Here is a 115,343-nt window from a genome sequence, read left to right as displayed (position 1 = left end):
GTACATCCTTGTCGAGAATCAACTCGATCGGGTGACCGATCTCACTGCTAAAGTAATCTTGTAGTTGTAAGAATTTTGCTATGAATTTTGGTTTTTGGGCTTTATTCAAAGGCTTAATTTCAAGAAACTTACATGTCTTGTCGTGATAGATAACGAGCACATCAGGGGTATATCGCGTGCTTTTTCCGTTAACCATGTATGTAATACTGCATGGTTGTGTCACGTATTTGAGAATTCTGGGGTCGAATTCCAAAGAGAGTAGTGCGTCAGCCTCAAGACGACTTTCGCACGGCATCATCGCTCGATTTTTTCGAGAGTAAAAAGCGATGGTAGGTTTAACTTTGCTTGTCTGGTCAAACTTCCGTGTCTGCATATTTTGTCCCTCTTTTAGTTCGTGAAACTTCGTGTTCATGACTCGCCCATACTTCTAAAAGTTGTACATGAAAAGCAAAATTGCAAACTCAAAAATAAGCATAAGGTGCTGATATTTAATATATTTTTAATATTTAAAAATGTCAGTGTCTGAGCATTTAATCGTCGTGTCATTTTTTTAATCGGATAAAGTGTTTGAGCTTTTTTCAAAGCTTCTAATATGGATAACTAAAAGGTCACAAACTTCGGACAAAGTAATTTAATTTTTTTATTTCAAGTGGATAATTGGAGACCTGATGCTCAAGGAGGAGACGAAGAATAAAATGGAAGAAACGAGAGAAATGTCACTGGAGCAAGTAGAGATCGATGAATTCTCAGTTGCGGTTTTTGAAGCAAGAGAGTCTGTCCAAAAAAGTGCCCAACGTATTGTGAAAAGCAAGCTCAGGTCGTTTATCGGCGATAAATCAACAGAGTACGTTCAGATGTCGGAGGATTTTCTCTCTTTTGCGACAATAAGACTTTTAGAAGGAATTCGTGCTGAAAAGACGGAAAAAGTTATCACGCCTGAGCAACGGCATGCGCGTCAGATGAAACTTTGGCACAGATATAAAACGGACAAGGACTATCTCAAAAAGTACTTACTCACAGCAGTGACCAGTGCTTGCCATACGCGCATGCGAAGGTGGTCTTTAGATACTGAAGAGATACTTTCAAATGAAGATGACGTGAATGATGGTGAATTTCCTTCAGAGGCACGTACTAGGGAAATTGATAAGTCCCCGGCAATAAGAGCTCGTGATTCTAGAGCAAATGGCGATAGGCAGTCAGACGAAGAGTGGCTTGTCAGTAACTCAAGTATGCTTAGGGTTGACGGAGAATTTAGTGGCGTAGATACGAACGATTTAATTGATTTTTTTGAACAGAAGAAGGTAAGCAGAGACGAGCTTCGTCTAATTCTGTCAAAACTTTCTGGTGAGAGTATCGAGCATTTAGCATCACTTTCTAACGAGAAGAGTGCGACGGTGCAGAAGAGGTATCAAAGAGCGTTAGAAAAACTCGGGTTGACTGCAAAAGATTTGAGAAATTTCTAGTTCTCATTTTGGCTTAAGGGTTGATTGGGATAATGGGGCAGATATTGTGCATCATAGCGTAATTTGTCTCCGATTTGTTAGCCATATAGCTAACAACCCAACAAAATCTGAAATGTTAGCTATATGGCTAACATTACTCGACGGAGGGTATCTTTTGTTGCAAAACCGGTAACTCCTACCATCATGCAAATTGCTTTGGAACAAAGTGTCTTAGAGTTTAGGCCTGGGTGGGAGCATACTTTACTTATCAATTAATCATTATGTTGATTAGCTTAAAATCGGAATCATTTTTTCCTTTCAACTCTGAAAATACATAAGTACAGAGGTGCAAATTCTGACCACACTGCCTGCGTCTTGAGCGATTTAGTATGCCCTAGAATTAGGGTATTACCCCGAAGCACGGACACGATTCGCTGTTTAGCAAATTGCTGCCCATTCATTGCCAGTCCGTCTACTCAATCAGATAAAACTTCTCTTTTTATTCCAATTCCTAATGGCACAACACCATATGACATAAAGAAATAATGAAATGTATACATCCTCAAACTCTAGTTAAATGCAACAATGTATAATCTTACTAATTTGATTGCATGAGCAATTGTCTACATATCTAATTTAACCCAATGAGTAAAAAAGTGAGGAGACATAGTGAAACTCGATAAATTGCGAATCTCACGTTTTCAGAGTTATGGTTCAGCACCTACAGAATTATCTTTTGACGAACTGACTTTTCTTATTGGGCCCAATGGTTCAGGAAAAACGGCTGCTCTTCAGGCTCTTTGTAGAATGTTTGCTTTTGACCCGTCTCTCCGACGAATAAAGAAGTCTGACTTTCATGTTCCATGCAACGAAGCTGAGCAGCCTGAAGAACGAAATCTTTGGATTGAAGCTGATTTTTTGTTCCCTGAATTACATGAAGAGGCAGATGCTACAACTGTCCCACCGCATTTTGCTCATATGAGATTAGTCGGTGGGGGGGATACTCCTCGAGTACGATTTCGTCTAGAAGCATCTATGGGCATTGATGGTGACATCGATGAGTCATTGATATATGTCTTGGAGTTAGATGAAAATCAGCAACCTAATAGTACAGCCAAAGTTTCCCGAATAGACCGGAATCAGATTCAAATACATTATCTTCCAGCGAGACGAGACCCGGCAGAACATATAACCTTTGGGGCCAATGCCTTATTAGGGCGTATATTAAGAGCTGTTAATTGGGAGGTAGAGCGAGAAGCTGTAAAGGGGCATACAGACCAAATTAGTTCGAGCCTTGACGCCAACATCTCTGTAAATGCTCTAAGCACAAGTATCCAAAAGTCATGGTCTTGTTTACATAAAGGGCAGTTTTTCACGCAACCTAAAATTACTTTTGTTGCTAGCGAAATTGATTCTTTACTTCGTCATCTATCTATTTCATTTGCTCCAGGACACGATGAAGCGAACGTTGATTTTTCACGGTTGAGTGATGGGCAAAAGTCAATGTTATATTTGTCTCTAGTCCTTTCATCTCAGGCAATTGGTCGCTCAGTGTTAAACGGTGACGACTCTTTTGATCCTGATAAACTTCGTCCTTCAGTGTTTACCTTGATTGCTATAGAAGAACCGGAAAATAGTTTATCTCCTCACTATTTAGGGAGAATTGTGAGCTCTCTTCAAGAGATGCTCGGTCACGGGGATGCTCAAGCTCTCATCGCAACTCATGCACCCTCGATGCTCAGACGCGTCGAGCCGAAACAAATACGTTACATGCGTCTGAATTCGAACAGAGAAACAACTATTGCCAGCATAAACATACCTGACGAAGAGCATTACGGTGATGCTCATAAGTTTGTCACACAGGCGGTGAAAGCCTTTCCTGAAATATACTTTTCAAGAATGGTTATTCTTGGGGAGGGTGATAGTGAAGAAATTGTCATACCACGATTGCTAGAAGCTAAAGAAGTACCTGTTGACGCATTTGGTATTACGGTAGCCCCTCTTGGCGGACGGCATGTGAACCACTTTTGGAGACTTCTTGAAGGACTAAATATTCCGCACATTACACTATTAGACCTTGACGTTGGAAGGTATCAAGGTGGCTGGGGGCGTATCAAAACAACTAATGACCAATTAATACGCTATAAACCATCTCTACAGTTAACAGAAGGGTTTGCAACTATCCCCGGATGGGACAATTCTGAATACAAAATCAGAGATTATCATCATTATCTAGAAGAAATGGAAAAACGAAGAGTGTTTTTCTCTTATCCAATGGACTTAGATTTTGCAATGCTGAGAGCTTTTCCTACGGCATTCAATATAGAAATTGATGATCAAGTTGAACCGGAACTTCCACAGATCAAAGCGGTGCTAGGCAAGTCGCGTACCGATGCATCCGAGTACGACGATGAAGAACGGAAGTTATTTATTTCATATCACAAGTTGTTCAAAGTTGGCAGTAAACCCGCTGAGCATATCAGTGCTCTCTCTAAACTATCTGATGAGCAACTATTGGTGAACATTCCCCCATCCTTAGAGCGGTTGGTTGAATCTGTAAAAGAAATATTGTTGGAGCTTCCTGAATGATTAGAGTAGAAAACTGGCAACCAGCTGACGGGTTAGTTCTGGAGCCTAACGCCTATCGAGCAGCTAAGGAACGTGAAGTTAGTCTAGCTTTGACGGCCGGACCTGGTGCTGGAAAAACAGAAATGCTTGCTCAACGAGCAGATTTTTTACTTCGTACAGGTTCATGCAGATACCCTAGACGCATTCTTGCTATTTCGTTCAAGGTAGATGCGAGTAGCAACTTAAAGGAACGAATTAAACGTAGATGTGGTATTGAACTATCATCTCGATTTGATAGCTATACATTCCATGCTTTTGCGAAGCGAATTATAGAACGCTTTCGTCCAGTATTAACTGGGGATGATGCCTTAGAAGCAGGCTTTACAATAGGCCCCAAGGTTCTTCATAAGCAAATTGATTTTACAGATCTAGTTCCTCTTGCAATTAAAATACTAAAGGAGTCCCCTCCTGCAAGAAATGCATTGAGACAAACATACACAGATGTTTTTTTGGATGAGTTTCAGGATTGTACGAACCAGCAATACGATCTCATAAAAGTAGCCTTTCAAGGGACTAATATTCGCCTTACGGCAGTCGGTGATACAAAACAAAAAATAATGGGTTGGGCTGGCGCACTTGACGGAATTTTTGAAACCTTTAAAGAGGACTTCCAGGCTGCCCCACTCAACATGTATCGAAACTTTCGCTCAAGGCCTAAGCTTCTTCAATTGCAAAATGAAATTGTCAAAATCCTCGACCCTACTTCTGTTATGCCCGAAGACCAAGTGGCAGGAGGTGAAGGTCATATCCAAATTCACCCTTTCGAAAATTGCCAAGAAGAAGCCAGTTATCTTGCAGAGGAAATTGGCATATGGATAAATGAAGAGAAAGTACCTCCTGCTGAGATAGCCATACTCATTAAAAACCAACCTGATTTATATGCAATGAAGCTTATGGTAGCGCTGCGTGATCGAGGTATTCCGTATAGAAATGAACAACAGTTGCAGGATATATCAGTTGAGCCAGCAGCACGCCTAATCGTAGATTTTTTATTAAGCACTTTTGGTAAGCAAGAGCCTTCTTCATGGATTCGTTTGATGGAAAAGTTAGTTCCATTCTCTGAAGATGATGATGAAAGAGGCGAGTTAGTTCAAAATTGGCAACGCTTCATAATTGAGGAAAAAAAGGCAATAAATCAAAATCCGATAACTCTTGAAAATACCAATAGATGGGACTGTTTAAAACGTTTTGTTGAGAGAGTAGGGTTTCAATCACTAATGTCTCTGTCACATGACTACGAAACAGAATCACGTTTACGTGAAGTACTCAATGATACTTGCTCCAAGATTGATCAATTAATGTCAACTGGACTCTCTCTTCTGGAGTCTTTGAAACGCTTTGAAGATGACCAAGCAGTTAGGATACTTACTGTTCATAAGAGTAAAGGCTTAGAGTTTGACTCTGTAGTGTTATTAGGTGTTGAAAATGAAAGCTATTGGGGAAATCAAGATGAAAATTTATGTACTTTTTTTGTCGGGGTTTCAAGAGCAAAGCGAAGGTTGTTACTGACTCATGTTGGCTTTCGTTCTAGACCTGCTGACCATTACGGAAGATGGGATACACACAGGAGTAGACAGGAAAGATTTCTGGGATGTGTTATATGATAAAAAGAATCGTATTTATTAATGTATCAAGAAAGTCGGTTTCACCGTACTTTTCTTAATCACCCCGACATGAACCAGAGTTGTTAACCCAACAAAATTTTTTCCATCTTCGAGCTAGTTGGTGTGGCTAGCTCAGATTCCCCCCTTTCAATTTCGGTTATTTTCCCATCATGCTTTGCAAAATTTTGCTTATATCAACTCAGCCCCCTCACGACTATCTAAAATCTCCACGTTAGAACGAAATTATTAATTAGCTTTAAAGGCGTAGAGTCTTTGGACATCCTCTAGTGTTTGTTAATGTATGGATTCACTTCACGATTGAAGTATTAAGGCGCTTATAGTGCGTAAATCAGATAACATGCATATGAAATTAAGGGTATAATGGCTTTCTATGTACATGTTATTTATGGAGTTTACGTGAAAGAAATTGATGATTTGCAGTGCTTAGTAGGTGGTTCTATCCCCAACGCTAGCCAAAGGATCAAGAATTCCTTTTTCTTGAAAAATAATTCTTGGGACGATTACTCGTATCGAACAACATATGAGCTTTATTTTATTGATAGTGAAAAAAAATCAATTGAAATTGGCTTTGTCAAAATATCGAGGAAAAATCTGGAAGAAAAAGAGCGGCCATTAGAAAATGGAATACTTGAACCGCTAGACAATAACTACTTTTCATTAGGTCAAGAAGAAACCTTCTATGAAAGATTAAGAGACTTGCCCGATAATTATGGAAGTTTATTACTTTCTTATTTAAATGATATCTCTCATAGCTATGGGGCTTGGGTTAGTAATAAAAGTGAAGAGTCTTTAAATATTTCTCTAATGAGAGATGTTACAGCATTGGATGTTGTAAGCTATAACCGCATTTTTAATGGCTCCAACGATAAGATTAGTTATACAGTTAGATTTAAGTATAAAAATGAAGATGTCGTATTCACTGTAGATAATTCTAAGCCATTTAAAAACTCTAATATTCACACTTTTATAGGCAATAATGGTGTTGGTAAAACCACGGTTTTAAAAAAATTAGTAGAAAAAATATTTGAAAATGACTTCAATTGTCAGTTAAACATGCCGGATTTTTCTGGTGTAGATCATGATGGAATTGAAATTCCTTACATTGATAGAGTCTTGTACGCAAGTTTTTCGGCATTTGATAATAATTTACCAAACATACCATCTGGCTATAAATTTGATTATTTAGGCTTACATGACGGTTCGGGGGGATTTAAAGGTCCTACTGAACTTCGTGAAGAATTTGAAAAAGCTATCTGTAAATTGATTGAAAGAGCAGATACTGAATACTTAGCGAAAGTATTTACCCCACTTCTTGATGTCGATTATCTACGAGAGCATATCAATGAAATTTTAGATAATATTAAAGATATTTCCAAGATAATGTCAATTTATGAAAAACTAAGCTCAGGGCATCGTATTATTGTCCACACGCTTGTTCTACTTATGGGCAAACTTCGCCAAGGTATGATTACGTTATTCGATGAACCAGAAACTCATTTACACCCACCATTATTGGGAGCATTCCTTCAGTCATTGCAGATAATTTGTAACACTTATAATGGAATGATTATATTCGCGACTCATTCTCCAATTATTCTTCAAGAAGTTTTATCATCGAATGTTTATATTTTGCGACGAGTTGATAACGAAATGTTATTTAACCGCCCTCATGTGACAACATACGGACAAAACGTCTCTAAGTTGACTCGAACAGCATTTGGATATCAGAATGTAGGATTTCACAATACAATCAATAATTTAGTATCCTCCAAGGTCATTACTAAAGATAACATTAATGAATTCACTGATATTGGCTCTGAAGCTAAAAAGGTAGCGTGGACGCAGTTATATAGGGCTGAAGATGAACAATGATATTAGAACAATTCAAGAAAGTAGAGTTATTGATTATTACATTAATTCCAGTGGGGTGTCGAAACAAAAGAAACAAGATTTACGTGCAATAAAAAGCAATCTATTAGCTGACTTTAGAATTTATAAACTTTTTGGTAATTTGGGGAAGTTCCATCAAGTTTCATCCCATATATCGAAGTTGTCTTCTAGTAACGCCAATACTTTAGAGTTACTTTATACGAGTTATTTGTCTAAATCTGGCGTTAGAAAGGATATTTTTTCTAACAATTTGATATGTCCAGGGTGTCAGAATAACTATGCAACACTTCGGTCAACACTAGATCATTATCTTCCATCATCAAATTATCCAAATTTCTATGTATTCCCACTTAATCTAATTCCAACGTGTGGCGATTGTAATAGGATTAAGAATGATGTAATACCAACTAATAAACAAGATAATCTTCCACACCCATACTTTGATGAAAATCTTTTTAAAAGTAACTGGTTAAAAATTGAAATTTTCAACAACAAGCCACTAAAGTATACGTTTAATATATCAGATGTATTAAATATTAATGGGAAGTTTAAGGTTCTAAACCATTTAATTGCCTATGAGTTAGAAGATACTCTTTTTACGCATGTAGACCACATATTTGAAGAAAATGATGACGATTTAAAAGATATTTTTCAATCTGATGGACAAAAAGGCCTGAAAGAGTATATTTATATGTTGAGACAAGAATCCTATGTTTCACCATCCAGTGACGATTATCTTCCTATTAATTTAGAGTATGCTTTCTTTGATGCTTTATACAATTCTAGTTGGTTTTGCAGTCAATATTATACTTAGATTTATTAATGTATAATTATAATTGGCGAATGATTATAATATAATTTGGGGTAAGTGTGCTAGTTAACAGCTTTCCCCAAATGAAAAGTTAATTTCTCTAATAAAAATATTGGGATTAAATGCTATTTAGAGTAGGTATTCTGTATATCAGATATGTTGACTAAAAGCTTAATGGTCATGGAGGTTACAAAGAAGACTTGTAATGGTAAATCAAGAAATAGAATAGAAATGTCAAGATTAAACTTGACTTTATTTGGTCTGAATTACTTGATTTGTAGACGTGGCGGTGATTTGAAGGTCTAGTGGATCTAAATTATAAGTCGACAACAAAGTATGCAAGCCAAGGTAACGTGACCTTTGGGAGCGCATCATTGACCTAATTATAGCGTTAAACAACTTGGGAAGAGTTGTCTATTACACGGAGTTATTTCCATGAACTCGAATTAATGCTCACGATCTGAATCTTGTATCTGCAAGTCACTTGGGTATACCTAACTCACATTTGTCCACTAACGTGTCAGCAGATCTTGGCAGACTCTTTCTGGTACGACCAATACGTTTGTACCCTGAGGCGTGTTTAGAACACAAGAAACATTCATAAAATTAGTTTGGGCAACAAACTCTCGGACTCATGGATTTGGCTAGCTCTTTTGTGATAAAGCTTAATTGTCCTCCGATATAGAGCGGATAAAGAGCAAGGGATATCGGTCATGTTTCTCCCCCTAAACCGTACCTTTTGACCAAATCTGTACAGTTTCGCGAGGATTAATTCCTTCTAAAATCAATGTATTCATATAGTTGAATTACCACTACATAGTCCCCATAAAAGATAAGGGCAAATACGAAAGCTAAAAGGCCACAGAGAACTCTCTGGCATATCGCTTTCACAAAAAGTTTGAACAATCAAACTAATGCTGTAATGGAGTTAAGATGTGGTCTGATAAAGAATCCTCACTAGATTTTTTAAATTTTAGTGAGACAGCTGAGTCGATTAAGGACCTAGTCACCGAAAAAGAATTGATGCCAATCTCTGTTGGTGTTTTTGGTGATTGGGGTGCAGGTAAGTCAACAATCTTAGAATTGACCAAAAAGTCAATATCTGAAGAGGAGGAAGACTACATTCAAGTCCATTTCGATGCTTGGATGTATCAGGGTTATGACGATGCAAAAGCAGCGCTACTGGAGACAATTGCATCGACCTTGGTTAAGCAAGCGAAAGACAATGCCAGCTTGAGTCAAAAGGCGAAGGCTTTTGCAGGACGTGTTGACATTATTAGGTCTTTGGGACTGTTAATGGATGGAGGTGCAGCCCTAGCTGGCGTCCCTACCATGGGTGGATTTCAAAAATTAATGGGGCTATTTACTGGTGGCGAGAATGGCGAACTAGATTTTAGAGATGCCAAGGATGCTTTAGATGGTGCGAAGCAGATATCGAAAGAGAGTAAAGGAGCCGTAAGTTCGAAAAAGACTTTCTCCCCTCCAAAAGAAATTAAAGAGTTCCGCCAAGCATACTCAGATTTGTTGAGTGAATTTGATAGACCACTCATAGTTTATGTCGATAACTTGGATCGTTGCTCACCATTCAATGCCATCTCGACGCTGGAAGCAATACGGTTATTTTTGTTTTTACCAAATACAGCATTTGTGATTGCGGCGGACGAAGATATGATCCGCTTAGCTGTGCCGGAATATCACAAGGGAGCTTCGCAGCGTCACCAAACTGACTATCTAGATAAATTAATTCAAATTCCTGTACACGTTCCAAGACCCGGTACTCTAGAAATCAGAGCTTACCTGATGATGTTGACAGCTCAAGATCATGGCGTTAAGAGTGACCAGCTTGAGGGGCTTAGGGAAAGCCTAGAGCAGTCTCTTCAGCTATCTTGGAAGCAGTCACCTATATCAGTCGATGAGCTTTTGGACGTTGATAAAGTTCAAGATGTTCAGGGTAAGGATGAACTAAGAAGTAAGTTCATCGTGGCCGAACAACTTGCTCCATTGCTCGCAGAGTCCTCCAATATAAATGGGAATCCTCGAATTGTTAAACGCCTCTTAAATCAGGTGAAAATGAGAAGAAAAACAGCGCTTCGTCGTGGTATGCAGCTGGATGAGAAAACCATTACTAAATTGGTGATATTTGAGCGTTGCTTAGGGACTCAAGCAACAAACAAACTGTATCAGTTGATTGATGCAGAGAGTGGTTCTCCCAAGATTCTGGCTCAATTGGAAGATCCAGAAATTGAATTCGATGATATGGATTTACCAGAAGAGTGGAAGCTAGATTTAGCTTTTCTTGACAAGTGGTCGAAGTTACCACCGATGTTTGCAAATGTGAACCTGACCCCAGCGGCATACTTAAGTAGAGAGAGTATCCCCATGGGCCTAGTGAATGCAGTCATGTCCGGCGCTGCTCAAAAGCTTGTGAAGGATTTAATGAAACAAACGGAAAGACTAAGCCATACAAACCAAAATGCGATAGCAGCGACCCCAAGAGAAGATTATTTAGCTGTGATGGATGGACTAATTGAAAACTTCAGGACTGTAAGCGATTGGTCAAAAGCTCCTCCAGGCATATATGGCGCGAGACTACTAGCTGTTGAAGAGCCTAAGTGTAAAAAGGCGCTACTAACTTACGTCAAGGGACTGCCAAAGCAAAGGTGGTTGAATGTAATTATCAAGGAATTAGAAAAGTAGGTATAAATGGGTACTTCAGCATCATCAACTGGTCCTAACAATCAGAGCCCACTCATTCCGTCATGGGCTGAAGAAAGCTCGCCTGTATCAATTGAGCCAGCTCAAGATATTGGTGGCCCGGACGGGGAAAATCAAGGTGACAAGGAAATCGACAATGAAAAAGTTCAGCAGGAAATCGGCAAACCATCTGGTACCGCCAGTCCTGCAAACCGTTTTGCAGGAGCTAGAAGAGAATTCGGGAATTATGCCAAGGTCGGAGGTTCAAGCTCAGATCTAAGGCGAGCACTAAAGAGTTATTCTAAAAAAGGCTCTGGTGGTGGAAAAACCACAAGCCGAAGATTGGCTAGTGGGATAACGGCTGGTACTGGTTTACTTGGAGTGATGCGTGGAGACACTGTTACAGTCAACAACCAAAGCCTCTCTTTAAATGACTTGAAAGGCCTATCCACTGACCAAGCTATTGATAGAATTGCTTCACATTTAGCTCCTGATAATGCTGACTCAGACTCTGTGAGAATTGCTTTAGATTACGCGCTGGAAGAAGCCCTACCAGATACCGAAGATTTCGATCCAAATAGTTTTACTGAAGAAGTTATCCAACAAGCCATCGGCTGTTATCTAACTGACTTGATTTTCCAAGATGTGGTTGAAGGCATGGGTAAGGCTTGGTTCCACGTAGAACCTGCTAGCAAGCACCATAGCATGGAAGTTGAGCTACGAGAGCTTATCAAGGTAATAGCTCAGGAGCAGCTAGACAAGGTCACTAATGGCAACCCTAGCAATATCACCAGAAATAACATTACTAAGATTCAAGCTGATGCCATCGCAATGACAGTTGAAGAATGGGAGAGTTTCGATGACTAAATTTTACTTCAATGATAATCCAAACCAACTACCTGAATATTCAGAGTCATGCCACCCAGTACAACTCTTCCACACTCACGAATATGATGAAAAAAAACACAGCTTAGCTTCCAGAGGGCTACTGCAAACAGTAAGAGACTTGGGAGTTACTGTTGAGCCCAAGGCAATTGATTTGATCACAATTGCTTCCGCTGTTACCGCAGCTGATACTTTTGAGCTAAGAGAAAAGGCAGAGAATGCTTGGTCAAGGCAAATGCACCTTCACATCCCAGTAAGTGATCCGAACATATGGGATGCAGAGGGTTCTGAATTGAGCTCAATTTTGAATTTTCTTACTGGCGATCAATGGATATTCACTTTTGAGCAGACATCAATGGAAATGCTTAAACCTAAGACAAGTAAGCAGGCTAAACATAAAGCCAAAACTCTTCTAGGGAAAAATGCTGTTTGCCTATTTTCTGGCGGTCTTGATAGTGCTGTGGGTGCTATTGATATCCTTAATGGAGAGTCAGACTATAAGCCTCTCTTAGTAAGTCACGCCTATCGTGGAGATGGTGCAAAACAAGAAGAAATTAAAACTTTGTTATCTTCGCCATTTGCAGATCTATCCTATTCAATCTCTCCTCGCATCACTAAATTATGCGAAGGCAAAACTGACATAAGTATGCGAGGAAGAAGCTTTAATTTCTTGGCGATGGCCGTATTGGGCATTTCCGCACTAAGAAGTGCTAACAGTGATGCCTGTATTAAAACGATTGTCGTTCCTGAGAATGGCTATATCTCTATCAACCCGCCGCTAACTAGAAGGCGAATAGGAAGCCACAGTACGAGAACTACACATCCCAACTTCTTGCAGAGATTGGAAGAATTGCTGACGCGTATAGGTTTTGACATCAAATTCGTAAACCCTTATCAGTTTAAAACAAAGGGCGAGATGCTGGCTGAGTGCGTTGACCAAAACGCGATCAAAAAAGCCGTACCGCTAAGCGTTTCATGCAGCCACTGGCACAGAGAGCATATACAATGTGGGCACTGCGTACCTTGTCTAATTAGAAGAGCATCAGTACATCATGCTGGATTTGATGCAGATGCACCATATAAAACAAACCGATTGAAAACACTAGTTAAAGAAAAGGGTACAAGAGACGACCTGCAAGCTGTTCAAACCGCCATTATCCGGTTGAAGCAAACCAATAGTTACAAATCTTGGTTACGGAAATCTGGTCCCATCCCACTAAATAAGTCTGTACGTAATGCTTTGGAGGCAATGATTAAGCGTGGCTTGATGGAAGTTGACGTATTTATACAGGCAAACAAAACATCATGATGGATTTGCATTGCCACGTTGACCTATACCCCGAGCATGAGAAGGTATTGGATGACATTGAGCGCTCAAGCTATTACGTATTATCTGTAACAACAGTGCCTTCAGCCTTCGAAGGTACTGTTAATCTTACAAAAGGACTTAAGCACTGCAAAACTGCTTTGGGATTACATCCTCAACTAGCTCATTTAAGGAAGAATGAACTATCGGTTTTCGATCGACTTATAGAGCAAACTAAATATATTGGTGAGATCGGACTGGATGGCTCAAAAGGCTGGAGAGAGCATTTTGATGATCAATTGTTGGTTTTTAATCACATTTTAAAAAAGTGTGAGTTGTTCAATGATAAAATTCTGACCATTCATAGCCTAAATGCAGTTGAAGAAACTCTACTTTGTCTCCAAAAGCATCCCAATGCAGGTACGTCAATATTGCACTGGTTCTTGGGAACAAAAAAACAGCTGTTAAAAGCGGTTGAGCTAGGTTGCTATTTCTCTATAGGTCCAGCCATGTTGACCTCCGCACGAGGAAAACGAATCGTATCTTGGATACCACGACAAAAAGTGCTGTTGGAGACTGATGGACCATTTGCAAAAGTCTCAGGGCAAGTATTGTTCCCCTCAGATGTTGATAGAGTAATTCAACACCTGTCTGAGGAATGGGAATTGTCATACACAGATGTAATTAAACAGTTGAAGAATAATTTACGTATATTGCTTACCACTAAATAGCGACCCAAGGCGGAGTTTTGATGCTGTCGTGGTCATTGGGAACATAAATTCTAGATCTGGATATTTCATTCACTAACTTTTGCAATACTAATAGTTAGTTGTGACCGAATCTCGTCAGAGTTTCAACTTGGTGGAAATAGTTCTAATGAAACTTTTCCCTACATATAGGATGGTTTGACCAGTAAATTGGTGATTTGCAAAAAAGTACGACCGTGCTAAAACTGTATTTATGAAAAAAGGAAAAGTAACCAAAGAGCTGATACTGCAGCGTGCATTCCAACTCGCGAGTGAAAACGGGTTGGAAAGCCTCACTATTGGTGAGCTTGCAAAGCAGTGTGGTATGTCGAAAAGCGGCCTATTTGCTCACTTCAATTCCAAGCTGAACTTACAGCTGTCGGTATTGGAGTTTGCCAACCAAGTGTTTGCTGAGCGCGTAATTGCGCCAGCGCGTGAGTTGGGTGATAGCAACATCGAGCGTAAAGTTCGTGGGTTGTTGGATGCTTGGATGACGTGGAACCACTCTTTTCAAGGCAGTTGCATGTTCCTCGATGCTTGGAACGACACCGCAGAAGAAGGTTGTGCGTTGCAAGCAGCATTGCGTAAATCAATTGATAATTGGTTGAATTACCTAGAAATTCAGATCAAGAAAGGCAAAGAAAACCAAGAGTTTGTGGCGGACTTAGATACGCGACAAGCGACCTTTGATCTATACGGGCAGTACTTAAGTGCACACGTATTTTACTCGATCAAAGGGGAAGAAGAGAGCCAGAGATTGTTCTGGCAAGGCATCGATAACTTGTTTATTCGATGGAAGCGCTAGCCCCGCGGTAACGGGCATAGTAAGAGATTCATAACAAAGGGCGACGGAGAGCGCTCTTTCTTATCAGCTTAAAAAGCACGACCGTTCTATTTTGTGCAAAGCTGATAGCTAAGGAAACGATCATGAGTGAGAAAATTTACTTCAATACTTCGCACAAATTCAGTGTAAAGCGCAGTTTAATCAACATCAGCACGCGTTTGCACCACACGCTAGCACCGTCACACGCAAAAAAGACTGCGCGAAAATTGCTGCTTACTCCTGCGCGTACGCAGCCAAAAAATGCCGAGCCACAAGGGCTTATCAAAAGTGAAATCCAAGGCCATGCTGGGGCAATTAAAACCTATCAGCTTGGTCGTGGTCCGGTATGGGTGTTGACTCACGGTTGGTCGGGGACAGCAAGCCAGTTTTACCCACTGATGGAACACATTGCCGCATCGGGTTACACCGCACTCGCATATGACCATCCTGCGCATGGTGAGAGTGATGGTCAGTATGGGCACATCCCTGCGTTTGTTCGTGGCCTAGAGGATGTGTTGGATTCGGTGGAAGACGTGGCCGGTTTGGTTGGACACAGTATGGGAACGGCGTCGGCATTAGAGTGCCGTCACAGCAAATTAGAAAACAAGCCTTTGCTATTGATTGCGCCAGTATTGAATTACGTTGAAAACCTGTTTGGCAGCATTGCTCGTTCGGGTTATTCAATGAAGCTGTTCAAAGCCGTGGTTTCGGAAGTGGAAGATCAGTTTAACTACCCATTGCAGTCGATTGACCCAGAGAGACGCTTAGCCGAACGTGAAGCGAAAACCATCATTGTTCACGATGAGCAAGACAAGTTTACTAAGCACAGCGTATCTGCGCAGGCGGCAAGTGAGATTGAGCGAGTGGAGTTGGTGACGACCCAAGGGCAAGGCCATGGACGCGTGATGAAGTGTGATGAGGTATTCCAGAGCTTCGATCGTTTAATTGAAGCAAGCTGATTATTGAAACGCATTCCCTAGATTCTGATGAAACAACAAAGGACAGCCGAAGCTGTCCTTTTCTTTTATAACCCTATTAAAAGAGGGTGATGTTGAATCACAACGCTTTTTAGCAGTGGCTTAGTTACAGTTAGCTGGACCAACTTCTTTCCAAACTCCCCATTCGCCAGATTGGCTAGGATCTTGGCCTTGAGTCCACCATTTCGCTTCCCAAGTCTTACCAGCGTGTGTCACTTGGTCACCGCCGTTGTAAACTGTGCCAGCATCCCAAGCATTAGTACATGTACCGCCGCCTGTGGTGTGTTTTGCAACAACAACGGTTGCTGTCGCTGTAGATGCCGCTTGACCATCGCTTACGCTTACAGTGAAGCTTAGGCTAGTGTCTTGTGGGTACTCTGCTGCTGTGAACGTGACTTTTGCACCGTTAACCGTTGCGTTTAGACCTTGAGGTAGCGTCCAGTCGAACGTTAGCGTGTCGTTGTCTGCATCGCTAGAAGCCGAAGCGTCTATCACAACCACGTCACCTGCGTTTGCTGTTGCTGGTGCAGAAACCTGTGCAACTGGCGCAGTGTTTGGTGGATCAATCACGCCTGCTGGCTTAACCGTTACTACAACAAGATCAGAAGCGGTTGCACCTTCGTTATCAGTGACAGTTAGCTTGAACGTTAGCTGTTCTTCAACGGCAACTTCTGCTACATCGAAGCTTGCTGTCGCTGCGTTCGCGCCAGATAGCGCCACTGCAGTACCAGAGACTTGTTCCCAAGCGTAGCTTGCGATTGTGCCATCAGAGTCTGTTGAGTTGCTGCCATCAAGTACAACACTTGCAGGACCTGTTACTGCTTGGTCTGCACCTGCTGCTGCCGTTGGTTTACGGTTTGGTTGGGGAACGACGCTGCCTGCCATACCTTCGTGCATTGCATTCAGGATGTCGCCGTTATCTGCATCAATTTCCCAAGAGAATAGACCTGCTAGACCTAGAGATTTTGCGTAGCTACCTTTTGCCAATACAGAGCGGTGGTCATCAAATGTAATCAGCTCTCCAGTCGAACGGTTCCACACCCAAGGTGCTTCTGCTTGAGCATCGTAGCCATATTCAAAGCCGTTGATACCCGTATTGTTCGCACCTAGCATGAATGACTTAATGCCTTTGTAGTCAATCACGCCATCTTCCCAAACACCTTGAGCTGTGCTGCCTTTCAGTTTACCTGTTGCAGTACCTGTCATAGGGTCATTTGGATCGGTTAGCGTATCCGGTGTCACGCCTTCCCAACCACGGCCGTACATTGCTGTACCTAGAACCAGTTTGTTCGCAGGAACGCCTTGCGCTAGTAGTAGTTGGATACCGTTGTCAGCCGTGTAAGCTGGGCCTTTGTACGGTTCGCCATTTTCATCAACGCCGCTGCCGTCACACTGACCAGGACGCATAAATGAACCACAGTAAAGCGCTGTTTGGTGACCAGGAACGTTGTTCCAACCGCCGTAGAAGTCGTATGTCATCGCGAAGATGTAGTCCATGTACTGAACTGCGTCTGCGTAATCAACATCTTCAATTTTGTCGTAACCTACACCGATTGCCGAAGTTAGCTCGTAAGTACGGCCAGTTTCTGCTTCTAGTTCATCAAGCATTGCACGCAGTTCACGCATCAATGCGATGTATGCAGGGCCATCGTTTACTGGGTCGCCCTTATCAGCTGCAGCGCCGCCACCACCAGGGAATTCCCAGTCGATGTCCACACCGTCGTAGAACTTCCACGTTTTCAGGAATTTCTTAACTGACGCGACAAACGTGTCACGGTTGGCTTTATCAACGAAATCGAAGAATGGGTCAGACAGTGTCCAACCACCGATAGATGGGATGATTTTTAGATCAGGGTTACGTTGTTTCAACGCCATTAGCATTGCGTAGTTACCCTTGATCGGCGTGCTGTACTCATGGCCTGCTTGCGCGAAGCTCTTTTGGTATGCTGCCCATGGGTCATGGATAACCACTTCGTAGTCGTTCACACCGCGACACGCTGTTTGCAGTGCGTTGAAGCTGTTACCGCCAACCGATTTCACCGATTCGTTTGGACCACAAATTGGAATGAAGCCGTAAAGGATGTGCGTTAGGTTGTCGACTGGCATGTTGTCGACAGTGTAATCACGGCCGTAGATGCCCCATTCAACAAAGTACGTACCCATCACGACACTTGGGTCTGTGTTGTAGGTTTTGTTGTTCGGGTCAACATTCATGGTTAGAGGTGGTAAGTGAGAACCATCGGTATCTGCGATAGTAATCTCCACAGGTGCACTCTTGGCACAGCCTGTTGCATCACACGCTTCGATTTCCATTTGGTACAAACCACCTTGGCCGTACTCAAACGACGCTGTGGTTTGGCTACCAGTGATAGGGCCAGTTGCAACCTGAACACCATCAAAATAGATGTTGTAAGTGTCGCCAGATGTGCCGCTCCACTGGTTGAATTTCACGTTGATCTTGGCTAGTTCATGGTACTTAACCATGTCGTTGTAGCCAGATGTGGTTTCCATTGCCAACTCAATTTTAGAAAATTGCAGGTTGTTGGAACCGTACATATCGATACTTGGTGCGGTAGGAGCCGCGTTTGCAGCGCCAGATAATGCTAGGGCAACCCCAGCTGCACATAGGTTAAATCGAATCATAACTTCTCTCTCAATCCTTGAATTCATGTTCATTGACGAACATAAGCTGCTCCTGCGACAGAAAAGACAACCAATTCACACACTGTGCAAAAGCATCCCTTTGAGCATTTCAGAGGCTTATTTTTTTTCAAAAAAAAATAAATCAAGTTTCGACCGTGTTACCTAAATCTCACTACAAGAAACATACTTTTGCAGTGAAAATTCAATATCGAGCCAAGATTTTATAAATATTTTGCATGTGTTTAATTAATCGCTTACTCAGTTCGCATGCGTTATTTTGCGAGTGAAATTAAATTTTTATTCTGCAATAGAGCAGGTTACGGGCAAAAGTGCTTGTTTCGTATACAGAAGATGTTTTGTTGGGAAAAGCGATTTGTAGGCGAAGGCTAATTGATAGATCAAAAGCTATTTGCGGCTGAAATGTTCACTCAGAGCGGCACGACGTTTCGACGCTGCTCCTGTTTCTGAACCTTGAACAGTGTGTTCATAGCCTTTGAGAATAAAACGTTGATCGGGCAAGCGTGGTTCGATGCGGCGAATTTGTGGAGAGAGGTGGGAGCCGGACAGCTGGTACTCTGTCATTCCCAATCCTGTGTTGAGGGTGACCACTTTGCCGTCAAACTCGAATTGCGTTGCGATGAGGCGATGGTTACGAAAAACTCCGTCGGGTGTAAAAGAAAGCTGCTCGGTTTGATATGGTGGCGCACCAATCTCAATCCATTCCCCATAGACTTTATCCGGATCAATGTAATCCAAATAAGAAGCATAAAGCTGATAGCTAATCACACCAGCCAATGTGCAGCCGAACAGAGCAAAGCCCCCTTTAATGATTTTGAACTGATGACGAGCCCAAAATGAGGGTTGCGGTTCTGGCTTCTGATTGCGTTTACGGCGCGGTGTGGTGGTCATGATCCCTGCTTACTTTCCTTTTTTATTATGGTGAGAAGCTTGAGCCGCAAAAACAAACAATCTTGCCTTTGAGACGGTGAAATTATGATCTGATGTCCACTTTTACATTCCGAAACACAGTTATTGAGAATTTAGCCTTTAACGAAAGGTCAATGTAGAGACTTGAGTCGTAAACCGAAACAGGGTAAAAAAGAGCTGATTTTTGATAAGGAAACCAATAATGAGTATTAAGGAAAACAGTTATTTTGCTGGTGGCGTAAAGTCACTGGGTTTTAACCAACAAGGACAGGACGTAAGTGTTGGTGTGATGTTGCCAGGTGAGTATACGTTTGGCACTCAAGCGCCAGAGCGCATGAGCGTTGTCAAAGGTGCATTGATCGTAAAGAAAGCCGGCGACGTTGATTGGGTAACATACAACAGCGGTGAGTTCTTTGAGGTAGAAGGCAACTCATCATTTGAGCTGCAAGTAAAAGACGCAACGGCGTACTTGTGTGAGTATCTATAAGAGACAAACAGAATTGAAATGAAAGCCACCTTTGGGTGGCTTTTTTCATGCATCTTGTTCAGACGTAAAGGTTTTTAGCAACAAACTGATAACTTTGTATATACTTAAGATAGGTGCACCCATCAACAAGGAGGAAGTGATGGCAGTACAACCTAAACATTCTGATCTCCCTCCTCGCTATGAGGCGACAGAATTTACAACAGAACAGAGACATCGCTTTACGAAAGTGGCCAATGCAGCTCAAAAACGCCGTGCTTTCTATAAGCGTGCGATCGAAAACAGCTTGGTCGGTAAAATAAAAGAGCGAGCGCTCAAGCCTGTTATTCCACCAAAAGAAGACAAACCGAGTAAAACACGCCAAGTGATATGGCTGCTCACCTTTTTACTTGGCGGTTTGTGGGCGATGTACATGTTCGCTTAATGTAAGTGGGTGTTGCCTTTCCTCTATTCGCAAGTACAAGCCAGTTCGCAAATACACGCCAATCGACATTTCTTACAAGCTTGCGTCACGTTGAAGAGACGTGACGTTTTCACTGCCCATTGCTCCAACCAAAGAATGCCTTTGATGGCGCAACTCTTCTGCGTGTGAGCAGTGCTCATAATACGCGTACTGGTTTTTGCCTGTGTGCTTGGCTGCGTACATAGCTTTATCGGCACAGCGTGTTAGCTCAGATAGGTCATTGGCATCTTGGTGGTAAATCGCTACCCCAATACTCATGGTTAGCTCGTTGATATTGTCTTCCGAGTGGTAGCCTTTTTGGAACAAGTTGACGATGCGATCCATGATTCGGTCTAAATCTTTCTTGCAGCGCACATCGTAAAGCATCAACACAAACTCATCCCCAGCAAAGCGCGCAATCGAATAGTCATGCTTATCCGTCTTTCTGTCTTTATTACGAATGTTGTTTTTCAGGCGTGTCGCAAAGTGTTTTAACACTCGGTCGCCGACATCGTGTCCGTAGTTGTCGTTAATGTGCTTGAAGTTATCGATATCGAGGAAAACCAAAGCAGTGACGGTATTGTTTTGAGTTTGATCTAATTCTTCTAGTTTCGCGCGCGCCCAAGTTTCAAAGCTCCAACGGTTGGCAAGGCCCGTTAATTGGTCGAGATAGGCGAGTTCTTCAATCCCTTCGCGATAAAGGGTCTGAATGTAGTTCACTACTTTTGAGTAGTAGTAAGAGAAGGTATGACAAACAAAGCAAATCGCCACAAGGGTGAACATGAAGCGGCGTTCGGTCATTTCGCTGGCGGTTGGCACACTCTCTAAAAAGGTTAAACCGAAAAAGATGATGAGAGTGTAGGTGACACTGAACAGCAAACCGACTTTGAATTCGTTAATCAGAATAATGGCGGCAACAATAGGGTAAAGCCACAACAGGCGACCCGATGGCGCGTCGTTATAAAGCAGCAACAGAAGACCATCGAACATCAACACGCCTGTGAGCAACAAGTCGGCGTATTGGTGATGACCTCGAACCTTAATCAGATAACTGATGGTGAGACACGCAATAGAGCACAGCCCGATTAATAAGCTGAGTCCCCAATTCCCTTGCAGATAGTGAACGATGGACCCGTACGCTAAGAATGCGGTGGCAATGCTAGAACAGAGAAATACGATCTTCTTCTTTCTTGTCGATCGGATATCCGCCATTTCCTCTAGGCGTGCTCCGGCCAATTTCGACATTATGTTTCCCTACTTAAGAATTACTTAGTGCCTATTCTAGGTGGTAATTTAGTGCTACATGGAATAGCAAAGCGTTTAAATGTGATATGAGTCATGTTTACTATTGGTGTGAGTTATTGAATTTGTAAGAAATTTACGGTGTGTGAAAATTTTCAGGATTATGAAACGTTTCATACGATCAGGCATAAATTGCGCTTATTTTGAACAGATTTACGTGATAGCACTTAAACAATTCGGTGAAATGAAAGCGATTTCAAAATGTGAACGACAAAATGATTGTTTATAAGTGTATGATTTTAAGTAAGAAAAATCATGTTGAGTTTCATGCGTTGTTTCATGTCATTTTGAACACGATTGCCATGTGAAGCGGTAGCGGCTTTTCAAACGTTTCATTCCTTAAGATCCCTATTGAAATAATTACACCTACAAAAAACTTAGGGAAATCACATGAAAAACTTAAAGGTTTTACCTCTCGCTCTTGCAGTGGCCACTTCGCTTGCTTCTCTCTCAACTTTTGCTGCCGATTCTGATGTAGAAGCTTTGGAAAAACGAATTCAGGAGTTGGAAAATCGCATTGACCCAACTTATGTGGACAACCAGCAACCTGCTGTTCTTACTCCAGAAATCGAGATTCCACTTGGCGTTGTTTTCTCCGGTTATGCGCGTTATGGCGCACATTACCAAGCTGGCGACGAGAAGTACGTAATGGTGGATGGTTCGTTCAACGGATCATCGGCAATTGGTCGTTTGGGTAACGAAGGCAACGGCGGCGAATTCCAGTTTGGTAAAGCATTCAAGAGCGACAGCGGCGCGATCTGGGATGTGGTGGTGATGTTCGACCATTGGGGCGACGAAGTGAACGTGAAAAAAGCGTACGCAGGCGTAACCAATGTGCTTGAGAGCCAACCTAATGCTTACATCTGGGCGGGTCGTGATTTCCACCAACGTCCACAACAAGGCATCAATGACTACTTCTGGATGATGCATGATGGCCAAGGCGGTGGTATCAACAACCTTGAACTTGGCTCGGTTAAACTTGATTTCGGTGTGGTGGGATCGGTTGACAGTTGCAGTCCTGAAATCACTCCGGGAGCGAACCCTTCTATCTCATGTACGGGTGGCGCAGGAACGGGTGACAGCGGCGCGTATGCATTCACTTCTAAGTTGCACGGCATTGATATGGGCTTTGCTGATTTAGAACTTTACGCGAACTATGGTTTTGATTCTGAAGCCATTGAAAGCTCTGAACACATTGACGCGTACCAATTGGGTGCGGTGATTTCTCGTGCACATGACAGTGGCTCAAACCGTTTAGTGTTGCGTTACTCTGACAATGCCGACAACGGCGTATTCTGGAAAACAGAAGACTTAACAACCATCTACGCGAGTTTCGAAGGTAACGCAGACATTGGTGAAAGTGCTGCGGTTGAATACCTATTGGCGTACCACGATTACTCAATTGACGGCTCAAATGCTTTGGAAGACGAGCGTACCAACTACAGTGCGATCGTACGTCCGATGTACTTCTGGAATGATGTGCACTCAACGTGGCTAGAAGCGGGTTACCAAATGGTTGACTACGCACGTGCTGATGAAGACAACACAGGTTGGAAAGTGACGCTATCTCAAAACATCGCGTTTGACTGGGGCGCGGGTGCTCGTCCGATGCTGCGCTTCTACGCAACAGTGGGTGAAGTGGATAACAAAGCGACCAACAACGATCCTAAGCAAGATACGGTTAGCCTAGGTGCGATGTGGGAAGCTTGGTGGTAAGCCATCTCAAACTACACTCTTAACTCTCTCTATTTAGTCATGGCGCTCATTGCAGCCAGTTGAGCGCCAAACTGTCCATTCTTAACCCTATTTTGAGCCGCATTTGCGGCTCTTTTTTTGTTTCTCGTTCGCCGTTTTTGATTCATGAATCGATATTAAAGAGTTGTGAAATCAATGCCTTTGCTTGGTTTCATTTGAGCGTGAAATAACCATCTCATGAAACAGTTTCATGGCATGAAACGAAACTGCCAACCGCTTCATTCTTTCAGTTATTGCCCGTATTTAAAGGGATTTCGGTGTGATTTCTCTCACGATAACCCCTAGGTGGATCAGAAATACTAGCTGCCATGAAAGCGGTTTCGAGCAAATTATCTCGAAGCAGAATTGAATCTTGAGGCTCAGGTAGAAGAGGTTTCTTGTGGCGACGATTAAAGATGTATCTGAATACGCAGGGGTTTCTCAGGCAACGGTTTCTCGCGTGATCAACGGCACCAGCCGAGTGAGTCACGATAAGAAGCTGAAAGTCGAGAAAGCGATTCAAGAACTTGGCTATCGTCCGAACTCGATCGCTCAGGCATTAGCGTCTAGTCGCACCGGCAGCATTGGCATCATCGTGCCAGAGCTTGGCGGTCCTTTTTACTCTGGCATTTTGCACAGCATGGAAGAACGTCTGCGTCGTTTTGGTTATCACGTTGTGGTAACGGCAGGTTCTAACTCGGAGCAAAGCCAACGTGAATCTGTGGAGTTCCTGCTTGGACGTCGTGTTGATGCCATGATTTTGCACGCACAAAACCTGACTGACGATTATCTCATCGATCTGAAAGAGAAGGGCATTCCAGTGGTGTTAGTTAACCGCTTCATCCCTGAAATGGCGCAAAGCTGTATTGAGATCGATAACGAATTTGGTGGCCAGTTGGCGACCGAATACTTGTTGCGAATGGGGCATCGCAACATAGCGTGTATCACCGGTCCTCTGGACAAATCTGACGCACGGGGGCGTCTACAAGGTTACCGCAAGGCTCTTGAAGAAGCGGGAATCGAGTATGACGAAGCGTTGGTGTCCGAGGCCGGTTTTACCGAAGAGTCTGGGGAAAGCGCAATGCGCAAGCTGTTGAAGCGCGATTGTCATTTTACTGCCGTATTTGCCTGTAACGATCACATGGCTTTCGGTGCTTACGAAGTGCTGAAAGCCCATGGTGTTGACGTTCCAGAGCAAATCTCCCTTGTGGGGTTCGATGACATTTTGTTTGCGCGTTACCTCACGCCAGCCCTAACCACAGTTAACTTCCCTATTGAGCAAATGAGTGCTGAGGCTGTCCAGCTCGTGATTCAAATTCTCAATAAAAACAAACGAGATGTGAACTTCAAACTGTCGCCGAATTTGGTGCCGAGAAGTTCAGTCAAGGAACTGCATACCCTATAAAACGATAATTAAGGACAACAACATGAAACTGAAAACTTTGACGCTTGCGATGACCGCTGCCTTGGGTGTTGCTGCAACGGTAAACGCGGCTGACGAAACCAAAATTCGCTTCGATGGTTTCCCTGATTTCGATAGCAGCTTGAAAGTTCTGCTACCGGATTTCGAGAAAGAAACCGGCATTAAAGTGGATTACCTGATGAATAACCACGGTGACCACCACACGAAGCTGACCACTAACTTGGCGACGGGCTCTGGCGCAGGGGATGTGATTGTTGTTGATGTAGAAAAAATTGGTCCATTCGTTGCTTCGGGCGGCTTAGTCAATCTGTCTGAAAAATACGGCGCAGACAAATACGCAGAAAGCTTTGCGCCTTATGCATGGGCACAAGGTAAAGGTGCTGACGGTGATGTTTATGGTATGCCAGTCGACCTAGGTCCGGGTGTCATGTACTACCGCACAGACATTTTTGAAAAAGCGGGCATTGATATCAACGAAGCAATCAAAGATTGGGATTCTTACATCGCGGCGGGTGAAAAACTTAAGCAGCAAAACGTTCAATTGATCGCGTCGGCAGCGGATGTGGCACAAGCGATCATCTTCACCACAGTACCTGAAGGTGAAGGCCTGTACTTCGATAAAGACGGCAACCCAGTTGTGACCTCTGAGCGCTTTGTTCACGCGTTTGAAGTGGCGAAAGAGATCCGTGACAAAGGTTTGGATGGCCGCATCCTTGCGTGGTCAAACGAATGGTACGAAGGCTTCCGTAACGGCACATTCGCCACTCAGCTTTCTGGTGCTTGGCTACTTGGTCACCTAAACAACTGGATCGCGCCAGAAACAGCAGGTAGCTGGGGCGTATCTAACCTTCCTGATGGTATTTATGGTAGCTGGGGTGGTTCATTCCTATCGATTCCAACTCAATCTAAGCATCAAGACGAAGCTTGGAAGCTGATTGAATACATGACAACGAAGCGTGATATTCAGCTTAAACACTTCGAAACCATCGCAGCATTCCCTGCAAACACTACGACTTACGACGACCCAATGTTCGAAGAGAAAATCGAATTCCTTGGTGGTCAGCAAGCGCGCCTACTGTTTGCTGAAGTGGCACAAAACATCAAACCAGTGGCACCAGCAAAAGGCGACCATGTTGCTCGCTCTATCATCCTAGAAAACGCACTGATGGAAGTGCTGGATGAAGGCAAAGACATTGAAACGGCATTGAAAGAAGCGGAACGCATGATTAAGCGCCGCACCCGTAATTTGTAAGCAATTCGCCATTTGGTAAGCAAGGAGGGCGACGTGCCCTCCTGATTAGAGGTCGTTACTATGAATCATGCAGCGAGCAAGGTTATGGAAACATCAGAGCGTGAGAGCATTTTTTCTCGTCTAAGTTTGAAAGCGCTTACACCGTATGGATTCCTACTGCCGTTTTTGATTATTTTTTCTGTTTTCGGGATCTTCCCGTTACTGTTTTCTATTTTTCTTTCTTTCCATGAGTGGAACCCAGTCGAAGGCTTGGGCGCGATGGATTACGTCGGGCTAGAGAACTACCACATCGCTTTGACTGACCCGTGGCTGTGGCGCTCACTGAAGAACACCCTTTGGCTAGCGATTACATCGGGCGTGGCGCAGCACTTGGTTGCTCTGCCTGTGGCGTACATTTTGGTGTCTTTGGGTGACCGTTTCCGCCACTGGTTAACGTCGGCTTACTTCCTACCGTTCATCACATCTACGGTGGCAGCGTCGCTTATCTTCTTCAACATGTACTCACCAAACTCAGGGATCATCAACCAAAGCTTAATGGCGCTGGCGGACAGCACGCTCTTTGGTTGGGCATTTTCTTGGGTTAACGATTTCCAACCAATCCGTTGGTTAGATGATGCAACCATGGTGAAGCCTTCTATCGCCATCATGGTGTTCTGGAAATACACAGGTTTCAACATCGTGCTTTACACCACAGGTTTGATGACGATTCCTAAAGACATTCTAGAAGCGGCACGCATGGACGGTGCAAACGCATGGCGTCGTTTCTGGAGCATTTCGCTGCCAATGATTCGTCCATTCATCTTCTTTGCGGTCACCATGACCATCATCGGTAACTTGCAGCTGTTTGAAGAACCTTTCGTCCTAACGCGCGGTACGGGTGGTACAGGTCAGTCTGGTTTAACCATCTCTATGTACCTCTACAAAGTGGGTTGGGAATGGTTAGAAATGGGCACAGCGTCAGCGATTTCATGGCTGCTGTTTACCTTGATTGCAGGCTGTACAGCAATTCAATTCTTCTTCTTCGGTAAGAAAGGTCTAGGGGAGCAATAAGATGAACACTACTACCTTACCTGCGGCGCAGCGTTGGCGTCCAAGCGACCGCAGCATCGAGATCTTTACCAAGATATTGATGGTGATGCTCGGCACTGTGTTGGTGGTGTCTGCCATCATGACCGTGTTCCCGTTCATTTGGTCGGCGTTGCTATCGACGCGTGACCGTACTGAAATCTTCGGCACAGGCATCAGCTTTGCGATTGGTGACAGCCTCGCGGTGAACTACGCAAAGCTACTGGAAATCATGCCGTTTTGGCAGGCGATGTTTAACTCCATCTACATTGCTTTCCTAGGCACCACGATTTCACTGCTGTTTTGCAGCATGGGCGGTTACGCGTTTGCAGTGTACAAGTTCAAGGGCAAAAACTTGCTGTTTGGCATGCTGGTTGGCTCGATGATGATTCCACCTGTACTGAGCTTGATCCCGTACTTCATGATCGTGAAATTCCTCGGCTTGCTCGATAACCACCTTGCCGTTTGGTTACCGTTCACGACCACACCATTTGGCATCTTCTTGATGCGTCAGCACGTAGTGGCATCGATTCCGAAAGAGCTGTTAGAAGCGGCGAAGCTCGATGGCGCGGGTGAATTTAGAACTTACTGGAGCGTGGTATTGCCACTGATGAAACCGGCGCTCGCAACCCTAGCTATCGTACAGTTTGTCTTCTTCTGGAACATGTTCATGCAGCCACTTGTGGTACTGACAACGCCAGAAAACTACGTGATTACGCAGGCACTGCGAAGCGTGCAGGGCATTCCGAATACGCCGTGGGGAGCGGTGATGCTCGGAACCACCATCTCCATTTTACCGTTAGTGATTACTTACTTATTTGCCTCAAAACAGATGATCAGCGGCTTGACCTCTGGTGCCGTCAAGGGCTAAGCGAAACAAAAGGTTTTATAACAATGAATAAATTCCAACTACCACAAGATTCAAAATTACGTAGCCCAGAGTTCTTATTTGGTGTCGCAACCTCTTCTTATCAGATTGAGGGCGGTGCTCAGCTAGGTGGTCGTACGCCTTCGATTTGGGACACGTTTTGCAATAAGCCAGGCGCAGTTGATAACGCAGACAATGGCGACGTGGCATGTGATCACTTCCATTTGTGGAAGCAAGACATCGAGATGATTCAAGGCTTAGGTGTGGGCGCTTACCGTCTATCGATGGCGTGGCCGCGCATCATTCCTGAAGATGGCAAAGTGAATGAAGAAGGCTTGAAGTTTTACGAGCAAATCATCGATGAGTGTCACGCTCGCGGTTTGAAGGTTTTCGTTACGCTTTACCACTGGGATCTACCGCAATACCTAGAAGACAAAGGCGGTTGGTTAAACCGAGAAACGGCTTACAAGTTTGAGGAATACGCGAAGGTAGTTAGTGCTTACTTCGGTGATAAGATCGATTCATACGCGACATTGAACGAACCGTTCTGCTCTGCTTATCTTGGCTACCGTTGGGGGGAACATGCTCCTGGTCTTAAGGGCGAGCGTGAAGGTTTCTTGTCTGCGCACCACTTGATGCTGGCACATGGTCTGGCGATTCCACACATGCGCAAGAACGCACCAAATGCGATGCACGGTTGTGTGTTCAACGCGACACCCGCTTACCCGTATAGCGATGCAGACATTGGTGCGGCAGAGTACAGCGATGCGGAAGGTTACCACTGGTTTATGGACCCAGTATTAAAAGGGGAATATCCGCAGCTTGTCTTGGAGCGCCAATCGCACAACATGCCAATGATTCTGGAAGGCGACCTCGACATAATCCGGACCGATTTGGACTTTATCGGCATTAACTTCTACACCCGTTGTGTCGTGCGCTACAACGAACATGGCGATATTGAAACGGTACCTCAACCAGAACAAGAGCACACATTCATTGGTTGGGAGATTCACCCTCAAGCACTGACAGATTTGCTTCTGCGTTTGAACGACCGTTACCCGAACTTGCCACCACTTTACATCACTGAAAACGGCGCAGCAGGTGATGACCATTGCATTGATGGCGAAGTGAATGATGAGCAGCGCGTGCGTTATTTCCAGCAGCACCTAGTTGCTTTGGATGCCGCGATTAAAGCAGGTGTGAATGTGGATGGTTACTTCGCTTGGAGCCTAATGGATAACTTCGAGTGGGCTTACGGTTATAAGCAGCGCTTTGGCATTGTTCACGTGGATTACCAAACGCAAAAGCGCACCTTAAAAGCGAGCGCAATTGCTTACCGTAATATGCTGCTAGACCGAGCAGAGGAGAACCAGTAATGGCAAAAGTCGAATTCAAAAACATCAAGAAATCCTACGATGATGTCGAGGTCGTGAAACACTTCGACTTCACAGTGCAAGATGGTGAGTTTGTGGTTTTCCTTGGTCCATCGGGCTGCGGTAAGTCGACTACGCTACGAATGCTGGCGGGCTTGGAAAGCATCACTGGCGGTGAGATTTACGTTGGCGATAAGCTGATGAACAAAATCGATGCCAAAGACCGCGACCTTGCCATGGTGTTCCAAAGCTACGCGCTTTACCCACATATGACGGTTTACGAGAACATCGCTTTTGCTCTTAAGCTAAAAGGCATGCCAAAAGACCAAATCGACGTAGAAGTGCGTAAAGCGGCGAAGATGCTTGAGTTGGACGCACTGTTAGATCGCAAACCAAAAGAGCTGTCTGGTGGCCAACGTCAACGTGTTGCCATGGGACGAGCTATGGTTCGCACGCCTAAGGTGTTCTTATTTGATGAGCCATTATCGAATCTGGATGCCAAGCTACGTGGCGTGATGCGTGAAGAGATCAAGCAACTGCATCGCGAGCTGAAAACCACCACTATTTACGTAACTCACGATCAGATTGAAGCGATGACATTAGCTGATCGCATCGTGATTCTTAAAGACGGTTACGTGGCTCAAGTCGGCACACCGACAGAAGTGTTCCAACGTCCGGCTAACAAGTTTGTGGCGCAGTTCATTGGTAACCCATCAATGAACATGTTGGATGCAAAGCTGATTGGTGAAGAGGGCAACTGGGAAGTCGAGCTAGGTGATGTTCGTATTCCTCTGCCAGAGCGTTTCAAAGCACATGCATCGAAGAATTTAGCATTGCACTTTGGTGTTCGTCCAACCGACATCCATTTGCGTGCTGAGCAAGTGGACCACGACCGCGTGTTGCCATTCCCAGTTAAAATCAAAGACAAGGAGCTATTAGGCGCGAGTATTCTACTGAAAACAGAAATCGCAGGTCAGCCGCTTATGGTTGAAACACAAGCGGCAGAAGTGGATGTGGAAACGCTGACTCTGTACTTGGATTTGGATGCGATTCACTTATTTGATGCACTGAGTGAAAATTCGCTCGCGACATTCTAAATCCCCGATATGAAAGCCAGTGCGCGCTTGCGTACTGGCGACTTATCTAGCTCTCATTTCCCATATCAAAATGTTGTCGCGTCCCCCGCTGCAACTTATATTTTTGTTATTAGCTTGCCGGGAAAATTCCTACAATGAAAAAGAAAAAAAGAGCGGCATCCATCTATGATGTGGCCAAGTTGGCGGGTGTGTCACCGAGCACCGTATCACGTTTCCTCAATCGCACTACCTTTGTCTCTGACGATAAAAGCCAAAACATAGAAAAAGCGATCAAGTCACTGGGGTATAAACCAAATTATCAAATGGGTCAGGGTACCAACACGCGCTCGATGACCATTGGCGTGCTTATTCAACATCCTGAGAGTCCACACACCAGTCGAATCCTGAACGATATGGAGAAGGTGCTTAATGCGCAGGGCTACTCATTGGTGATTGCTACAGGGCACTGGCAACGCACACTCGAATCACACGCTTTGGAGTATTTAGCGAAAAGTAATGTGGATGGGGTGATCATCGTGACGGGCAGTTTGACGGAAGAGCAGATTCTGGAATATGCCCAGCGAATTCCTGTTGTCGCAGTTGGATACAATGTCATTGGGGATAAGGTTAAATCCATAAATATAGATAATGTATTGGGCGGATACATGGCGACACTGCATTTGATGCAACAAGGCCACGTGAACATCGCTCATATCAAAGGGCTTTTGAATCAACCAGATGCGGTGGCTCGCTTTGTTGGTTACAAGAACGCTCTGCAAGAGGCAGGCATAAAGGTGATGCCAAAATTAGTCAAACAAGGTGATTTCAGCAGTGAGTCTGGTTATCAAAAAACGGTGGAATTGCTCGAATCTAAAGTGCATTTCTCTGCGTTGTTTGCTGCCAATGACCAAACGGCTTACGGGGCGATCAAGGCTCTGCATGACCACGGCGTTCGTGTGCCAGAGGATGTGTCTGTGATCGGCTTTGATGACTTACCGACCTCACAATATTTCACGCCTGCGCTTACCACACTGAGACAGCCGATTGAAGAAGTTGGCGCCATTTGTGCCGAGTCCATTCTCAATTTATTGAGTGGTGAAAGGCATGAAGTGCGTCTACCGCCGATCGATCTGATTGTCCGCCAATCAACGGTGTCTAAGTTCCGTCAATCAAGTTGAGATAAGTCGCCAAACCCATTAGAAAATATTTTCCGAAACTCGACGAAATCTTGTTGTATTTGTGACCAAACTCCGTCTAGAATTCGCGCCTGCATTTTGGTGATTAAGTGCACAATTATCAAAATAGCCAAATTCTAAGAAATCTAATTTTTTGAACTGCCTCACAGTTATCTGTGGGGCAGTTTTAGTTGTAGGAAAGGTCCAAAACACATGCCTAAAAGCCAGAATATCAACCAACGTATGTCCATCGTGGCATTGGCTTGGCCGATACTTGTCGAAATTTTGCTACGGACGGCTTTAGGAACCAGTGACGTATTCATGTTGAGTGGTTACTCAGACAAAGCCGTGTCTGCGGTTGGGGTCATCACACAATTAACGTTTTTCCTGATCATCGTTTCTACCTTTGTCAGCAGCGGTACGGGTATCTTGATCGCGCAATACAATGGCGCTGGGCGTGAAAAAGACTCCGTTGATGTTGGCGTTGCCAGCGTAGCTTTGTCCGTTATTGTTGGTGCATTTTTGAGTGTGCTGGCCGTGATTGGCGCGGTGTTCTTTTTGCCGTATTACGGGCTAGAAGCTCAAGTTGAGCAGTACGCGCGTGAATACTTGCTGATCAGCGGTGCGATGACGTTCAACGTTACTATCGGTATTGTCTTTACCACGATTCTGCGTAGTCACGGTTATTCACGCTCGCCAATGGTGGTTAACTTAATCTCTGGCGTGTTCAACATCATTGGTAACTACATTGCGCTGTATCAGCCGTTTGGTTTACCTGTGTATGGCGTTGAAGGTGTTGCAGTGGCGACAGTCGTGAGCCAAGTAATCGGCACGCTATTGTTGGGCGTGATTTTGAAACGCAGCAGCATCGAGCTGCCAATGTCTAAGCTCAAACAAGTGCCGAAAGACGTGTTCAAGAAGATCCTAAAGATCGGTGGCATGAATGCGGGTGAAGTGCTGTCTTACAACATGGCGCAGATCTGTATCGTCTACTTTGTGGTGCAAATGGGCACCTCTTCGCTCGCGGCATTTACTTATGCACAAAACATCGCGCGTTTCTCTTTCGCGTTTGCGCTAGCGATTGGTCAGGCGGCTCAAATCCAGACGGGTTACTACATCGGTAAAGGTTGGGTAAGCAGCATTCTGAAACGCGTGCAGATCTACTTCTTGGTCGGTTTTGCTGCATCAACGGCGGCAACGTGTTTGATTTACCTATTCCACGAAGAGATTCTGAGCGTGTTTACCGATCAGCCAGAAATCTTGGCATTGGCGGGTGCCTTAGTGATGGGGTCTATCGTGTTAGAAGCTGGCCGCGTGTTTAACTTGATCTTCATCTCGGCACTGAAAGGCGCTGGTGATATCAAGTTCCCAGTACAGATGGGTATTCTCAGCATGTGGGGCTTGGGTGTAGTGTTCTCTTACATCTTGGGTATTCACTTGGGCTACGGCGTGATTGGTGCGTGGATGGCGATTGCTTTGGATGAATGGGTACGCGGCATCATCATGGCAAGACGCTGGCGCTCACAAGTGTGGACCAAGTTTAAGGTAAGTTAACCTTATCCTTTCTCGCTCTAAAACGTAAAAAAGGCACTGAAATTCAGTGCCTTTTTGCTATCTATTCTGCATTGATAAGTCGCTTTAAAACTCACACTCTGCTTGGAAACACATACGCTCTTTGCTGTATGGATGGTCCAACTCCAACATCTCCGCGTGCAAATGCAGGCGGTTGGCTTTTTCGCCGTATAAGCCGTCGCCAACCATTGCCATGTTCAAACCCATGTGGTGAGCACTGTGTACACGAAGCTGGTGGGTTCGTCCTGTTTTCGGGTACATGTACACCTTGCTGCGTCTATCTTTCACTTCAATCAGCTGCCAGTAAGTTTCAGCAGGCTTACCATGTTCAAAGCAAACCAGTTGACGTGGACGGTCATCCGGATCGCCACGCATCGGTAGCGAGATCTCACCTTCAGGCTCGGTTAATACACCTTCTAGCAGTGCCATGTAGCGCTTCTGTACGCCGCGAGTGATGAACTGCTTTTGCAGACTCTTGTTTGCTCGTTTGGTTAAAGCAAACACCAAAATCCCCGACGTCGCCATATCTAAGCGATGAATAACGAACGGCCCTTCGACATCTGGGAACATGGCTTGCAGGCGTGTGTATGCCGAATCCTTGATGGTTTTCCCCGGAACGGAAAGCAGGCCCGAAGGCTTGTTGACGATCACCATGGCTTCGTCTTGGAAGAGAATTTCCAGTTCTTTATCTTCCGCCCAGTTCTCTGCTAATGGGTTTGGTTCCACATCCAAGCCTTGCAGCATGTGCCCCAAAATCGGCTGACATTTACTGTTGCAAGATGGGTAGAACTTCTTGTGCTGGCGCACTTCCGACTTCGGCGATACGCCCCACCAAAACTCTGCTAATGCAAGTGGCTGATAACCATGTTTGTATGCGAACTGAAGCAGCTTTGGCGCCGCACACTCACCTGCACCTGCTGGTGGTACTGGGTTGGTGGTAGGAGCAAAAATGTCTACCAAGTCGCGCTCGGCGCTGTGGTTGTCCAAGAAGCGGTATTGCTTATGCAGTTTGTGCTGCAGAGCATTAGACAAGTCTTTGCGTTGCTCTTTAAGTTCCGCCAGTTTTTGCTCTAACTCGGTTAAGCGCGCTTCTTTGATTGCGAGCTTTTCGTCCCAAGCTTGTTTGAGGTACTTGAGGACATTTTTCTCAGCGACGCTTTGTTTCCCTAAATCATCCAGTAGTGTTTTCAATTCTTCTGGATTCAGTGTTTGTTCGCCTTGTTTGCGCTGTTGTTTGCGTTCTGCACGACCGGTAATCATCACTTGGCGATGGGCATTTTCTTCTTGCTGATACGCTTCGCGGTCGGCTTTGATTTCTGCTTTCAGTTGTGCCAGTTCAGGGTTGGCAGCAAAGGCTTTGTATTCCGCGTTCGCAGCATTAATGGCATCTGTCTCACCTCGGAAGAAACCTTCTTCTGTCAGCATGTCGAATACGGGTGGAACAAAACCTGGGAGCAAGTTTTGATCGGCAATCTTGCCAGAGAAAGCACTGAAGTAGCCAAGCTCACCTTGCGGGTTACGTACTAGCAAAACACCGAACATTTTACCGCGTCCGTTTTGCTCATCCTCAAGACCGAAATCGTGTTCGAAATCAGTTTGTGTCATTAGGTGCTGCTGCAATTGCTCTGCAGCCAACACACACAATGGGTGAGGCGTGTAGTAGAACGGAAACGTAAACTGCGTTGGCAAGTCGTAGCCAGAAATATCCGCAGTAAATCGAGTAAAGCATTGTTCAGGCGAGTGCATGAGAGTGAGTCCGCGCGAAATAAAAATCGAGCACGGATTGTACCTGTTTTGGCTGTGATTGCTATTCGAAGGCGCTTCTGGGCTAGCTGTGTCGGCTTACCTTCACTCCCTATCTCAATGATTTTCATCGCTTAGAACGCAGAAATTAGGATTGCGTTTGAAATGATTAATTTGAGTGATGTACTGTTTTGATTGATAACCATAGCGTTATTTTAGAATGACTCATTAGATGCAAAAGGAAAAGCATGTCTAAACTGGTGTTGGCATTGATACGATTTTATCAACGCTATTTATCTCCATACAAAGGATTCCGTTGCGCTCATGCGGTGTATTACGGCACGGACTCTTGTTCTGCTGCCATTAGCAAAATGATTCAACGCAAGGGAGTGATCTCTAGTTATAGCAGCGTTCAAAACCAATTCGAACGCTGTCGGCATGCGCATCAACGTCTGCAAAATGGGGATTCTTCCCGTAACCGGAAAAGGCGTAAGAACAATGACTCATCTTGTGTAACGGACATGGGATGCAACTCTTTGGATTGCGTTCCGAGTGACGCTTGTAGCGGTAGCAGCGATTCATCTTGCCATTGTTGGTAATGGACTCAACTCTAAAAATAAAAGGGAAGCGATGACGACCGATCAACTTAAAACGCTGTTTGAAAATGACTTAAGGCACAAACTCGAACCTCTTGAAGCCTTACGCTTAGAAGCGCTGCGTCGACGCAAGTTTCTAGGTTTTACGGTGCTGGGGTTCTTTGGCACTGTCGTGTTTGACCTCGCCACCTCTGCCACGGTGTTTGTTCTTTTGGCATTGATGATCGGCGGCTGGGCGTACTTCAATCAAAAGCACAATCAGTTTCGCACTACCTACAAGCAGCACATCATGCAGAGCTTGTTAGCGCATATTGAACCCTCACTCACTTGGGACCCAAATCGTAAGTTATCCAAAGAGACCTTCGAGCGCAGCGGCTTGTATTTAGACCGTTGTGATGGTTTCGAGAGTGATGATTTTATTTCAGGCACCATCGGTGATGCGAAGGTGGTGATGTCTGAGATAGAGGCGTCGAAGCTCATCAGTTCAGGAAGCGACAGTTCGAGTAAGCATCACGTATTTTTTGCGGGGCTGTTTTGTGAAATAGACGTTTCGATGAATGAAGACATTTGCACCTTTGTTTTGAGTGATCGCGACGACGGGCCAACGCTTCGTGAAAAGTTGTGGGACCGTTTCTTCAAGATTCAGATAGGTAAACGAGTACGAATGGGTCACTCGGAGTTTGACCAACAGTATGAGGTGTACAGCGACGATTTAGACACAGCAAAGCAACTGCTGACGGATGAATTGATCGAGCGTGTGCTGACTTTTCGTCGTGAGAGTGAGTTCTCTAGCTTGTCGCTTTCTCAAGTGAACGGAAAGCTCTATATCGCCATTTCGCATTGGAAAGAACTGTTTGAGCCAAAATTGGACGAGCCTGCGGGGGAGTTTGAAGCCGTTGCTGAGATTTATCGCGAACTCGATTTTCTGATTGGCACCATTCACAGTCTGGGGCTGACCAAATCAATGGCTCAGCCCATGACAGAGCAGAGCACCTCAGTTACCGCTTAATCCCATTACTATCTCAAGCTGAAACTCAATTGATGCACTATTATTTCAGCTTGAGATTCATCCAAGATCCTGTACCTTAGCGTGATTCTTTTTTGCAGCCTGTTTTCATTCACAGAGTGACCTGCGCTGCTTCACTTTTGAGTTAAAGTCATGTCACAAGCTAGCATCAAATTTATTGCCACCGATATGGATGGCACTTTGCTTGACCAATACGGTCGTCTAGACCCTGAGTTCTTTGACCTGTTTTTACAGCTTGAAGAGAAGGGCATTCTGTTCTCGGCGGCATCTGGTCGTCAGTACTACAGCCTGCGTGATACGTTTGCACCGATCCAAGATCGCATGATTTATGTGGCAGAAAACGGCACCTTGGTGATGTACCAAGATAAAGAGCTATACAGCTGCACCATTCCAAAAACAGAAATTGATGCGATCATCCAAGCGGCTCGTGAAATTGAAGGCACGCACCTGGTTCTGTGTGGTAAGCGTTCGGCTTACATTGAAACCAAAGATCCTAAAGCGTTGGAAGAGTTCCAGAAGTACTACCATCGCTGTGAATACGTGCCAGATCTACTGGCCGTTGACGATGAGTTTATCAAGGTTGCGATCTGTCACTTTGGTGGTTCTGAAGAGTTGGTTTTCCCAACCATGAGTGCGAAGTTTGGTCACAGCCATCAAGTTGTGGTGAGCGCGAAGATTTGGCTAGACGTGATGAACGCAGAAGCGTCTAAAGGCGCAGCGATCAAACACCTTCAAGAAACCATGGGCTTTGGTCCGGAAGAAACCATGACCTTTGGTGATTACCTGAATGATCTAGAGATGCTGCAAGTGAGCGAGCATTCTTACGCGATGGAAAATGCGCACGAAGCGGTGAAGAAAATCGCACGCTTCTCAGCACCAAGCAATCGTGACTCTGGCGTAATGAAAGTGATCAAAGAGAAAGTGCTTTAATCTCTGCTTCGTCAGATTCGAACATAAAAAAGCCCCGCTACGTAATGAGCGGGGCTTTTGTTTATCTGAAGCTAAGTGTCTGAAGTTAAGTATGCGCCTACTTAGCGAACGTATTTCGCTGTCGCGCTGACAAACCAATGTTGCAACTTGCCATCAGGGCTTTCTACCCACAGGTCGTTGTGGTACCGGTAGATGCGACCATTAACGGTGAGGGCTAGCGTGTTATCACCGGTTTGTTCCATGCGAATAAACTGATCAGAAGTCACCAAAAACGGTTCCAAATCATCCGTGCTTGCGCCTTTGTACACCACGAAGTAACCAAACATATTGCCGGTATCTGGGTCTGTCGAATGAATGCGATGGCCAACCAGTGTGTAGTTGTCGTTGAGCGCTTCTTCGAGAGTTTGTGCACCCACCGTCTCGTGAGATGGGATAAACACCCAAGCCAGTACACCTATCGCGATCACTAGCAGTAACAGCACTGCTCGCATGAAGTTTTTCATCATGGTTATCCGTTTAACGTTGGAATTTCATTTTGTACATGCGCTTATCCGCTAAATTGATCAGGAAGTCAATGTTGTCGGCGTCTTGCGGATAGCTTGCCACCCCTAAGCTGGTGGACAAAGAGCTTGCTTTATCAGAGGCAAGAATCGGCTTTTCAAACACCACGTTGATGTGGTGCGTCGCTTCGGCGATCTTGCTTTGCTCGGTGGCATTGATGAGTACGGCAAACTCATCACCGCCCATGCGATACACACTAAAGTCATCCATCGCCATGTTGCTCAGACGCTCTGCAACCTCGATTAAGGCGATATCACCCGCTTGGTGCCCCAATGTGTCATTAATGTTCTTAAAGCCGTTCAGGTCGAGCAGGAGCAGCGAGAATGGGGTATCGGTTTCCTCTCTGCGATGTAAATCGATGAACAGTGCGCTCCGGTTGGCAAGATTTGTCAGTGGGTCGCTCAAGGCCAGTTCTTTGTGGAACTTAGACTCGCGTTTGTAGAAGTAAGTCATCAACGCGACGGTGAGAACAAAAATGCCCAACAAGATGTACTGCGCTTGGAGCAAGTTGTAAGCACGTTCTTGTTGTTGTCTGTAGAGTGGGCTCGCGACTCGGAAGTTTTGAGTGACGTAATCAATCATCTCCATATACAAGTTCTGAGTGGCGCGATAAAACTGGGCGGCGGCAATGCTGCTACCGGTTTTGGCTTCAACTAAGATTGGCTCGAGTTGCTGGAACTTGTCGAACAAGGATACGAAGTACACTCGCACCTCTTCACGAGATAGGAAAGAATCCGCCTCTTTGTTGTTGATCAGCAGATCAAAACGGCTCCATGCCAGTTCATATTGCAACTCGGTGCCGTCGATGTTCATTACGCTTTCGTTCAAACGACGAGCTTCACCCACCAATTCGGACAGCTCTTTGGACAAATGGAACAAGAACCAAGTCGCTTGGTTTTGTTGGTCGGAGTAGGTTTTGGTCAGCGCGCGGGTTTCTTTTAATAAAACGATGTTTGCGATCAGTAGTGTCGATGCAAACACGAGCAACATCAACTTACTCTTGGTTGAAAAGGGCCCCTGCTTCGGGGTTTTGGGTTTCGCCTTCATTATTGATCTTCTTTCGCACTTATCCTGTTGATTTGCCAAACCATTTGAGAGTGGTATTGCGCGTTATCAAGCTCTGGGTGTTCACTCATTGAGTAAATCAGCCAGTACGGACCTTTGTTTCTGATTTTGATGTAATTATGGTTTTGTTTGTATGCCACGATCGGCTGATAACGAAGAATGTCTTCGCGAGATAGGTCAGAGTGGTAGTCGTTGAGCGCACGAACTTCGACATGCTGAGGAATGTTGCCAAACGTATGTTGCAGCAGTGTACTCAGTTTAACGCCGTCAAACTCGGCAGGGGTTTCTAGCCAAGGTAGTTCAGTGATGTAGGTAGTTTGCGGCAGTGACTCTAGGTCTTTTAGTGCCACAACGACATTGGAATTTTCAGGACTGCTAAACTGTATCGTGTTTGCAAAAAGTGTCGGTGCAAACAAAAGCAAAGCGAGCGCCATTGTTTTTCTCATCTTGTGCCCTTTGAATTTATTGCCCTCATTCCGGTTGGATCGCTTTCACGAACCGATCCGCTGAAATTTCGGTTATATATTTATTAATAATAGAGCCAACTTGATGGATTTATATAATACGTTATGGGTGAAAAGTAACCGTTGGTTGAATATACGTCAAGGTTAATGACAGAGTTAAAAATACAACTATTGGATGAATATATCATTTAGCTTATTTTGTGTGCAGTTTGCTTCACGTTGTCTAACTTTCGCGACACTTTCATCTCATTAGGAGAGTCGATATGTTTGATTGGTACTATAAAGTTATCCTCAATTACACCAACTTTAGTGGTAGAGCGAGACGCCAAGAGTATTGGTACTTTACGTTAGTCAATGTGCTGATCAATTTGGTGATGGGCATCATTGACCGAGTCATTGGCAGCGTGATGCAAATGGAGAATTTTGGCTTCTTCGGTGTGATATATGCGTTGTTTATCATGATCCCGTCGATTGCCGTCACTGTGCGTCGTTTGCACGATTCAGGACGAACCGGTTGGTGGGCATTGATCGCCTTTGTCCCAATCATTGGTATTTTGGTGCTGCTGTACTTCTTGATTCAAGACAGTGAAGAAGGTTCGAACCAATACGGCGCGAACCCTAAATATCAATCATGACGAAGATAACCGTGATGCTGTCAGCTGTGATGGCGAGAGGCAAGTGGGTTTAGATGCCTGAACCCACTTGGAAATAGACCGCGTTATCCTCATCACTGAAAGCGAAGTCCATACCTGCTTGCAGGCCATACCGACGTGCGATGAGGTAACGAAAGCCCACGCCGTAAGCGTATTCGGCATCGTTTTCAAATAGCGATTCTTCCGTTGAAGCGTAACCAAAGCCACCGAAGAGGTTGGTCGACCAACGAGTATTCCATTGGTAGGTCAATTGAGATTCTACCGAGAGTGTTTCATCCCCTTGGTATCGGTTTCTTGCCACACCACGCAGCTCGATATCTGGGTATGACGCAGGCGGCAAAAAGCGCTCGTCAGTATAAAGCGACTTGTATTGCCCACGCAGAGCCAACGACCAATCATCGGCTAATTCCCAATAATTGATGCCCTCTACGTCCAGTTGTTCGTACTCGTAATCACTGCCAAACGCATCGTTGTACCAAAGAAATTCCGCTTTGTAGTTATAGCCTTGTGTTGGACTAAAGAAGTTATTTCGGCTGTCCCATTCCAGTGTTAAGCCCAATCCCGAAGTGGTTGGAGAGGTATTGGTCAAGGTTTGCAGCAGCTTATCTGCAACAGGGGAGTTCGTGATTTTCTGATCGGTCACGAAATAGAGCTGCTTCACACCGATAAACAACGGGGCATCAATAATGCGGTATTGAAGATGGTTGAGCATGCCGCCGCCAGTAATCTCGAAATCTAACCCTTGTCCATTGAATACGCCGTCTAGCCCCGGCAGCGTGGACTGTGGGTAGAAGGTCATGTTGAAGTCTCCATAACCGATGCCACCAAGGTAACGCACCGTGTCTTGCGCCCAAGTTCGGCGATGGCCAGCAAACCCCATCCAAGTACCATTCTCGGTCGCGAAGCCGCCCACTGCGGTGATCGCAGGCGTTAACAGTTGGGCACCACCATCGAGTGATGTTTCCGCCAGTTTGCGCCTTTTCTCTCGCTGCTCATCGGATTCATGTAAAAACACGCCAGTGAACCCCAAACCATAGCCGACAGCAGGTTCGGTAATCACAATCGGGACGGGCAGAAAACCGTAGGCGTTTTCAGCAAGGTATTCACCCATATCCAATTGCCCATCGATGGGATCGAAAAAGCTTATCGCCTCGGCAATAGGAGAGGTCGCTAACAACCCGAAATAAGTCGAGGTTAGCAGGACTGAAGTTGGTTTTTTCATAAAGTGCTAGCGTTAATTGAATGATGTTCAATTACAAGTTAGACGTCATTTCGATAAATTGCAATGGGACTTGTGTAAAGGGAAAGTGAGTGTTTTTAAAACACAAAAAGCCACCTAATAAATAGGTGGCTTTGTATAGAGAGGATTATTAAACCGTTTGGTTTCCTGTGCTCACTCGTTGGCTTAACGAGCCTAAATCAGGTGTTAAGCAAACAGGTACTTCGCGTGGAAGTTCAAGTGATCAGCGATAAAGCTAGAGATAAAGAAGTAGCTGTGGTCGTAACCCGGCTGCATGCGCAGTTCAACTTGTGAATCGTGGGCTTTCGCTGCCGCCAGTAACGCATCAGGCTTCAATTGCTCAGCAAGGAAGTTATCAGCATCGCCTTGGTCGACTAGGATAGGTAATGGTGATTTTGCTTGCTTAAGTAACTCGCTCGCGTCGTATTGTTTCCAGCTTTCGATATCAGTGCCTAGGTAAGCGGTAAACGCTTTTTGGCCCCAAGGGCATTGCATTGGGTTACTGATTGGGCTGAATGCTGAAATTGAACGGTACTGATCTGAATTTTTCAGACCAATGGTGATCGCACCGTGACCACCCATGCTGTGACCCGAAATCGACTTCACGTCAGAGACTGGGAAGTTACTTTCGATGATCGCTGGCAGTTCTTGGGTGATGTAATCGTACATGTGGTAGTGACGCGACCATGGCTCTTGAGTCGCGTTTAGGTAGAAACCCGCACCTTTACCCAAATCGTAGTTTTCGTCGTCTGCAACATCGTCACCACGTGGGCTGGTATCCGGTGCCACAATGGCGATACCTAGCTCAGCCGCCATGCGAAACGCGCCTGCTTTCTGCATGAAGTTCTCATCGGTACACGTCAAGCCAGACAACCAGTAAACCACAGGCACTGGGTTTGATTTGGTTGCATTTGGTGGCAAGAAGATCGCGAAGCGCATGTTGCAGTTCAAAGCGCGAGATTCGTGTGTGTACTGTTTATGCCAACCACCGAATACTTTGGCTTGGCTTAGGCTTTCAATGGTCATGAATAATCTCTCGATAAAACAATGATTTTTAACGGCGGACAAGACCGTTAAAGACAGCGGATGGCTCTCTTCCCCGAGGAAAAGTGTCCAGAGAGAAGAGCGCCTATTTCAAATTTCCAAATATCAGTCACATTCCGTGAGCTGCTATCTTGGATTATTTATCCATGTGAAGAACGGTACGGATAGATTCACCTTTGTGCATCAATTCGAATGCTTCGTTCACGTCTTGCAGACCCATAGTGTGCGTGATGAATTCTTGCAGACCGAACTCACCAGCCATGTAACGGTTCACGATTTCTGGAAGCTCAGAGCGGCCTTTAACACCACCGAAAGCAGAACCACGCCATACGCGACCAGTTACTAGTTGGAACGGACGAGTTGAGATCTCTTGACCTGCACCGGCAACACCAATGATTACTGACTCACCCCAACCTTTGTGACAACACTCAAGTGCTTGACGCATCACGTTTACGTTACCGATACATTCGAATGAGTAGTCAACACCACCGTCTGTCATCTCAACGATAACGTCTTGGATTGGCTTGTCGAATTTCATTGGGTTGATGCAATCAGTAGCACCAAGTTGTTTCGCTAAGTCGAATTTGCTTTCGTTGATGTCTACACCGATGATGCGGCTTGCACCAGCCATACGAGCACCGATGATTGCAGAAAGACCGATACCGCCTAGACCGAATACAGCAACTGTGTCGCCTTTTTCAACTTTAGCTGTGTTTAGTACCGCACCCATACCAGTGGTTACGCCACAACCTAGAAGACAAACTTCTTCAAGTGGTGCTTCTTTGTTTACTTTCGCTAGTGAGATTTCTGGAAGAACCGTGTACTCAGAGAAAGTAGAACAACCCATGTAGTGGAAAATAGTCTCACCGTTGATAGAGAAACGGCTTGTGCCATCTGGCATTAGACCTTTACCTTGAGTTTCACGAACTGCCTGACATAGGTTAGTTTTGCCAGATTTACAGAACTTACACTCACCACATTCAGCTGTGTAAAGTGGGATAACGTGGTCGCCAACTTCAACGCTTGTTACGCCTTCGCCAACCATTTCAACGATACCGCCACCTTCGTGACCAAGGATTGAAGGGAAGATACCTTCTGGATCGTCACCTGATAGTGTGAATGCGTCAGTGTGACAAACACCAGTTGCTACGATACGTACTAGCACTTCGCCAGCTTTTGGAAGTTGTACATCAACTTCTTCCATTTTAAGTGGCTCGCCAGCAGCCCATGCAACCATTGCTTTTGATTTAATGTGAGTTTGACCAGGTTTGATTTCAAGCGACATTGGATGTTTCCTTTATATTCTCAGTATATGGAGTGACGTCATAAGCGTAGTTGAGGTTTGCTCACTGCGCTGCGTCGTTTTGTTGGTGCCCATTTTAGGTGTTTCACGAAAAATGATAATCCGGTTAAATTGAAAATGATTTTTACGCATACGTAATAATCAACAAAAAGGTGCAATGATTTATGCGAGCGAAGCAGGGTAAGTTGGAGAAAAACAAAGTAAGGACGAGAAAATTCGTTTTGGGGTTTGACCTCAAGCGTGGTTGAGGTTTTATTGTGTCGGCCATTGCGAAGAAACATCGATTTAGGATCAGAATGAACAACACAGATTTAAAGGCTTACTTAAACAAGATTGGCGTAACGCAGCAATTGGACGTCAGCGTTGATACCCTCTTTACGCTGCATAACGCGCAGCATCGTCGTTTGCCATTTGAGAACTTTGATATCGCATTGGGCAAAGGCATTTCGACGTCTGAACAAGACATCATCGAAAAGTTGGTTTACCACGAGCGCGGTGGCTACTGTTTTGAGTTGAATGGTCTGCTGCTAAGAGTGCTACAACAGGTTGGCTTTGAAGCAAGACCACTTTTAGGCCGCGTACACTTATCTGGCACTCCTTCAGGCAGAACGCATCAGTTCACTTTGGTGACGTTTGGGGATGAAAAGTGGATTGTCGATGCAGGTTTTGGCTCAAACACACCACGCGCACCGCTGCCTTTTGTGACTAATCAACCTATTCATACTGACCTGCAAACGTTCCGTTTTGTTGAAGATGTGCGTGTTGGCTACATGCTACAAATTCAGTCTTATGATGATGCAAACCAGTGGATTGATATGTACAGCTTGGACTTTGAACATGTGTTTGATGGCGACATTGTGTGTGGAAATCACTATGCGTCAACGTCACCTCATTCGCGCTTTACGTCCAGTCGTGTTGCCACGCTAGCGACCGAGTTTGGAATCATCACGTTGGCGAACCACACGTTAAAGCACCGCTTGAATAATGAAGTGATTGAGCAAGAACTGGCAGAAGGGCAAAGCTACCTATCAGCGCTGAAAGAGCACTTTGGTATTGAGCTGAATGCCGAGTATCAAGACCTGAAACCACTGCCTAAGCTATAACCATTCTGAATGACTTAACCATTGATGCTTGGCGAAAAATATAGTGAGCATCAATGGGTTTAAATTGGTCTACTCCAAGCTGTTTATTGGTTTAAGTTATTGATTAAAAAGAGTGTGAACGAAGGTCACAGATCAGAACGGCTTACGATAAGTTGTAAGAAAGTCGCAACCTAATTGTCATTTTTTCTACCTAAGCTCCTCGCCCGATTTCAAAATTATTACTCTTTTATCGGGATGAGAAAAATGAAACGCAGTACATTGACCGTACTCTCCGGTCTGATTGCCGCTGCTTTAGTTGGCTGTAATTCAGACTCTTCTAGCAGTGACACCCCAGAACTCGAAGCGCCAGTCCAAGTGGCCTTTATGCCAGATATCCACTTCCACGATGTGTATGGTGATTTCCAAGACGGCTCTTTCCAAGGTTTGTATACCAACTCAAGCGGTAAGTACGCGACGATTCGTACCATGCAATCGCAGATGGAATCGACTCGTCTGTTCAATGAAAACTACTTCGCAATGATCGCGGCTTTGGATGACGTGGTAGAGCGCGGCATTAAGTATGTTGCGCTACCGGGCGATTTTAGTGATGACGGCCAGCCTGTGCACATGCGTGGTTTGGTCAAAATCTTCGACCACTATCGTGAAACATATGGACTTGAGTTTTTCGCAGCGCCGGGTAACCACGATCCGGGCAAGCCATTTACCGTCGCCGCGGGCAAATCGGATTACCTTGGTGAAGACGGCAAGAAACAACGCATTTTCAGCCGTGGTAAAGATGAGTGTGTTGATTACGAAGGCGAATGGGGCACGATTCCGGGTGAAGATGGCAACCTAGACACCATCTGTACGGAAGAAGTGAAAGAGTGGGGCTACAAGGAGATCATGGATATCCTTGGCACGCACGGTTTCTACCCACAAGAAGAGTACCTGTACTTCGAAACGCCTTACAGCAGCGATGAAGCCCGCAACAACTACTCGTACGAACTTGCTTCAGAAGAAGCGACTTACGACAAGCGTATGTTTGAGATTTGCCATCAAGGGACGGGCGGTGAGTACAAACAAGATGGTTACACCAACTGTGCGGTGGTGCCAGATACCAGCTACTTGGTAGAGCCAGTGAAAGGTTTGTGGTTGTTGGCCATCGACGCGAACGTCTACAAACCAAAAGACACCTTGCCAGATGGTTCGGTCAATGGTGAGGATTTTGATGGCTCTAGCAGCGCAGGCTACAACATGATGTTGACCCACAAGCAACACGTTATCGAGTGGATCACCGATGTGGTGAAAGCGGCGAAAGAGCAGAATAAAACCTTGGTGTCATTCAGCCATTTTCCAATGACCGATTTCTACAACGGTGCTTCAGAAGACATCGAAGACCTGTTTGGTGAAGGCAGTCATCAACTTTCTCGCGAACCAAACGACGACACCAGCAAAGCACTGGCTGCGACGGGTTTGAGCATTCACGTTGGTGGCCACATGCACTTCAATGATACTGGTAAGAAGAGCTATGTGATTGACGGTGTGCAACACACGTTGTTCAACATTCAGGCGCCTTCTCTGGCGGGGTACATTCCGGCTTACAAACTTCTGAACATTCGTCCTGATCACCAAGTGGAAGTAGAAACGGTCGTGATCGACAAAGTGGCTGGCTACAACGAATTGTTTGAGCACTATGCACGTGAGCATGAGCATCTGACTGAACAAGCGGGTGATGATGAAACTGCAAAGGCGAGCATCTGGAACAAAGAGATTCTTGAAGCTGACAGTTACTACGCCCTGACAGATTGGCACATTCGAGAGTTGACTCGCCTGCGCTTCTTACCGAGTGATTGGCCTTTAGAAATGCGTGAAATGATCATGCACATGGATGGCGACGACATGCTGATAATGTCTCAGCTTTCGACGGAATTTACCGTGTGCCAGCTAGCGAAAGAGCTTGGCTATGACATCGTCAACTGTAACGAGAACGCTGTTGTTGATTACGAACAGTTCCAGAAAGACTGGCAAGCCGCGTCGCAACAAGCAGAAGCCATTGCTCAAGAAGGCGGCTTTACGTTGACCGATTTTGCTGAATGGAATGGTGAAGAGCTAGCAACGGATTTTTACCGTCTTCGCAATGCCGATGAGTTAGCGTTCCGTGACATTGAAGAAGTGCAATTGCTGCAATATGAGCTGTTAAGTCGAGAGCTGTCTGAGTTTGCTGGTACGGTCGATTCTGAGCTTGGTGACTTGGGTGAATACTCGGTTGGCGAAGTGTTCCGCTCACGCTTTGGTAGCCTGTTTGTGATTCTTGAGAAGTTCGCGACCGGACAAGCGAGTGATCATTTCCTGATTGATACCGAGCAGCAAACGCTGATTGATCTTAAAGGCGAAGTGAAGCGCGATATTCTCAAAAGCGAATAACACCCTTATCTAAAAATGGAAAGCGCAGCTCAGTCTGCGCTTTTTTATTTGCGCTGTCTCTCAGTAAGTGGCTTTTCAAAGGTTTACCTTTAACCAAGAGAAATAAATGAGGTAAATCATGCGCTTTGAATACATACTTGATGATGAAGTCACCCAAGAACTCGACGCAAAGCTAAGAAGTTTGCTCTCCACTTGCTTCACCAAGGAGCAAGACAAAATCTTCCGAACTCAACGATACTTCAATGAAATGCCTCGCCACCGTTACCTCATTTGGGACGGAGACACCCTTGCGGCCCATGTTGCGGTTCATGAAAAACAAGTGATGATTGATGACCAATCCTTTCCAATAAGTGGTATTGCCGAAGTGTGTGTGCAGCCCGATTCACGGGGAAAAGGGTTGGTGAAGTTACTGCTTAAGGCGGTACATCAAGATGCTTTGGAGCGAGGCGATGCGTTCTCGATATTGTTTGGCCGTACCCATGTCTACCAGTCCAGCGGCTATCAACCGATCAACAACTTACACATGAAAGTTCAGTCCAATAAATGGGTTAGCACGAGCGACACTATGGTGTGTTCGCTGAACATCATTTGGCCACAACAGACGGTCCATTTAGTCGGCTATCCTTTTTAAACAGGTTTTCTCCACATGAAACTTTGTGTGAGAATACGCAATACATAGAATTCCACAGGAACCACATTCATGGCGAATTGGGAAGGCGTGAGCGAGTTTGTCGCTGTCGCAGAAACCAACAGCTTCACGGGCGCAGCCAACAAGTTGAAAACATCGGTGGCGCAAATCAGCCGCCGCGTGTCAGCGTTGGAAGAGCGTTTAGCGGTTAAGTTGCTGCACCGTACCACACGAAAAGTCTCTCTAACCGAGGCTGGGCAACTCTATTACCAGCAGTGTAAACACCTTGTTGAGGGCTTGGAGTTGGCCGAATTGGCGGTAACGCAAATGCAAGCAGAACCGAAAGGCTTGCTCAAAGTGACCGCTCCTGTGACTTACGGTGAGATGAACTTAGCGCCGTTGTTGCACCAGTTTATTGAGAAATACCCGCAGGTAAATCTGGATTTGAATCTGACCAACCAAAAGTTAGATTTGATTGAGCAAGGCGTCGATGTGGCGATTCGTCTTGGACGTTTGCAAGACTCCAGTTTGATTGCCAAGCGCTTGTCATCTCGACAGCTTTACGTGTGCGCTAGCCCTGCGTACTTAGATCGCTCTGGCGAGCCGCATACCTTGTCTGAGCTGAGCCATCACCAATGTTTGGTTGGTACCGCCGATTATTGGCACTTTAAAGAGCAAAAGCGTGAGAAGTCTTTGCGTGTTTCTGGCCGAATCAAATGCAACAGTGGCTTTGCGTTGGTCGATGCGGCAAAACGTGGTTTAGGTTTGGTGCAACTGCCGGACTACTACGTGCAAGAGGCGCTAGACAATGGCGAGCTGGTAGAAGTGTTAACCGATTACCGAGACGATCGTGAAGGTATTTGGGCGCTGTACCCACAAAACCGAAACCTGTCGCCAAAAGTGCGCTTACTGATTGATTTCTTGGCTGAAAACATGAGCTAAGAAAGGTGTCCCCAGCACTTTGCTTATCAGGGGTTATTGATTCGCAAAGGCGGGGACTTGCAGGATGCTGCTTAGTTATTAAAGATGTCGTTCAATTTGTAAAACACGCTAGGCTGGTAGTACTTGAAGTGTGCTGTCAATTGACCTTCTTTTATCTCAGAAAAAGTACTTTCGACGCCATACGTAAGTTCCTCACTCATCCTTAGAAAATCGAGAGGCATATCTTTATCTTCAGCACTATTCATCACGACGGCTTGGTGACGAGTTTGGGCGTGAATATGATCAAAGCTATGCGCTTTGTGTTTTTCCCAGTAAATATTGTCGCGGTAATAAGTTACGAGGGAGAAGTCTTCTACATCGATAACTCTTTGTGTAATAGCTGTTCTGTGTTTTAAATCAATACCAACGCGACTAATATTTAAAAGTTCGTTATTAAATATCAGAGTAATATCTGCGGTTTGACTACTAGTATCGGTCTTTTCTTGATAATAAACGGAAAATGTTTCATCAGATTCAGACCAGCGACATTCCATCTCATAGTGAAAACCAGATATTTCATTCAAATGATAGTCTGATTCACAAAGGTCATGTATCTGGTCATAAGTTTTCTGAAAATGGTCGGCGACAGCTTGATACATCGGAACTACAGGTTCAATAGGATTAACAGGTTCTCCGGGTTCTATGGGGTGAACGGGTGTTTCTGGCTCAATGGGATGCACAGGATGTCCAGGTTCAATTGGATGGACAGGCTCACCCGGCTCTATAGGGTGAACCGGAGGCGCGGGTTCGATTGGCTGAACAGGTTTTATTCCAGAATCAATGCCGTTGTCACCATTTGTGTCTGAGGAATTACAAGCAGCCAAAAGTGGCAAGATACTCGCAAGCAAAAGAGTTTTCTTCATATTTCTACCTAGTCATTATAATTTCGTTTTGATGAAAATAAAAACACTCAATTACTATTCCATTATTCTCTTTATTATTTTTTATTTAAAGAGAAGAGTGATTCCTGACATTAAGGTTAATGCCTTTCCTAATATTATTTAAGCCAACTGACGTTTGGATATAAACAGAATAAAAAAGTAAACTTCAGATTTACGATAGATCTATATTCGTATATTGCCTCCTATTTTCTAAAACTGCCTTTATGCATATTCAGTAATCAATGTTTTTTTCAGCCAATCAGTCGCAATACCGTTGGCTCGAATTTCTGATGTGATCATGTCCATTCGGAACAAGAGTCCTTTTTCACCAAGACTAGTCTGGGTGACAACCACTTTATGTGAGTTTTTTCTCGCCAATTCCAATGGGACGATAGCCCAACCGACATCTCTGCTTACAAGCTCTATGCTTGTCTCAATGTCATCAATTCTTACCTTGTTTACTTCTTCTAGATCGAGGAAGCGGTTGTCCAAATTGAATACGCTACTGCGTGTTATTTGAGTCGTGCCTACTAAATCACTTGGTACGACGACTTTATGTTGCAGAGGATTATCTCGTGCACAAATTAAACAGGTTTTCACGTAATCAATGGTTTGATATTGGATTGTACTATCAAAAAAATGTCGCCCAACAATCAGTGCTAGATCGACTTCATCCGCTTCTATCATGGCAACCAAATCTTGAGTTGGCCGCTTATGAAGTACCAATTCCACTTGAGGAAACTGTTGTTGAAACCCAATGATGATTTGTCGCATCTTGTCATCTACTAGCCAGTCATCAATGGCGACCACGACTTTATCCTCAACGCCTTGAGCCAAGTGCTCCGCATGGCGCAAAAACTTACTCTCTGCTGCGAGCATACTTTTGGCATAACCGAGCAAATTTTCGCCTTCTGCGGTGAGCTTTGGTTTATAACCATCGCGTGAGAATAACTCGACCGATAAATCGATCTCTAAATCACTGACGGCATTGCTAATCCAAGATTGCGCTTTACCTTGTTTTCGTGCTGCGGCAGAAAAGGAGCCAAGCTCAGCGGCATTTACAAAGGCTTTTACTTTATCGGTGTTCATACTTGCCTCGTCGTTATGGTGGGTAGATTATCGACAGCTTAACGAGGTTAAAAGATAGACTCTATATGGATTTGTTATAATGACTGGGGTGGAGTTTTTAGAGGGAAGAAGTGAGGTTGGCAGTAATTTATTGATATTTATAGGATATAAAAATAAACGCTGAGCTTTCGACCAAAAAACTCAGCATTATCTATAGTAAAAGTAATATAAAGTTACATTTACTACTCGTTTAGTTCTGCATCTTCGCGCTTGATGACCTTGTGGCCATCTTCTGATACGCCTTGTTTCCAGTAACTGCTGAGGTAAAGGTTTTCACGCTCCACTTCTTTTTCGTTACGGAAGTATTGGCGTAGCGCACGCATCGAGTCGAACTCACAAGCACACCACACTGCTGCTTCACCTGCTTTCCATTCTAGCGAGCGAACCTTATCTTCGAGTGATTGCTCGGTGATCCAATGGATTTCCATACCTGCTGGTGCTTCGAGAGCTTGGATATCCGCTTCAGAGATCACACTGATCACCGCATAACCTGTTGCGTCCTCTGGCAGAGTAAGAATCTTTGCAGACAGCGCAGGCAGTGCAGTCATGTCCGCCGCCATAAAGAACCAATCAGCTTCTGTATTTAGGTTCGAGATGCTGCCTGGGCCTGCGATGTTAATGGTGTCGCCTTCTTTGGCAGACATTGCCCAACGCGCGGCAAAGCCACATTGTAGGTCTTTGGTGATGTGACGTACGAAGTCGACTTCAATCGTACATGCTTGCGGATCGAAGCGACGAATGGTGTAGGTACGCATGACAGGGCGGTTGTCTTCTGAGAAGCCTTGAATATCGGTGCCGCCGGTTTCGTTGAACAACAGCTTGATGTAGCTGCCTTCGCAATCTTGTGGGAAGTTGCCCAGCGCGTCACCTTGCAGGGTAATGCGCTGCATGTTTGGTGTTACGGCTTGTGTGTTGATGACAACGAGGCTTTTTGGTTGTGGTTTCTTTTTCATTTTAATTCACATTTCACTACGTTTGATAACTATTCTCTTTCTCATCTAAGATTAACAGCATCTCAATAAGGCAGATAGTGTCTTTATCTAAATTTACACTCTGATCTGAGAATCGGCGATTTAATTTCGGTACGCCTCGCTCAAATGAACACTTCGTTGTCCCGCTTTATAAGATAGTGACGGGACAATAAAAAAGGGCACCGAAGTGCCCTTGAGAGAAGAATGGAGCTTGTTTACTGCGTTTGTTCTAACAAATGCGTCTTCAGGAATCGGTCCATCGCTTGGTAACCATCAAGACGGTTTTCTAGTGAACGGAAGCCGTGACCTTCGTTCTCCTTAACGATGTACTCCACCTCAACGCCGCGGTCGCGCAGAGCATTAACGATTTGGTCAGACTCACTCTTCACCACTCGTGGATCTTTCGCGCCTTGCAGAACCAACAGTGGTGCTTTGATTTGGTCTACGTGGAACACCGGTGAGTAAGCTTTCATCATCTTCGCGTCTTCTGGATCTTCCGGGTTGCCCACTTGCTCATGCAGCATGGCTAGGAAAGGTGCCCAGTATGGTGGAATAGAATCCATGAAGGTGAACAGGTTAGACACGCCAACGTAGTCGATGCCACATTTGTACAGGTCTGGCGTAAACGTCACACCAGCCAATGTCGCGTAACCACCGTAAGATGCGCCGTAGATACACACTTCGCCATCTTGTGCGTAACCTTGGTCAATCGCCCATTTTACGCCGTCCGTGATGTCGTCTTGCATCGACTGACCCCATTGCTTGAACGACTTCTCCCAAAACTCACGGCCATAACCTGTTGAGCCACGGAAGTTCATCTGCAGTACTGCGATACCACGATTGGCAAACAGCTGAACTTCTGGTTGGAAGCCCCAATGGTCGCGTGCCCAAGGACCGCCGTGTGGCAATACCAATAGTGGTAAATCTTTTGCTTCACGACCTTTTGGCAGCGTCAGATAACCATGAATGGTTAACCCATCACGAGCGGTATAAGTGATTGGCTTCATCTCCGCCATGTCTTCTGGTTTATGCCAAGGTGCGTTTGCAGCTAACTTTTCAAGTTGGTCTGAATCGCGATCGTAGTAGTAGTAATTTGGACGGTCGGTGTCGCTGTAGGTCACGACAATCATTTTTCTCTCGTCGCGAGTCGTGTTGTTCACCGAGATTTCAACGCCCGGAAGCTTTTCTTGCAGACGCTCAAAAGTCTCTTCATAACCTTTATCAAGGAAGTGGTACTGACGTTTGTCCGTTACATAAGAGATCGTCGTGAGCTTGTTCAGTGCGTTTGAGTAGCTTGCATTCGTCACGTCCACTTCTGGATGAGAGAAGATCTCGCGCACTTCTTTGTTTGCTTTCACATCGTATTCAATGATCGCGGATTTATCACGGGTAATACGAGAAGCAACGTACAAGTTCTTGTTGTCTGGTGTGAACGAGATTGGCGAGAAGTCTTCTTTGAAGGTGAGGTTCTTCAGTGGACGGAACTCCTCATCCACAGTGTCACGATAGAGGACTGCGGTGTTTACGCCGTCTGAAGTCGAAATCACACGAATGTTACCATCGTGGTCCGTACCCCAGTAACGCACGTTGCCTGGGTTTTGTGCAACCAGCGTGTTTTCACCGGTTTTCAAGTTATGACGATAAACATCAAACACTTGTCGGTTACGTTCGTTAGTCGTGATAAGAATGTCGTCAGGCTGGCTTTCTAAGGTGTCGATAACATAAGCCACGACCCCGGATGTTGGTGTGATGGTTTTCTCTTCGCCCGTTTTTACGTTCACCGTAACGAGGTAGAAGTTTTCATCACCACCCGTATCGCGAGAGTAGATGATGGTGTCATCGCCAACCCAGTAGTAGTAAGCGATGTCGCGATCGGCAATGGATGTGATGCGCTTGACTTGATCGGCTTTGCCCACGGGATGAACAAAGACGTTTTTACGATCTTGCCACGGTTTCATCATCGAAATGTAATCGCCAGCTGGGGAGATTTGGTAGCTCGATACTTCTGAATTACGGAAGAAATATTCCACCGGATATTCTGGCGGAATGACCTCTGCGGTTGTGGTGGTCGAGGTTTGGCTACAACCCGAAACGAGTAAGCCAAAAGCGGTAGCAAGAATGAGCTTGCGAGTACGCATTGTGTAACGCTCCTTGTGTGACAGACCTGTCAGCATCGTGCTTGTCGGTCAGAGTGAATCGATTGTCGCGGCAAAATACAGCGCCGTGACAAAGCAGTGACGAAGTGCGCCTAATCGCTAAACTAGCTTCAGGCGGATGCTTATTAAGTTTTCATGTTTTAGTCACTGCTGTTGCTACTATGACCCAATCCATCCGTGGAAGTGGCGATTATTTGTACTTACCGAACAAAGGACTAGCCAAAACTTGGCATAAGTCACACTTATCTTTCATTGTTTTGTCATTTATATCATTGGGATAGTCGACAAAAGCAGAAGCGCCGCCATGCCATAGTTGAAGCCTTTTACGCGTTTAGACGTGGTCAACCAACGTTGAAGTTGCATGCCTGCCGCCGTCCAAAAAGTCACAGAGGGCAGGTTCGCTAAGCAGAAGATGCCGGCGATAAAAGCCAGTTCTAGCCAAGATCCGCCACTGCTGTATACGGTGATGGCGGTGAGTGCCATTGACCAGCCTTTAGGGTTCACCCATTGAAACGCCACTGCACCTAAAAAGCTCATTGGTCGGTAATCATCTTTGACTTCCGTCTTGCTGCTGGTTGCGATCTTGTATGTGAGGTACAACAAGTAAGTCAGGCTCATTACCTTAAGGACGCTATGCGTGATCGGATACGCATGAATCAAGCTCATAAGACCAATGCCAACCAAAATCAGCATCGCGGCGAAACCCAGCGTGATGCCCAACATGTGTGGGATAGTGCGCTTAAAGCCGACGTTAGCACCAGACGTCATAAGCATGATGTTGTTCGGGCCCGGTGTGAAGGTCGAGACAAACGCAAACAGTGCCAACGCACCAAGTTGATGGTATTCCATAATGTGTTCCTGCATTTCTGTTTTGCCTGCACATAAGCGGGCAAGGGATTACGTTTTCTGACCGGTCGAGAACAATGATAGGTAGAAGCGCCATCAATTTTGTGCTTTTATTTGACGAATACTCACTCGCTAAACAACAAAAGAGCATCATGGATAGATTTGACGAAAGAATATTGCAAACGCTGAAGTCAGACGGAAGAATCTCCAATGTGGAGCTGTCTGAACGAGTTGGATTATCGCCATCCGCGACCTTGCGTCGAGTGCAAGATTTGGAGCGAAAAGGCGTGATTAAAGGTTATCGAGCCGTGCTGGACAATCAGCAAATGGGCGTCGGTTTTGTCGCTTATGTGTCGATAGGCTTGGCATCGCATTCCAAACACGCACAACTAGGCTTTGAAGATCACGTTCGATTTGTCGACCAAGTTGTCGAGTGCCACAACATTACGGGTTCTAACGAGTATCTATTAAGAGTCGAAACTCAAGACCTTGCGGCGTACAAAGCGTTTCATGCCGATGTTCTTGGTGAATGTGAACACGTTAAAGCCATTACAACCATGGTGGTGATGGACACGCCAAAAGACGAGCGTTAATCCTTCTCCCTCGATTTTGTAGCACATCAATTTGAAGTGACTCGAAAGAGTCAGTCGAGTATGAGCATAGTCCACATAAAATGCTGGAAAGCAGTCTGCAATCTGACAATTCCAGCATTTATTCTCACCTTCTAAATAATCGCATCCTGCTAGTTTTTCTACGTCGCTGCCCGGTTCGCGAGCAGCGGGTCAGAAAATTTAAGGATGAATGATGAAATCATACGTAACCCTTCCCATTGCAAGCTTGGGCGCACTTGCGGCTTTAAGCTCTTTTAATGTCAGTGCCCACGGCTGGGTCGAGTTTCCGAGCGCTCGCCAAAACACCTGTTATTTAGACGGCGGTTTTTGGACCAATGAAATTCCAAACCAAGCGTGTCAGGCAGCATATGACGAATCGGGTGCTTACCCCTTCGTACAACGCAGCGAGATTGCTGCAAACGTACCGAACTACCGCGACATGGCACACGTGAAAGCCATTGTGCGTGATGGCGAACTTTGTTCAGCGGGTGATGCTGCTAAGAAAGGTTTGAATATCCCATCGCCAAATTGGCAGCGCACGAATGTAACGCCGGATGCGAACAACCAGATCGAATTGGTGTTCTTTGGCAAAGCGCCGCATAACCCGTCTTACTGGGAGTTTTATCTTTCTAAACCTACTTATGACGATACTCAACCACTGACTTGGGACGATTTAGAGCTGATTGATACTGCTGGCGATGTGTATGTGGATGCAGAAAAGCGCTACCGCATGCAGGTAACCTTCCCTGCAGATCGTTCAGGCGATGCGATTCTCTATACTCGTTGGCAACGTATTGATGTGGCAGGTGAGGGTTTCTACAATTGTAGTGACATTACCTTAAACGGCAATGGTACAACGCCTCCTACCGATTCAGTTGACCCAACGGATCCAGCAAACAACCTGACCGCTCTGGGCTACTTTGTCCCTCAAGGCTTTGGTCCGGTAGAAGCTGGAGACACGGTACGATTCCGCACGTTTAATGCAACAGGCAGCGAGATCGTCGATCTGTCACTAGCAATCAGTGCAAACAACACAACAACGTGGGCCGCGGAGTTAGCCGACCAATTTAATTCTCAGCAAACGGGCGATTGGTACGTTGGTATTTGGCACGAAGCAATGAACCACTACATGTTTGATACCAACAACATCTACGCAAACCAAGTGTTGGCTCCGAACGCTAACTTTAGCTACGCGTTGTCATTGATTAAAGGTGATACCACGCCACCAGTTGAGCCGACCAACCTTTGGAGCAAAGATGCAGTGTACAACCAAGGTGATGTCGTGACGCACAATGGTCGTGAATGGACTGCGCAGTGGTGGACAACTGGCGAAGAGCCGGGAACCACAGGTGAATGGGGTGTTTGGCGTTAAGTTTCACTCGTTTCAAATACGCAAAACCCTTCTCAATTGAGAAGGGTTTTCTGTTTTAATTCAGGCTGTTTTCGCTTTGCCAAGGTTGCCAATTCATCATCGCATGGCTGGCTAATTTGAGCATCGGAATATCTTCGTGGGTGTCGCCGTAAGCATAAATCGTTGCGTATTGGCTCAAGTCGAAAGCTCGTTGAACACGCTCGACCTTTCTTTCCAAACTGCAATCGCCACTTTGGTAACGACCACTAATGTATTTGCTTTCGCTGAGTAACTCACTACAAAGTAATTGGTAGCCGTGCGTTTGGCTCCATGGTTTTAAGTAGGCGTTAAGTGACGCTGAGACCACGACTATGGTGTCGCCTCGCGCTTGGTGCCATTCCAGTTTCGCTCGGGCTTCTGGGCGAATGTGTTTTGTAATCACCTCTTTTGCAAACTGGGCTCCTAACGCTTCAACTTCTTGCGTTCGTCTTCCTGCAAAGGCGATGAAACTAGCGATAGGGCGCATTCGCTTAGCAGGAATGACGCCTGCCTTGTAGAGCGCATAGAACGGCAGAATCACAATGTTTCCGACCCACTTGCGCAGGCCAAAAACAGAATAGTGGAGGAAGGCGCTAAACATATCCTCATCGGTGATGGTGCCATCAAAATCAAACAGTGCGAGAGAGGGCTTTTGGCTATCTGACAATCCGCTGCCTTATGGTTTAGTGTGCGTGTCCGTGAGAGAAGTTTATCACCATCACGCCCGCTGCGATAAGTGCCATGCCAATCCAAAGGCTAGTATCCATGTGTTGGCGGTAAACCAATTGTGAGATTAAAGTCACCGATACAATTGCCAAACCTGCCCAAAGGGCGTGAACAATGCCAACTGGCATGCCGCCTTTCATCGCCTGCGCCAAACAGACAAAAGCAGCTAAGTGGCCAACTAGTACAAGGGTTGCAGGCAGCGGTTTGCTAAAGCCATCAGTGGCTTTAAGTGCAACGTGTGAAAGGGCTTCTGCGCCCACGCCTAAAAGTAAGAAAAACCAGCTCATTGTTATCGTTCGTCATCGGTTAATTTGGAATGGGGCTAGTATATTGATGTCGAATAAAATGATAATCCCATAAAAATTCAAATGACTTTTACTTGGTTGTAATAATAAGCCCGTCTTACATACGCTTACATCAACTCGTTGCCGCAATCGTTACACTGCCGCCGTCTTGGAAAAGGAGCGTGTACAGATGCATAAAGCAATAGCGAGTATTGCGGTGATGTTTGCACTGAGTGGCTGTGGTGGCGAAGGAATAACGACAGACTCTGTGCCTAAGTTTAAAGATCACAGAGCGAACTATGAGGTAGACGGTATCGATCTGCTGCATCGTTCGATTACCGACACCATCAGCGATGACTTGCTGGGCTTTGAGGCCGAGAACTTGTCTCGCAAAGTGACTTACACGCTCGATAGACTCTCATTAAACATTTTGCGTGACTTTAATGTGAGTACCCTCGCGGAGTTGGAAGCTCTAGTCCCTAATGTTGGTGACAACAAAACCTCTCTGATTTTTGAGTTTCACTTGATGCGCCTAACACCTGAAATGGTGATGGTCAGCTCATCAAATGAGATTGAACACTTCTTTTATGAAGCGGACATCATCGAAACCCGTTTTGGTATCTCAACCTACAAATTCACCGAAGCACCGACGCGTGTTGACATGGTGGTGTATCCAGAAGGCATTGCGATTGAGGCATTCAACCAAGGTTATCAAGCTGAATATGATGCAAGCAAAGGCACGTATAAGGTGCGTTTGCAGTACGACGAGAATGGTGAAAAAAGCCAATATGATGAGCTGATAGTGGACTTGAACAGTGATCAAGTTCGGCTGGAGATAGGCACAACGACGATGGAAGGGCTAGAAGTCAAAGACACCGTTGAGCAAAGCCATCGATTCGAATACAACCGCAAACAGAACACACTCTCACGTCAATAACACGTTTTTATCTATGAACATTGAAGTGATGACTAGGTTCATTTCTGAGTAACGGTTGGGAGACTGGCTCGGAGTCATGACTTCAATTTCTTTTGCGCCTCACCTAGACCCTTTATTGCGCACATGGGGAAAGTTAGGGTTTCTTTCCCCCGTTTTTCTTTACCTGCTCACCGGAATAACAACAAAGTCGACAATCTAGCGGTAGAAAACCGCCAACCAAATTGTCTCTTGTTCTGGGGCTGTCCAACTGACGCGATGCTTTGTATGCGCCGGAATGTTGATGTGGTCACCGGCTTCTAAACGTTTTACAGATCCATCTTCATAAGTCAGTTCACCAGCGCCTTGCAGCACCACCACCCACTCATGTTCTTCTTGATCGTACCATTCGCCCTCTGGCGTGGTTTGGCCCTTTGAGACAATACGCTCGATGCGCAGCTGTTTATGTGTGAGTAAGTCTTCGAACACTTCTTCACTCAGATCACTGGGTAGGTCTTTAAACAGATTCATAGTGCTTCCTAAATAACGATCAGTCCAAATGGTGCGAGCAGTTGTTCTTGCTGCCAGTCGCAGATCTTAACACCGTATAAAGAGACGCGGCGAATGTCCAAGCCTTCTAAGTCGACGTGGGTAAGATCGCTCTCTTCTATATTAAAGCTGCCCCATTGTTCTCGACTGAATTCTCCTCTCGATAAGTCAGAGCCTTTAAAGCTCGCGCCCATCAAATTGGCGCCGTTCCATCGGTTCTCAAACAGGTCGCATTTTTCTAGCAGTGCGCGCTCAAAGTTGGTGTAAGCTAAGTTGCAGCCCGTAATGTAGGCGATACAAAAGAATACGGTATTGCTGACGCGATTAGCGAAGTTGGCACTTTGAAAGTTTGCGCCTTTCAAATCGCATTTGCGCAGTTCGATGCCGACGCAATCCGCACCATTGAACTGAGACATGGCCAACATGCAGTTGCTAAAGCTGGCATCTTTCAGTTTGGCATAACGGAAACTGCAACCTTCTATGTCGCTCGGCTGGATAAAACGGCAGTCAATAAACTTTGCATCACTCAGATCGGCGTGGTCGAAATTGCACTGATAAAAGCGGCTGTTTTCAAAAGTGGTGTTTTGCAAATCGTGATGAGAAAAGTCTTCCTGTTCGAAAGTGAGATCGGTCTTAATCATGGCTTTTTATCTTTTCCTTGTTCGGTTGGAAGCAGACTAACACCCTAAGTGACTGATTTTCCAGAAATATAACTTGTTGTATTTCAGTGGTTTACAAAGGCCGAAAATCGCCAATTTAAGCGGTCAAATTGGCGATTTGAAGTGGGTGTTTTTTGAAAATAACCCGAGCATATCGAGAAAAAAGTTTTGTTGAGCACAGAGGCTCTCAGAGGATGCGGAATGAGAACTGCGACGCACGCTTCTCACACGCACAGTTTGCATTACAGGATTGTGTCCTATTTGCATAATTTGTTGATCAATTTGGCGTTTTTGTATACGGAAAAGCTATATTTTTCACAAATTGATTTCCATCAAAATAGTAGGGTTTCTATATGCTAGATTGCGCGCAGCTCAAGAAAATAGTGATACTCGCGTGCTTCAAGGTTTTGGATTCATTGAGGAACTGCCCGAAAGGGAAGAGCGCAGCTGAGTACAAAAAGAAACAAAGCCCTACAAAAGGAAATAACAATGAAAAAAACAATCTGCAGTTTAGCAGTGGTTGCTGCGTTAGTGTCTCCAAGTGTTTTCGCTCACAGTGAAGGTGACTTCATTTTACGTGTTGGTGCGGCATCCGTTGTACCAAATGACAGCAGTGACAAGATCCTAGGTTCTCAAGAAGAGCTGAAAGTGGATTCCAACACGCAGCTGGGCTTGACGTTCGGTTACATGTTTACCGACAACATCAGCTTAGAAGTCCTTGCTGCAACGCCGTTTAGCCATGATATTTCTACAGATCTACTTGGCCTTGGTGACATTGGTGAGACAAAACACCTACCACCAACAGTGATGGTTCAGTACTACTTTGGTGACTCACAAAGCAAATTCCGCCCATACGTGGGTGCGGGTCTAAACTACACCATCTTCTTTGATGAAGGCTTTAACGGTACGGGTAAGGGGGCTGGCCTTTCTGATCTGAAATTGGATGATTCATTCGGTCTAGCTGCAAACGTTGGTGTGGACTACATGATCAACGATAAATGGTTCCTAAACGCATCGGCGTGGTACGCAAACATTGAAACAGAAGCGACCTACAAAGCGGGTGGCGCGAAACAAAAAACTGACGTTGAAATCAACCCTTGGGTATTCATGATCAGCGGCGGTTACAAGTTCTAAGAAAAAGCAGTAGCAAAAGAACAACAATATTATTGGCATGACTTTTAGGGGCAGTTGCGGGGATTGCCCCTCTTTTTTTTTATTTCATTTTCTCTTCTTCTCATCTCTCCTTTCTCTTCCTATTTCTATGATTTTTCTATTTGTAAACGCATCGATTAAAAAATGAATTTTCTGTTAATTCTCGATTGCTGAGAAAAGCGAAAAATTACTATAGCTAGGTTTTGAAATTGTTCTGATAAATTCGATGACAAGCATTCGGTTAATTATTAATCGAACGTCAAAATAAATATTACAAAATGAAGCTAAGGACTGGCTGACTAAGGAAAATTACTCGTAAAGCGTGGAAATTTTACGCGAGTATTTTTCAGTTTTGCTGTCGTTAGCTGAGAAAAATGTCTTTATTTTTCAATCGATAGACAGGAAGAACTTAAAATGAAAGGAACCACACTCATTGCAGTATTTGCTTCGGCAGTATCATTGTTCTCATACAGTGAGAAAATAAGTGCGGCAGAGAAATTTATTACTATCGGCACGGGTGGTCAAACGGGTGTTTATTACGTGGCAGGCCAATCGATTTGTCGTTTTGTAAACCGTGGTGCGGCAGACCACAGCATTAAATGTAATGCACCAGCCAGTGGTGGTGGCGTGGCAAACGTCAATGGTTTGCGCAGTGGCGAATATAACTTCGGCATCATGCAGTCAGATCACCAATACAAAGCCCTAGAAGGTGTGGCTCCTTTCCAAAATAACCAACCAATGACGGACATTCGTGCCGTTTTCTCACTACAAAGTGAAGTGTTCACCATTCTTGCGCGTAAAGACGCGGGCATCACTAATTTCGACGATTTGAAAGGCAAGCGCGTCAACATTGGTAACCCTGGTTCTGGTCAACGCGATACGTTTGAGCAAGTGATGCAAGCTAAAGGTTGGTCGCAAGATGTGTTCAGCTTGGTATCGGATCTAAAACCTGCTGAACAAGCTTCCGCAATGAGTGACAACAACATCGATGCAATGAGCTACTTTGTTGGCCACCCAAATGGTGCGATTCAAGAAGCCTCAACCACAACGGATGCGGTGTTAGTGCCAGTGACTGGTCCTGAAATCGACAAGCTGCTTGCCGAGCGCGCTTACTTCACCAAAGCAACCATTCCGGGCGGAATGTACCGTGGCAACCCGAACGATACGCAATCTATCGGCGGCAAAGCGGTGCTATCAACCACAGCAGAGACTGATCCAGAGTTGGTGTACCAACTGACGAAATCTGTGTTCGACAACCTAGACCGCTTCAAGCGTCTGCACCCAGCATTTAAAGACCTGAAAGAATCAGAAATGATTGAAGTGGGTCTGTCTGCACCACTGCATGAAGGTGCGGTGCGCTACTACAAAGAGCGCGGCTGGTTGTAAGTAACTCTTAGAACCTTCGATTTTTAGCAAGCGCTGTGATGGGTTCGCAGCGCTTGCTTCTCTGTTGTTTGTGAGAAAATTATGGATAAGACGATCTCCACGTCCCATGCTGATACGCATCCGAGTGAGCTGTCAGCAGAAGAACTGATTGCCCAAGATGTGGGTGCTCGCCTGCCAACCGGAATCATGGAAAAGTTGATTGCGGGTTTGGCGTTACTTTGGTCTTTGTTTCAACTTTGGATAGCGTCTCCGCTGCCCTTTATTGTTGGCTTCGGTGTGATGAACGACACCGAAACGCGCGCCATTCACCTTGGCTTTGCCTTGTTGCTTGCCTTCCTAGTCTTCCCCGCTTTTAAGCGCTCTCCACGCGACCGTGTTCCTGCCTTCGACATCATGTTGGGTTTGATTGCTTGTGCCTCTTCGCTGTACTTGTTTGTTATGTATGAAGCACTAGCACAACGTCCGGGCAGCTTAACCACTGAAGACTTTATTACTGCCTTGATTGGTTTGCCTCTGCTTTTAGAGGCGGCGCGTCGAGTATTGGGCCCTGCGTTGCCTGTGATTGCGTTGGTGTTTATCGGCTACAGCTTGGCAGGCCCATACATGCCGGGTTTATTGTCCCACCGCGGCGTGCAGTTGGATGCGTTGGCTAACCACCAGTGGATCACTACAGAAGGTGTGTTTGGTATTGCGCTTGGCGTATCGACCAGCTTTGTATTCCTGTTTGTTCTGTTTGGTGCGTTGTTGGAACGTGCTGGAGCAGGGCACTACTTCATTCAATTGGCATTTAGCATGTTGGGGCACTTGCGTGGTGGCCCTGCAAAAGCGGCCGTCGTTGCCTCTGGCTTAACGGGTTTGATTTCGGGCTCGTCCATCGCCAACGTAGTGACCACGGGTACGTTCACTATTCCTATGATGCGTAAAGTTGGTTTCTCTCCAGAGAAAGCCGGTGCAGTGGAAGTGGCGTCATCGGTGAATGGGCAAATCATGCCTCCTGTTATGGGCGCCGCAGCATTTTTGATGGTGGAATACGTTGGCATTCCTTATGTTGAGATCATCAAGCACGCCTTCTTACCTGCTGCTATTTCTTACATTGCCCTGCTTTATATTGTTCATTTAGAGGCGCTCAAATTGGGCATGCAGCCAATTGATGCTGCACGTTCAAAACCTTGGCTAGCAAGACTCACGGGTTTTGCATTTGGTGCGGCGTTGATTTCTGGTTTGTCGATGGCGGTCTACTACGGCTTAGGATGGTTGAAGCCAGTATTGGGGGACTTTGTCCTACCGGGGATGGCGTTGATTCTTGCGGTGGTGTACTTGGCGCTGCTAAAAGTGGCGGCAAGCAATGAACCGCTACCTGAAGAAGACCCAGATGCTCCGCTAGAACAGTTACCAAATACGCGCGCAGTCTTGTTGTCTGGCTTGCACTACCTACTGCCTGTGGTGGTCTTGGTGTGGTGTTTGATGATCGAGCGTTTGTCTCCGGGATTGTCTGCTTTTTGGGGCAGCGTGATTCTGGTGGTGATCGTTTTGACTCAACGTCCTCTGCTGACTTGGATGCGTAAAGACGGCAAACACGATTACGGTAACTTCAAAGACGGTTGTATTGATTTGCGTGAAGGCTTAATTGCTGGTGCGCGTAACATGATCGGCATTGGTATCGCGACTGCCACCGCAGGCGTGATTGTTGGTGCGGTATCGCAAACGGGTGTTGGCTTAGTATTGGCTGATTTGGTTGAGATGTTGTCGATGGGCAACTTGCTACTCATGCTGATGCTCACCGCAGTATTGAGCTTGATTTTAGGAATGGGCTTACCAACTACCGCGAACTACATCGTGGTATCGAGCTTGCTAGCACCTGTAATCGTCACGCTGGGTCAACAACACGGTTTGATTGTGCCGTTGATTGCGGTGCACTTATTTGTGTTTTACTTCGGTATCATGGCTGATGTAACGCCGCCAGTGGGTCTGGCTTCGTTTGCGGCTGCGGCGGTGTCGAAAGGCGATCCAATCAAGACGGGCTTAACCGCGTTTTACTACAGTCTAAGAACCGCAGCTTTGCCGTTCCTATTTATCTTCAATACGGATTTGTTGTTGATTGATGTCGATTGGGCGCACGGCATTGCCATCTTTGTTATCTCTACTATCGCGATGTTGATATTCGCAGCGGCGACGCAAGGTTGGTTCCTGACTCGTAACCGTTGGTACGAAGGCGTTTTGCTTTTGCTGGTGGCCTTTACCCTGTTCCGTCCAGGGTTCTGGATCGACATGGTGGTGGATCCGTACCAATCGAGCAATCCTGCCCAGTTGGCACAAACGCTTGAGCCGCTAGAAGAGGGCGGTGTGCTGAGAATGCGCATCAGCGGTGAAGATGCAGTAGGTAAGATGCGTGAATTCTCGGTGTTGTTGTCGGTTCCTGAAGGGGAAACCGGACAAGATAAACTGGACGCATTGGGTATCGCGACTTATCAGCAAGGTGAACAAACTCTTATTGATATCGTTAGCTTTGCTAGCCCAGCAGAGGCTGCAGGATTGCAGTTCGACCAACAAATTGTCGATGTGCGTGTGCCTGTTGAGCGTTATCGCAAAGAGTGGATGTGGATTCCGGCAATGTTGCTGTTTGGTGTTGTGATTTGGCTACAACGTCGAAGAGTAACTGCCCAGCTTTCTGCAGCACATTGATAGTTAAAGATAAATGACCATAAAGCCCCGTTAGAGTTAAGACTAACGGGGCTTTTTTATGTCTGGAATATTCGCCAATGTGATTGTCTAAGTCGCGGAATGATTAGCGTCTTCTATACTTTATGCACACGATGCCCAAGTGACTTCAAGATGCAGGATTCAGAGCGTTGTCACTGACTCAAGTTCAAGGAAAGCAACGAAGCGGAATAGCTAGCTCTTTCCAAGTTGTTTGACGAAGAAATTGTTTCAGTGACACGCTCCCGAAGGGCGAGTTGCCTTGGTTCGCATGCTTTGTTAACAATTTTCGATTTAGAACCACTAGACCTTTAAATTGTTGCCTCGCCTTCAAACCAAGTCATTCTCGCTGAACCAGCATCTCGAGGTTACTTGGGCATCAAAGAGTGTGAATATCTTTGCGCATCATTTGAACAAATTATCAACGCTCAAAATCGGATCTTAACCTTTCAGATCATCTTGTTGTTCGAAAGCGGAAAAATCCTACACTGATCACATAATTGAACACTTGGACAATATAAATGAGCGACGATATCGCGAAGAAATCCTCTTCGAAATCCAAACTGACCAAAATCCTTTTCCTTCTCGTTTGTGCTATCGGCTTCGGTGCGATGTACTGGTCTTGGCAATATTCTGACAGTCATCCGAGTACGGAAGACGCGTATGTAAGAGCTAAAATCCTGTCTGTCGCTCCTCAGGTTCAAGGCCAAGTGATCTCAGTAGAAGCCAAAGATTTCCAAGTGGTGAACAAAGGCGACCTGCTATTAAAGATTGATTCTCGTCCTTATCTGCTAGCAGTCAAACAAGCCAAAGCGGCTTATCAATTGGCGGTTCAACAACACGATGTGGCCGACAAGCAAGTTACTGAAGCGGTGGCGGGATTGGATGCGGCGCGTTCTAACCTGACCGAAGCGCAGTTGGAGTACAAACGTACTAACTCGCTAGTGAAACGCAAATTAGCGTCTGATCAAGATTTGGATACTGCGAAAAACAAACTCGCTAACGCTCAAGCAAGCTTAGAACAAGCACGTGCAACGGTAGAAAAAGCAATTGCAAACCGTGGTGAAGAAGGCGCAGAAGCAGCGGTTGTTCAACAAGCGGCAGCGCAACTTGCACAAGCTGAATTGAACCTCAGCTACACCGACATCACTTCTCCTGTCGATGGCATCGCGGGTGAAATCAACACACATACTGGTTCTGTTGTCGGCATTGGCCAAACACTGTTCCCTGTGATTGTAAAAGACAGTTACTGGGTACGCGCAAACTTTAAAGAAACTGACCTAACACACATCAAAGCAGGCATGCACGCTGAAGTCGTGATCGACATGTACCCAGACGTAGTTTGGGATGCGAAAGTGGAAGAACTGTCGCCAGCAAGTGGTACCTCTTTCTCTTTGATGCCACCAGAAAATGCAACCGGTAACTGGGTGAAAATCAAACAACGTTTCCCTGTGCGTCTGACACTTGAAGTGCCTGAAGGTGCGCCACAATTACGTGTGGGTGCAAGTTCTGAAGTGACTGTTGATCTGAAAAGTAACGCGCAATGAGTAACGAGATTACGGCCGACAAACGGGGAATAGCCACCGTCGCCGTGATGCTTTCGGCCATCATGGTGCTGATAGACATGACCGTTGCTAACGTGTCGCTTTCACACATGATGGGCGCGTTGGGCGCAACGGCAGACCGAATCACTTGGGTCCTAACTGGCTACAGCATGGCTGAGGCGATCTTCATCCCGATGACCAGTTTCTGGGTATCGCGATTTGGTGAGCGCAAAGTCATGCTGGTGGCGGTGATCGGCTTTGTGATTGCTAGTGCTTTCTGTGGACAAGCGGGTTCACTCGAAGAGATGGTGGTGTTCCGCATTATCCAAGGTGCGTTTGGTGCCTCGGTTATTCCACTGGCGCAATCTACATTGGTTCAGATTTACCCTTCTGAGCAAAAAGGCAAGGCGATGGCGATCTTCTCCATCGGTATCTTGCTTGGTCCGATTTTAGGCCCAGTAGTGGGCGGTGTGATTACTGACAACATCAACTGGCGTTGGATCTTCTACGTCAACTTGCCATTTGGCTTGGTGTGTACTGCGTTGATTTATCGCTACATCCACATCAGCAACAAATCCAAACCAAACTTCGACTGGTGGATCATTGGCTATATGGCCCTCGGGGTCGGTGCGTTGCAGTTCGTACTCGACAAAGGTAATGACGAAGACTGGTTTAACTCTCGCATTATCCAAACCGCAGTGCTGTTGGCGATCATGGGCTTAATCATGTGGATCTACCGCAGCTGGAAGACCAAGAGCCCCATTGCGCCTCTGTGGCTCCTCAAGGACAAAAACCTCATGGTCTCGTCCTTAATGATGGCGGTAGTGTCGATGGCCATGTTCGGCTTGACCACTCAACAACCGATGTTGCTTGAAAGCTTATTGAACTACCCAGTATCCACCACGGGTATGTTAATGGCACCACGGGGGCTGGCGTCTGCCTGTATGCTGATATTGGTGATTGTGATTAACCCACAATTCGATCCAAGGTTGAAGATTGTCTTTGGCCTAACCTGTATCGGTATTGGTAGTTACCTCATGACCTTGTACTCCATGGAAATCGATACCTTCTGGATCGTGATGCCAAGTATGATTCAGGGTATGGGCTTAGGTTTGACCTTCTCGACCTTATCGACACTGGCGTATATGACATTGCCAAAAGAGCAGTCAGTGGCTGGGGCGAGTATTTTTAACCTGTTCCGCACCATTGGTAGTTCGTTTGGTATCTCGATTGCGACTACATACCAATACCGCGATAGCCAACAGCAATGGCACGCTTTGGGAGAAGGCTTTAACCCTTACAACCCAGTGTTGCATGACTGGGCTGCGAAACAGGGGTTATCGATTACTGATCCTGCGGCATTGGAGCAATACCAGAACATGCTTCATCAGCAATCACAAATGGTGGCCTTTGTGCACACCTTCCAGTTGGTCGGGGTGATGTTCGTTATCATGATGCCGATGCTGATATTTATCCGCTCAAGGTAAACCTCAAAAGCCAAACAAAAGCGCCCTTAACTCAGCCAGTTAAGGGCGCTTTTTTATGTCTGACGTTTCTATCGGTTTTCGAGCAATTAACCGTTTCGAGCAATTAACCGAAGGTCACTTCACTGAAATGCGGGTTGTCTTTGAGTGCCCTCATCGCAATCAATTGTTCGGTTGGGAACGAAATGTGCTCGCCATCGATATCCAAAAATAAGCACTCTTGTCGTTCAATATCGTAGCCTGTATCAAATGCGCTGCCTTGATGTTTCTCACCATTTTTGAGGGTGATCTCCACGGGCAGATTAAACATACAAGCGATTTCAATAAAATCGTATTGGCTGCAGGTCACCATAACTTTTCTCCTTCTCTCTTCTTTATCAAGACCGATAAAGGACAGAAATACTTCTCTGAAACCTAATCTTCATCTTACGCCCTATTTTGGTCATGAAAAAGACATACAAGCAGGCTTAACTAAAACCATAGTTTAGTGAACAAGACGTAGATAGGACATGTCTGAAACGACACTTAAAAACACGTACTTGGCTCGTGAGCGCGCAACGCAATCACTGATTACTCCTCACACTTACTACGCGCAGTTGGCGCATCGCATTAACCACTCACCTCAATTTGAACATGGACGCGTCAAAGACAAGATGCCAAACGTGCCAAGCCCTCAGTCTTTTTGGCAAGTGTGTTGGGCCTACATGGGCGGACGTTCGCCGCTCAGTCCTGATAACCAGTTACCTTATTCATCGATAGAGCCGACGCGATTTGAACAGCGACAACAAGCGATGCGAGTCACTTGGCTCGGGCATTCCACTTTGATGATTGAGACCGATGGCGTACGCATTCTGACTGACCCTGTATTCGACTATGCGTCGCCGTTGATTGCTAAGGCATGGTTTGAGCGCAATATCCCCAATACAGCTGTACGGGATAGCTTGCCGATTCCGGATGTTATCGTGATCTCTCATGATCATTACGATCACCTCGAAGCTTCGACCATACGTTACTATTCTGATAAATCCGTAACATTTTACGTGCCACTCGGTGTCGGTAAGCATTTGATTCGTTGGGGTGTTAGGCCTGATAACGTGGTGGAATTTGATTGGTGGGAGAGCGTTCATTACGCCAACGTTGAGTTGATATGCACGCCAGCCAATCACAACTCAGGGCGCACTTATCTGGATAAGAATTCGACCTTATGGGCATCTTGGGTTGTTAAAGGGCAGCAAGAGACCCTCTATTTCAGCGGCGACAGTGCGTACGATAGTCACTTTGCACAAATTGCTCAGCGCTGCGGCCCGATTGATATCGCCTGTTTGGAAGTCGCGGCAGATGTGAAAGGCAACCAAGGTTATCCGGTTGAGAACTGGGGACACATGCAAGCGCATCACACCGTACTAGCATTCAAAGATCTACAAGCGAAGAAGTTGCTACCTGTGCACTGGGCAACGTATGAGCTGTTTACGCACAAATGGGATGAGCCCATTGAGGACTTGATTGAACATTGCCAAGCTGATCACATTGAGCTGATAACCCCGATGGCGGGAGAGAGTTTTTACGTGTCAAAAGAATATAAAAATAAGCCTTGGTGGCAAGCCAATAAATTATGTGAGCAAGCTAGAAAAATACGGGTATAATATGACGGCGCTTCAATAATACCTCGGTTAATTTAACCAACTTTCTTGCTCCTTATAACAAGATTTTTACTGGTCATCGAATCGATAAATTACCAGTGAGTCACTATTTTTCTGTGATCCCTCACGATAATAAATCTCTGAGTACAACTTTTTGATACTTCTCACCTAATAAAATAACCTTCTGAGAGAAAACTTTTACTAAAAATCTTTGTGAACTTAATTTTACGCATCAAAACAATTATACTCGTCGCCATACTGATAAGGCTTAAAATAGCTGGTCAAAGTGTGAACGCAATGGGTAAAACTTGATCAGTTAACAACAAGTAAAAGTCTCATCATTGAAACCGATTTAATTGATAAAGAGTGCTGGGAATAATTGGAACCAGCATCACAAGAGTAGGATTCTCTTGAATATATCATCAGGGATGCTGAAGAAATTAAAACAGGCATTGTTAGATGAATAATTCTGCAACGTATTTACTTGCTGCTTTACGAGAAAAAATTAAAGAGAAAGGGATTTGTTATTCCGATCTCTCTGCTGGAATGGGGATTCCTCTATCAACCATTAAGAGACAGTTACACAACACGTCTTTAGGGTTGGACAAAATACTCTCGTACGCCACTCATTTAGATACTGACTTAGTCGAATTGTCCATGCGTGGTAAACAGCTGCAACAAGAAAACGAGCAATTTATCACCGACATTAACAGTGAAATATTTCACCAGTATCCGTACCTGTTTGATTTCTTGTATTTATTACGTCGGAAGGAATGGTCTCCGCAAGATATTGCAAGCAAATACCAATTGACCCATACCTCGATCACCCTTTATTTCCGCGCATTGGAAATGATGGATTACATCGAGCTAAAAGGTGATGATCAATACCGTTTTAAAGACCAAGGTCGCTTTATTTTCGAAGAAGGCTCCAAGCTCGATACTTTGTTTGCTAAGCGCTTTCGAGATGAAGTGTTTAGCCATGATGTGCGACCACCGATTTGCATGGGACGCATTGCTATCACTGAAGAGCAGGAAGAGAAACTGGCGAATGAGGTGTACAACAAACTGATAGAGTTTGATGTGCAAAACAAGAGCGGAGAAAGCAGTAAGCGACTGAGAAACGTCTTAATGACTTACACGCCGGGCAATCAGATATTCCTTTCGGATACGATTCCGAATATTGACGGTGAATTATTAAAGGCCATCTCGATGGCGAATGAAAAATAGTGACTATTTAATCACAAAATAAAGAATTTATATTAAGTGGGTGTGTTTGATAATGAATGCATCAAAGACCCACTATTATCCAAAATTAATGACCTGTTATTTAAATAGGTCAAACGAAGAAGAGACAAATTAACCGATCTCTTCTCAAATCCAAAAGTGAAATAAATAAGGCTGAATCTTCATCATCGAAACTCGGCAGGGCACGTCTCGACCTTTTTTCGCCTGATCAGGACCAAAAGCCAATAAATGAGGGATATAACATGCACTTTAAGACTTCTTTATGTGCGATTGCTGTCGGGGTTGCTCTAACACTTAGTGGATGCAACAGTAGTGATAATGACTCGAATGTGGAAGCGCCACTGAAAGCGGCTGAATTCCACAACACCATTGACCGTGCAGGTGTGCCAGTGGCACTGCGTGATCTACATGGTGGTCACCTTCGCTACATTCCTATGTTCGATAACGGTTCTTGGCATGGTCACACGTTAGATACCAAAGGTGGTGAAATCACCCTAGGTGGTACGGCGTTGCTAACGGAAGAATACGTGTCATTCATGGCTGCACGTTTCGACCGTTTAACACTGATGGTTGACGGTGAAGCGATGCCGCTTGAGCTGACAGACGCTTACTCGCAACCAGGCGCACTGATTCAAGAGTACACAGGCGATAACGGCATCACTGCCGAACTTGAAATGCGCTTTGTGACGGATCGTACGTCTCTTGTTAAAACCACTATCAAGAACCCGAACAAGCTGGCTATTCAAGGCGAATGGGACGGTGAGTTGATGCAAGATTACCGCGCTGACGATGGTGAACTATACAAAAACAGCGACAGCACAGTGCGCAGTGTTGAAGATGCATACCCTACTTACTCACGTGAAATCGCGGCGACAGAAAACGGCGTAGAAGTGTCTTTTGGCGCGGTTCGCGACTCTTGGTCTCTGCTGACTTCAGGCGACTCTAAGTTTGAAGTAACACGCTCTATCAAACCAGAAACATCGACTATTGACGATGACAAGAAAGGCTTTGTCCAAACGGCAGAGCTAGGTAATGGCGAAGAAATCACGCTATACACGGCTTACACGCACGTGCAAAACACGGAAGAGCAAGCGTCTGAGTTTGCGAAGCTTGACGATGTGATGGCCGATCCTAAAGGCTACATGCACGATTCAGCAATGCGTTGGGAAGAGTACCTAGAAAACGGTCTAACCAACGATGCTGCTTCAAAAGAGCATGAATTCGTTGCAGTAAAAGCGATGGAAACACTGAGCGCAAACTGGCGCGGTGCTGCAGGTGCCATTGACCACGACACAGTAACACCATCAGTAACCGCACCTTACTTCTCTGGCAACATGACTTGGCCGTGGGACACATGGAAACAAGCGTACGCAATGGCTCACTTCAACCCAGATGTGGCGATGGAAAACATTCGTACTGTATTCCAATATCAAGTTCAGTCTGACGATCCTGTTCGCCCTTGGGACGAAGGTTACTTGCTTGACGTAGTCACTTACAACTTACCGGCAGAACGTTGGGAAGGCATGTCTGCGGAATACAAAAAAGTGTTCCCACTGGCGACAGACGGCTTGAACTGGAACGAACGCAACACCAAACCATCTCTAGCTGCATGGGCGGTATGGGAAGTGTACACCGCACTGAAAGACGAGCATAACCGTCCGGAAGAAGCGAAGCAGTGGCTAGAAGAGATGTATCCGAAGTTGGTGGCATTCCACGATTGGTGGCTGCGTGCTCGCGATACAAACAAAAACGGTATCCCTGAATATGGTGCAGCAAAAGACCCAATTCATACTGTGTTCGCAGACGATTTGAACCCAAACAAAGATGGCGAATTGCCTTGGGGTGACGATGCAACATTGGATGACATGAAGTTCCAATACAAAGACGAGGCGAATGGCGACAAGTGGATCAAAGAGACTGGCGTCGAGAAATACAACCAGTTGCTAACGTCCGGTGATTACACCGCGATGAGCATTCCTGCAAAAGTAGCTGCGGGTTGGGAGTCTGGTCGTGACAACGCGGGTGTATTTGGCTTTATCGACACTATCGACAACCTACAAGGTATGTCTGAACTGCCGACACAAGACGAAGCTAAAGTGATCGACCAGATGGGTCGTTACGCACACGACACCAACGGATTCGACAACACCTACGATATGGTTATGGGTGAAGACGGTTCAGTGGTGACTTACCGTAATGATTCTCCAGAAAACATGGACAAACTGGCTCTAGCGAAGAAAGACTGGGAAGTGAAGTTCAACGAGAACACCAACGACGCGAACAAGTTGTCTGGCTACTCACTGATGCAAGAATCGGTAGACCAAGCGTCTTACTGGTACTCAGATAACCTGTTCCTATCGCAAATTGCAGAAGTACTAGGCAAAGCAGATAAAGCGGCTGAGTTTAAAGAGAAAGCGGAAGACACCAAAGAGTACATCAACCGCTGTATGTTCGATGAATCAACCGGTTTCTACTACGACATCGAAGTGGTACCTGGTGGCTTGAGCAACCAATGTGCTGGTCCAATGTTGGTGAAACGCGGCATGGGTCCAGAAGGTTGGTCTCCACTATTCAACAACGCGGCAACGCAAGAGCACGCGGATAAAGTAGTGAAGAACATGCTTGATACCAGCAAGTTTAACTCACCAATGATCCCACTTGGCACGGCGTCAATGGATAACCCGGCTTACGGCCCAGACATTTACTGGCGTGGTCGTGTGTGGCTCGATCAGTTCTACTTCGGTGTTCGTGGTATGGACAACTACGGTTACGGTGTGGAGGCGCGTCAGATGGTGGATAAGCTATTCAAGAACGCACAAGGCTTAACAGAAACAACGCCAATTCAGGAAAACTACAACCCTGAAACGGGTGCAGTGCAGGGCGCAAACAACTTCTCTTGGAGTGCTGCGCACCTTTACATGTTGTACAACGGCTTTGTGGGCAAGTAAGGCTCATTCGTCACTAACAACGAGAAGATTTGGGCGTTGCAGATGACCCCCCTAGCATCTGCAACCGCTTCATCCTCTTCAAATTAGGCTCAATAAGATCAAACCGGACGGTGATCTCCGTCCGGTTTTTATAGAGTTAAAACACTACTTTTCGGCACTTTTCTAAAATTTGTAGGCGAGAAAAATCGCGCTACAAAGCCACTTTCTTTTAAAAACCAATAGTTAACCACCCCGCATTTCGTTCTGTCTATTTTCGATACATAACATTTATAAAATGATCGTTTAACTGTTTTGTAACAAAATATATGCTTCATAAATCAATGAGGTCGTTAATATTCATACGAAAGCATTAAGAGTTGTCCTAACCTCGCCGCTGGCCAGCCGCTCCGAGCCGAAATCATTCCCAAACTCTACTCTTCCGCTTGAATCTACCTCATTCTAAGGAGCGTATTGATAAATACCTCACTTTCTTAGTAGTCAGCATGACGTGTTGCGATGCAGCACCATCAAGGAAGGTGACATGAATTGTTTACAGACCAGCCTTTATAACTTGCTAGAAGACAATAACTTTGTGCCCTCTAAAGAGTACAAAGCCTCTATTGCAAGCTATCTACATTCCGATTCCTCACTCACACCTCAAGCGATGGGTAAGCTTACTGGCGAAATATTCCAGAGCAAACAAACCATGGCGTATTACTTGCTGCACAATGCCATCAACGAAGAAGAGGGCGCAGAGCGACTCAAAATGATTGCCAATCGTTATGCGCAAGGGGAAATGAAGCAGCAAATCATGCATCACTGCCAAAACGACAGAAACCACTCAGCCATGTACGCCAGTTTGATCCCATTAACGGGTTACCAAACCGAGGTTTATCAAGAAGAAAAGTCGAGTGATTTCAGCAATGTGAGCAACTTTTACGACGACATTAAAATCCATCTTTTCCGAGCTCACTCCGTCGAACTTCGTTCTTGGTGTCTATTGGTTTCTCAACTGAGTTTTATCGACCAATCGGATATTCCGTATCTGAAAGAGATGCGACCGACCATTCAGCAAATTTTAGATGATGAGGTGAGGCAGGTTTCCTACACGGCGCAACACGTCAGCCAGTGGTTGGAAGAAGATCCGTCACTGTGCCAAGCCTTCACGCAATGCATGAGCCACACCTACCGAGAAACATGGGACTACCTTGCCTCTATGGCGGAGTTCATGCGAGACAGTGCGCCTTACTTTATGGTCTAGGCACAGAACACTTGAACTTGGCCGAGAGGCTCAACGTTGTTTGTACTGCGTTGGGCAATAGCCTCTGTTTACGTCTGGTGAACGCAGTTTTAAGTGCTTGGTGTTGCGTCCAGAAACACGTTGTCGCCAAAGCTTGAAACTGCGGGGTTTGAGGTGGCGACGCATCAGGCTGATAACGCCATTTTCGTTCAGACCGAACTGATGCTCAATCGCTTCAAATGGGGTTCGGTCTTCCCATGCCATTTCTATGATTCTGGATAGTGCGTCGTCGCTGAGGGTCATGGTGTGTTCCTAATCAGAGTTGCCTATTTAAGCTTAGTAACACACTTACGTAATCTACGGCGAAACGGTTTAATAGGAAGCCGTTTTTAACCGATAAAATGAGGAAATAAAGTTAGGAATAGCAACGGGTTATTTCTGTGGTTTAAGCTCGACCACATTGCCTTCTGGATCTTCTAAATACACAGAGCGACCAAAACCCTGTGCGCCATATCGTTCGGCAAACTCTTCGACGTGGACATTATGTTGATGGAGATATTCAAGCAACTCAGACTCTTCAAAAGGCGCAATTTGCAGGCAGAAATGGTCGAGGTTTCGTCCATCTTGGCTTGGCGACTTACCGCCTAACTTGCCGAGTTCACTCTCAACCGTCACCAAATCAATGATGGCTGTGCCAGCTCGTAACTGCGTCAGCCCTAAGTCGGGCAACTCCCGCTCGATAGGACACCCCAATAGATCTCGATAGAAACGGAGCATCGCATCGAGATTATCCGTTCTTAATACCACATGGTCGAGGGCTTTGATTTCAATGGGGTTTCGTTGATTTGCCATGACGTGTTCCTTTTTCGAGCATTGAGAAAAGTATACGCACTAAACCAGCAAGCTGATCGCCAGAGCCAGCATGACAAAGCCAATAATGAACTCAAGAACCTGCCAAGAGCGAGCATGCTTAAAGATGGGGATCAGTAACTTAGCGCCATAGCCAAGACTGAAAAAGAACACGAAGGAAGCCGATACCGCACCTACGGCAAACTGCCATTTGTGTGGTTCATACTGGGTCGAAATCGATCCTAATAGCACAACGGTATCAAGGTAAACATGCGGGTTTAACCAAGTGAATGCCAAGCAGATAAGAGCGGTTTGCCATGCACTTTTGGAGGCATCACCTTCAGGATTCATCACGTGTTTTTGGGTCAATGCCGAGCGTAAACTGCTGAGACCATACCAAGTTAGGAACGCAGCACCAGCGTATCGCGCGATGGTTTCAATCAAGGGAAACTGCTTCACCAAGTAGCCAAATCCCGCCACTCCAAGGGAAATCAAAATCGCATCGGACAATGCACAAATAAAGCACACCAGAAACACATGATGCTGTTTGATGCCTTGTTTCAGCACAAAGGCGTTTTGCGCTCCGATAGCAAGAATCAGTGATATGCCGAGCGTAAAGCCAGCAAGGTAGGTGGTCATTCTCTCTTCCTTGAACGTCGACCAAATAAGGCTTCAAACCATAACCTTGTCATTGGTTTGGAGCAAGTGGCACGTAATGATGTGCTCGAGAAACATGAAACGCTACTCCAAAGAGTAACGTTTCAATCTTTGCTTCACAGATTAATTGCAGAGCTTATTCGACTGGGGCGATCTCCGGCATCTGATATTCGCCACTTTGAATCGCTTCGTCCGCACCGTAGAAGCGCATGATGGCGTAAAACGGTTTCTCTGGTACTGGTAAGTAATTCGGGTCATCCGCATTGCTTTTCGTGTCAGAGCTCATGTGAATGGTATAGTAACCATCCGCGTCTGGCTTCATGCTGCGATCCCCACGGCTGTGTCGATTTAAAGCGTTCTTCGCCATCAAACGGTTATCACTGCCGTAAATGGTTACCGACCAAAACTCGCTGACATTTGGGGCTTTAAAGCGCATCACGTAGTCATGCTTAGAGCCATCCAGTTTTTCCCCTTTGGTATCAAAATCCGTCTTGCGGTAAGACGCTTCAATAGGTGGTAAGCCCCATTGGCCAAGGTACGTGCCCTCAGCAAAGACTTCGCGCGGTGTATCGCCAAGGGTGTCGCGTGTACCCAGTATCTGGCGGGCATCCGTGACTTTCGGTGCTAGCTCGATAATACGCTGCATGCCTTGTGTTTCTGCTGCTTTGGCGAGCTTCAATTGCTCAGGCGTGAAGTCGGTTTTGCAAGCTTCGACACCGATAGGTTGGTATTTTTCTAACCACTGTTTATCAGCATCCCCCATTGTGCCATCGCAAAGGACGAAGTTAACACGCTCCAGCCAAGTCGAATGTTTTGGATCTGGGTAGGTGCGCTGCACGGGTTTCGGTCCGTTTTGACCTAGGTACTCAGACAAGGTGCGGATAGTCCATTGATCCATATAATCGAGTGCGATTTTCGTGTCTTCGCCACCCAGCGCCATGATGCGTCCCATCAGCTTCACTAGGTTACTGTCGACATGAATCACCTCATCTACGGAATCTGGAACCTCACCTTGCCAATCGTTGGCGGCAAACATGAACTGGCCACCTTCTGTGCCACGCGTTCGTGAGCTGAATGCCGCGTTGGTGTAGTGACCCATGTCCATGGTGTGCAATATCCAATAGCGTCCTTCATCCATATCTGGAACGCTGACGATAACGGGTTCAGCAGCAACGTCTAACCAACCCATCAAGTGGAGCGTGTCGTTGTTGATGGTTGGGTGCGCGGTATAGGTGTCATCGGCCAAACCGCGAATATTTTGAAAGCGGTTGAGTGGGTAATCATTCTCTACCGCCGTGTGATAGAAGAATTTGTACGCCTCATCAATCGAGTATCCATAAATGTAGGCATCTTTAGCCAGTTCGCTATTGGCCGTATTGGCAAAGGCAGGTTGAGCGCCAAGTGCAGACAAACCCAACAAGGTAACAAGAAGTTTCTTTTTCATAGCTGACATCATCCAAATAGTGTGTGGTGAATGCACTCACTATAAATTTTGTCCGCACTATGACAGAAATGAATTGGTGGTATTTAGCTCATACCATTATTGTTATAGAGTCAGTCAAAATGCAGAAAAGGTGCTGAGCGTGATTGGATTTGATTACAACTTATTGAAGGTATTGTCGGTCATTCTCGAAACGCAAAATACCACTGTCGCAGCAGAGCGGCTTTGCACTAGTCAACCCGCCGTGAGCCGAAACTTAAGAAAGATTCGTGAGCTATTCAACGATGATATTTTGGTGAGAAAGGGGGCGGTGATGGAGCTAACCCCAAAAGCGGAAGAGCTCAAAACTCAGCTTTCTGGCCTCATCCATGACATTGAAGCGTTGGTCAATACAGAAGAGCGCTTCGACCCAAGCACCGAAAAAGCCAACCTGCGCATTGCAATAAACGCCTCCATTGCCCAGTGGTTTTCTGCCCCTTTGACTCAGTTTCTTGCCAAGGAAGCTCCATTGATGAACTTGGTGATTGAGGATTGGACAGAAGCAACGCCCGAGAAAATTGATGCTGGAGAGATTGCCTTTGGCATTAACTATTTCCCGATGGATTTACCTAAGTTCTTAGTGCAGAAAAAGGGCGGCAAAGACCATTTCGCTCTGGCTGGCCGCATCGGGCATCCATTGGAGGGAAAGCGCGTTCAACTGGATGATCTAAAGGCGGCGTCGTTTGCTGTGCACATCATTCCCCATTGGAACGAAAAAGAAGTACACATCTCCCGTTTACTTCAACCCTTGTCCGTAGTGCCTAGGATTCAACTCAGAACGAGCCATATCAATACGATTCTTAACCTCGTATCTGAAAGCGACATTCTTTTCCCATGTTCCAAATACCTTATTGAGCAATTGGACGCGCGGTTTGTTGGTCTCGATTTTGCGCAGGAGTTACCAACATTAGAAGGCAATTTTGGCTATGTTTACAGCACCAAGAGAAGAAATGAACCAATGACACAATGGCTGAATCAATCCATTGAATCTTTGATGGCTGAGTTGGGCATTCGAGCCTGATTCCGCATTGACGTCGTAATTGTGAGAGTAGACCTCAATTTAAACCGTACTTTCACAATAAGTTGGCGTTCCCCATTACAATATGCCCATCCATATGAAAAAGGAAAAAACGATGAAAGCAGTTTGGTTGGCCGCAGGTGCATTGGCACTGAGCGGATGTTCGACAATGAACTCAGCAAATGACGTATCTCGCCCATCGGCAGAGATGTTCCCAGAGATGGAGAACATGACGAAGCACGTTTTCTATGTAGACCCAGCAAGCAACGAAGCAGATAAGCGCGTTGAACTTGTAGTAGGCAAAATGATGGAAACAGACTGTAACCGCGTTTCTCTGGGTGGCAGTGTGAGCGAGCACTCGCTAGAAGGTTGGGGTTACACTTACTACCAAGTAGATGCTTCTCCAGCAGGCGGCATCTCTACATTAATGGCTTGTCCTGAAGACATGGAGAAGGTAGAAACTTTCGTTCAAATGCCAACACGCGACCTTTACCGTTACAACAGCAAGCTTCCTGTTGTGGTTTACGCGCCAGCGGATTTGGACGTGAACATTCGCGTTTGGGCACCTGAAGAATGATCGCTAAGCAGGCAAAAATCGCACTGATATTAGGTGGTTTGCTTGCGCTTGGTGGCTGTGCCTCTACCGCGCCTGAATATCAATACCAGTGTGACGACGGCCATCAGTTCGCTGCTAGCTTTGATCAGGAAAAAGCACTGATCACCGTTGATGACGGGAGAGAGATTGAACTCAAACAAGTTCGCTCTGCCTCTGGCGCAAAATATATGTCTGATGACCAAATGTTAGTTCTGCACACCAAAGGTGACGAAGCGATTTTGATCGTCAACGAGATATCCCAAAGTGCATGTCGCGTGACGAAGTAATCGTGAAATTCAAAAGGCTTGGTTGATACCAAGCCTTTTTCGTTTGCACGGTTTGAAGATTGTTTTGGTTTTGTTTAGCTAGTTTGCCGTTCTGTGTTCACAACCCCCTCCAACTCCCCCTTGTATTGACATGGTTTGCTCGGCATTGAAGTTTCGTTTCTAAGGGGGAGGGTTTTCTCTGGAGTGGTGGGTTCAATCACCCTCAACGTTTCTCGTCATTCCGAGGATCCTAAGCGACATCAGGAATCTCGCTTTAACACACTCGGAAAATCCCTCCCCTTTACCAGAATGACTTTTGTAGTCTCCGAAGTTACAGCCAAGGGGAGGTTAGGAGGGGTTGTTTCATCAAAACTAACCAAAACAAAAAGGGTTGGCACTAGGCCAACCCTTTCTGGTTCTTAAGCATTTAATTACTCGTAATCAGACGCGTAAGTTTCTTCGTAAGTGTGTGAGTAAAGCTCGAATAGGTTACCAAACGGGTCTTCCATGTAGATCATTTGAGCTTGTTTGCTGTCGTCTTCTGGGTGGTAGCGCATGATGTCCATGCGAGCTTTACCGCCAAACTCTTCAATACGTTTGATAGTTTGTGGGAACTGCTCTTTCGCTACTTGTAGACAGAAGTGGAAGATGCCTAGGCGAGAGAAGTCTACTTCGTGACGCTCTTGACGCTCTTTCATTTCAAACAATTCAACACCGATGCCGTCAGATGTTACTAGGTGAGCGATGTTGAAGCCTTTGAAGCCTTCACCGAATACAGCGATACACATACGACCGATTGCTGATTCGCGCTCTTCGATAACTTTTGTGTTGTTCATTACGATGCGAAGACCAAGCGCTTTAGTGTAGAACTCTACTGCTTTGTCCATATCGCCAACCATGATGCCTACGTGATTCATTTTCATAATTCTGCTCCAGAAAACTGTGATGTTTAATTCGTGTTTCGTTTCGATGGAGGTGAGTATATGGAGAAATTTTGATTACATGAAATTATCAATAATTTTTAAGATAATAATTTTTTGTTATTAAATGGCGAAGAGAAGGGTAAACAAGCGTATCCTGTATGCTTATCAAATAGTTATCTTATAAATTTCTTTGTGTTTTGAGTTGTTTTATATCGATCATGAATGGTTTGGTGAGGTAAACTTCTGGCCGAAGTTGCTGCTAGTCATCTGTTTTTATTGATATTAACTAGTTGTGTTTGAACGTTGGTAGTTAGGGTTTTAGGCGAGCCTTTAATCTGAGCTCACATAAAAAGGAATAATAATTTGTACATTTGGAAAACATCAAAGCTGTCTGAGGAACTAAAAGACAACAAAGTGCCAGACAGTGATTGGATTAAATACGCTTTAATATTCTTAATCTTTTATACGGTGACACCGTACTTTATGTTCTTGGCGCCGTATGTAAGCAATGAAGTTATGATAACCGAGGCTATTGGTATCTTAGTCGTGTCAATTTTGGGTGTAGTTGTCACGTATAGAACGAATAATAGAGATGGTAAAACCTACATTCTTCGCTCTATCGCTTTATCTATCCCTTTGTCGTTTAGATTTGTCGCTTTATCTGTGCTTGTTGGGATGGCTATCGTCTCTTTCGACTTTGGCGCTCAGCATTATTTTATTGTTGAATTACTTTCGACATTCTCTGTTATCGCTTTGCAAGCACTCTACTTTTGGCGTTTGAATGTTCATTTAAAGTACATCAACTCATAGCTTTGTATTTTCTACTTTGGTTACAGGCTTTGTGATTAGGCATAAGACTGACTGACGATGAGCTCTCTTAGCCATTTATGGCTTGGGTCATTGTCGAGTTGCTTGTTCCAAAGTAGAAAGAACCCACCTGGTTCCATTTTTATTGGGAGCGGTTTGATCACAATGTTCGATTTACCTTCGAACTCGCGGATGCTTTTGTAAGGGTAAGTCAGTATCAAGTCGCTCTTCTCACACAGTTTTACCGCGCTGGAAATGTCAGACATGTTGACGGCGTTGTCGATGCGCAGGCGTTGTATGTCGAGCACCTCATGTAATAGCCAGCTAGACACACCACCAGTGATGACTTGGATATGGCGGTACTTCAAGAATGCGTCGAGATTCCATTCTTCCTCTAATGCTGGGTGTCCTTTTCGCAAGATGCACGCCGAGGTGTCACGCATCAGTTCTGCGTAATTTAGAGTATCAGGGATGGTATCGACATGGGTTTTAGAACGATCATCAAACTCAAAGATACCGACACCAAAATCGATCTCTCTCCTCTGTAATCGAGTAATGCTGCTATTGCTCCAATCTGCACTTTTGATGGTGATCTTTGGCGCACTAGACAACGCTTGAGGCAGAAAACGCGGGTAAATCGTGGAGTAGGCGGTTTCAATGAGATCGATACTGAAAACGCGAGTCGAGCGTTCCGGGTCAAATTCTTCTGGTTCACGAAGCTGATCAATTTGCATCAGGATTTGTTGCAGCTTGCTTTCTAATGCCAGCGCTTTCGGAGTCGGCAATAAACCTTTGGATTCTCGCTCGAATAAAGGGTCATCAAACTCTTGGCGTAATTTAGTAAGCTGTTTACTGACGGCCGATTGAGATAAGAACAGTTTCTCTGCGGTTCTGCTCACGCTGCGTTCTTGCAGTAAAACGTACAGACAAATCAGCAGGTTCATATCATTTTTGATTAAGTGGGATAGATTTATCATGATATTTCTATCATTCAACTTACAAATTGAAGGGTATGAATAGAAACTATATCACTTAAATGAATTGAGCCAGAAATACTGACTCGTTGCCTACTTAAACAATCAAACTGTCGAGGTATCGGCTAAGCTCTGCCCGAACCTCTAGCTCTGCTTCTGATAGGTATTTGGGTGTGTGTGCATCAACCACGGCAATGTTTTGTTCGCGAACTTGATGGGTGTAGCCGATGGTATTAAATACGATGCGTAGCAAGTTCATTGAGTGCGACATCAAAGCTTCGCTCTCTTGTTGTGAGAGTAAAGGCTCTGCGTCAAAACCAAGTGCACAGAGAATGTCGTTAAAGTGCATCGCATAGCCTGAGCCAGAGACATCAAATGTGGTGCTCTTGATGCCATTGGGGCTTCTCTCCCACAGATACGGCGGATGCTTGAGTGTGCCAAAACCAATTGCGATGACGCGCTCTGGATAGTGCAGTTCCAACCTTCTGTCCCAGATATCACCGGCTTTTCCTGCCTCAATCACTACTTCAATATTGCTCTCGGTCGACGTGAGTTCGCCTTCGACATAGAGATGGGTTTCAGCGCCTTGTGTGTACTCCAATTTCGATTCGTTGATACGTTCGGCACGGACGTGTTTTAGTTCAACTTGCGAGTCTTCTAAGCCGAATTTATGCAGGTAGCGAACTAGCCCAGCAATCGCATGAATGCCCATATCAAAGCCATAACCTCCGCCGCCGCTGGTGGCTAAGTTAAGTAGCTTTCTGGCGTTGAGTAACGCAATTCGGTTTTCAAAACGGAAGTCTTGGATAGCTTTATGGCTGTCGATGGGGTTGTCGGCAGCAATCGCGATAATCTTGCGCGGAGCAGAATCAGGGAGTGCAATAGATGAATCAGAAAAGAGTGCTGCCAACGAAGGAGAAACCAAAGCGGTATCAATAAAGTAAAATTGCGCTCCGCGACGTTTAAGCTTAGGGATGACTTGGTTAAACCCCTTGTCGATTTCAGCCAAGGAGAAGGATGGTTTCTCAACCACAAACAACAGGCTTTGAATATCGAGTGCATTACTCACTTGTTCAATGATGGAGAGATGTGTGCCAACCGGTGTTAAAACGAAGGCCGCAGCAACATCAGTGTGTGAGTGAGCCTTTAAAAACGCATCAAGATCGGCGTAGCGAGCGAAGTAAGGGAATTGGAACTGCGATTCACAGGACTTGGGATGTTGAACTGCAGGGTCGATGGCGACGACATCAAAGCGAGAACTTAAGGTATGTAGAAGGTTCTCATACAAACCCACCACAGACGATTTAGCGTTCCCCAATCCACCAAATACCAATACGACCTTGTTCATCACATCCCCTTATCCCAATTACACTCACCAACAGGCTAGCAAAAATACGCTCAGGAATAATGGGATAAACCCGGAATTTTAAGTTCTGTATTCGGTGAGTCATACAAAAAAGCCCACGCGATGGTGGGCTTCAATTGGAATGAGAGGGTGATTACAGGGCGATAAACAATCCTGCTAGCGCTGCACTCATCATGTTGGCAAGCGTAGCCGCAATAACGGCACGGAAGCCAAGTTTTGCCACTTCTTGGCGTCGCTCTGGTGCCATTGCGTTAATTGAACCCAACTGAATCGCGATAGAGCCGATGTTAGCAAAACCACACAGTGCGAAAGTGATGATGATTTGGCTATGTGCTGAAAGGGTTTCTTTCACGTTGACGAAATCAAGGAAGGCCACGAACTCATTCAGGATCGTCTTCTGACCGATCAGTGAGCCAGCGGTTAGGATTTCATTCATCGGGATGCCAGCAAAAAACGCCAGTGGTGCGAACAGGTAGCCAAAGATCAATTGCAGCGTTACGTCTTCGTAGCCAAACCAGTTGCCCACGGTTTCAAAACCTGCGTTGACCATCGCGATGACGCTAACAAAAGCAATCAGCATGGTACCTACTGCAACCGCCACTTTCACGCCGTTCATCGCACCAGATGCTAAGGCATCAACGATGTTGGAATCTTCGCTTTTCTCTAGCTTAATAGCGCCTTGATGCGCTGATACTTCACGTTCTGGCACTAAGATTTTCGCCATCAACAAGCCACCCGGCGCCGCCATAAAGCTCGCTGCGATAAGGTATTTCAGTTCAATACCTAGTGCTGCGTATCCGCCTAGTACGGAACCTGCCACAGACGCCATACCGCCAACCATTACTGCGAACAGTTCAGAGCGAGTCATGTTGGCCAAGAACGGGCGGACCACCAACGAGGCTTCACACATGGATAGGAAGATGTTGCTGGTTGCAGCAAGAGATTCGACTTGAGAAGTACCCAGTAGGCGATGGATAGCACCACCGATGACTTTGATAAGAGCTTGCATCACGCCCAAGTAGTAGAGCATTGAGATGATAGCGGAGAGGAAAATGATAAGAGGGAGTACGCGAATTGCGAAGATGAAGTTGCCCGTTGCGAGTTCGCCAAAAACAAACCCGATGCCTTCGTCTGCGAATGAGAGGAGCCCGGATACGCCGTTGCTGATGGAGCCTAACATGGATTGCCCGAGAGGGAAGTAGAGCACCAGTGCCGCAAAACCTGCTTGAAGAGAGAATGCGCCGATTACGGTGCGCCAGTTGATGTCGCGACGACTATCAGAAAGTGCGTAAGCACACGCCAACAAGGCCAATACGCCGGCCAAGCTGAAGATGATTTGCATTATGTTACCTTGCTATGTATCTGTATTTGAGCGAGCCGTGAAAAAGACGCACGCGTGCAGAGGCAACATTGCGGAGAGTGCAAAATGTTGTCTTTACCCGAAGTCGAATTCAAAGCCCGTAAACGCTAACAGTTACGCTGGGCCCTGTTCCTTGGGGCAAGTTTCCATTTTGCAGCCGATTGAAAGCTGGTTCGGTTCCATTTCATCGTGAAAGGAGAACCTATCTAACCGGGCGCGGAGTATACGCACGGTTTTCGGTGCTGACAATGGTTATTGAGGGGATTTTTCGTTGTACGAAAGCAAGGGCGCAATTGTTAATCAGCTAAGGCCTCAATCGCCTGTTGGACGGAAGTAAAATGGATTTTGATGATGCAGCGCTGTGCCTGAGCAAACTCGTGTTTTTGGATCAACTCTGTCACTTGCTGCACGTTCAATGTTTGTGGCAATAGGCCTAATTCCACCGTGTTATGGCTACTCGTTTTTAATGCAAAGCAGTGACCTTGTGTATCAATCACAATGTCATCCTGATCCCAAATCAAGGCTTGGCATTCGGCGTTTAACTGCTCTGGCGAGGCCAAATACACCAGTTCGTCGTCGCCATCGAGTTTGAGTAAACAAGGCCATGTGATCATTGCGTTACCTTAATATTGGAATGGGTTATTTTAAATCTTCTACGCGCTAAATAAGCGATGTAAGGCAAGTACGATACACAAAGCCTAAAGAGAGCAAAAGGTTTTGTGTCTTGCCGTGTATTTAAGAGCTTTAGTTTCGCGTTTCTTTAGCTTTGCGTTTACATAGAGAGGCTAGGCGTACTTGCCAATGATGCCGAGCAAGTCTGCCACTTGATGTGCCACATAATCGGGCTGGGCGTCCCAGTGCTCTGGTTGAGCGCCGCTGTACGCCGCTGCTACGGCAATCACTTTGCAGCTGCCACCCAAGTGATGCTCGATATTGCGTGCAAACTGCGTGTCTGCCTCGTGGTCACCAATGTACATCAGCAGTTGTTTATCAGAGTGCCCAAAGATGGACTCGATGCATTTAATGCCGCCAAAAGGGTCCGGTTTTTGATGCCCATTGGACACATCATCGTAGCCCACGACGGCTTTAAACGGTGCATTGATTTGGTTGGCGCTGAGTACGTTACGAATGTTGGATTGCGAGTTCTGAGAGCAGACTCCGTGTGGCAGGTGTTCGAACGCATTCACCACATCGACAATGCCACTGAATAGATTCACTGGTGTTTGGTTTTGCTCTTGGTGCTCTGCCCACATGGTGCCCGCGACGAGCATTTCATCATGGGATAGACCATAGTAGTTTACGTACAGTTCTTGCCAGTTTTTCGCTGCGTGATTGGCATGATGGTAATCCGCTTCACTGCGTAGGTATTTCGGTAAGTTATCCCCGGTCAGGTGCGGTGCTACAACGGACAATATCGCTTTGGTGATGTCGATATTTTTCGGAACAGAATTTACTAGGGTGCCATCGTAATCCCACAATACGGCGTCTAACTTCATGCAAAACCTTTTGATACAGCGAAGGGTGAGTAGCTTTAAATCTTGCCAGTCTTAATGGGGAGATAATCAGATCTTGCTCATGTTTTCATAAGCCTGCTTTGAATCGCTCGGAAAGGAGAAAAGAGAGAACAAGCGAGAGAATAACAAAAAGCCAGCAAGGTGATGGTTGCTGGCTTTCTAGTGTGTGCTGCGTTGTAAAAGGCGTTAAGCGATGTGCGACATCTCGTTTAGAGTGAAGGTGTCTACCGCGCCTTCAGTTGCTTTCATGTATTGCGCTAGGTGCTCGTTGTCCATGTGCGTGCGCCATAGTTCGCGTGATTCCCAGTTTTCGTAGAAAGTGAAATGCGCTGGGTTTTCGTTATCTTGGTGAAGGTCGTAGTTGATGCAACCTTCTTCGGCACGAGTGACATCAATCAGTTTAAGTAGCTCGGCTTTTACCAATTCTACTTGGTCTGCTTTGGCGATGATGTTAGCGACTATAGTCAATTTAGCCATGATGGAAATCCTCTGTTGATCGTGATGTATCGTGTTGACGAGGTAAAGATTAGTCGCGAATCACTAAATGATAAACAGCATAATGATTGATTTATTATCAAATATAAATTGATAATCGAACTTCAATCTTGTGCTAGCAGTGTTTAAAAACTGGAACCCGGCTGTTGTAAGAATTCCACTTCTTCTGCGGTGCTATCACGGCCTAAAATCGCATTGCGGTGTGGGTAGCGACCAAAGCGATCGATGATCACTTTATGCTTTAGTTCGAACTCGTAGTTCGATTCTCGCCCCAGTGCTTTGAATAGCTTCTCTGCCTCTTCATGAATCCGCTTAGACTCACTGTGCATAAATGGCATGTACAAAAAGCTGCGTTCAACGTCCGTCAATTCTTGGTCTAAGCCTAGACGAATTGCCTCTTGCGCCAAGGCAAGCGCAAGAGCATCTTGAGCAAAAGCTTTTGGCGTATTGCGGTAAACGTTGCGAGAGAATTGGTCGAGCACGATGATCTCCGCCAGACGGCCTTGCGCTGTGTCTCGCCAGTCAAACAATTCAGATTGAGCGGCTTGTTCTAAGGTGGTGAGAAAGCGTGTTTCGATTTGTTTATCGACGTCGGCATTACTCACAAACCAGTCTTTTGGTTCCAGTTCTTCAAACCAGAAAGTCAGGATATCTTGGTACATGGTTGCTTCCCTGATAGAAAAAGAGCTAGGAGTATAACCCCCTAGCTCTTGGTTTCGCTTATCGACCGTAAGTCTCTTGGATGTAGCGCTCAAACTGCTCACACATCTGCTCGTCTGATACCGTATTGCTTGCTAGCTCTTTGCTGCCATCCACCACCTTGATGCTGGCATTTAAAGACGCTACCGAAGCACGTTCACGAGTTTGCAACGAGGCAATTTTCTTCTGCTGAACTTCCCATGCTTGTTCTGGCGATAGGTTACACACGTCTGCCAGATATTTAGCGTTAAAGCCCTCACCCGTTAGGCTAACGATAGTCTCGTTGTGCGATAGGTGGTTACCCGCATGCCAGTAATGTTTCGCCAGTAGTGGACCAATCTCTGGGTTGTCAGTCAGGTAGCCAAACTTGTCGAGGAAGTAAGCGCGAGTCTGGTAAACCGCCATGTGTGCTAGCAAGTAACCGTGGTAGGCACACGCTGCTTCATCAGACAGAAGGTGTGGAATTGCCATCAATGGGCGTGGGCTGCATTCCAAACCAAGAATTTGTTTTTCACAATCGCGTGCCAGCATAGTGATGCGCTCTGGCGTCAGTTCTTCATCGCTTAATTGGTAAAGTGCACGTTCAAAATACGGCACGACCAAAATGCTGCGCTCTTCGTATGCTTTGAATGGCTGACGGCTGTTGATCATCGCTTGAATGATCTCATCCGGTACTGGGTTACCTTCTGCGTCCAACGCGTATTGTTTGAGCCAATCGGCATCGGTCAGTAGGCTGTCACAGAACATAGATTGTGTTTCTGCGTATGCCATGGAAGTTGGCGCAAACTCTTGAGAGAAACACGGCGCGTTCATCTTCACGTTAGCGAAGTGCGCAGCGTGACCACCTTCGTGGAACAGAGTATTGATGCCATCGTAGCCGCTGCCAACTTGGTCTGGCTTCGCGTTGCTAGTGAAGTTCACCTGCGCGGCAACCCATTCGCCTTGGTTGTAGAACGAAGGGATAGGACCATGACAGAAACCGTTCGGGTATTTGCCCTTGCGATCAAGCAGGTCTAGCGTCAGTTCTGCGCCTGAATATTCGATGTTAAGACGACCGAACGATTCCACCCAGCGACGTAGCGACTTTGAGAACGGTACGTACGGGTCAAGGTCACGCATGACATCACCCGCGAATGAGTACACAAAGTTGTAGCCAGTCAGCGCGCTTTGACCTTTCTGCTCAGCAAGGTTTGCCAAGCTGCTTAGGTGAGCATCGCGCGTGCGCTGTTCAAAGTCATCCAAGATGCTGAACAGTTGCTCTGAGCTCATCTTTTCCGTCTTCTTCACTGAGTAATCAAAGAAGGTTTTGTAGCCCAAAGAACGTGCGAATTGATTACGCAGTTTGATCAGCTCAATAAAGCCGTTTTGCAGCAACCATTGCTCAAGGTCGAGCAGCGTTTGGTGCGCGGACTGACGCACTTCTTCGTGATTATTGGCACGAATGGTCGACGACAATACTGGCAACGAGCCCTCGGTTTGTTCACCGTTTTCATTGATAAACGTCAGAACGTGGTTTTGCTTTTTCTCGAACAACTCGGCTTCAAATGCAATCAGAGCATTCTTTTGCGCTTGAGCTTGTTCGCCTTCAATTGCATGCGATTCAAACGTTGCCAACCAGCCTTGCAGACCAATTTGCGTTTGCTGCTTCTCTTGTGGATCAGCGATTGTTTCAGCCGCTTCAAGTTGTGCTTTGATAACAGAGATTTGCTCGGCGTTGCTTAAGAAATTGGTCCAAGCGGTTTGTGCTTTTGTCGAACCATCGTGGTCGTCGCTGATGCCCATGTACGTCTCCCAAAAGAAATCTTCTTTGGTGCGATGGATAGCGAGGTAACGTTGGTTTAGGTCGTTTAGGTATTCCGTTGCAGTCATTTTGATCCTTCAAATGTTTGCTTTATTGAGGTTTTTATCGTCATTGATTATGGCACGCATAAGCAGCAGAAAGGAATGCGAAATCCATTTACCATGTTTATGGCTTGTAAACAGGAATTTACCGCACTTTTTACATGTGCAGACGTCAGTCACAAAATTTTTCCGTTTTTGATTAGTAATGGCCGTCCTCTATTTATAAAATTCCGTCTTTCGCAGTGGTGCTGAAAGTAAGGAAAACAATAATGAAAACAAGAATCGCAGCTCTAACAATGGGGCTAACTTTGGTGGGATGTTCAGCGACAACACCAACCAATGACCAAGTTTTTAATATCGAGGAAAACTGCGCCGTCATTATGAGTGAAGGAGTGACGCCAGAAGAACGCTGGAGCGCCTACAACAAGCTTATTGAAAGCTATGGCGACCATTATGTATCTGATAAGAACCGTTTGGAATTGGCTCGATGGAACTCATTTCGCCAAAAACTGATTCGCGATGAGAGTCATCAATTACTCAAAGAATTTATTGAAGTGAGTGACTGGGGCTGCGCAAATGGCAATTACCTTGAAGAGATGTACTTATTTGTGAAGGAAACACAAGCGAGCAAATCAGAGTAAGAACTGCGCCTTACTCGTCTTCATCCGATTCTTGATGCTGATTGATCTCTTTACCACACCCTAAACATTGGTTTGAGAGGTCGGTTGGCATCATGATGATCAAACCACAATGAGGACATAAATCGCCTTGGTCGTATCGTCGCATTGTTCACCTACTTATTATACGGTCTTTTGTTCTGTAATTTTAAACCAACCCCACAGAAATTACGACATCAACAGCAAACTAAACCAATTTGCATATACTCAATGTGTTAGCGAATACAACGGAAGGTGTCATGTTAACTCCTCATAGACTGATTCTTGGTGCTGCGTTGCTGCCTGTATTTAGCGCGTGGGCGAATGCTGCTGAGCAAACCGCAGACGTGGTGTACATCAACGCTGGTATTTATGGTCACCCAAAAGCAGACGCTGTTGCCGTGCATGATGGACGGATTGCTTTTGTTGGTGATAAAGCCAAGGCACAAATGTGGGTTGGTGAGGGCACTGAAGTGGTGGATTTGACTGATACCTACTTGTTGCCAGGTTTTGTCGATAACCACAATCATGTGTTTGAGGCGGCTTCCGAAGCAGGCGGTACGTGCTTATTGCAAGCTGGCACCTTGTTGGATGAGCAAATTCCACAACTGCAAGACTGTAAAGAGTTTGTCCAAGATGACGAATGGTTGATGGGGTACGGTTTTACGCTTGATGCGACCTTGTCAGAAGAAAACCAGCGCACGCCTTTGGAAGTGATCGATGAGGTCTTTCCTGAGACGCCGGTGGTGTTAATGGAGCAAACCTCTCACTCGATGTGGGTGAACTCGGCAGCACTGAAAGCGGCGAACATTGATAAAAACACGCCCGATCCGCAAGGCGGTCGCATTCTCAAAGATCCGGATAACGGCGAGTTGAATGGCATCTTGCTCGATAACGCCGGTGATTTAGTGATGGAACTGGCTTGGAACAGCATGAGTGCGCAATTTGCGGTGAGCTACCAAGGTTTGTTGACTGGATTAGAAGAAGCTGCGCTTTACGGCATTACCACGATTGGTGATGGGCGAATGTACTGGAAGCGAGGTTGGTATGAAGTATGGAAGGAGAGTGAAAAACGAGGTGATCTGACCGCTCGCGTTTCTTTGCGACCATGGATCTATCCGACTGACAGCATGGACTCTCAGCTGTCGTATTTGAAAGGTATTCAGTCCGACGATACTTCTCGCTTGCTGCTGGTGAACCAAGTCAAAATGTACAGTGATGGCATCTTCATCAATGGTACTGCCAAAACCCTTACGCCTTATCTTGATACTTACCTGCCAGATTCTCCCTATGGTCTGAATTACATCTCGCCACAAGCGATGCCCGAATGGCTAAGCAAGCTCGATAAACTCGGTTATAGTGCGCACATTCATGCTATCGGTGACGGTGGTATTCGTGAATCACTCGATGCAATTGAGAAGGTGCGTAGTCAGGGCAATCAGCGACGTTACACTTTGACTCATGTCGAATTGGTGAACAGTAAAGACCTGCCAAGGTTCGCCAAGTTAGGTGTCACGGCAGACTTTCAAGTTGGCTCCGATTATGTGGCTTATCACGATCACCAATGGGCAGAAGCCTTCTTAGGCGCTAAGCGAGCCAGAGCCTTGATGAACCTGCGTGCGCTTTATAATGCCGAAGCTAACGTAACGTTAAGCAGCGATTGGAATGTGCATGATTTGAACCCATTGGTTGGTATCTCCAATAGCTTGGTGATGGGTGAAACCGGATTGCCAAACGTCTCAGCTGCGATTGATGCCTACACGATTCATCCGGCTTACAGCTTGGGTTTAGAAAAGGAAATTGGCTCAATCGATATCGGGAAATCGGCAGACTTTGCTGTATTGGATCAAGACATCACCCAGTTGAAAGCGGAAGACATCGCCCAAGCTCGCGTCCTCATGACGGTGTTGAGAGGGGAAGTGGTCTACGAGCAATTGGATGACGAATAAGCCGAGCGATGACTCACTCGGCTGAAAGGTTGTTGTGTTTTAGAAGCGTATTTAGAGACTATTGCTCAGGGTATTCGCCCATACCTTGCGTTTGCCCTTCTGCTTTCCAATGCTCGCCTGGATCAAAGGCTTCATCGCATAGATCAACGGTGTAGCCCATTTCGGTAATTTCTTTCAGGGTGAGGTTGTCAGCAATTTTGGCAATGTCGCCCGCCTTGTTCCGCAGTTCCATGGTTTCCCTCCGGTCACTGTTTGGTTGTCGGTTCAAGTCGCGCCAAGCATAAAAACTTGGGTGGCTCGGTTATAAGTATATGCAGTGATGAAGGACTTTTTGGGTTAATAGCCATAATTTATTTAAGGTTAATTGGTCGGTATAACACTTTGGCGTCGATACCAGTTCAATATCATGGCGATAGAAGACAAAGTGTGATTTATTGACGCCTCAATCGTGGAGATTTTAGGAACGGAAATGGTGATTCTCGACCACACACTCGCGCAGCAAATTGTCGATCGCACCATGTCGATCATTGGTCATAACATCAATGTGATGAACGCGGCAGGAACCATTATTGGCAGCGGCGATGCTGAGCGTATTGGTCAAAAGCACGATGGTGCAGTGCTGGCGCTGAATCATGGTGACTCGTTAGAGTTGGATGAGCAAAGTTGCCAATCATTGCAAGGCGTGAAACCGGGCATCAATATGCTGCTGCACTTTAAAGGTGAAGTCGTTGGCGTGGTGGGTGTGACTGGTAACCCTGAACACATCCGAGCGTTCGCTCAGTTAGTGAAGATGACAGCGGAACTGACGATTGAACAAGCTTCGCTGGTGGAGCAATTGCAATGGGATCGACGCCATCAAGAAGAGTTTGTTTCAGCATGGTTGAACCAACAACTTAGTGATTCTGAGCTGTACGATTGGGCGCAGCGCCTTTCCATCGATTTAGCAACACCCCGAGTAGCTGTCGTGATCGAGCTTAAAGCAGAGAATGCTCCCGTTAGGTTGAACAGTGTGCGCGGCGTTGTTGACGTGTTGTATCGCTCTGAAGATAAGCCGTTGGTGGCGATCATGTCGATGAATGAAATTGTCGTTCTCAAGTCTTTACGTTCTCCTTCGAGTAGCGACCAAAGTGTGCTGGAGAGCATTCAGTGCCGCTTAACTGCTAATCAAATTGATGATGTCCGTCTCGCGATTGGGCAACGTTTTGATGGCGCACAACAGCTTCCTCTCTCCTACCAAAGTGCCAAGCAGGTGCTTGCTGTTGGTCGTCGCTCTCATCCAGAACAAACCATGCTGGGCTTTTCTGAATATCGCTTACCTGTGTTACTCGCTCCTTTAGCCGACTCTTGGCAAGGTGAACAACTCGCTCAAGCGATGGCTACTTTGCTTTCGGCAGACAAATCGGGGCAGTTGATAAAAACCTTAGAGGCGTATTTTCAAGCCAATGGTAACGCCAATGACTGTGCTAAGGCTCTGTATATTCATAGAAATACCTTGAGATATCGTCTGGATAGAATCAGTGAGGTGACGGGCATTTCGACGCAAGATTTTACGGGATTGACCGAGCTGTATATCGCAAGCCAGTTAAGAAAGTTAAATTGATAATTGTGCAAATGCACAAAATAATTCAAGCATAGTCAGTATTATTTGGATGTTTGACTAAAGAATATGCCAAATTTTTAAGTGAGAATGGCCACATTGATGACCTGCGACTTGTCGCTCGCAGCGTGCTGTTTTCAGGAGAATGAAATGAAAGTTGTGATTGCCCCAGATTCGTTTAAAGAGAGCTTGACCGCCAAACAAGTGAGTGACGCGATCAAGAGCGGTTTGTCTCGTGTTTGGCACGATGCAGAATTCGTCACGGTACCTGTTGCTGATGGCGGTGAAGGGACAGTTCAATCTTTGATTGATGCGACTGAAGGTGAGCAGGTTTTCGTGACCGTAAAAGGCCCACTTGGCAATGATGTCGAGGCGTTTTATGGCATTCTAGGTGACGGTGAAACCGCAGTGATCGAGATGGCAGAGGCAAGTGGTTTGCACCTTGTGCCAAGTGAGCAACGTGACCCGAAAAACACCAGCAGCTTTGGTACTGGTCAGTTAATTTTGAATGCGCTTGATCGCGGTATTCAACGTTTGATCATCGGCTTGGGTGGCAGCGCAACCAATGACGGCGGCACGGGTATGCTGGCGGCTTTGGGTGTTAAGTTTCTGGACAGTGCTGGTCAGCCAATCGCTCCTAACGGTGACGGTTTAGTTGAGCTAGCCAGCATTGATGTGTCTGGGCTTGACGCTCGCTTAGCGGACTGCGAAGTGCTGGTAGCATGCGATGTGGACAACCCATTGTGTGGCGAGAAAGGTGCGTCGGCGATTTTTGGCCCACAAAAGGGCGCAACGCTGGCGGATGTGGAGCTGTTAGATTCTGCTCTAAGCAAATACGGTGAACTGACAGAGCAAGTGACAGGCAAGCATGTGCTGACTCAAAAAGGCGCAGGTGCTGCCGGTGGTATGGGTGCTGCGTTACTTGGATACCTACCAGCACGACTGAAGCCTGGGATTGAGATTGTATTAGAAACCGTAAAGCTCGCAGAGCATGTAGCTGACGCTGATATTGTCTTTACTGGCGAAGGCCGTATTGATCACCAAACCGTGCATGGCAAGACACCAATGGGTGTGGCGAAAGTGGCGAAAGAGTATGGTTTGCCTGTCATCGCTCTAGCAGGTTGCACAGGTGATAACTTCCAAGCAGTCTACGAGTGTGGCATTGACGCAGTATTTGTATGTGTACCACGCGCAATGAGCTTGCCAGAAGCTTTGGAAGAGGCAGATGTGAACCTTGCGAACTTGGCTGAAAACGTAGCCAGATTATGGCAATTACCTCGCTAACACTCTGTGTTTGGTTGAGCAGATAGCTCAGAGAACTCATATCAAAGCCTCCCAATTGCGGAGGCTTTGTTGTTTCTGGTGCTGAATGTTTGGAACGGAATGCTTGGAACGAAATGTCTGGAGCGACTATTTAGCGTGTTGAGCAATCAGTGTTGCTAGCGTTTCCATCGCAGGGAGCCAGTTTTTCTCCGCTCCAAAGTTCGCGACGCTGAGACGAATGCAGTTTTGATACTGTCCCTGAGTGCCAAATACCGAGCCGGGCAGAATACTGATTTTGTGTTCGTTACAGGCTTGATAAAGCGCATAGCTGTCAGTTTTGGGTGGCAAGCGTAACCAAAGCAAGAATGACCCTTGTACTGCATTGATTTGGTAGCGGTTTTTGAGTTCAAAGTGTGCATCCAAGCATTGGTTGAGCATCTGCAAATATCGTCTTACGTTGGCTTGATAAACACGGCACATACGCGCAGTGTGAGTTCGGTACTTACCTGAGGTTAGGAAAGTGCCCACCGCTGATTGCATCAAGTTCAAACTGCCCATGTTTTCACATAACAGATATTGCTCGACTTGAGCGCGATAACGTCCCGCCAACATCCAACCAATACGAAGGCGTGAATCGAGCGTTTTCGATAAGGAGTTGACGTAAATCACCCGTTGTTTCTCGTCCAATTTGCGCAAGCTTGGCAAGGGTTCGTCGTAACTCAACGCGCCAAATACATCATCTTCAATGATTGGAATATCTCCAGAAACCTTAAGCAGCCGCTCTCGCCTTTCAAGGGGCATCATTGAGCCTGTTGGGTTGGTGAAGTTTGGCGTGACAATAATGACTTTGATCTCCCACGTTGCCATGGCCTTTTCTAGCGCGTCTGGATCCATACCATCACGAGGGCAACTAGGGATCTCGACCACTTGTAAACCGAGAGATTCGAGCATCAACAAGTTGCCGAAATAGCAGGGCGATTCTACCGCCACAATATCTCCAGTCTGTGTTGTTGCTCTAAGGGCAAGACTGATCGCTTGCTGTGCACCATGGGTAACCAAAAGATCATCCACGTTTGCCGGCGTTCCCAGATCTTGGGTGATCTTTGCTAGCTGTTTGACCAACAAGTCATCTCCCGGTGGCAGTTGGTAATGGCTGGAGATATGGCTTTGTTGGCGACTCTGGCGGCCAATCTCGGCATACAGGCTTTTGATGGCTGGCGCGTCAATATTTGGGTGTGCTGAGCCAGTAGGAAGCAGCTCTTGATACTCGGGGTGAGTGAGGATTTGTTTGCACACCGAGAGCAAGTCCACGCGCGTAGGCTTAGCGATCTTGGCTTCATGTCGCTCGGTGGGCTTTACTCGATAACCAGATTTTGGCACCGAATAAACCATGCTTTGTGCTTCTAGTTCCTGATAAGCGCGGATCACCGTGTTCTTGCTGACCTTGAGTTCAGTGCTCAATTGACGGATGGAAGGCAACTTGTCGTTTGGCTGATAAACCCCATTGCTGATCGCTTGTTTGAGATGCTTCTCGACGATCAAATACTTATTGGCATCAAGTGTACTTGCTAAACCTGTACCCATAAAAACACTTCCATCTGTCACTTTTTGAAAACACTGTACCTAACTACATTAGCAACATTCGAGATTAAAAACATTCAAGATTTAAAAGTAAGTAGAGTGAGGGCGAATCATGTTAATCAGAGCCATTCCTTTTGTGTTCGTGATCCTTTGGGCTTCTGGGTTTGTTGGTGCGCGATTTGGTTTGCAATACGCCGAGCCTGCGACCTTGTTGTCGATTCGCATGGCGTTCAATGTCCTGTTGTTTTTGGTGATTGTGGCTTTTCTGCGTCGTCGCATTCCAACGGGAAAAGGTTTTTGGCACAGCTGCGTTGTCGGGATATTGATTCACGGCTTTTACCTTGGTGGAACGTACTTCGCCATCAGTTTGGGAATGCCGGCGGGCTTAAGTTCGCTACTCGTCGGAATACAACCTATTTTGACGGCCGTATTGCTGGTGGCGTTCGCTTCTGAGCAGTTCAAACCATCACAGTGGATTGGTCTTTCATTAGGTTTTGTCGGTATTGCTATGGTGCTCATGGGTAAGATGGAGTGGCAATCCGATCTGCACAAAACCTTAGCGATTGGCGTTTGCTTGTCGTCGTTATTTGGTATTACGCTTGGCACTTTGTATCAAAAGAAATATTGCCAACAAGTGGATATGGTAGGCGGCGCGACCGTGCAGTATTTAGCGGCATTGGCCATGTTCCTGCCACTCGCGATGCAGTTTGAAACCATGCAGGTGCAATGGACGACGGAATTCATTCTTACTTTAATCTGGCTTGTGGTCGTGCTGTCTTGTGTGGCGATTCTGTTGTTGCTGTACATGGTGAAAAATGGTGCGGCATCGAGTGTTGCTTCTGTGTTCTACCTTGTGCCTCCGACCACGGCGCTTCAAGCTTGGTTTGCCTTCGGTGAGTCGTTTGATTGGATGGGCATTATTGGCTTTGTATTAGCGGCGACGGCGGTCTACTTAGTGGTGAAAAAGCCTGAGCTACCAATGTTTAAATCAAAGGTTGCAAAGCAGAAACGTAAAATATACCTAAATTAGGTAGGGACATTTGCGTGCCAGAGAGTACAATCCGGCTCCTTAAATCTTTGTGGAGTCGGATGATGACCGTCAAGCCAGATCGAATGAGCGCGATGCGCAATATCATTGAACAAGTGAAAGCAGAATTGCCGATTTATGAATCGGAGACCTTTGTTTGTGGTCCTGAGGGTAAATGTATTGGTTGCCCTAAAAAACTGTTGGAAATGGTCGATTCTGAACTGAGCTATTGGGAATCTGCAATGGATCGCGGTATCACGCCTCAGTTTGATGAAATCCGCCGATTTGGCAAAATGTGCACCAGCGTACGCCGAGGTTTAATCCGCAATAACGTGCCGTTGCTCAACGCCTAATCAACACTTTTTCGACATCCCCCTCGTTACCTTGTCTTCATTGATTAAACGAAGACAAGGGGCTCTCATGCGCAAATTCTTTTTCTCTGCTGTTTTGTTATTACTGGCTTCCAGTTCTGGTTTTGCGGGTTACAAATGGTTCACTGATAACCAATATGGCGAAGCGGATCTTGCTTCGGGTCAGCAGCATTTTGAATCTTACTGTGTCTCTTGTCATGGCGACAAAGGGCATGGTGATGGATTGGTGGCCAAGGCGACGAACATCAACCCCGACAATATTTTTGATGAACTGACCAATCCATTTGGAACAAAAGTGGAGTTGATAGGGACGGTATTGGAAGGGGAGAATGGTCAAAGCGGTGCAATGCCACCATTTAAATCTGTGCTGAGTGAAAAGCAAGTAAATGACATTTTTGAATACATAAAAAGTATTAACTGAGCTGGATTCTTATTTTAGAAACAGGCACTTATTGGCTTTTGGTGTGCTTCAAGGTTTTGAATTCAGTCGAATTTCTACGTTACTTTAGCCGCTTGTTTCAAGGTAATTTGGCGGTCACTCTCAAGTTCTCGATTCCCTCGTTTTTTCTTATCATTTGCGCGTTTCTCTGCGTAATTTCAGCGATATATTGGCTCGGTTCTCACATGGATGTGGGAGCGAACCCCTATCATCTGTTTGTATGCTGAGAGTCGAAAGTGAAAACAAAAGGATTTACGTTGATGGAAATCACCATCGTCTTAGCAACCTTGGGTTCCATCGCTCTCGCTGCCTTGCCAATTCTGCTCGATATTAACCGTCAAGCTTATGTCTCTATGCTGCACAGTTCGCAGTCTTCTCTGGGGACGTCTCTTAAGTTCTTCCATGCCAAAGTGATGATTGATGATGCGCAGGAGCGCAGACAAATGACGTACATTGATCATCAAGTGAACATGCTCAGTGGGATGCCAGAAGCCAGTGCAAATAGCATACGAGCATTGTTAGAGATTGGTTTGCCTGCCAAAGGCAACTCACCGATTGATAAGCCGTGTAAAGGCAGCGACTTTTGCATTATGGGGAATCAGTTCCCAAACAGTGCTTATTTTGTTGCGATTCCTGAGTATCAGTTCGCTGATCATTCTGGTTTAGATCGTGTGGTGTATATTTGGCCGCAAGGTTACACCTTGGAAAGTGAAGCGTGCTATTTCTATTACGTTAATCAAGCGTCGACGCGCTCGGTGGTTAGAGGGCATGTTACAGAAGGTTGCTAGACATCAAGTAAACTGACGCGAGCAGAAAAGTACAAAGCCCAAAGTGCAGAACTTGGGGCTTTGTTTATTCTTAAGTTGGAAAAACTTAGCGAAGCGCTAAATCTCTGCGACCAACTTTTTTAGCAAGCGAAGCATCTCTTTTTGTTCTGCTGGCTCTAGCGGGCTCATCAGCTCTTTATTAACAGCCAGTGGAATTGGCACCAAGGTTTCTTTGAGGCTTCGTCCCTCTTCCGTTAGATAAATACGGAACGAGCGGCGGCTGTTTGGATCGGGATGGCGCTCTACCAAACCTAACTTCTCCAACTTGTCTAAGGTACGAGTCGTGGTTGAGTTTTCTACCTTAGATTTCGCTGCGATATCGCGCTGCGTCACGCCTTCTTCTTCCCACAAACACATCATGGTCGGCCAAAGTGCAACGGTAAGTCCGTGCTTTTTGAGCTCGGCTTCAAATCGCTTCGCTGCATCGTGTGCAACGACATTGATCATCCAGCCAAAGCTGTCTTGTCTGTCAAACTGTTCGCTCATTTTCTTACTCTTATGATAAAGCAACGATTGCCATGGTAACCAATGTTGCAGCAACTAGCACCCCTAAAGCACGGCTTTGCGGCGCGAGATAGACAATTTTCTGTTCCGTGATGAGCGCTTGCTTGTTCATTTGGGTTTGTTTACCTGTGATCATCGCTTTCAACAAGGGTTTACCTCTTAGTTTATAGAAAAGGATCGCACCAACATGTAAGGCGATCAGTAAAGGCAAAAGACCGGCCAAGGTCAGGTGTAACCACTCAAGCCCTGCAAACACGTTGTCGTTAAGCCAAACATCGGAATACGGCCATGTATCGAATAAGCCGCCAAGCGCCATTCCCGAGATGCATTGAAGCAGCAATGTCGTCAGCAGCGCCGCCACCATCCAGCCGCCTGCAGGATTATGACCCACAGTCGCCGCCGATTTACCTCTTAAGTAAGTAATGACACCTTTAGGCGAGCGGAGAAACTGTCGAAACAAACTGGTTTCGCTGCCGATAACTCCCCAAGTCAATCGCCATAACAACAAAGTGAATAACGCTAACCCCAATTGAACATGGGGCCCATTGCCAGACAATCCAGATGCCATCAAGGCTATAAACAGTAAGGCTTGAGCCCAGTGATAAAGTCGTGTTGCCAAATCCCAAATTTTCATAATTACCTCGATCTTTTCTCGGTGTGATGATCTTCTTTACGTTAATTTACACAACAATAGTTGCGTACGCAATGGTTGTTATGTAAATTTATTTGCAACCACACAGCAATAACGAAAAACCAGGAGAACGAAATGAAAAAGACATTGGCACTGATTGCACTTTTACCGACCATCTTTGTATCAACAACAGTGTTTGCCCAAGATTTCAGCGCTCAAATCGAAACGCGTCAGAATGCATTTGAGCAAATAGAGTCCCTGTCGAAGCAAGCCGATAAAACATTGAAAGGCAGCAATACCGATTGGCACACGCTAGAGCAGATTGGTATTGAGCTCACTCGCCACAGCGCACAACTGCAACAAGCGTTTCCTGAGGGAAGCCAAGTTGATAGCAAAGCGAAGAAAGAAGTGTGGAGCAAACCAGATAACTTCAATCGCTTGATGCTTCAAATGGACGAAGGGTTTGCACAGTTGTATCAAGCTGCGCAGAACCAACAAGTTTCATCGGCTGAGGCAGGACTTAAGCAGGCTCAGAGCACTTGCCGAAGCTGTCATCGCGCATACCGCAGTCGTTGGTAATCAAGCGATCCACAACATTGAATTTATATTGAAGCAAAAAAGAAAATCGTTAAGTGAAAGGTAACCTTATGAAAAAACTCATTCTATTAAGCACGCTGACTGTGGCTTCTTTCTCTAGCTTTGCTGCTGATTACGGCGTGGAACTGGCTTGGAACACAAATGATTCGGAACAGGTTCTCAAAACATTGCCAGAACAGAAAGTGGCCTTTAGCCAACTGATCCAACAAGGTGATGTGAAAGACATGTTTGTTTTACCAAGCAGTATCGATGGTAAACCAGTACAGATTTTGCGTTTCGTGTTGTCGGCTGATAACGAGGCGGAAGTTGCCACTAAATTGCAGGACTTACCCATGTACCAGCAAGATTTGGTGAAGATCGCGAGCATTCAACCACTAGGCGCCAAATGGTTAGACAACACGCCAGAAAGTGATAACTACAGTGTGACGTTGCGTTGGAAAGAGGGCATTGAGGCGTTAGAAATGGACCGTGTATTGGGTGTCGATCTGCAGCGAGTGATCAGCTTGAACAACTCTGGCTTAGTCACCTCGTCTTACATCAATACCCAAGTGTTGGACAATGGTGTTGAGCGTCCGATTTACTCCGTCGCCGTAATGGCGAAAGATGCCCAGCAGGCGCAAAACCTGATGTACTCTTTTGAAGCGGTACAGCTTGGGTATGCGACTTTTGAAATTGAATACTTGGGTAAAAAGCTAGATATGAAAAGCTAACTAAGCCTTTAGGTTTAAAGGTCTAGATACAGACGCAGCATGTCTTTGTGCTGGATACCGTTCTCCCAAATTGGTTCTGGGTAGTGGAGTAAGAAGTGATCTTTATCCACGCTCTCTACCCTGAAACCCAAGCGTTGATAGTAAGTCAGTTGATAACCAAATGTCCCCGTTCCTAATATCAACTTTTGAAAAGATTGGCCTTTTAACTCTTCAATGGCAAATCGCAATAGATCTGAGCCAATACCGCGTTGTTGATGCGTAGGTGCCACTGAGACGTTCATGATTTCAGCCTGCGTTTCTGAAAGCGGCAGCACCACGCATGCTCCGACGATCTGGCCCTCTTCCAGCGCAACAAAGCTCAATGAATTAGCAAGATAGCGATTAACATTGTCTTGGTCTGGATCGGCTTCTAATAGCAAAGCCATCGGAATTTGATTTGGCGATAAGGGTTTATATTCAATCATCACAAGCACGCGGTAAATATTGGGTTCCGGTCAGTATATCGCAAAGGCAATGTGGTCTTGCTACTAGAATCAACTTACGGATGCTTTAAGACCATTTTCTGACTCATCAGATATTTGCCGTTAGGCAATAGCACTTCACCTAACTCGCCACAATGCTCGAAGCCAAACTTCTCATATAAAGCAATCGCAGGGTGGTTGGTTTTGTAAACATTCAACGCAATAGTGTCATAGCCATATTGCCAACCGCTATGAATGGCGGTGGTGAGTAACTTCTTTCCTAACCCTTGGTTTCGGTAGTGGCGGTCAATATGAATGCCGAGAATGCCCGTTCTAGCGAACTCACCTCCTTCGTAGCCACACATTTCGGCTGGGAAGATTTCGATGCTGCCAACTAGGCGTTTTCCATCGAAGGCCACAAATTGGGGAATGGATTCTTTTTCTACACGAGTGATTACCTCACTCAGCATCGCTTTGTCTGGCGCTGGCGAGCGTAAGTATTCTCCTTCCTCATAAACGCGATTCCAGAGCGAAATAAAGTGGTCAATGTCGTTTACGGTAATCGGTCTAATCTGCATTCATCTTCCTTGATTGGTGCATAAAGTTTAGTGGCTCAACTGTATTTGTGCGTATGTCGGTCAGGTGCTTAGCAACTCGGACAAACAACGTATTTGATTTGGGATGGGGTTGCTTGGCGCAGGGAGGTCATGAGGATTGAACCAAACGACGTTTAACCCTGCGTCCATTGCTGGGTAAATGTCTTTTTCTGGTAAGTCGCCAACCATGGTGAGTTGGCTCGGCTCAATGCCCAATTGTTTTGCGACCGTAAGATAAAAATCAGGCTGATTCTTGGCAATACCAAGGTTTGCAAAGCAAAAGTAGCCAGAAAGGTATTGGTCGAGCCCGACTCGTTGAAAGGCTTTTTGCACATCTTCCATCGCGGAATCTGATGCGCTAGTCGCGATATAAACTTGGTGATCTTGTGTGAGTTGAGCCAGAGTCTCTTTGGCTTGAGGAACGGTTTCAACGTGTTCCCAATCGCACATTTTTCCTTGTGCGTGAGGAAAATCGACCATCAAGGTGTTTCCCCAATCGAAAAGATAAATCATGTTCGAATCTCCTTTATTCGTACATCATATCGTCTTTTCGAAAAGGGGAGGAAAGCGTGAAAGATAAATGCGATTCACGTTAGCTTTAACGCTGAAATTCGCTTAAATGCCGTGATCGTTACAAACATTTCATCATAAGACGGGAGTTAGGAACAAAGCCCAGTTTGTCGTAAAACTGCTGCGCGTTGTGGTTAAACTCCATGACTTCCAAGCGGACTTGAGTTGCACCTGACTCGCGTGCCCACTGCTCAACAGCCGTCATCAAGGCTCGACCAACGCCTTTTGACTTCTGATTTTCATCGACAACGATGGTGCCAATGCGGCAAATTGGGTCTTTGATTAAAAAGCTGATGGTTTCATTTTGGGTAATGGTCGCAGTGATAAAGCCAAGTGCTTGTTGACCTTCTTCTGCAATAAGCACCAATCGAGCATCATCGGCCAGCGCATCTGCGAGAAAGGTTTTGTCTTCTTCAGAAGGTGGTACAAAAGTGTGTGGCGCATGACGAAAGTGAAGTTCGCTAATTTGCATGTTTAATACAAAGAGCGCATTGAGATCGTCGGGTGTCGCTGATCTGATTTTCATTACTGTTCCTTAATTTCCGCCAGCTAGATCGATAAACGAACCTGTGACATAAGATGCTTCATCACCGAGTAGCCACGCGATGGCATTGGCCACTTCATCTACCGTGCCTCCTCGCTTAAGAGGGATTTTTTCACTGAGCCTGTCGACTCGATTCGGCTCACCGCCATCGGCATGGATATCGGTATAAATGCAGCCGGGGCGAACCCCGTTTACGCGGATGTTTTGCTCCGCCAACTCTAACGATAATCCCTTGGTGAGCGAGTCCATTGCGCCTTTCGAGGCGGCGTAATCAACGTACTCAAACGGGGCACCAGAGCGAGATGCGGCAGAAGAAACATTAACAATTGCATTGCCAGATTCAAATCGTTTTGCTGCTTCTCTACAACAGAGAAAACAGCTCGTCACATTAGCGTTCATCACGGTTTGGAATCGCTCAAGGCTCATGTCCGCAAGACGAGACTGGGTAAATAAGATGCCCACGTTGTTGACGAGGTGGGTGACTTTTCCCAGTGCTTGTTCGCTTTGTTCAAACAATGAGAGTACCTGCTGCTCATCGGAAACATCCGCTTTGATGGCGATGGCTTTACCGCCAACCTCCTCAATCTCACGAACAACTTGCGCAGCAGCCTTGGTTTGCGCGCGATAGTTAACGCATACGGCATAGCCTTGTTTGGCGAGTAATTTGGCGGTTGCGGCTCCGATGCCTCGGCTTGCGCCTGTGATGATGACTACTTTCTGCAAAACACGTCCTTATTGTTTGTCGTGAATATTATTTTTGTAACGAATAGAGCTTATCCGCGTACTTTTTCCCACCTATTTCATAGGCTTCGGGGATGGTCTCGGTGAGTTTGAAGCCACATTTTTCCAGCACTCGTTCAGAGCCAATATTGCCCTCTGTGACCGTGGCGGAAAACTGAGAAATCTTGTGCTGCTCAAACGCCCACTCAATCACACCGGTAAGGGATTCCGTACCAAACTGTTGGCCATAAAATTCTGGCAGTAACAAATACCCGACTTCAGCAATACCATCTTGCAACACAAAGCCAGTGATGCCGATTGGTCGTGTGCTTTGTTTTTCATAAATCACCAAACATAACCAATGCTCGCTTTGCGGTGTCCATGCAGGTAACCGCGATTCGAACTTTTGGCGCATTTCCTCATCGGTCGGCGGGTCAAAACAAAGCGCGATTATTTGTGGTTCGCTACTCAAGCGGCGATACAGCTCCCAATCACTTTTCGTTAGTGGTTTAAGCTCAGTTCTTGGAGTGGAAATGGGTAGAGATAACACGTTTGAATCGCCTCCATGTGATCGAGTTTTCATACCTCACACAAACATATCAAAAGTGCTTTGATAAACAACATCTATCGTTATGGCGAATAGGTTCGGTCAAGAAAGATTTTTAAGAAAAATGGAATATGCCAAGGAGTCTCTCAATAACGAAAAATAAGTCACCACCTAGGGTGTACGTATGACTCAGATCAATTACCAGATACTACTAAAGAGGTAAATATGCGACAAAGCATGTGAATTTGTGAGTATTTATTTCTAATTATGTCAATTAAAAAACGTTATATCGCCGCAATGGTGGCAGTGGGTATTGGTGTGGGCTGGCTAACTCTAGGTGGCACCGCAGCAGTGATGCATTACACATCCGACACTGAGTTCTGTCTCTCTTGTCACTCTATGGAAATCCCTTACAAAGAGTACCAAGGCTCTGTGCACTTCAGTAACGCCAAAGGTATTCGCGCAGAATGTTCAGACTGTCACATTCCGAAAGAGCCAATGGATTACTTAGTCACTAAGATCCGCGCTTCAAAAGACATCTACCATGAGTTTGTAACGGGTAAGATCGACACGCCAGAGAAGTACGAAGCACACCGTACTGAACTTGCAGAGATGGTTTGGGAGCAGTTCCGTGAAAACGATTCGGCAACCTGTCGTTCTTGTCACGACTTCGATGCAATGGAAGAGTTCGAGCAATCACGTGATGCGGCGAAGATGCACGCATACGGCAAAGCGAATGACCAAACGTGTATCGACTGTCATAAAGGCGTAGCGCACTTCGCTCCAGAAGCGGAGCTTGATAGCAAAGCGTTTGAAACACTGATGAGCTTCACAACCAAGACAGCAGCAGACGCGAAAGTGGTTTACCCAGTGACATCTATCAGCATGGGTGATTTTGGTACAGTGAACCCAACAACCAAACTGAACGTTGTGAAAGCGGAAGGTGACAACCGTACGGTGAAGATCAATGCATTCCAAATGAAAGGCGCAGAGCAAGTGCTTTACATGGGTGAAGGTCAACGCGCGATTGTTGCAACACTATCTGAACAAGGCCAACAAGCAGTTGAAGCTGGCGAGTTCAAAGCAGACGTATACGGCAACGAGTGGCGTCCTGTTTCTCTAACGGCAACGATCGATTCTCCAGTGGTTGATACGCTAGAGCCGGTTTGGTCATACGCAGAAGAGTTGGACAACGTTTACTGTGCAACTTGTCACGCGAAAATTCCTTCAAATCACTTTACTGTGAACGCATGGGGTCCTGTAGCGAAGAGTATGGGTGATCGCACTGATATTTCAGCAGAAAACCTAGAAATTTTGACTAAGTTCTTCCAGCACCACGCGAAAGATGTGGTTGGTCACTAATAGAGAAATAGAAGGATAAGATTATGACTAATTTAACTCGTCGCGGATTTCTAAAAGGCACTGGTCTAACTGCTGGTGCTCTGGCTTTCACTTCATTGACGCCAATGAGCGCGCTAGCGTCTGATAAGCGTGGTTCAGGTGTACTTACAGCGGGTCGCATGGGCCCAATGCTGTGTGAAGTAAAAGACGGTAAGCTGGTTTCAACCACAAACGCATTGCCACAAACGGTACCAAACAGTCTTCAAACTACGGGCCCTGACCAAGTTCATACTAAAGCTCGTGTTAAGTACCCAATGGTACGTAAAGGCTACTTGGCAAACCCATCTGCGCCAGAAGGCGTGCGTGGTAGTGATGAATTCGTTCGCGTGTCTTGGGATGAAGTTTACAAACTGATTCACGAACAACACATGCGCATTCGTAAAGAGCACGGTGCTGAATCTGTGTTTGCTGGGTCTTACGGTTGGCGTTCAAGTGGTGTGTTGCACAAAGCACAAACGCTTCTACAACGTTACATGAGCATGGCGGGCGGTTACTCAGGTCACCTTGGTGACTACTCTACAGGTGCTGCACAGGTGATCATGCCGCACGTGGTAGGTTCTATTGAAGTTTACGAACAGCAAACGACTTACCCTGTGGTTCTTGAGCACAGTGACGTTGTGGTGCTTTGGGGTCTTAACCCAATCAACACACTGAAAATCGCTTGGAGCTCAACAGACTGTGCGGGCCTTGAGTTCTTCCATCAGCTTAAGAAGTCAGGTAAGACGGTTATCGCTATCGATCCAATGCGTTCAGAAACCATCGAGTTCTTCGGTGACAACGCACAGTGGATTGCTCCGCATCCAATGACGGACGTGGCGATGATGATGGGTATCGCGCATACGCTTGTCAAACAAGGTAAGCACGACAAAGAATTCCTAGCAAAATACACCACAGGCTACGACGTATTCGAAGCTTACCTAATGGGTAAAGAAGACGGCGTTGAGAAATCTGCAGAGTGGGCATCTAAGATTTGTGGCGTGCCAGTTAAGCAACTTGAGCTGCTAGCAGACATCTTCAGCAAAAACCGCACAATGCTAATGGCGGGCTGGGGTATGCAGCGTCAGCAATACGGTGAGCAACGTCACTGGATGCTGGTAACGCTAGCAACCATGCTGGGTCAAGTTGGTCTACCGGGTGGTGGTTTTGGTTTCTCTTACCACTACTCAAACGGCGGTAACCCTTCACGTGATGCGGGTGTACTTCCTGCTATTTCTGCGTCTCTAGGCGGCGGTTCTTCTGCAGGTAATGACTGGGCGGTTTCAGGTTCTGTTAACGCGTTCCCAGTGGCACGTATTGTTGAAGCACTAGAAAACCCAGGCATGAGCTACCACCACAATGGTCATGAGTTAACGTTCCCTGAGATCAAGATGATTTGGTGGGCAGGCGGTGCGAACTTTACTCACCACCAAGACACTAACCGTCTTATCAAAGCGTGGCAAAAACCAGAGCTTATCGTTATCTCTGAACCATACTGGACAGCGGCAGCGAAGCACGCGGATATTGTTCTACCTATCACCACATCGTTCGAGCGTAACGATATGACCATGACAGGTGACTACAGTAACCAACACCTAGTGCCGATGAAGCAAGTGGTTGAGCCTCAAGGTGAAGCTCGTAACGACTTCGATGTATTCGCGGACATGGCAGAATTGCTTGCTCCGGGTGGTCGTGATGTTTACACCGAAGGCAAGACTGAAATGGAATGGTTGTACGGCTTCTACAAAGCGGCTCAGCAAGGCGGTCGTGGCCAACGCATCGCAATGCCAAACTTCAGCAAGTTCTGGGAAGATAACCAGTTGATCGAAATGAAGTGGAACGAGAAGAACGCGCAGTTCGTTCGTTACGCTGAATTCCGTGAAAACCCAATTATGAGCCCACTAGGTACGCCAAGTGGTAAGTTCGAGATCTTCTCTAAGACGATTGAAGGTTACCAGCTAGAAGACTGTCCTCCACACCCAACATGGATGGAGCCAACAGAGTACACGGGTAATGCAACGGATGGTGAACTTCAGCTAATGACAGCGCACGCGGCGCATCGTCTACACAGCCAGTTCAACTACGCGAAGATTCGTGAAGAGTACGCGATTGCTGACCGTGAGCCGATTTCTATCCACCCAGAAGACGCAAAAGCGCGTGGTATTAAGACCGGCGATCTTGTTCGTGCCTTCAACGGCCGTGGTCAAGTTCTGGTTGGTGCATTGGTTACCGATGGCATCAAGCAAGGCTCAGTATGTATCCACGAAGGTGGCTGGCCAGATCTAGACCCGAAAACAGGCACCTGTAAAAACGGTGGTTGTAACGTTCTAACGCTCGATATTCCAACCTCTCGCCTTGCGAACGGTTGTGCGGCGAACTCTGCATTGGTTCGTATCGAGAAGTACGAAGGCCCAGTGCTAGAGCTAACAGCATTCACACCGCCTAAGAACGGTTAAGCTCAGTCAGAACCTGAGATACAAAACTAAAGAAGCCAGCTATACGCTGGCTTCTTTGTATTTATTTCTCAACTTTCAACAGAGTCTTATTAAGACAAAATCAAACAATAAGCCATCTAATTTCCGCTAATAAACTGAGTTGCAGTCTGGGCAATTAAAATAAAACCATTAAGTGAAGATGACTTGGGCAATAAATTTTTTGTCTTCAGTACGGTGAGTAAATTGCCAATTCATCCGCTCACAAATTCGCTCAATAATGATCAATCCATATCCGTACCCCGAACTATTTTCATTATTGGCTTCAAATTGATTTCTGACTTGTAAGCGGTGGTCATTCAGATCAATGAAGACATCACCAGAGCTATAGCTGAATGCATTTTTAACTAGGTTGTTGATGACGATTGATATGAAGCTCTTTGGCGCAAACAAGTAAATATTGCCTTGCTGCTGAAAGTGGTGCTGAGCGCCTTCTTTAATAAACAGTGTTCCAACTTCTTCGAGTTGCTTTTCGATACACTTTGCCAAATCGACCTGCTCAAAATGACGTGAGTTTATCTCTTCCTTTCCTAGTAACAGGAACACTTCGGTCAATACTCTCATGTCTTCACAAGCTCTTTGCGTACGTTGAATTGACTTGAGTGCAACGCGCGGCAGATCCGATACTCGATTCAAGATATCGGCAGATCCTTTTATGACCATGATTGGCGTTCGGAGCTCATGAGAAGCGAAGCGGTTGAACTCTTGTTCGCGCTGAAAGTTATGCGCGATGTTCTTCTTACCATCAACAAGGGCTTGCTCAATATAACGTGTTTCACTAAAGCGGGTTTCCACTTCAAAACCTTCGTACTGGGGTGGCATGCGGTCTATTTTGTTAACGATCACGTTGAGTGGGCGGGAGAGAATACGAACAATGTGAATGCCATACAGAAACATCACTAAACAAAGGATGGCAATGGAATAAAGCGTAAAGTGATGCAAAGCGCTCTCGTACTCATCCCTAAACTCATCAGAATCGCCTTTGAATACAATGTACATCAGCCCTTTTCCTGAAGGGTGATGGAACACACCGAAGCTCTTTTCATCGGAGCGCACTTCTTGGCCATAAAACCCCAACTGAGTGTGAATCGCAAGCCATTCAGGCACATGCGTTAACGACCAGTAGAAATCAAATACCAAAGAGTTTGGTGGAGGTGCGAGGTGCTGAAGCTGTTGGTAGTTGTGTAAATACAGCTCTGCTTCTTTTTCTAACCAATGGTTTAAGCTCAGAGACTCAAACCTACTTTCGGCGATGTAAATAATCGTCCAAAAAAACAGGGCAATAATGAATGCCATCCTAGTAAAACTCCAACGTATTTTGGCGTAAATACTGGGGGCTTCTTTATGAACCGGTTTGATTATTGCCCTAATATCCATAAATTTGTCCTTGTCGAAAAATAGAAAGAGTATGCGGAAATAATTCGTTCATCCTCACAGGGATATCACACCCATTGAATGTCCGTTATTTATTTTCTTCACGAATGCTTCACGCGTTCTCAAATAACATGGCTCTATGAACAAAATATGAAAATGACTTTCCAGATCCAAAGCGGAGGGAAGGGAAGTGTTTTCAGTGATTGGATTTTTAATGGATTACTTTTGTTGAAGGGAATGCGTATGAAAGTAGCGATAACTTATGTGAGCTGCCAAGTGTGTCGAACACAGTTTATGGCGTATAAACAAGGCGCTTTTGAAATGAACTTGTTATATCAGGTTCATTGCAGTAACTCAGAATGCAAGCACCAATGGCAGTTTACGGTTTTGTCTGCGTTGATCGCGAATCAAGTTCCAAGTGGTGTTGTGCAAGCACAAGAGTGCTACTCATTAGCCTCTGATTTGGATGTCGCGTAAATAACAAAACGCCCGACGCATAGTGTCTTATGGTCGGGCGTTTTTGTATTTCTAGAGCTGAATATGCTTGAATGGAGTATGTCTCGTTACGACTTAGCGAGAGTCACAAAAGGCATTTTCTTGGTGACTTGGAATGCTGGCAGCAAAGTAAACACGATGGCGACAAATACCACTGAACCAACCAAATCCTCAATTCTGTGCATACCGAGCCACAAGCGACTGTACGCTACGCCCATTGCCCACACCCATAAGGTAGCAGCAGAGATATAGCACTTGTTCTGCAAAAATAACCCACCAAAGAAGGCTAAACAGATAGAAACGAAAATCGTATGCCCCGATGGGAAGGAATAGTCTTTTTCACCTTGCCAGTGACGAGTGCGCCATTCACTGACTTTTTCGGAGATCTCACCAATCACACTCGCTTGCTGAGCGGTTTCTAGTTGATAAAACGCTTCTGGGTGCTCAATCAATTGCTCTGCGGCAAGCAGTTCGGTGTAGGGACGCGGGCTTTCTGTCATCAACTTTAAGCCTGTTTTGCTGGCAAAACCAATCACCAGTAACAATCCCAGCATGGACAGTTTTTGCATCCAGTCAGATTGGCTCGGCTTGAAGCGGTAAAGCGATAACACCAACAGCGTTAGAGTGATCAAAAAGCCTTTACTGCCCGCAGAATCGGTTAGCAGAGTAAAGAGAATGCCAGTGCCGTCAGAAACGTGAGAAGTAAGGTCGTGATACGAGGCAAACAGCGAAAGTGGGATGATGCCAAGAATGAACAAGGCGAGCATCATCAAACCGTATTTTTTAGTTTTCATGAAAAGTCATACAGCAGTCGAAAATAGGCGGCTATCTTACGACAGTCGATGTGAAAAACTTATCAACGCTCTGTCAATTCGGTCTTGAAAGTGACATCGCAAGTCTTCGTTGTGAAAGGAGGGACTGTTGAAAGTTTTGAGAGGCGAACGCGCTCATCCATAAGCGCTTTGTTCTGGCGTGAATAAGGTTAGCTCATCAACCCTAACAGATATTCCGATGCGGCTTTTGGATCTTCTGCGTGGCAAATCGCTGAAACCAAAGCTAAGCCATGAACACCAGTGGCGCTAAGCTGCGGAATGTTACTTTCGTTAATGCCGCCAATGGCAACAATCGGTAGTGAAGTTGTCTCTAACGCCATCTTCAAACCATCAATACCCCAATGTTTTTTGGTGTTGGTTTTGGTCGGCGTCGCGAATATCGCGCTCAAACCGATGTAATCAATCGGCAGAGAGTCCGCTTCCGCTAACTGCTCTTCATTTTCGATGGATAAGCCGAGGATTTTGTTTGGTCCAATCAACTCACGAGCAATGGTTGCTGGCATGTCTGATTGCCCGAGGTGGACACCATCAGCATCGACAGCCAGTGCGACATCTACGCGATCATTGATGATCAAAGGCACATCGGTATCTTTAAGGATGTCTTTCACGGCTTGAGCCCGTTCGATAAACGCACGCACATCGCCGTGTTTTTCGCGAACTTGTACCATGGTCACGCCACCTTCCACGGCTTTTCTCACAACACGCTTTAGTGTGGCTAAATCTTGTTGGTCATCGGTGACCAAATATAAACGATAGACGTTCATTTTGTTTCCTTTGGGCCTCTCATCTAGATGAAATGAGAGGCCGATATTTGTTAGAGAAAAGCTTAGCTCACTTGGAGTTTTAGGCGTTTTGCCAGCGTTTCTTCATCCAACTGGTAAAGCTCATCCAACAGGTTCATTTGCAGGCTACCTGGGCCGCGAGCTTGTTCCGCTGCAATCTCGCCAACAACGCCTAGTACCGCCGCTGCAGCAAGTCCGGTATCATCACCAACAGCAGCAAAAGCGCCTGTTAGAGCCGTTAATGTACAGCCCATTCCGGTTACGTATGGCATCATCTCGTGACCATTGTTCAGTTGCACGGTTTGTTCCTTCGTGACGATGTAATCAGTCTCGCCAGAAATCACCACACTTGCACCATACTCTGCGACTAAGAAGTTCGCTGCGCCAAGTGCTGCGTCGCTGCTGTCTAACGCATCGACGCCTTTGCTTTGTGCTTGCTCGCCAGCGAGTGCAATGATTTCTGAGGCGTTACCACGAATGATCAACTTGTCTGCAAGGCGTGCGATCTCACGTGATGTCTCGGTACGTAATGAGCTTGCTCCACAACCGACGGGGTCGAGTACAACGATTTTACCATTGGCATTGGCTTGCTCTACGGCATAGCTCATACGCGGTGTCCAAACGCTATCTAGGGTACCGATGTTGATAACCAGTGCGCCCGCGAACGACATCATCTCTGCCATTTCCTGCTTGGAGTGCGCCATTATTGGAGAAGCGCCGATAGCCAATAGCGCGTTTGCCGTGTTGTTCATCACCACGTAGTTAGTGATGTTGACGACTAACGGCTTTTGCTGGCGCACTGCGGTTAATGCTTGGGTGATTTGTTCAATTAACATGAAACTCTCCAATTAATCTTGCTGAGCGTTCAGACCTTGTTGCCAGAATGCCACTTCCATACGCGTTGCAGTTTTGAATACCTGAATCAGGTTTTGACCGCGTTGGCTGTTGATGTCGATTTCCGCCAATAACTGGTTAAAGTGTTCTGCACCTTTTGCGACACCAGATTGGAACTCTTCACCACCGTAGAGGTTGATCCAACTTGCGTATGGGTTGCCTTCGATTACTGTCTTTTCATCTTCAATCAGCATCTTACCGATAACGGCATAACCGATAGAGCAAGGAGCAAGTGCTGCGTAAAGATCAACAAGATCGCCCGTCATGCCAGCATCCAATACGTAGCGGGTGTAAGCCACAGTGCCGAAATCTTCTGGCTCGTTTTCTAGGTCGGATTCTGTCAGTCCCCATTGCTCACAGTAAGTCACGTGGTGGGCGATTTCAGAATCGAGCAATGCATGTACGCTTGGGAGCGCGCGGCGCATGTCATCCAAAGTACGCGCTTTGTAGATCGCTAATGCGTAAGCTCGTGCGTACTGTTTTAGGAAAAGAAAATCCTGCTTTAGGTAATGCAGAAAACAAGGCTGAGCCAGAGTGCCTTTCGCCAATTGCTGCACGAAATCATGCTCAGTGTATTCTTGCCAATCTTGGCGGCAAGCGTCGATCAAATCTTGATATTTCATTATGGGTATCTCGTTATCAAAAGACCCTAGGCTTAGATCCTAAGGTCAGTAGAATTAGTCAAAGCTCGGTACGTAATCTTTCGCTTTTGGCAGTGTTTCGATGATTTTTTGTGAATACATGAATTCGGCATAATCATCGTAGCGTTTCAGATCCACTGCAGATGGACGAAGAGCGAAACGAGTTAGCGTGTCGTTCCAAGCGCGTTGGTTAAGCTCGTTGTTGAGTGTGTCTGGTGAATAAGCCACAAACTCTTTCCACGACTCTTTTGGATGGTTAACGATGTAAGTGGTCGCTTGCTCTAGTGCTTTGTTGAATGCCTTGATGGCTTCTTTGTCGTAGGTTTTTGCATTGGCTACGAAGACTAACTCGTCATACGCTGGTACTCCGTGTTCTTCAGGGAAGAAGGCTTTAGCTTTATAACCTTCTAGTTCCAGTTGGTTGGTTTCGAAGTTACGTAGACCGCCCCAAATCGCATCCACTTTGCCAGATGCAAGAGACGAAGACAGCGCCCAACCTACGTTGATGATTTGTACGTCAGAAAACTTCACGTTCTCTTGCGCAAGCATGGTGCCGATTGTCGCTTCTTCGTTGCCTGCGATCGCAATACCGATCTTCTTACCTTTTAAGTCGCCAAGGTTTTCATTCTTACCGTTGTCCAACACCATCAGCGTGTTGAGTGGCGTAGCAATCAAAGTCGCAGAGCG

110 protein-coding genes (2 of these 110 only partly in view) are annotated in these 115,343 nt (G+C 45.9%); 59 read left to right on the top strand and 51 right to left on the bottom strand.

From position 1 onward, the window contains the following. A protein-coding gene (locus ACLIIY_RS19350) for a TnsA endonuclease N-terminal domain-containing protein (RefSeq protein WP_434529157.1) crosses the window boundary here: on the bottom strand, positions 1-412 show its 5' portion. 254 nt of this gene lie to the left of the window's left edge; the window shows 412 of its 666 coding nt (coding positions 1-412); its start codon is at positions 410-412; its stop codon lies off the left edge, out of view. Between the two features lie 256 nt (positions 413-668). On the opposite strand from ACLIIY_RS19350, the gene ACLIIY_RS19345 reads away from it, so the two are divergent. From ACLIIY_RS19345 to ACLIIY_RS19295, 11 genes are all read left to right on the top strand, one after another. Then, complete coding sequence (locus tag ACLIIY_RS19345) at positions 669-1,463, top strand: hypothetical protein (RefSeq protein WP_434529156.1); 795 nt, start codon at positions 669-671, stop codon at positions 1,461-1,463. A 648-nt stretch (positions 1,464-2,111) separates the two neighbouring features. Next, positions 2,112-4,031 (top strand): ATP-dependent nuclease, encoded by a 1,920-nt coding sequence (locus ACLIIY_RS19340; RefSeq protein WP_434529155.1) that lies wholly within the window; start codon positions 2,112-2,114, stop codon positions 4,029-4,031. Continuing rightward, positions 4,028-5,674, top strand: a complete 1,647-nt coding sequence (locus ACLIIY_RS19335; RefSeq protein ID WP_434529154.1) for a UvrD-helicase domain-containing protein — start codon at positions 4,028-4,030, stop codon at positions 5,672-5,674. Before ACLIIY_RS19340 ends, ACLIIY_RS19335 begins: the two co-directional genes overlap by 4 nt. 417 nt (positions 5,675-6,091) lie before the next feature. Further along, complete coding sequence (locus ACLIIY_RS19330; RefSeq protein WP_434529153.1) at positions 6,092-7,567, top strand: ATP-dependent nuclease; 1,476 nt, start codon at positions 6,092-6,094, stop codon at positions 7,565-7,567. Then, positions 7,557-8,399, top strand: a complete 843-nt coding sequence (locus ACLIIY_RS19325; protein ID WP_434529152.1) for a hypothetical protein — start codon at positions 7,557-7,559, stop codon at positions 8,397-8,399. The genes ACLIIY_RS19330 and ACLIIY_RS19325 overlap by 11 nt, the downstream gene beginning before the upstream one ends. A gap of 930 nt (positions 8,400-9,329) precedes the next feature. Next, positions 9,330-11,093, top strand: a complete 1,764-nt coding sequence (locus tag ACLIIY_RS19320) for a KAP family P-loop NTPase fold protein (RefSeq protein ID WP_434529151.1) — start codon at positions 9,330-9,332, stop codon at positions 11,091-11,093. 6 nt (positions 11,094-11,099) lie between these two features. Next, entirely contained in the window at positions 11,100-11,957 is an 858-nt protein-coding gene (locus ACLIIY_RS19315) for a hypothetical protein (protein WP_434529150.1), read from the top strand. Then, positions 11,950-13,284, top strand: coding sequence for a Qat anti-phage system QueC-like protein QatC (gene qatC / locus ACLIIY_RS19310; protein ID WP_434529149.1), 1,335 nt, complete (start codon positions 11,950-11,952; stop codon positions 13,282-13,284). The genes ACLIIY_RS19315 and qatC overlap by 8 nt, the downstream gene beginning before the upstream one ends. After that, on the top strand, positions 13,281-14,012 hold the full coding sequence (qatD, locus tag ACLIIY_RS19305; RefSeq protein ID WP_434529148.1) for a Qat anti-phage system TatD family nuclease QatD: 732 nt from the start codon (positions 13,281-13,283) through the stop codon (positions 14,010-14,012). The genes qatC and qatD overlap by 4 nt, the downstream gene beginning before the upstream one ends. A 229-nt stretch (positions 14,013-14,241) precedes the next feature. Then, positions 14,242-14,832: a TetR/AcrR family transcriptional regulator gene (locus ACLIIY_RS19300; RefSeq protein WP_434529147.1), complete on the top strand. Its 591-nt coding sequence runs from the start codon at positions 14,242-14,244 to the stop codon at positions 14,830-14,832. Between the two features lie 122 nt (positions 14,833-14,954). After that, the gene (locus ACLIIY_RS19295) at positions 14,955-15,809 is read left to right on the top strand and encodes an alpha/beta fold hydrolase (protein ID WP_434529146.1); all 855 of its coding nucleotides are present in this window, start codon (positions 14,955-14,957) and stop codon (positions 15,807-15,809) included. Positions 15,810-15,929: 120 nt separating this feature from the next. Here the strand turns inward: ACLIIY_RS19295 and ACLIIY_RS19290 are convergent, their stop codons facing one another. Together ACLIIY_RS19290 and ACLIIY_RS19285 are read right to left on the bottom strand one after the other, a co-directional pair. Next, positions 15,930-18,470 (bottom strand): glycosyl hydrolase family 18 protein, encoded by a 2,541-nt coding sequence (locus ACLIIY_RS19290; protein WP_434529145.1) that lies wholly within the window; start codon positions 18,468-18,470, stop codon positions 15,930-15,932. 405 nt (positions 18,471-18,875) lie between these two features. After that, positions 18,876-19,379, bottom strand: a complete 504-nt coding sequence (locus ACLIIY_RS19285; protein ID WP_354389961.1) for a DUF2850 domain-containing protein — start codon at positions 19,377-19,379, stop codon at positions 18,876-18,878. Between the two features lie 220 nt (positions 19,380-19,599). Between ACLIIY_RS19285 and ACLIIY_RS19280 the strand changes: the two genes are divergently transcribed. Then, positions 19,600-19,884, top strand: coding sequence for a pyrimidine/purine nucleoside phosphorylase (locus tag ACLIIY_RS19280; protein ID WP_005434752.1), 285 nt, complete (start codon positions 19,600-19,602; stop codon positions 19,882-19,884). Positions 19,885-20,023: 139 nt separating this feature from the next. Beyond that, positions 20,024-20,305, top strand: coding sequence for a hypothetical protein (locus tag ACLIIY_RS19275; RefSeq protein ID WP_038894988.1), 282 nt, complete (start codon positions 20,024-20,026; stop codon positions 20,303-20,305). Positions 20,306-20,377: 72 nt separating this feature from the next. Here ACLIIY_RS19275 and ACLIIY_RS19270 read toward each other — a convergent pair whose 3' ends face one another. Then, on the bottom strand, positions 20,378-21,568 hold the full coding sequence (locus ACLIIY_RS19270) for a GGDEF domain-containing protein (protein ID WP_038894987.1): 1,191 nt from the start codon (positions 21,566-21,568) through the stop codon (positions 20,378-20,380). A gap of 447 nt (positions 21,569-22,015) precedes the next feature. Here ACLIIY_RS19270 and ACLIIY_RS19265 point away from each other — a divergent pair, with 447 nt between their 5' ends. The 9 genes from ACLIIY_RS19265 (at position 22,016) to ACLIIY_RS19225 (ending at position 33,145) form a co-directional block, all read left to right on the top strand. Then, on the top strand, positions 22,016-23,341 hold the full coding sequence (locus ACLIIY_RS19265; RefSeq protein ID WP_132698205.1) for a carbohydrate porin: 1,326 nt from the start codon (positions 22,016-22,018) through the stop codon (positions 23,339-23,341). 418 nt (positions 23,342-23,759) lie between these two features. After that, positions 23,760-24,764 (top strand): LacI family DNA-binding transcriptional regulator, encoded by a 1,005-nt coding sequence (locus tag ACLIIY_RS19260; RefSeq protein ID WP_020195082.1) that lies wholly within the window; start codon positions 23,760-23,762, stop codon positions 24,762-24,764. 22 nt (positions 24,765-24,786) lie between these two features. Then, positions 24,787-26,034 (top strand): ABC transporter substrate-binding protein, encoded by a 1,248-nt coding sequence (locus ACLIIY_RS19255; protein ID WP_005434765.1) that lies wholly within the window; start codon positions 24,787-24,789, stop codon positions 26,032-26,034. Positions 26,035-26,094: 60 nt separating this feature from the next. Further along, positions 26,095-27,084: a carbohydrate ABC transporter permease gene (locus ACLIIY_RS19250; protein WP_020195084.1), complete on the top strand. Its 990-nt coding sequence runs from the start codon at positions 26,095-26,097 to the stop codon at positions 27,082-27,084. A 1-nt stretch (position 27,085) separates the two neighbouring features. After that, entirely contained in the window at positions 27,086-27,970 is an 885-nt protein-coding gene (locus ACLIIY_RS19245) for a carbohydrate ABC transporter permease (protein ID WP_005434781.1), read from the top strand. Positions 27,971-27,993: 23 nt separating this feature from the next. Further along, positions 27,994-29,343: a GH1 family beta-glucosidase gene (locus ACLIIY_RS19240; protein WP_434529144.1), complete on the top strand. Its 1,350-nt coding sequence runs from the start codon at positions 27,994-27,996 to the stop codon at positions 29,341-29,343. Then, on the top strand, positions 29,343-30,437 hold the full coding sequence (locus tag ACLIIY_RS19235) for an ABC transporter ATP-binding protein (protein WP_434529143.1): 1,095 nt from the start codon (positions 29,343-29,345) through the stop codon (positions 30,435-30,437). The genes ACLIIY_RS19240 and ACLIIY_RS19235 overlap by 1 nt, the downstream gene beginning before the upstream one ends. A gap of 134 nt (positions 30,438-30,571) precedes the next feature. Continuing rightward, on the top strand, positions 30,572-31,594 hold the full coding sequence (locus ACLIIY_RS19230) for a LacI family DNA-binding transcriptional regulator (protein ID WP_005434788.1): 1,023 nt from the start codon (positions 30,572-30,574) through the stop codon (positions 31,592-31,594). A gap of 210 nt (positions 31,595-31,804) precedes the next feature. Continuing rightward, entirely contained in the window at positions 31,805-33,145 is a 1,341-nt protein-coding gene (locus tag ACLIIY_RS19225; RefSeq protein WP_434529142.1) for an MATE family efflux transporter, read from the top strand. A gap of 84 nt (positions 33,146-33,229) precedes the next feature. On the opposite strand, the gene ACLIIY_RS19220 is transcribed toward ACLIIY_RS19225, so the two are convergent. After that, positions 33,230-34,909, bottom strand: coding sequence for a pseudouridine synthase (locus tag ACLIIY_RS19220; RefSeq protein ID WP_434529141.1), 1,680 nt, complete (start codon positions 34,907-34,909; stop codon positions 33,230-33,232). A 245-nt stretch (positions 34,910-35,154) separates the two neighbouring features. Here ACLIIY_RS19220 and yidD point away from each other — a divergent pair, with 245 nt between their 5' ends. The 3 genes from yidD to ACLIIY_RS19205 all read left to right on the top strand — a co-directional run bounded on the left by yidD (position 35,155) and on the right by ACLIIY_RS19205 (position 37,459). Further along, positions 35,155-35,505: a membrane protein insertion efficiency factor YidD gene (yidD, locus tag ACLIIY_RS19215; RefSeq protein WP_434529140.1), complete on the top strand. Its 351-nt coding sequence runs from the start codon at positions 35,155-35,157 to the stop codon at positions 35,503-35,505. Between the two features lie 31 nt (positions 35,506-35,536). Further along, entirely contained in the window at positions 35,537-36,511 is a 975-nt protein-coding gene (locus ACLIIY_RS19210; protein WP_434529139.1) for a DUF3137 domain-containing protein, read from the top strand. Between the two features lie 150 nt (positions 36,512-36,661). After that, a complete protein-coding gene (locus ACLIIY_RS19205; protein WP_005434797.1) occupies positions 36,662-37,459 on the top strand; it encodes a Cof-type HAD-IIB family hydrolase in 798 nt (265 codons plus the stop codon). 101 nt (positions 37,460-37,560) lie between these two features. Here the strand turns inward: ACLIIY_RS19205 and ACLIIY_RS19200 are convergent, their stop codons facing one another. The 3 genes from ACLIIY_RS19200 to ACLIIY_RS19190 are packed head-to-tail and all read right to left on the bottom strand — an operon-like array spanning position 37,561 to position 39,531. After that, positions 37,561-37,965 carry a hypothetical protein gene (locus ACLIIY_RS19200; RefSeq protein ID WP_199481737.1) on the bottom strand — a complete coding sequence of 135 codons (405 nt, stop codon included), beginning with the start codon at positions 37,963-37,965 and terminating at the stop codon, positions 37,561-37,563. Positions 37,966-37,975: 10 nt separating this feature from the next. After that, positions 37,976-39,067: a GGDEF domain-containing protein gene (locus ACLIIY_RS19195; RefSeq protein ID WP_039986391.1), complete on the bottom strand. Its 1,092-nt coding sequence runs from the start codon at positions 39,065-39,067 to the stop codon at positions 37,976-37,978. Then, positions 39,067-39,531 carry an oxidoreductase gene (locus ACLIIY_RS19190; RefSeq protein WP_027726610.1) on the bottom strand — a complete coding sequence of 155 codons (465 nt, stop codon included), beginning with the start codon at positions 39,529-39,531 and terminating at the stop codon, positions 39,067-39,069. Before ACLIIY_RS19190 ends, ACLIIY_RS19195 begins: the two co-directional genes overlap by 1 nt. 281 nt (positions 39,532-39,812) lie before the next feature. Here ACLIIY_RS19190 and ACLIIY_RS19185 point away from each other — a divergent pair, with 281 nt between their 5' ends. Further along, complete coding sequence (locus ACLIIY_RS19185; protein WP_005434803.1) at positions 39,813-40,184, top strand: DUF805 domain-containing protein; 372 nt, start codon at positions 39,813-39,815, stop codon at positions 40,182-40,184. 49 nt (positions 40,185-40,233) lie between these two features. Here the strand turns inward: ACLIIY_RS19185 and ACLIIY_RS19180 are convergent, their stop codons facing one another. The 3 genes from ACLIIY_RS19180 to ACLIIY_RS19170 form a co-directional block, all read right to left on the bottom strand. Then, entirely contained in the window at positions 40,234-41,424 is a 1,191-nt protein-coding gene (locus ACLIIY_RS19180) for a BamA/TamA family outer membrane protein (protein WP_409579454.1), read from the bottom strand. Positions 41,425-41,628: 204 nt separating this feature from the next. Further along, positions 41,629-42,468 carry an S-formylglutathione hydrolase gene (gene fghA / locus ACLIIY_RS19175; RefSeq protein ID WP_020195097.1) on the bottom strand — a complete coding sequence of 280 codons (840 nt, stop codon included), beginning with the start codon at positions 42,466-42,468 and terminating at the stop codon, positions 41,629-41,631. A gap of 154 nt (positions 42,469-42,622) precedes the next feature. Further along, positions 42,623-43,771: an S-(hydroxymethyl)glutathione dehydrogenase/class III alcohol dehydrogenase gene (locus tag ACLIIY_RS19170; protein ID WP_005434809.1), complete on the bottom strand. Its 1,149-nt coding sequence runs from the start codon at positions 43,769-43,771 to the stop codon at positions 42,623-42,625. A 314-nt stretch (positions 43,772-44,085) separates the two neighbouring features. Here ACLIIY_RS19170 and ACLIIY_RS19165 point away from each other — a divergent pair, with 314 nt between their 5' ends. The 4 genes from ACLIIY_RS19165 to ACLIIY_RS19150 all read left to right on the top strand — a co-directional run bounded on the left by ACLIIY_RS19165 (position 44,086) and on the right by ACLIIY_RS19150 (position 48,865). Then, positions 44,086-44,892, top strand: coding sequence for an arylamine N-acetyltransferase family protein (locus tag ACLIIY_RS19165; protein ID WP_434529138.1), 807 nt, complete (start codon positions 44,086-44,088; stop codon positions 44,890-44,892). Positions 44,893-45,135: 243 nt separating this feature from the next. Beyond that, on the top strand, positions 45,136-47,295 hold the full coding sequence (locus ACLIIY_RS19160) for a metallophosphoesterase (RefSeq protein ID WP_434529137.1): 2,160 nt from the start codon (positions 45,136-45,138) through the stop codon (positions 47,293-47,295). 118 nt (positions 47,296-47,413) lie between these two features. After that, positions 47,414-47,926 (top strand): GNAT family N-acetyltransferase, encoded by a 513-nt coding sequence (locus tag ACLIIY_RS19155; protein ID WP_061009117.1) that lies wholly within the window; start codon positions 47,414-47,416, stop codon positions 47,924-47,926. A 69-nt stretch (positions 47,927-47,995) separates the two neighbouring features. After that, a complete protein-coding gene (locus tag ACLIIY_RS19150) occupies positions 47,996-48,865 on the top strand; it encodes a LysR family transcriptional regulator (RefSeq protein ID WP_005434817.1) in 870 nt (289 codons plus the stop codon). Positions 48,866-48,936: 71 nt separating this feature from the next. Here the strand turns inward: ACLIIY_RS19150 and ACLIIY_RS19145 are convergent, their stop codons facing one another. The 5 genes from ACLIIY_RS19145 to ACLIIY_RS19125 form a co-directional block, all read right to left on the bottom strand. Beyond that, positions 48,937-49,767: a hypothetical protein gene (locus ACLIIY_RS19145; RefSeq protein ID WP_434529136.1), complete on the bottom strand. Its 831-nt coding sequence runs from the start codon at positions 49,765-49,767 to the stop codon at positions 48,937-48,939. A gap of 240 nt (positions 49,768-50,007) precedes the next feature. Continuing rightward, positions 50,008-50,874, bottom strand: a complete 867-nt coding sequence (locus ACLIIY_RS19140; RefSeq protein ID WP_132698191.1) for a LysR family transcriptional regulator — start codon at positions 50,872-50,874, stop codon at positions 50,008-50,010. A 221-nt stretch (positions 50,875-51,095) separates the two neighbouring features. After that, the gene (locus ACLIIY_RS19135) at positions 51,096-51,866 is read right to left on the bottom strand and encodes a siderophore-interacting protein (RefSeq protein WP_434529135.1); all 771 of its coding nucleotides are present in this window, start codon (positions 51,864-51,866) and stop codon (positions 51,096-51,098) included. Between the two features lie 233 nt (positions 51,867-52,099). Continuing rightward, positions 52,100-54,022 carry a S9 family peptidase gene (locus ACLIIY_RS19130; protein WP_009706785.1) on the bottom strand — a complete coding sequence of 641 codons (1,923 nt, stop codon included), beginning with the start codon at positions 54,020-54,022 and terminating at the stop codon, positions 52,100-52,102. A 282-nt stretch (positions 54,023-54,304) separates the two neighbouring features. Continuing rightward, complete coding sequence (locus ACLIIY_RS19125; protein WP_434529134.1) at positions 54,305-54,889, bottom strand: LysE family translocator; 585 nt, start codon at positions 54,887-54,889, stop codon at positions 54,305-54,307. Positions 54,890-55,038: 149 nt separating this feature from the next. Between ACLIIY_RS19125 and ACLIIY_RS19120 the strand changes: the two genes are divergently transcribed. After that, positions 55,039-55,479: an Lrp/AsnC family transcriptional regulator gene (locus ACLIIY_RS19120; protein WP_434529133.1), complete on the top strand. Its 441-nt coding sequence runs from the start codon at positions 55,039-55,041 to the stop codon at positions 55,477-55,479. Positions 55,480-55,690: 211 nt separating this feature from the next. Beyond that, entirely contained in the window at positions 55,691-56,869 is a 1,179-nt protein-coding gene (locus ACLIIY_RS19115) for a lytic polysaccharide monooxygenase (protein WP_434529132.1), read from the top strand. 55 nt (positions 56,870-56,924) lie between these two features. On the opposite strand, the gene ACLIIY_RS19110 is transcribed toward ACLIIY_RS19115, so the two are convergent. Together ACLIIY_RS19110 and ACLIIY_RS19105 are read right to left on the bottom strand one after the other, a co-directional pair. Then, complete coding sequence (locus tag ACLIIY_RS19110) at positions 56,925-57,554, bottom strand: HAD family hydrolase (RefSeq protein ID WP_434529131.1); 630 nt, start codon at positions 57,552-57,554, stop codon at positions 56,925-56,927. Between the two features lie 16 nt (positions 57,555-57,570). Next, complete coding sequence (locus tag ACLIIY_RS19105) at positions 57,571-57,900, bottom strand: DMT family transporter (RefSeq protein WP_005434828.1); 330 nt, start codon at positions 57,898-57,900, stop codon at positions 57,571-57,573. A gap of 187 nt (positions 57,901-58,087) precedes the next feature. On the opposite strand from ACLIIY_RS19105, the gene ACLIIY_RS19100 reads away from it, so the two are divergent. After that, entirely contained in the window at positions 58,088-58,834 is a 747-nt protein-coding gene (locus tag ACLIIY_RS19100; protein WP_078610196.1) for a hypothetical protein, read from the top strand. A gap of 195 nt (positions 58,835-59,029) precedes the next feature. On the opposite strand, the gene ACLIIY_RS19095 is transcribed toward ACLIIY_RS19100, so the two are convergent. Both ACLIIY_RS19095 and ACLIIY_RS19090 read right to left on the bottom strand, forming a co-directional pair. Further along, complete coding sequence (locus ACLIIY_RS19095) at positions 59,030-59,341, bottom strand: cupin domain-containing protein (protein ID WP_434529130.1); 312 nt, start codon at positions 59,339-59,341, stop codon at positions 59,030-59,032. A gap of 8 nt (positions 59,342-59,349) precedes the next feature. Next, positions 59,350-60,000 carry a Qnr family pentapeptide repeat protein gene (locus ACLIIY_RS19090; RefSeq protein WP_434529129.1) on the bottom strand — a complete coding sequence of 217 codons (651 nt, stop codon included), beginning with the start codon at positions 59,998-60,000 and terminating at the stop codon, positions 59,350-59,352. A gap of 507 nt (positions 60,001-60,507) precedes the next feature. Between ACLIIY_RS19090 and ompW the strand changes: the two genes are divergently transcribed. The 5 genes from ompW to ACLIIY_RS19065 all read left to right on the top strand — a co-directional run bounded on the left by ompW (position 60,508) and on the right by ACLIIY_RS19065 (position 68,284). Further along, the gene (ompW, locus tag ACLIIY_RS19085; RefSeq protein ID WP_005434835.1) at positions 60,508-61,152 is read left to right on the top strand and encodes an outer membrane protein OmpW; all 645 of its coding nucleotides are present in this window, start codon (positions 60,508-60,510) and stop codon (positions 61,150-61,152) included. Positions 61,153-61,584: 432 nt separating this feature from the next. Further along, positions 61,585-62,556 (top strand): TAXI family TRAP transporter solute-binding subunit, encoded by a 972-nt coding sequence (locus ACLIIY_RS19080; RefSeq protein ID WP_020195112.1) that lies wholly within the window; start codon positions 61,585-61,587, stop codon positions 62,554-62,556. 81 nt (positions 62,557-62,637) lie between these two features. Beyond that, positions 62,638-65,238: a TRAP transporter permease gene (locus tag ACLIIY_RS19075; RefSeq protein WP_434529128.1), complete on the top strand. Its 2,601-nt coding sequence runs from the start codon at positions 62,638-62,640 to the stop codon at positions 65,236-65,238. Between the two features lie 536 nt (positions 65,239-65,774). Next, positions 65,775-66,800, top strand: a complete 1,026-nt coding sequence (locus ACLIIY_RS19070) for an HlyD family secretion protein (protein ID WP_009706795.1) — start codon at positions 65,775-65,777, stop codon at positions 66,798-66,800. Next, positions 66,797-68,284 carry an MDR family MFS transporter gene (locus ACLIIY_RS19065; protein WP_434529127.1) on the top strand — a complete coding sequence of 496 codons (1,488 nt, stop codon included), beginning with the start codon at positions 66,797-66,799 and terminating at the stop codon, positions 68,282-68,284. The genes ACLIIY_RS19070 and ACLIIY_RS19065 overlap by 4 nt, the downstream gene beginning before the upstream one ends. Before the next feature lie 103 nt (positions 68,285-68,387). On the opposite strand, the gene ACLIIY_RS19060 is transcribed toward ACLIIY_RS19065, so the two are convergent. Next, entirely contained in the window at positions 68,388-68,633 is a 246-nt protein-coding gene (locus ACLIIY_RS19060) for a Rho-binding antiterminator (RefSeq protein ID WP_005434844.1), read from the bottom strand. A 157-nt stretch (positions 68,634-68,790) separates the two neighbouring features. Between ACLIIY_RS19060 and ACLIIY_RS19055 the strand changes: the two genes are divergently transcribed. The 4 genes from ACLIIY_RS19055 to ACLIIY_RS19040 all read left to right on the top strand — a co-directional run bounded on the left by ACLIIY_RS19055 (position 68,791) and on the right by ACLIIY_RS19040 (position 75,354). Then, entirely contained in the window at positions 68,791-69,924 is a 1,134-nt protein-coding gene (locus ACLIIY_RS19055; protein ID WP_409379186.1) for an MBL fold metallo-hydrolase, read from the top strand. 456 nt (positions 69,925-70,380) lie between these two features. Beyond that, positions 70,381-71,148: a transcriptional regulator gene (locus ACLIIY_RS19050; RefSeq protein ID WP_354394122.1), complete on the top strand. Its 768-nt coding sequence runs from the start codon at positions 70,381-70,383 to the stop codon at positions 71,146-71,148. Positions 71,149-71,408: 260 nt separating this feature from the next. Then, the gene (gene ygjK, locus ACLIIY_RS19045; RefSeq protein WP_434529126.1) at positions 71,409-74,114 is read left to right on the top strand and encodes an alpha-glucosidase; all 2,706 of its coding nucleotides are present in this window, start codon (positions 71,409-71,411) and stop codon (positions 74,112-74,114) included. Positions 74,115-74,634: 520 nt separating this feature from the next. Then, complete coding sequence (locus ACLIIY_RS19040; protein WP_009706801.1) at positions 74,635-75,354, top strand: hypothetical protein; 720 nt, start codon at positions 74,635-74,637, stop codon at positions 75,352-75,354. A 30-nt stretch (positions 75,355-75,384) separates the two neighbouring features. Here ACLIIY_RS19040 and ACLIIY_RS19035 read toward each other — a convergent pair whose 3' ends face one another. From ACLIIY_RS19035 to ACLIIY_RS19020, 4 genes are all read right to left on the bottom strand, one after another. Further along, on the bottom strand, positions 75,385-75,636 hold the full coding sequence (locus tag ACLIIY_RS19035) for a TIGR03643 family protein (protein WP_005428362.1): 252 nt from the start codon (positions 75,634-75,636) through the stop codon (positions 75,385-75,387). A 129-nt stretch (positions 75,637-75,765) separates the two neighbouring features. Beyond that, positions 75,766-76,185 carry a VOC family protein gene (locus ACLIIY_RS19030; RefSeq protein WP_005428272.1) on the bottom strand — a complete coding sequence of 140 codons (420 nt, stop codon included), beginning with the start codon at positions 76,183-76,185 and terminating at the stop codon, positions 75,766-75,768. A gap of 39 nt (positions 76,186-76,224) precedes the next feature. Continuing rightward, a complete protein-coding gene (locus ACLIIY_RS19025) occupies positions 76,225-76,821 on the bottom strand; it encodes a LysE/ArgO family amino acid transporter (protein WP_005434851.1) in 597 nt (198 codons plus the stop codon). A gap of 154 nt (positions 76,822-76,975) precedes the next feature. Continuing rightward, positions 76,976-78,283, bottom strand: a complete 1,308-nt coding sequence (locus ACLIIY_RS19020) for a DUF1254 domain-containing protein (protein WP_434529125.1) — start codon at positions 78,281-78,283, stop codon at positions 76,976-76,978. A 139-nt stretch (positions 78,284-78,422) separates the two neighbouring features. Here ACLIIY_RS19020 and ACLIIY_RS19015 point away from each other — a divergent pair, with 139 nt between their 5' ends. The 3 genes from ACLIIY_RS19015 (at position 78,423) to ACLIIY_RS19005 (ending at position 80,219) form a co-directional block, all read left to right on the top strand. Continuing rightward, positions 78,423-79,340 carry a LysR family transcriptional regulator gene (locus ACLIIY_RS19015; protein ID WP_038894953.1) on the top strand — a complete coding sequence of 306 codons (918 nt, stop codon included), beginning with the start codon at positions 78,423-78,425 and terminating at the stop codon, positions 79,338-79,340. A gap of 112 nt (positions 79,341-79,452) precedes the next feature. Then, entirely contained in the window at positions 79,453-79,914 is a 462-nt protein-coding gene (locus ACLIIY_RS19010; RefSeq protein ID WP_038880282.1) for an ecotin family protein, read from the top strand. After that, positions 79,911-80,219 carry an MliC family protein gene (locus ACLIIY_RS19005; protein WP_434529124.1) on the top strand — a complete coding sequence of 103 codons (309 nt, stop codon included), beginning with the start codon at positions 79,911-79,913 and terminating at the stop codon, positions 80,217-80,219. The genes ACLIIY_RS19010 and ACLIIY_RS19005 overlap by 4 nt, the downstream gene beginning before the upstream one ends. A gap of 410 nt (positions 80,220-80,629) precedes the next feature. On the opposite strand, the gene ACLIIY_RS19000 is transcribed toward ACLIIY_RS19005, so the two are convergent. Continuing rightward, entirely contained in the window at positions 80,630-81,121 is a 492-nt protein-coding gene (locus ACLIIY_RS19000; RefSeq protein WP_005428296.1) for a VOC family protein, read from the bottom strand. A 363-nt stretch (positions 81,122-81,484) separates the two neighbouring features. Here ACLIIY_RS19000 and ACLIIY_RS18995 point away from each other — a divergent pair, with 363 nt between their 5' ends. Continuing rightward, positions 81,485-81,931 (top strand): hypothetical protein, encoded by a 447-nt coding sequence (locus ACLIIY_RS18995; RefSeq protein WP_434529123.1) that lies wholly within the window; start codon positions 81,485-81,487, stop codon positions 81,929-81,931. 35 nt (positions 81,932-81,966) lie between these two features. On the opposite strand, the gene ACLIIY_RS18990 is transcribed toward ACLIIY_RS18995, so the two are convergent. From ACLIIY_RS18990 to ACLIIY_RS18955, 8 genes are all read right to left on the bottom strand, one after another. Further along, positions 81,967-82,905, bottom strand: a complete 939-nt coding sequence (locus tag ACLIIY_RS18990; RefSeq protein WP_331409122.1) for a LysR family transcriptional regulator — start codon at positions 82,903-82,905, stop codon at positions 81,967-81,969. Between the two features lie 94 nt (positions 82,906-82,999). After that, on the bottom strand, positions 83,000-84,250 hold the full coding sequence (locus ACLIIY_RS18985) for a hypothetical protein (protein ID WP_434529122.1): 1,251 nt from the start codon (positions 84,248-84,250) through the stop codon (positions 83,000-83,002). Between the two features lie 151 nt (positions 84,251-84,401). Then, positions 84,402-85,610: a NupC/NupG family nucleoside CNT transporter gene (locus ACLIIY_RS18980; RefSeq protein ID WP_434529121.1), complete on the bottom strand. Its 1,209-nt coding sequence runs from the start codon at positions 85,608-85,610 to the stop codon at positions 84,402-84,404. 314 nt (positions 85,611-85,924) lie between these two features. Further along, positions 85,925-86,242, bottom strand: a complete 318-nt coding sequence (locus ACLIIY_RS18975; RefSeq protein ID WP_434529120.1) for a DUF4144 family protein — start codon at positions 86,240-86,242, stop codon at positions 85,925-85,927. A 171-nt stretch (positions 86,243-86,413) separates the two neighbouring features. After that, on the bottom strand, positions 86,414-87,124 hold the full coding sequence (locus ACLIIY_RS18970; RefSeq protein WP_434529119.1) for an HAD family hydrolase: 711 nt from the start codon (positions 87,122-87,124) through the stop codon (positions 86,414-86,416). 204 nt (positions 87,125-87,328) lie between these two features. After that, positions 87,329-87,619, bottom strand: a complete 291-nt coding sequence (locus ACLIIY_RS18965; protein ID WP_005435368.1) for a putative quinol monooxygenase — start codon at positions 87,617-87,619, stop codon at positions 87,329-87,331. 143 nt (positions 87,620-87,762) lie between these two features. After that, positions 87,763-88,299, bottom strand: coding sequence for a DUF924 family protein (locus tag ACLIIY_RS18960; RefSeq protein WP_063344614.1), 537 nt, complete (start codon positions 88,297-88,299; stop codon positions 87,763-87,765). Between the two features lie 58 nt (positions 88,300-88,357). Then, positions 88,358-90,205, bottom strand: coding sequence for a M3 family metallopeptidase (locus ACLIIY_RS18955; protein WP_434529118.1), 1,848 nt, complete (start codon positions 90,203-90,205; stop codon positions 88,358-88,360). A gap of 242 nt (positions 90,206-90,447) precedes the next feature. On the opposite strand from ACLIIY_RS18955, the gene ACLIIY_RS18950 reads away from it, so the two are divergent. Then, entirely contained in the window at positions 90,448-90,819 is a 372-nt protein-coding gene (locus ACLIIY_RS18950; protein ID WP_033005074.1) for a hypothetical protein, read from the top strand. 10 nt (positions 90,820-90,829) lie between these two features. Here ACLIIY_RS18950 and ACLIIY_RS18945 read toward each other — a convergent pair whose 3' ends face one another. After that, entirely contained in the window at positions 90,830-90,964 is a 135-nt protein-coding gene (locus ACLIIY_RS18945; RefSeq protein ID WP_258070912.1) for a hypothetical protein, read from the bottom strand. Positions 90,965-91,094: 130 nt separating this feature from the next. Between ACLIIY_RS18945 and ACLIIY_RS18940 the strand changes: the two genes are divergently transcribed. Further along, entirely contained in the window at positions 91,095-92,783 is a 1,689-nt protein-coding gene (locus ACLIIY_RS18940) for an amidohydrolase (RefSeq protein WP_434529117.1), read from the top strand. 58 nt (positions 92,784-92,841) lie between these two features. On the opposite strand, the gene ACLIIY_RS18935 is transcribed toward ACLIIY_RS18940, so the two are convergent. After that, entirely contained in the window at positions 92,842-93,015 is a 174-nt protein-coding gene (locus ACLIIY_RS18935; RefSeq protein WP_009706819.1) for a hypothetical protein, read from the bottom strand. A gap of 237 nt (positions 93,016-93,252) precedes the next feature. Here ACLIIY_RS18935 and ACLIIY_RS18930 point away from each other — a divergent pair, with 237 nt between their 5' ends. Together ACLIIY_RS18930 and ACLIIY_RS18925 are read left to right on the top strand one after the other, a co-directional pair. Next, on the top strand, positions 93,253-94,383 hold the full coding sequence (locus ACLIIY_RS18930) for a sugar diacid recognition domain-containing protein (RefSeq protein WP_434529116.1): 1,131 nt from the start codon (positions 93,253-93,255) through the stop codon (positions 94,381-94,383). Between the two features lie 147 nt (positions 94,384-94,530). Next, complete coding sequence (locus ACLIIY_RS18925; protein ID WP_434529115.1) at positions 94,531-95,664, top strand: glycerate kinase; 1,134 nt, start codon at positions 94,531-94,533, stop codon at positions 95,662-95,664. Positions 95,665-95,790: 126 nt separating this feature from the next. Here the strand turns inward: ACLIIY_RS18925 and ACLIIY_RS18920 are convergent, their stop codons facing one another. After that, positions 95,791-97,227 carry a PLP-dependent aminotransferase family protein gene (locus tag ACLIIY_RS18920; RefSeq protein ID WP_434529114.1) on the bottom strand — a complete coding sequence of 479 codons (1,437 nt, stop codon included), beginning with the start codon at positions 97,225-97,227 and terminating at the stop codon, positions 95,791-95,793. A 109-nt stretch (positions 97,228-97,336) separates the two neighbouring features. Between ACLIIY_RS18920 and ACLIIY_RS18915 the strand changes: the two genes are divergently transcribed. The 4 genes from ACLIIY_RS18915 (at position 97,337) to ACLIIY_RS18900 (ending at position 99,849) form a co-directional block, all read left to right on the top strand. Next, on the top strand, positions 97,337-98,254 hold the full coding sequence (locus ACLIIY_RS18915; RefSeq protein WP_434529113.1) for a DMT family transporter: 918 nt from the start codon (positions 97,337-97,339) through the stop codon (positions 98,252-98,254). Positions 98,255-98,316: 62 nt separating this feature from the next. Continuing rightward, the gene (locus tag ACLIIY_RS18910) at positions 98,317-98,604 is read left to right on the top strand and encodes a hypothetical protein (protein ID WP_009706824.1); all 288 of its coding nucleotides are present in this window, start codon (positions 98,317-98,319) and stop codon (positions 98,602-98,604) included. A gap of 67 nt (positions 98,605-98,671) precedes the next feature. Then, on the top strand, positions 98,672-99,043 hold the full coding sequence (locus ACLIIY_RS18905) for a c-type cytochrome (protein ID WP_199453420.1): 372 nt from the start codon (positions 98,672-98,674) through the stop codon (positions 99,041-99,043). Between the two features lie 278 nt (positions 99,044-99,321). Continuing rightward, positions 99,322-99,849: a hypothetical protein gene (locus ACLIIY_RS18900; protein WP_434529112.1), complete on the top strand. Its 528-nt coding sequence runs from the start codon at positions 99,322-99,324 to the stop codon at positions 99,847-99,849. A gap of 96 nt (positions 99,850-99,945) precedes the next feature. Here the strand turns inward: ACLIIY_RS18900 and ACLIIY_RS18895 are convergent, their stop codons facing one another. After that, positions 99,946-100,374, bottom strand: a complete 429-nt coding sequence (locus ACLIIY_RS18895) for a MarR family winged helix-turn-helix transcriptional regulator (protein ID WP_005435347.1) — start codon at positions 100,372-100,374, stop codon at positions 99,946-99,948. A gap of 10 nt (positions 100,375-100,384) precedes the next feature. Beyond that, positions 100,385-101,026, bottom strand: coding sequence for a cytochrome b/b6 domain-containing protein (locus ACLIIY_RS18890; RefSeq protein WP_434529111.1), 642 nt, complete (start codon positions 101,024-101,026; stop codon positions 100,385-100,387). A gap of 132 nt (positions 101,027-101,158) precedes the next feature. On the opposite strand from ACLIIY_RS18890, the gene ACLIIY_RS18885 reads away from it, so the two are divergent. Continuing rightward, positions 101,159-101,602 carry a c-type cytochrome gene (locus ACLIIY_RS18885; RefSeq protein WP_434529110.1) on the top strand — a complete coding sequence of 148 codons (444 nt, stop codon included), beginning with the start codon at positions 101,159-101,161 and terminating at the stop codon, positions 101,600-101,602. A gap of 68 nt (positions 101,603-101,670) precedes the next feature. Beyond that, complete coding sequence (locus ACLIIY_RS18880) at positions 101,671-102,330, top strand: hypothetical protein (RefSeq protein WP_434529109.1); 660 nt, start codon at positions 101,671-101,673, stop codon at positions 102,328-102,330. 14 nt (positions 102,331-102,344) lie between these two features. Here the strand turns inward: ACLIIY_RS18880 and ACLIIY_RS18875 are convergent, their stop codons facing one another. The 6 genes from ACLIIY_RS18875 to ACLIIY_RS18850 all read right to left on the bottom strand — a co-directional run bounded on the left by ACLIIY_RS18875 (position 102,345) and on the right by ACLIIY_RS18850 (position 105,804). Further along, on the bottom strand, positions 102,345-102,794 hold the full coding sequence (locus ACLIIY_RS18875; RefSeq protein WP_434529108.1) for a GNAT family N-acetyltransferase: 450 nt from the start codon (positions 102,792-102,794) through the stop codon (positions 102,345-102,347). 74 nt (positions 102,795-102,868) lie between these two features. Next, positions 102,869-103,369: a GNAT family N-acetyltransferase gene (locus ACLIIY_RS18870; protein ID WP_061010940.1), complete on the bottom strand. Its 501-nt coding sequence runs from the start codon at positions 103,367-103,369 to the stop codon at positions 102,869-102,871. Positions 103,370-103,429: 60 nt separating this feature from the next. After that, positions 103,430-103,900 carry an HAD family hydrolase gene (locus ACLIIY_RS18865; RefSeq protein WP_434529107.1) on the bottom strand — a complete coding sequence of 157 codons (471 nt, stop codon included), beginning with the start codon at positions 103,898-103,900 and terminating at the stop codon, positions 103,430-103,432. Between the two features lie 118 nt (positions 103,901-104,018). After that, the gene (locus ACLIIY_RS18860) at positions 104,019-104,483 is read right to left on the bottom strand and encodes a GNAT family N-acetyltransferase (RefSeq protein WP_434529106.1); all 465 of its coding nucleotides are present in this window, start codon (positions 104,481-104,483) and stop codon (positions 104,019-104,021) included. Between the two features lie 9 nt (positions 104,484-104,492). Next, positions 104,493-105,224, bottom strand: a complete 732-nt coding sequence (locus ACLIIY_RS18855; protein ID WP_054822563.1) for an SDR family oxidoreductase — start codon at positions 105,222-105,224, stop codon at positions 104,493-104,495. A gap of 28 nt (positions 105,225-105,252) precedes the next feature. Further along, the gene (locus ACLIIY_RS18850; protein WP_434529105.1) at positions 105,253-105,804 is read right to left on the bottom strand and encodes a GNAT family N-acetyltransferase; all 552 of its coding nucleotides are present in this window, start codon (positions 105,802-105,804) and stop codon (positions 105,253-105,255) included. 231 nt (positions 105,805-106,035) lie between these two features. Between ACLIIY_RS18850 and ACLIIY_RS18845 the strand changes: the two genes are divergently transcribed. Further along, complete coding sequence (locus tag ACLIIY_RS18845) at positions 106,036-107,130, top strand: NapC/NirT family cytochrome c (protein WP_009706835.1); 1,095 nt, start codon at positions 106,036-106,038, stop codon at positions 107,128-107,130. Between the two features lie 23 nt (positions 107,131-107,153). After that, complete coding sequence (locus tag ACLIIY_RS18840) at positions 107,154-109,601, top strand: molybdopterin guanine dinucleotide-containing S/N-oxide reductase (RefSeq protein WP_434529104.1); 2,448 nt, start codon at positions 107,154-107,156, stop codon at positions 109,599-109,601. A gap of 168 nt (positions 109,602-109,769) precedes the next feature. Here ACLIIY_RS18840 and ACLIIY_RS18835 read toward each other — a convergent pair whose 3' ends face one another. Continuing rightward, positions 109,770-110,933 (bottom strand): sensor histidine kinase, encoded by a 1,164-nt coding sequence (locus ACLIIY_RS18835; protein WP_434529103.1) that lies wholly within the window; start codon positions 110,931-110,933, stop codon positions 109,770-109,772. A gap of 321 nt (positions 110,934-111,254) precedes the next feature. Between ACLIIY_RS18835 and ACLIIY_RS18830 the strand changes: the two genes are divergently transcribed. Then, on the top strand, positions 111,255-111,488 hold the full coding sequence (locus ACLIIY_RS18830; RefSeq protein WP_434529102.1) for a hypothetical protein: 234 nt from the start codon (positions 111,255-111,257) through the stop codon (positions 111,486-111,488). An 86-nt stretch (positions 111,489-111,574) separates the two neighbouring features. On the opposite strand, the gene ACLIIY_RS18825 is transcribed toward ACLIIY_RS18830, so the two are convergent. From ACLIIY_RS18825 to ACLIIY_RS18805, 5 genes are all read right to left on the bottom strand, one after another. Then, positions 111,575-112,300, bottom strand: a complete 726-nt coding sequence (locus ACLIIY_RS18825; protein ID WP_045414972.1) for a phosphatase PAP2 family protein — start codon at positions 112,298-112,300, stop codon at positions 111,575-111,577. A gap of 188 nt (positions 112,301-112,488) precedes the next feature. Beyond that, on the bottom strand, positions 112,489-113,103 hold the full coding sequence (gene thiE / locus ACLIIY_RS18820) for a thiamine phosphate synthase (protein WP_434529101.1): 615 nt from the start codon (positions 113,101-113,103) through the stop codon (positions 112,489-112,491). Positions 113,104-113,165: 62 nt separating this feature from the next. Then, positions 113,166-113,957, bottom strand: coding sequence for a hydroxyethylthiazole kinase (thiM, locus tag ACLIIY_RS18815; RefSeq protein ID WP_104040275.1), 792 nt, complete (start codon positions 113,955-113,957; stop codon positions 113,166-113,168). A 12-nt stretch (positions 113,958-113,969) separates the two neighbouring features. Continuing rightward, on the bottom strand, positions 113,970-114,638 hold the full coding sequence (gene tenA / locus ACLIIY_RS18810) for a thiaminase II (protein ID WP_434529100.1): 669 nt from the start codon (positions 114,636-114,638) through the stop codon (positions 113,970-113,972). A gap of 54 nt (positions 114,639-114,692) precedes the next feature. Further along, a protein-coding gene (locus ACLIIY_RS18805; protein ID WP_434529099.1) for an ABC transporter substrate-binding protein crosses the window boundary here: on the bottom strand, positions 114,693-115,343 show its 3' portion. Its footprint extends 300 nt past the window's final position; the window shows 651 of its 951 coding nt (coding positions 301-951); the start codon falls outside the window, past its right edge — the gene reads right to left on this strand; the stop codon is at positions 114,693-114,695.

Source organism: Vibrio sp. K4 (assembly GCF_051122595.1).
GTDB classification, from domain to species: Bacteria; Pseudomonadota; Gammaproteobacteria; order Enterobacterales; family Vibrionaceae; genus Vibrio; species Vibrio owensii.
Note: the sequence above shows the minus strand (reverse complement) of the source record. Positions and strands in the feature narration are given on the sequence as shown.

Coding starts and splice junctions, on each gene's coding strand:
- ACLIIY_RS19345 (WP_434529156.1), top strand. CDS start 669: ATGCTCAAGGAGGAGACGAAGAATAAAATGGAAGAAACGAGAGAAATG.
- ACLIIY_RS19335 (WP_434529154.1), top strand. CDS start 4,028: ATGATTAGAGTAGAAAACTGGCAACCAGCTGACGGGTTAGTTCTGGAG.
- ACLIIY_RS19325 (WP_434529152.1), top strand. CDS start 7,557: ATGAACAATGATATTAGAACAATTCAAGAAAGTAGAGTTATTGATTAT.
- ACLIIY_RS19320 (WP_434529151.1), top strand. CDS start 9,330: ATGTGGTCTGATAAAGAATCCTCACTAGATTTTTTAAATTTTAGTGAG.
- ACLIIY_RS19315 (WP_434529150.1), top strand. CDS start 11,100: ATGGGTACTTCAGCATCATCAACTGGTCCTAACAATCAGAGCCCACTC.
- qatC (WP_434529149.1), top strand. CDS start 11,950: ATGACTAAATTTTACTTCAATGATAATCCAAACCAACTACCTGAATAT.
- qatD (WP_434529148.1), top strand. CDS start 13,281: ATGATGGATTTGCATTGCCACGTTGACCTATACCCCGAGCATGAGAAG.
- ACLIIY_RS19300 (WP_434529147.1), top strand. CDS start 14,242: ATGAAAAAAGGAAAAGTAACCAAAGAGCTGATACTGCAGCGTGCATTC.
- ACLIIY_RS19295 (WP_434529146.1), top strand. CDS start 14,955: ATGAGTGAGAAAATTTACTTCAATACTTCGCACAAATTCAGTGTAAAG.
- ACLIIY_RS19290 (WP_434529145.1), bottom strand. CDS start 18,470: ATGATTCGATTTAACCTATGTGCAGCTGGGGTTGCCCTAGCATTATCT.
- ACLIIY_RS19285 (WP_354389961.1), bottom strand. CDS start 19,379: ATGACCACCACACCGCGCCGTAAACGCAATCAGAAGCCAGAACCGCAA.
- ACLIIY_RS19280 (WP_005434752.1), top strand. CDS start 19,600: ATGAGTATTAAGGAAAACAGTTATTTTGCTGGTGGCGTAAAGTCACTG.
- ACLIIY_RS19275 (WP_038894988.1), top strand. CDS start 20,024: ATGGCAGTACAACCTAAACATTCTGATCTCCCTCCTCGCTATGAGGCG.
- ACLIIY_RS19270 (WP_038894987.1), bottom strand. CDS start 21,568: ATGTCGAAATTGGCCGGAGCACGCCTAGAGGAAATGGCGGATATCCGA.
- ACLIIY_RS19265 (WP_132698205.1), top strand. CDS start 22,016: ATGAAAAACTTAAAGGTTTTACCTCTCGCTCTTGCAGTGGCCACTTCG.
- ACLIIY_RS19255 (WP_005434765.1), top strand. CDS start 24,787: ATGAAACTGAAAACTTTGACGCTTGCGATGACCGCTGCCTTGGGTGTT.
- ACLIIY_RS19250 (WP_020195084.1), top strand. CDS start 26,095: ATGAATCATGCAGCGAGCAAGGTTATGGAAACATCAGAGCGTGAGAGC.
- ACLIIY_RS19245 (WP_005434781.1), top strand. CDS start 27,086: ATGAACACTACTACCTTACCTGCGGCGCAGCGTTGGCGTCCAAGCGAC.
- ACLIIY_RS19240 (WP_434529144.1), top strand. CDS start 27,994: ATGAATAAATTCCAACTACCACAAGATTCAAAATTACGTAGCCCAGAG.
- ACLIIY_RS19235 (WP_434529143.1), top strand. CDS start 29,343: ATGGCAAAAGTCGAATTCAAAAACATCAAGAAATCCTACGATGATGTC.
- ACLIIY_RS19230 (WP_005434788.1), top strand. CDS start 30,572: ATGAAAAAGAAAAAAAGAGCGGCATCCATCTATGATGTGGCCAAGTTG.
- ACLIIY_RS19225 (WP_434529142.1), top strand. CDS start 31,805: ATGCCTAAAAGCCAGAATATCAACCAACGTATGTCCATCGTGGCATTG.
- ACLIIY_RS19220 (WP_434529141.1), bottom strand. CDS start 34,909: ATGCACTCGCCTGAACAATGCTTTACTCGATTTACTGCGGATATTTCT.
- yidD (WP_434529140.1), top strand. CDS start 35,155: ATGTCTAAACTGGTGTTGGCATTGATACGATTTTATCAACGCTATTTA.
- ACLIIY_RS19210 (WP_434529139.1), top strand. CDS start 35,537: ATGACGACCGATCAACTTAAAACGCTGTTTGAAAATGACTTAAGGCAC.
- ACLIIY_RS19205 (WP_005434797.1), top strand. CDS start 36,662: ATGTCACAAGCTAGCATCAAATTTATTGCCACCGATATGGATGGCACT.
- ACLIIY_RS19200 (WP_199481737.1), bottom strand. CDS start 37,965: ATGATGAAAAACTTCATGCGAGCAGTGCTGTTACTGCTAGTGATCGCG.
- ACLIIY_RS19195 (WP_039986391.1), bottom strand. CDS start 39,067: ATGAAGGCGAAACCCAAAACCCCGAAGCAGGGGCCCTTTTCAACCAAG.
- ACLIIY_RS19190 (WP_027726610.1), bottom strand. CDS start 39,531: ATGAGAAAAACAATGGCGCTCGCTTTGCTTTTGTTTGCACCGACACTT.
- ACLIIY_RS19185 (WP_005434803.1), top strand. CDS start 39,813: ATGTTTGATTGGTACTATAAAGTTATCCTCAATTACACCAACTTTAGT.
- ACLIIY_RS19180 (WP_409579454.1), bottom strand. CDS start 41,424: ATGAAAAAACCAACTTCAGTCCTGCTAACCTCGACTTATTTCGGGTTG.
- fghA (WP_020195097.1), bottom strand. CDS start 42,468: ATGACCATTGAAAGCCTAAGCCAAGCCAAAGTATTCGGTGGTTGGCAT.
- ACLIIY_RS19170 (WP_005434809.1), bottom strand. CDS start 43,771: ATGTCGCTTGAAATCAAACCTGGTCAAACTCACATTAAATCAAAAGCA.
- ACLIIY_RS19165 (WP_434529138.1), top strand. CDS start 44,086: ATGAACAACACAGATTTAAAGGCTTACTTAAACAAGATTGGCGTAACG.
- ACLIIY_RS19160 (WP_434529137.1), top strand. CDS start 45,136: ATGAAACGCAGTACATTGACCGTACTCTCCGGTCTGATTGCCGCTGCT.
- ACLIIY_RS19155 (WP_061009117.1), top strand. CDS start 47,414: ATGCGCTTTGAATACATACTTGATGATGAAGTCACCCAAGAACTCGAC.
- ACLIIY_RS19150 (WP_005434817.1), top strand. CDS start 47,996: ATGGCGAATTGGGAAGGCGTGAGCGAGTTTGTCGCTGTCGCAGAAACC.
- ACLIIY_RS19145 (WP_434529136.1), bottom strand. CDS start 49,767: ATGAAGAAAACTCTTTTGCTTGCGAGTATCTTGCCACTTTTGGCTGCT.
- ACLIIY_RS19140 (WP_132698191.1), bottom strand. CDS start 50,874: ATGAACACCGATAAAGTAAAAGCCTTTGTAAATGCCGCTGAGCTTGGC.
- ACLIIY_RS19135 (WP_434529135.1), bottom strand. CDS start 51,866: ATGAAAAAGAAACCACAACCAAAAAGCCTCGTTGTCATCAACACACAA.
- ACLIIY_RS19130 (WP_009706785.1), bottom strand. CDS start 54,022: ATGCGTACTCGCAAGCTCATTCTTGCTACCGCTTTTGGCTTACTCGTT.
- ACLIIY_RS19125 (WP_434529134.1), bottom strand. CDS start 54,889: ATGGAATACCATCAACTTGGTGCGTTGGCACTGTTTGCGTTTGTCTCG.
- ACLIIY_RS19120 (WP_434529133.1), top strand. CDS start 55,039: ATGGATAGATTTGACGAAAGAATATTGCAAACGCTGAAGTCAGACGGA.
- ACLIIY_RS19115 (WP_434529132.1), top strand. CDS start 55,691: ATGAAATCATACGTAACCCTTCCCATTGCAAGCTTGGGCGCACTTGCG.
- ACLIIY_RS19105 (WP_005434828.1), bottom strand. CDS start 57,900: ATGAGCTGGTTTTTCTTACTTTTAGGCGTGGGCGCAGAAGCCCTTTCA.
- ACLIIY_RS19100 (WP_078610196.1), top strand. CDS start 58,088: ATGCATAAAGCAATAGCGAGTATTGCGGTGATGTTTGCACTGAGTGGC.
- ACLIIY_RS19095 (WP_434529130.1), bottom strand. CDS start 59,341: ATGAATCTGTTTAAAGACCTACCCAGTGATCTGAGTGAAGAAGTGTTC.
- ACLIIY_RS19090 (WP_434529129.1), bottom strand. CDS start 60,000: ATGATTAAGACCGATCTCACTTTCGAACAGGAAGACTTTTCTCATCAC.
- ompW (WP_005434835.1), top strand. CDS start 60,508: ATGAAAAAAACAATCTGCAGTTTAGCAGTGGTTGCTGCGTTAGTGTCT.
- ACLIIY_RS19080 (WP_020195112.1), top strand. CDS start 61,585: ATGAAAGGAACCACACTCATTGCAGTATTTGCTTCGGCAGTATCATTG.
- ACLIIY_RS19075 (WP_434529128.1), top strand. CDS start 62,638: ATGGATAAGACGATCTCCACGTCCCATGCTGATACGCATCCGAGTGAG.
- ACLIIY_RS19070 (WP_009706795.1), top strand. CDS start 65,775: ATGAGCGACGATATCGCGAAGAAATCCTCTTCGAAATCCAAACTGACC.
- ACLIIY_RS19065 (WP_434529127.1), top strand. CDS start 66,797: ATGAGTAACGAGATTACGGCCGACAAACGGGGAATAGCCACCGTCGCC.
- ACLIIY_RS19060 (WP_005434844.1), bottom strand. CDS start 68,633: ATGGTGACCTGCAGCCAATACGATTTTATTGAAATCGCTTGTATGTTT.
- ACLIIY_RS19055 (WP_409379186.1), top strand. CDS start 68,791: ATGTCTGAAACGACACTTAAAAACACGTACTTGGCTCGTGAGCGCGCA.
- ACLIIY_RS19050 (WP_354394122.1), top strand. CDS start 70,381: ATGAATAATTCTGCAACGTATTTACTTGCTGCTTTACGAGAAAAAATT.
- ygjK (WP_434529126.1), top strand. CDS start 71,409: ATGCACTTTAAGACTTCTTTATGTGCGATTGCTGTCGGGGTTGCTCTA.
- ACLIIY_RS19040 (WP_009706801.1), top strand. CDS start 74,635: ATGAATTGTTTACAGACCAGCCTTTATAACTTGCTAGAAGACAATAAC.
- ACLIIY_RS19035 (WP_005428362.1), bottom strand. CDS start 75,636: ATGACCCTCAGCGACGACGCACTATCCAGAATCATAGAAATGGCATGG.
- ACLIIY_RS19030 (WP_005428272.1), bottom strand. CDS start 76,185: ATGGCAAATCAACGAAACCCCATTGAAATCAAAGCCCTCGACCATGTG.
- ACLIIY_RS19025 (WP_005434851.1), bottom strand. CDS start 76,821: ATGACCACCTACCTTGCTGGCTTTACGCTCGGCATATCACTGATTCTT.
- ACLIIY_RS19020 (WP_434529125.1), bottom strand. CDS start 78,283: ATGAAAAAGAAACTTCTTGTTACCTTGTTGGGTTTGTCTGCACTTGGC.
- ACLIIY_RS19010 (WP_038880282.1), top strand. CDS start 79,453: ATGAAAGCAGTTTGGTTGGCCGCAGGTGCATTGGCACTGAGCGGATGT.
- ACLIIY_RS19005 (WP_434529124.1), top strand. CDS start 79,911: ATGATCGCTAAGCAGGCAAAAATCGCACTGATATTAGGTGGTTTGCTT.
- ACLIIY_RS19000 (WP_005428296.1), bottom strand. CDS start 81,121: ATGAAAATGAATCACGTAGGCATCATGGTTGGCGATATGGACAAAGCA.
- ACLIIY_RS18990 (WP_331409122.1), bottom strand. CDS start 82,905: ATGATAAATCTATCCCACTTAATCAAAAATGATATGAACCTGCTGATT.
- ACLIIY_RS18985 (WP_434529122.1), bottom strand. CDS start 84,250: ATGAACAAGGTCGTATTGGTATTTGGTGGATTGGGGAACGCTAAATCG.
- ACLIIY_RS18980 (WP_434529121.1), bottom strand. CDS start 85,610: ATGCAAATCATCTTCAGCTTGGCCGGCGTATTGGCCTTGTTGGCGTGT.
- ACLIIY_RS18975 (WP_434529120.1), bottom strand. CDS start 86,242: ATGATCACATGGCCTTGTTTACTCAAACTCGATGGCGACGACGAACTG.
- ACLIIY_RS18970 (WP_434529119.1), bottom strand. CDS start 87,124: ATGAAGTTAGACGCCGTATTGTGGGATTACGATGGCACCCTAGTAAAT.
- ACLIIY_RS18965 (WP_005435368.1), bottom strand. CDS start 87,619: ATGGCTAAATTGACTATAGTCGCTAACATCATCGCCAAAGCAGACCAA.
- ACLIIY_RS18960 (WP_063344614.1), bottom strand. CDS start 88,299: ATGTACCAAGATATCCTGACTTTCTGGTTTGAAGAACTGGAACCAAAA.
- ACLIIY_RS18955 (WP_434529118.1), bottom strand. CDS start 90,205: ATGACTGCAACGGAATACCTAAACGACCTAAACCAACGTTACCTCGCT.
- ACLIIY_RS18950 (WP_033005074.1), top strand. CDS start 90,448: ATGAAAACAAGAATCGCAGCTCTAACAATGGGGCTAACTTTGGTGGGA.
- ACLIIY_RS18945 (WP_258070912.1), bottom strand. CDS start 90,964: ATGCGACGATACGACCAAGGCGATTTATGTCCTCATTGTGGTTTGATC.
- ACLIIY_RS18940 (WP_434529117.1), top strand. CDS start 91,095: ATGTTAACTCCTCATAGACTGATTCTTGGTGCTGCGTTGCTGCCTGTA.
- ACLIIY_RS18935 (WP_009706819.1), bottom strand. CDS start 93,015: ATGGAACTGCGGAACAAGGCGGGCGACATTGCCAAAATTGCTGACAAC.
- ACLIIY_RS18930 (WP_434529116.1), top strand. CDS start 93,253: ATGGTGATTCTCGACCACACACTCGCGCAGCAAATTGTCGATCGCACC.
- ACLIIY_RS18925 (WP_434529115.1), top strand. CDS start 94,531: ATGAAAGTTGTGATTGCCCCAGATTCGTTTAAAGAGAGCTTGACCGCC.
- ACLIIY_RS18920 (WP_434529114.1), bottom strand. CDS start 97,227: ATGGGTACAGGTTTAGCAAGTACACTTGATGCCAATAAGTATTTGATC.
- ACLIIY_RS18915 (WP_434529113.1), top strand. CDS start 97,337: ATGTTAATCAGAGCCATTCCTTTTGTGTTCGTGATCCTTTGGGCTTCT.
- ACLIIY_RS18910 (WP_009706824.1), top strand. CDS start 98,317: ATGACCGTCAAGCCAGATCGAATGAGCGCGATGCGCAATATCATTGAA.
- ACLIIY_RS18905 (WP_199453420.1), top strand. CDS start 98,672: ATGCGCAAATTCTTTTTCTCTGCTGTTTTGTTATTACTGGCTTCCAGT.
- ACLIIY_RS18900 (WP_434529112.1), top strand. CDS start 99,322: ATGGAAATCACCATCGTCTTAGCAACCTTGGGTTCCATCGCTCTCGCT.
- ACLIIY_RS18895 (WP_005435347.1), bottom strand. CDS start 100,374: ATGAGCGAACAGTTTGACAGACAAGACAGCTTTGGCTGGATGATCAAT.
- ACLIIY_RS18890 (WP_434529111.1), bottom strand. CDS start 101,026: ATGAAAATTTGGGATTTGGCAACACGACTTTATCACTGGGCTCAAGCC.
- ACLIIY_RS18885 (WP_434529110.1), top strand. CDS start 101,159: ATGAAAAAGACATTGGCACTGATTGCACTTTTACCGACCATCTTTGTA.
- ACLIIY_RS18880 (WP_434529109.1), top strand. CDS start 101,671: ATGAAAAAACTCATTCTATTAAGCACGCTGACTGTGGCTTCTTTCTCT.
- ACLIIY_RS18875 (WP_434529108.1), bottom strand. CDS start 102,794: ATGATTGAATATAAACCCTTATCGCCAAATCAAATTCCGATGGCTTTG.
- ACLIIY_RS18870 (WP_061010940.1), bottom strand. CDS start 103,369: ATGCAGATTAGACCGATTACCGTAAACGACATTGACCACTTTATTTCG.
- ACLIIY_RS18865 (WP_434529107.1), bottom strand. CDS start 103,900: ATGATTTATCTTTTCGATTGGGGAAACACCTTGATGGTCGATTTTCCT.
- ACLIIY_RS18860 (WP_434529106.1), bottom strand. CDS start 104,483: ATGAAAATCAGATCAGCGACACCCGACGATCTCAATGCGCTCTTTGTA.
- ACLIIY_RS18850 (WP_434529105.1), bottom strand. CDS start 105,804: ATGAAAACTCGATCACATGGAGGCGATTCAAACGTGTTATCTCTACCC.
- ACLIIY_RS18845 (WP_009706835.1), top strand. CDS start 106,036: ATGTCAATTAAAAAACGTTATATCGCCGCAATGGTGGCAGTGGGTATT.
- ACLIIY_RS18840 (WP_434529104.1), top strand. CDS start 107,154: ATGACTAATTTAACTCGTCGCGGATTTCTAAAAGGCACTGGTCTAACT.
- ACLIIY_RS18835 (WP_434529103.1), bottom strand. CDS start 110,933: ATGGCATTCATTATTGCCCTGTTTTTTTGGACGATTATTTACATCGCC.
- ACLIIY_RS18830 (WP_434529102.1), top strand. CDS start 111,255: ATGAAAGTAGCGATAACTTATGTGAGCTGCCAAGTGTGTCGAACACAG.
- ACLIIY_RS18825 (WP_045414972.1), bottom strand. CDS start 112,300: ATGAAAACTAAAAAATACGGTTTGATGATGCTCGCCTTGTTCATTCTT.
- thiE (WP_434529101.1), bottom strand. CDS start 113,103: ATGAACGTCTATCGTTTATATTTGGTCACCGATGACCAACAAGATTTA.
- thiM (WP_104040275.1), bottom strand. CDS start 113,957: ATGTTAATTGAACAAATCACCCAAGCATTAACCGCAGTGCGCCAGCAA.
- tenA (WP_434529100.1), bottom strand. CDS start 114,638: ATGAAATATCAAGATTTGATCGACGCTTGCCGCCAAGATTGGCAAGAA.